This window comes from Streptomyces sp. NPDC031365 (assembly GCF_055569765.1).
The window spans coordinates 341,791-452,849 of sequence record NZ_JBVIIM010000001.1 but is presented as its reverse complement, the minus strand read 5'-3'; the positions used below and the strand labels follow the sequence as shown (position 1 = coordinate 452,849).

General features: G+C 70.3%; 106 protein-coding genes, 3 tRNA genes and 3 pseudogenes (1 of these 112 running past the window's edge). 44 read left to right on the top strand and 68 right to left on the bottom strand.

Annotated elements, in window-relative coordinates:
• The 3 genes in view from galK to galT are tightly spaced (at most 28 nt apart) and all read right to left on the bottom strand, a layout consistent with a single transcriptional unit that may run on beyond the window.
• Positions 1-1,016: the 5' portion of a galactokinase gene (galK, locus tag ACZ5C2_RS02160; RefSeq protein WP_468785541.1), read on the bottom strand. Its footprint begins 157 nt before the window's first position; only the first 1,016 of its 1,173 coding nucleotides appear in the window; it begins with the start codon at positions 1,014-1,016; its stop codon lies beyond the left edge, outside the window.
• Positions 1,017-1,044: 28 nt separating this feature from the next.
• The gene (galE, locus tag ACZ5C2_RS02155) at positions 1,045-2,007 is read right to left on the bottom strand and encodes a UDP-glucose 4-epimerase GalE (RefSeq protein WP_468785539.1); all 963 of its coding nucleotides are present in this window, start codon (positions 2,005-2,007) and stop codon (positions 1,045-1,047) included.
• A complete protein-coding gene (gene galT / locus ACZ5C2_RS02150) occupies positions 2,004-3,065 on the bottom strand; it encodes a galactose-1-phosphate uridylyltransferase (RefSeq protein ID WP_468785537.1) in 1,062 nt (353 codons plus the stop codon). The genes galE and galT overlap by 4 nt, the downstream gene beginning before the upstream one ends.
• Positions 3,066-3,241: 176 nt before the next feature.
• Here galT and ACZ5C2_RS02145 point away from each other — a divergent pair, with 176 nt between their 5' ends.
• Both ACZ5C2_RS02145 and ACZ5C2_RS02140 read left to right on the top strand, forming a co-directional pair.
• A complete protein-coding gene (locus ACZ5C2_RS02145; RefSeq protein ID WP_468785535.1) occupies positions 3,242-4,921 on the top strand; it encodes a sodium:solute symporter family protein in 1,680 nt (559 codons plus the stop codon).
• Positions 4,922-4,942: 21 nt separating this feature from the next.
• Positions 4,943-5,266, top strand: a complete 324-nt coding sequence (locus ACZ5C2_RS02140; RefSeq protein WP_468785533.1) for a hypothetical protein — start codon at positions 4,943-4,945, stop codon at positions 5,264-5,266.
• A 66-nt stretch (positions 5,267-5,332) separates the two neighbouring features.
• Here the strand turns inward: ACZ5C2_RS02140 and ACZ5C2_RS02135 are convergent, their stop codons facing one another.
• From ACZ5C2_RS02135 to rsmI, 8 genes are all read right to left on the bottom strand, one after another.
• Positions 5,333-6,004 (bottom strand): helix-turn-helix transcriptional regulator, encoded by a 672-nt coding sequence (locus ACZ5C2_RS02135; protein ID WP_468785531.1) that lies wholly within the window; start codon positions 6,002-6,004, stop codon positions 5,333-5,335.
• Positions 6,005-6,227: 223 nt separating this feature from the next.
• A complete protein-coding gene (locus ACZ5C2_RS02130) occupies positions 6,228-8,144 on the bottom strand; it encodes an outer membrane protein assembly factor BamB family protein (protein ID WP_468785529.1) in 1,917 nt (638 codons plus the stop codon).
• Positions 8,145-8,211: 67 nt separating this feature from the next.
• On the bottom strand, positions 8,212-9,978 hold the full coding sequence (locus tag ACZ5C2_RS02125; RefSeq protein WP_468785527.1) for an outer membrane protein assembly factor BamB family protein: 1,767 nt from the start codon (positions 9,976-9,978) through the stop codon (positions 8,212-8,214).
• A gap of 232 nt (positions 9,979-10,210) precedes the next feature.
• A complete protein-coding gene (locus ACZ5C2_RS02120) occupies positions 10,211-12,019 on the bottom strand; it encodes an ABC-F family ATP-binding cassette domain-containing protein (RefSeq protein ID WP_468785525.1) in 1,809 nt (602 codons plus the stop codon).
• A 154-nt stretch (positions 12,020-12,173) separates the two neighbouring features.
• On the bottom strand, positions 12,174-13,070 hold the full coding sequence (locus ACZ5C2_RS02115; protein ID WP_468785523.1) for a 4-(cytidine 5'-diphospho)-2-C-methyl-D-erythritol kinase: 897 nt from the start codon (positions 13,068-13,070) through the stop codon (positions 12,174-12,176).
• Positions 13,067-13,948, bottom strand: coding sequence for a 16S rRNA (adenine(1518)-N(6)/adenine(1519)-N(6))-dimethyltransferase RsmA (rsmA, locus tag ACZ5C2_RS02110; protein ID WP_468785521.1), 882 nt, complete (start codon positions 13,946-13,948; stop codon positions 13,067-13,069). The genes ACZ5C2_RS02115 and rsmA overlap by 4 nt, the downstream gene beginning before the upstream one ends.
• A gap of 296 nt (positions 13,949-14,244) precedes the next feature.
• Positions 14,245-15,126 carry a TatD family hydrolase gene (locus tag ACZ5C2_RS02105; protein ID WP_468785519.1) on the bottom strand — a complete coding sequence of 294 codons (882 nt, stop codon included), beginning with the start codon at positions 15,124-15,126 and terminating at the stop codon, positions 14,245-14,247.
• Between the two features lie 278 nt (positions 15,127-15,404).
• Positions 15,405-16,277 (bottom strand): 16S rRNA (cytidine(1402)-2'-O)-methyltransferase, encoded by an 873-nt coding sequence (gene rsmI, locus ACZ5C2_RS02100; RefSeq protein WP_468785517.1) that lies wholly within the window; start codon positions 16,275-16,277, stop codon positions 15,405-15,407.
• 85 nt (positions 16,278-16,362) lie between these two features.
• Here rsmI and ACZ5C2_RS02095 point away from each other — a divergent pair, with 85 nt between their 5' ends.
• The 3 genes from ACZ5C2_RS02095 (at position 16,363) to ACZ5C2_RS02085 (ending at position 21,703) form a co-directional block, all read left to right on the top strand.
• Positions 16,363-18,108: a dolichyl-phosphate-mannose--protein mannosyltransferase gene (locus tag ACZ5C2_RS02095; RefSeq protein WP_468785515.1), complete on the top strand. Its 1,746-nt coding sequence runs from the start codon at positions 16,363-16,365 to the stop codon at positions 18,106-18,108.
• A 163-nt stretch (positions 18,109-18,271) separates the two neighbouring features.
• A complete protein-coding gene (locus ACZ5C2_RS02090) occupies positions 18,272-19,912 on the top strand; it encodes a penicillin-binding transpeptidase domain-containing protein (RefSeq protein WP_468785513.1) in 1,641 nt (546 codons plus the stop codon).
• Between the two features lie 126 nt (positions 19,913-20,038).
• The gene (locus ACZ5C2_RS02085; RefSeq protein WP_468785511.1) at positions 20,039-21,703 is read left to right on the top strand and encodes a penicillin-binding transpeptidase domain-containing protein; all 1,665 of its coding nucleotides are present in this window, start codon (positions 20,039-20,041) and stop codon (positions 21,701-21,703) included.
• Between the two features lie 84 nt (positions 21,704-21,787).
• On the opposite strand, the gene ACZ5C2_RS02080 is transcribed toward ACZ5C2_RS02085, so the two are convergent.
• A complete protein-coding gene (locus ACZ5C2_RS02080; protein WP_468785509.1) occupies positions 21,788-22,150 on the bottom strand; it encodes an SsgA family sporulation/cell division regulator in 363 nt (120 codons plus the stop codon).
• Between the two features lie 211 nt (positions 22,151-22,361).
• Here ACZ5C2_RS02080 and ACZ5C2_RS02075 point away from each other — a divergent pair, with 211 nt between their 5' ends.
• The 4 genes from ACZ5C2_RS02075 (at position 22,362) to ACZ5C2_RS02060 (ending at position 26,429) form a co-directional block, all read left to right on the top strand.
• Positions 22,362-23,432, top strand: a complete 1,071-nt coding sequence (locus tag ACZ5C2_RS02075; protein WP_468785507.1) for an energy-coupling factor ABC transporter permease — start codon at positions 22,362-22,364, stop codon at positions 23,430-23,432.
• Between the two features lies 1 nt (position 23,433).
• Positions 23,434-24,195 (top strand): cobalt ECF transporter T component CbiQ, encoded by a 762-nt coding sequence (gene cbiQ / locus ACZ5C2_RS02070; protein WP_468785505.1) that lies wholly within the window; start codon positions 23,434-23,436, stop codon positions 24,193-24,195.
• Between the two features lie 205 nt (positions 24,196-24,400).
• Positions 24,401-25,159, top strand: a complete 759-nt coding sequence (locus ACZ5C2_RS02065) for an energy-coupling factor ABC transporter ATP-binding protein (RefSeq protein ID WP_468785503.1) — start codon at positions 24,401-24,403, stop codon at positions 25,157-25,159.
• A gap of 103 nt (positions 25,160-25,262) precedes the next feature.
• Positions 25,263-26,429, top strand: a complete 1,167-nt coding sequence (locus tag ACZ5C2_RS02060) for a serine hydrolase domain-containing protein (protein ID WP_468785501.1) — start codon at positions 25,263-25,265, stop codon at positions 26,427-26,429.
• Here the strand turns inward: ACZ5C2_RS02060 and ACZ5C2_RS02055 are convergent, their stop codons facing one another.
• Positions 26,430-26,705, bottom strand: a complete 276-nt coding sequence (locus tag ACZ5C2_RS02055) for a DUF1876 domain-containing protein (RefSeq protein ID WP_468785499.1) — start codon at positions 26,703-26,705, stop codon at positions 26,430-26,432. It lies immediately after the preceding gene.
• 82 nt (positions 26,706-26,787) lie between these two features.
• Positions 26,788-27,633 carry an EamA family transporter gene (locus ACZ5C2_RS02050; protein ID WP_468785776.1) on the bottom strand — a complete coding sequence of 282 codons (846 nt, stop codon included), beginning with the start codon at positions 27,631-27,633 and terminating at the stop codon, positions 26,788-26,790.
• Positions 27,634-27,726: 93 nt separating this feature from the next.
• Between ACZ5C2_RS02050 and ACZ5C2_RS02045 the strand changes: the two genes are divergently transcribed.
• A complete protein-coding gene (locus tag ACZ5C2_RS02045; RefSeq protein WP_468785497.1) occupies positions 27,727-27,993 on the top strand; it encodes a type II toxin-antitoxin system Phd/YefM family antitoxin in 267 nt (88 codons plus the stop codon).
• Entirely contained in the window at positions 27,986-28,252 is a 267-nt protein-coding gene (locus tag ACZ5C2_RS02040) for a type II toxin-antitoxin system RelE family toxin (RefSeq protein WP_468785495.1), read from the top strand. The genes ACZ5C2_RS02045 and ACZ5C2_RS02040 overlap by 8 nt, the downstream gene beginning before the upstream one ends.
• Positions 28,253-28,359: 107 nt before the next feature.
• Here the strand turns inward: ACZ5C2_RS02040 and ACZ5C2_RS02035 are convergent, their stop codons facing one another.
• Together ACZ5C2_RS02035 and ACZ5C2_RS02030 are read right to left on the bottom strand one after the other, a co-directional pair.
• The gene (locus tag ACZ5C2_RS02035) at positions 28,360-30,567 is read right to left on the bottom strand and encodes an MMPL family transporter (RefSeq protein WP_468785493.1); all 2,208 of its coding nucleotides are present in this window, start codon (positions 30,565-30,567) and stop codon (positions 28,360-28,362) included.
• Between the two features lie 140 nt (positions 30,568-30,707).
• Positions 30,708-31,307, bottom strand: a complete 600-nt coding sequence (locus tag ACZ5C2_RS02030) for a TetR/AcrR family transcriptional regulator (RefSeq protein ID WP_468785491.1) — start codon at positions 31,305-31,307, stop codon at positions 30,708-30,710.
• Positions 31,308-31,482: 175 nt separating this feature from the next.
• Between ACZ5C2_RS02030 and ACZ5C2_RS02025 the strand changes: the two genes are divergently transcribed.
• Positions 31,483-34,737 carry a S41 family peptidase gene (locus ACZ5C2_RS02025; RefSeq protein ID WP_468785489.1) on the top strand — a complete coding sequence of 1,085 codons (3,255 nt, stop codon included), beginning with the start codon at positions 31,483-31,485 and terminating at the stop codon, positions 34,735-34,737.
• A 149-nt stretch (positions 34,738-34,886) separates the two neighbouring features.
• Here the strand turns inward: ACZ5C2_RS02025 and ACZ5C2_RS02020 are convergent, their stop codons facing one another.
• The 4 genes from ACZ5C2_RS02020 to ACZ5C2_RS02005 form a co-directional block, all read right to left on the bottom strand.
• Positions 34,887-35,066 (bottom strand): hypothetical protein, encoded by a 180-nt coding sequence (locus tag ACZ5C2_RS02020; RefSeq protein WP_149548789.1) that lies wholly within the window; start codon positions 35,064-35,066, stop codon positions 34,887-34,889.
• Positions 35,067-35,142: 76 nt separating this feature from the next.
• Positions 35,143-36,027 carry an SDR family oxidoreductase gene (locus ACZ5C2_RS02015; RefSeq protein WP_468785486.1) on the bottom strand — a complete coding sequence of 295 codons (885 nt, stop codon included), beginning with the start codon at positions 36,025-36,027 and terminating at the stop codon, positions 35,143-35,145.
• Complete coding sequence (locus ACZ5C2_RS02010) at positions 36,024-36,962, bottom strand: alpha/beta fold hydrolase (RefSeq protein WP_468785485.1); 939 nt, start codon at positions 36,960-36,962, stop codon at positions 36,024-36,026. The genes ACZ5C2_RS02015 and ACZ5C2_RS02010 overlap by 4 nt, the downstream gene beginning before the upstream one ends.
• Complete coding sequence (locus tag ACZ5C2_RS02005; RefSeq protein WP_468785484.1) at positions 36,959-38,512, bottom strand: flavin-containing monooxygenase; 1,554 nt, start codon at positions 38,510-38,512, stop codon at positions 36,959-36,961. Before ACZ5C2_RS02005 ends, ACZ5C2_RS02010 begins: the two co-directional genes overlap by 4 nt.
• Before the next feature lie 177 nt (positions 38,513-38,689).
• Here ACZ5C2_RS02005 and ACZ5C2_RS02000 point away from each other — a divergent pair, with 177 nt between their 5' ends.
• Positions 38,690-39,310 (top strand): MerR family transcriptional regulator, encoded by a 621-nt coding sequence (locus ACZ5C2_RS02000; protein ID WP_468785774.1) that lies wholly within the window; start codon positions 38,690-38,692, stop codon positions 39,308-39,310.
• Between the two features lie 195 nt (positions 39,311-39,505).
• Here ACZ5C2_RS02000 and ACZ5C2_RS01995 read toward each other — a convergent pair whose 3' ends face one another.
• Positions 39,506-40,327 carry an exodeoxyribonuclease III gene (locus ACZ5C2_RS01995; protein WP_468785482.1) on the bottom strand — a complete coding sequence of 274 codons (822 nt, stop codon included), beginning with the start codon at positions 40,325-40,327 and terminating at the stop codon, positions 39,506-39,508.
• A 50-nt stretch (positions 40,328-40,377) separates the two neighbouring features.
• Here ACZ5C2_RS01995 and ACZ5C2_RS01990 point away from each other — a divergent pair, with 50 nt between their 5' ends.
• The 3 genes from ACZ5C2_RS01990 (at position 40,378) to ACZ5C2_RS01980 (ending at position 42,285) form a co-directional block, all read left to right on the top strand.
• A complete protein-coding gene (locus ACZ5C2_RS01990; RefSeq protein WP_468785480.1) occupies positions 40,378-40,854 on the top strand; it encodes a GNAT family N-acetyltransferase in 477 nt (158 codons plus the stop codon).
• A 595-nt stretch (positions 40,855-41,449) separates the two neighbouring features.
• Positions 41,450-41,929: a hypothetical protein gene (locus ACZ5C2_RS01985; protein WP_468785478.1), complete on the top strand. Its 480-nt coding sequence runs from the start codon at positions 41,450-41,452 to the stop codon at positions 41,927-41,929.
• Positions 41,926-42,285, top strand: coding sequence for a hypothetical protein (locus ACZ5C2_RS01980; RefSeq protein WP_468785476.1), 360 nt, complete (start codon positions 41,926-41,928; stop codon positions 42,283-42,285). The genes ACZ5C2_RS01985 and ACZ5C2_RS01980 overlap by 4 nt, the downstream gene beginning before the upstream one ends.
• A gap of 101 nt (positions 42,286-42,386) precedes the next feature.
• Here the strand turns inward: ACZ5C2_RS01980 and ACZ5C2_RS01975 are convergent.
• Positions 42,387-42,534, bottom strand: a pseudogene (locus ACZ5C2_RS01975) (bifunctional 5,10-methylene-tetrahydrofolate dehydrogenase/5,10-methylene-tetrahydrofolate cyclohydrolase); the annotation flags it as partial.
• A gap of 205 nt (positions 42,535-42,739) precedes the next feature.
• Here ACZ5C2_RS01975 and ACZ5C2_RS01970 point away from each other — a divergent pair.
• Positions 42,740-43,243 carry a hypothetical protein gene (locus tag ACZ5C2_RS01970; protein WP_468785474.1) on the top strand — a complete coding sequence of 168 codons (504 nt, stop codon included), beginning with the start codon at positions 42,740-42,742 and terminating at the stop codon, positions 43,241-43,243.
• A gap of 243 nt (positions 43,244-43,486) precedes the next feature.
• Here the strand turns inward: ACZ5C2_RS01970 and ACZ5C2_RS01965 are convergent.
• From ACZ5C2_RS01965 to galU, 7 genes are all read right to left on the bottom strand, one after another.
• A tRNA-Ala gene (locus tag ACZ5C2_RS01965) sits at positions 43,487-43,560 on the bottom strand.
• A gap of 61 nt (positions 43,561-43,621) precedes the next feature.
• A complete protein-coding gene (sepX, locus tag ACZ5C2_RS01960; protein WP_468785472.1) occupies positions 43,622-44,815 on the bottom strand; it encodes a divisome protein SepX/GlpR in 1,194 nt (397 codons plus the stop codon).
• Positions 44,816-44,987: 172 nt separating this feature from the next.
• Positions 44,988-45,608 (bottom strand): GNAT family N-acetyltransferase, encoded by a 621-nt coding sequence (locus ACZ5C2_RS01955; RefSeq protein ID WP_468785470.1) that lies wholly within the window; start codon positions 45,606-45,608, stop codon positions 44,988-44,990.
• 59 nt (positions 45,609-45,667) lie between these two features.
• Complete coding sequence (locus ACZ5C2_RS01950; RefSeq protein ID WP_468785468.1) at positions 45,668-46,210, bottom strand: MogA/MoaB family molybdenum cofactor biosynthesis protein; 543 nt, start codon at positions 46,208-46,210, stop codon at positions 45,668-45,670.
• Positions 46,207-46,737, bottom strand: coding sequence for a cyclic pyranopterin monophosphate synthase MoaC (gene moaC / locus ACZ5C2_RS01945; RefSeq protein WP_468785772.1), 531 nt, complete (start codon positions 46,735-46,737; stop codon positions 46,207-46,209). Before moaC ends, ACZ5C2_RS01950 begins: the two co-directional genes overlap by 4 nt.
• Positions 46,738-46,823: 86 nt before the next feature.
• Positions 46,824-48,146, bottom strand: a complete 1,323-nt coding sequence (gene glp, locus ACZ5C2_RS01940) for a molybdotransferase-like divisome protein Glp (RefSeq protein WP_468785466.1) — start codon at positions 48,144-48,146, stop codon at positions 46,824-46,826.
• A complete protein-coding gene (gene galU, locus ACZ5C2_RS01935; RefSeq protein WP_468785464.1) occupies positions 48,143-49,078 on the bottom strand; it encodes a UTP--glucose-1-phosphate uridylyltransferase GalU in 936 nt (311 codons plus the stop codon). Before galU ends, glp begins: the two co-directional genes overlap by 4 nt.
• Positions 49,079-49,170: 92 nt before the next feature.
• Between galU and ACZ5C2_RS01930 the strand changes: the two genes are divergently transcribed.
• Complete coding sequence (locus tag ACZ5C2_RS01930) at positions 49,171-49,806, top strand: 5-formyltetrahydrofolate cyclo-ligase (RefSeq protein WP_468785462.1); 636 nt, start codon at positions 49,171-49,173, stop codon at positions 49,804-49,806.
• Between the two features lie 132 nt (positions 49,807-49,938).
• On the opposite strand, the gene ACZ5C2_RS01925 is transcribed toward ACZ5C2_RS01930, so the two are convergent.
• Entirely contained in the window at positions 49,939-52,770 is a 2,832-nt protein-coding gene (locus ACZ5C2_RS01925) for a penicillin acylase family protein (RefSeq protein ID WP_468785460.1), read from the bottom strand.
• A gap of 205 nt (positions 52,771-52,975) precedes the next feature.
• On the opposite strand from ACZ5C2_RS01925, the gene ACZ5C2_RS01920 reads away from it, so the two are divergent.
• The 6 genes from ACZ5C2_RS01920 (at position 52,976) to ACZ5C2_RS01895 (ending at position 58,895) form a co-directional block, all read left to right on the top strand.
• On the top strand, positions 52,976-54,550 hold the full coding sequence (locus tag ACZ5C2_RS01920) for a potassium/proton antiporter (RefSeq protein WP_468785770.1): 1,575 nt from the start codon (positions 52,976-52,978) through the stop codon (positions 54,548-54,550).
• Positions 54,551-54,779: 229 nt separating this feature from the next.
• Positions 54,780-56,066, top strand: a complete 1,287-nt coding sequence (locus ACZ5C2_RS01915) for an MFS transporter (protein ID WP_468785458.1) — start codon at positions 54,780-54,782, stop codon at positions 56,064-56,066.
• Positions 56,067-56,133: 67 nt separating this feature from the next.
• Positions 56,134-56,478 (top strand): FmdB family zinc ribbon protein, encoded by a 345-nt coding sequence (locus ACZ5C2_RS01910; protein WP_468785456.1) that lies wholly within the window; start codon positions 56,134-56,136, stop codon positions 56,476-56,478.
• 76 nt (positions 56,479-56,554) lie between these two features.
• Positions 56,555-57,397: an S-methyl-5'-thioadenosine phosphorylase gene (locus ACZ5C2_RS01905; RefSeq protein WP_468785454.1), complete on the top strand. Its 843-nt coding sequence runs from the start codon at positions 56,555-56,557 to the stop codon at positions 57,395-57,397.
• Between the two features lie 403 nt (positions 57,398-57,800).
• Entirely contained in the window at positions 57,801-58,289 is a 489-nt protein-coding gene (locus tag ACZ5C2_RS01900; protein ID WP_468785768.1) for a hypothetical protein, read from the top strand.
• Positions 58,290-58,475: 186 nt separating this feature from the next.
• Positions 58,476-58,895, top strand: a complete 420-nt coding sequence (locus ACZ5C2_RS01895) for a large conductance mechanosensitive channel protein MscL (protein WP_468785766.1) — start codon at positions 58,476-58,478, stop codon at positions 58,893-58,895.
• Positions 58,896-58,952: 57 nt separating this feature from the next.
• Here ACZ5C2_RS01895 and ACZ5C2_RS01890 read toward each other — a convergent pair whose 3' ends face one another.
• Positions 58,953-59,129 (bottom strand): hypothetical protein, encoded by a 177-nt coding sequence (locus ACZ5C2_RS01890; protein ID WP_468785452.1) that lies wholly within the window; start codon positions 59,127-59,129, stop codon positions 58,953-58,955.
• 47 nt (positions 59,130-59,176) lie between these two features.
• On the opposite strand from ACZ5C2_RS01890, the gene ACZ5C2_RS01885 reads away from it, so the two are divergent.
• The gene (locus ACZ5C2_RS01885; protein WP_468785450.1) at positions 59,177-60,205 is read left to right on the top strand and encodes a P1 family peptidase; all 1,029 of its coding nucleotides are present in this window, start codon (positions 59,177-59,179) and stop codon (positions 60,203-60,205) included.
• A gap of 271 nt (positions 60,206-60,476) precedes the next feature.
• A complete protein-coding gene (locus tag ACZ5C2_RS01880) occupies positions 60,477-61,223 on the top strand; it encodes a DUF6227 family protein (RefSeq protein WP_468785448.1) in 747 nt (248 codons plus the stop codon).
• A gap of 33 nt (positions 61,224-61,256) precedes the next feature.
• Here the strand turns inward: ACZ5C2_RS01880 and ACZ5C2_RS01875 are convergent, their stop codons facing one another.
• Together ACZ5C2_RS01875 and ACZ5C2_RS01870 are read right to left on the bottom strand one after the other, a co-directional pair.
• Positions 61,257-61,541, bottom strand: coding sequence for a hypothetical protein (locus ACZ5C2_RS01875; protein ID WP_468785446.1), 285 nt, complete (start codon positions 61,539-61,541; stop codon positions 61,257-61,259).
• A gap of 404 nt (positions 61,542-61,945) precedes the next feature.
• On the bottom strand, positions 61,946-63,460 hold the full coding sequence (locus tag ACZ5C2_RS01870) for an MFS transporter (protein WP_468785444.1): 1,515 nt from the start codon (positions 63,458-63,460) through the stop codon (positions 61,946-61,948).
• A gap of 62 nt (positions 63,461-63,522) precedes the next feature.
• Between ACZ5C2_RS01870 and ACZ5C2_RS01865 the strand changes: the two genes are divergently transcribed.
• Entirely contained in the window at positions 63,523-64,500 is a 978-nt protein-coding gene (locus ACZ5C2_RS01865) for a helix-turn-helix transcriptional regulator (RefSeq protein ID WP_468785442.1), read from the top strand.
• 160 nt (positions 64,501-64,660) lie between these two features.
• On the opposite strand, the gene ACZ5C2_RS01860 is transcribed toward ACZ5C2_RS01865, so the two are convergent.
• Positions 64,661-65,338 (bottom strand): TetR/AcrR family transcriptional regulator, encoded by a 678-nt coding sequence (locus ACZ5C2_RS01860; protein WP_468785439.1) that lies wholly within the window; start codon positions 65,336-65,338, stop codon positions 64,661-64,663.
• A gap of 377 nt (positions 65,339-65,715) precedes the next feature.
• Positions 65,716-66,714, bottom strand: a complete 999-nt coding sequence (locus tag ACZ5C2_RS01855) for a sigma-70 family RNA polymerase sigma factor (RefSeq protein WP_468785437.1) — start codon at positions 66,712-66,714, stop codon at positions 65,716-65,718.
• Positions 66,715-66,908: 194 nt separating this feature from the next.
• Between ACZ5C2_RS01855 and ACZ5C2_RS01850 the strand changes: the two genes are divergently transcribed.
• Positions 66,909-67,439, top strand: coding sequence for a GNAT family N-acetyltransferase (locus ACZ5C2_RS01850; RefSeq protein WP_468785435.1), 531 nt, complete (start codon positions 66,909-66,911; stop codon positions 67,437-67,439).
• A 17-nt stretch (positions 67,440-67,456) separates the two neighbouring features.
• On the opposite strand, the gene ACZ5C2_RS01845 is transcribed toward ACZ5C2_RS01850, so the two are convergent.
• Positions 67,457-68,218, bottom strand: a complete 762-nt coding sequence (locus ACZ5C2_RS01845; RefSeq protein WP_468785764.1) for a dioxygenase family protein — start codon at positions 68,216-68,218, stop codon at positions 67,457-67,459.
• Positions 68,219-68,376: 158 nt separating this feature from the next.
• On the opposite strand from ACZ5C2_RS01845, the gene ACZ5C2_RS01840 reads away from it, so the two are divergent.
• Positions 68,377-68,892: a MarR family winged helix-turn-helix transcriptional regulator gene (locus tag ACZ5C2_RS01840; RefSeq protein WP_468785433.1), complete on the top strand. Its 516-nt coding sequence runs from the start codon at positions 68,377-68,379 to the stop codon at positions 68,890-68,892.
• An 87-nt stretch (positions 68,893-68,979) separates the two neighbouring features.
• On the opposite strand, the gene ACZ5C2_RS01835 is transcribed toward ACZ5C2_RS01840, so the two are convergent.
• Both ACZ5C2_RS01835 and ACZ5C2_RS01830 read right to left on the bottom strand, forming a co-directional pair.
• A complete protein-coding gene (locus ACZ5C2_RS01835) occupies positions 68,980-70,524 on the bottom strand; it encodes an MFS transporter (protein ID WP_468785431.1) in 1,545 nt (514 codons plus the stop codon).
• Positions 70,525-70,673: 149 nt separating this feature from the next.
• Positions 70,674-71,315, bottom strand: coding sequence for a TetR/AcrR family transcriptional regulator (locus ACZ5C2_RS01830; protein ID WP_468785429.1), 642 nt, complete (start codon positions 71,313-71,315; stop codon positions 70,674-70,676).
• A gap of 338 nt (positions 71,316-71,653) precedes the next feature.
• Here ACZ5C2_RS01830 and ACZ5C2_RS01825 point away from each other — a divergent pair, with 338 nt between their 5' ends.
• From ACZ5C2_RS01825 to ACZ5C2_RS01815, 3 genes are all read left to right on the top strand, one after another.
• Entirely contained in the window at positions 71,654-72,946 is a 1,293-nt protein-coding gene (locus ACZ5C2_RS01825; RefSeq protein ID WP_468785427.1) for a M6 family metalloprotease domain-containing protein, read from the top strand.
• A gap of 304 nt (positions 72,947-73,250) precedes the next feature.
• Complete coding sequence (locus ACZ5C2_RS01820) at positions 73,251-74,663, top strand: MFS transporter (RefSeq protein ID WP_468785425.1); 1,413 nt, start codon at positions 73,251-73,253, stop codon at positions 74,661-74,663.
• An 11-nt stretch (positions 74,664-74,674) separates the two neighbouring features.
• Entirely contained in the window at positions 74,675-75,898 is a 1,224-nt protein-coding gene (locus ACZ5C2_RS01815) for an FAD-dependent monooxygenase (RefSeq protein ID WP_468785423.1), read from the top strand.
• A gap of 265 nt (positions 75,899-76,163) precedes the next feature.
• Here the strand turns inward: ACZ5C2_RS01815 and ACZ5C2_RS01810 are convergent, their stop codons facing one another.
• From ACZ5C2_RS01810 to ACZ5C2_RS01800, 3 genes are read right to left on the bottom strand one after another with little or no spacing between them, the layout of a single operon-like run.
• The gene (locus tag ACZ5C2_RS01810) at positions 76,164-76,856 is read right to left on the bottom strand and encodes a response regulator transcription factor (RefSeq protein ID WP_468785421.1); all 693 of its coding nucleotides are present in this window, start codon (positions 76,854-76,856) and stop codon (positions 76,164-76,166) included.
• On the bottom strand, positions 76,853-78,184 hold the full coding sequence (locus tag ACZ5C2_RS01805; protein ID WP_468785419.1) for a sensor histidine kinase: 1,332 nt from the start codon (positions 78,182-78,184) through the stop codon (positions 76,853-76,855). Before ACZ5C2_RS01805 ends, ACZ5C2_RS01810 begins: the two co-directional genes overlap by 4 nt.
• Before the next feature lie 12 nt (positions 78,185-78,196).
• The gene (locus ACZ5C2_RS01800; protein WP_468785417.1) at positions 78,197-80,449 is read right to left on the bottom strand and encodes an MMPL family transporter; all 2,253 of its coding nucleotides are present in this window, start codon (positions 80,447-80,449) and stop codon (positions 78,197-78,199) included.
• Positions 80,450-81,172: 723 nt separating this feature from the next.
• Between ACZ5C2_RS01800 and ACZ5C2_RS01795 the strand changes: the two genes are divergently transcribed.
• Positions 81,173-81,245: transfer RNA gene (locus ACZ5C2_RS01795), tRNA-Arg, on the top strand.
• A 108-nt stretch (positions 81,246-81,353) separates the two neighbouring features.
• Here the strand turns inward: ACZ5C2_RS01795 and ACZ5C2_RS01790 are convergent.
• The 10 genes from ACZ5C2_RS01790 to ACZ5C2_RS01745 all read right to left on the bottom strand — a co-directional run bounded on the left by ACZ5C2_RS01790 (position 81,354) and on the right by ACZ5C2_RS01745 (position 88,236).
• Complete coding sequence (locus tag ACZ5C2_RS01790; RefSeq protein ID WP_365896674.1) at positions 81,354-82,484, bottom strand: tyrosine-type recombinase/integrase; 1,131 nt, start codon at positions 82,482-82,484, stop codon at positions 81,354-81,356.
• On the bottom strand, positions 82,484-82,696 hold the full coding sequence (locus tag ACZ5C2_RS01785; protein ID WP_365896675.1) for a helix-turn-helix domain-containing protein: 213 nt from the start codon (positions 82,694-82,696) through the stop codon (positions 82,484-82,486). Before ACZ5C2_RS01785 ends, ACZ5C2_RS01790 begins: the two co-directional genes overlap by 1 nt.
• Positions 82,689-83,984, bottom strand: a complete 1,296-nt coding sequence (locus tag ACZ5C2_RS01780) for a replication initiator (protein WP_365896676.1) — start codon at positions 83,982-83,984, stop codon at positions 82,689-82,691. The genes ACZ5C2_RS01785 and ACZ5C2_RS01780 overlap by 8 nt, the downstream gene beginning before the upstream one ends.
• 153 nt (positions 83,985-84,137) lie before the next feature.
• Positions 84,138-84,383, bottom strand: a complete 246-nt coding sequence (locus ACZ5C2_RS01775) for a SpdD protein (RefSeq protein ID WP_219180689.1) — start codon at positions 84,381-84,383, stop codon at positions 84,138-84,140.
• 25 nt (positions 84,384-84,408) lie between these two features.
• Positions 84,409-84,603, bottom strand: a complete 195-nt coding sequence (locus ACZ5C2_RS01770) for a hypothetical protein (RefSeq protein ID WP_365896677.1) — start codon at positions 84,601-84,603, stop codon at positions 84,409-84,411.
• Positions 84,604-84,618: 15 nt separating this feature from the next.
• Positions 84,619-84,810 (bottom strand): mobile element transfer protein, encoded by a 192-nt coding sequence (locus tag ACZ5C2_RS01765; RefSeq protein WP_004986816.1) that lies wholly within the window; start codon positions 84,808-84,810, stop codon positions 84,619-84,621.
• 12 nt (positions 84,811-84,822) lie between these two features.
• Entirely contained in the window at positions 84,823-85,470 is a 648-nt protein-coding gene (locus ACZ5C2_RS01760) for a DUF2637 domain-containing protein (RefSeq protein ID WP_365896678.1), read from the bottom strand.
• Between the two features lie 87 nt (positions 85,471-85,557).
• A complete protein-coding gene (locus ACZ5C2_RS01755) occupies positions 85,558-86,937 on the bottom strand; it encodes an FtsK/SpoIIIE domain-containing protein (RefSeq protein ID WP_365896679.1) in 1,380 nt (459 codons plus the stop codon).
• Positions 86,937-87,293, bottom strand: coding sequence for an SCO3933 family regulatory protein (locus ACZ5C2_RS01750; protein ID WP_365896680.1), 357 nt, complete (start codon positions 87,291-87,293; stop codon positions 86,937-86,939). Before ACZ5C2_RS01750 ends, ACZ5C2_RS01755 begins: the two co-directional genes overlap by 1 nt.
• A gap of 157 nt (positions 87,294-87,450) precedes the next feature.
• Positions 87,451-88,236 carry a GntR family transcriptional regulator gene (locus tag ACZ5C2_RS01745; protein WP_365896681.1) on the bottom strand — a complete coding sequence of 262 codons (786 nt, stop codon included), beginning with the start codon at positions 88,234-88,236 and terminating at the stop codon, positions 87,451-87,453.
• Between the two features lie 107 nt (positions 88,237-88,343).
• Between ACZ5C2_RS01745 and ACZ5C2_RS01740 the strand changes: the two genes are divergently transcribed.
• From ACZ5C2_RS01740 to ACZ5C2_RS01720, 5 genes are all read left to right on the top strand, one after another.
• A complete protein-coding gene (locus ACZ5C2_RS01740) occupies positions 88,344-88,751 on the top strand; it encodes an NUDIX hydrolase (protein WP_081236042.1) in 408 nt (135 codons plus the stop codon).
• 46 nt (positions 88,752-88,797) lie between these two features.
• Positions 88,798-89,226: an ATP-binding protein gene (locus ACZ5C2_RS01735; RefSeq protein WP_365896682.1), complete on the top strand. Its 429-nt coding sequence runs from the start codon at positions 88,798-88,800 to the stop codon at positions 89,224-89,226.
• Between the two features lie 74 nt (positions 89,227-89,300).
• Positions 89,301-89,567: a hypothetical protein gene (locus ACZ5C2_RS01730; protein WP_468785411.1), complete on the top strand. Its 267-nt coding sequence runs from the start codon at positions 89,301-89,303 to the stop codon at positions 89,565-89,567.
• Positions 89,564-89,941, top strand: a complete 378-nt coding sequence (locus ACZ5C2_RS01725) for a hypothetical protein (protein ID WP_365896683.1) — start codon at positions 89,564-89,566, stop codon at positions 89,939-89,941. Before ACZ5C2_RS01730 ends, ACZ5C2_RS01725 begins: the two co-directional genes overlap by 4 nt.
• Before the next feature lie 515 nt (positions 89,942-90,456).
• Positions 90,457-92,811, top strand: coding sequence for an N-6 DNA methylase (locus ACZ5C2_RS01720; protein ID WP_365896684.1), 2,355 nt, complete (start codon positions 90,457-90,459; stop codon positions 92,809-92,811).
• 426 nt (positions 92,812-93,237) lie between these two features.
• Here ACZ5C2_RS01720 and ACZ5C2_RS01715 read toward each other — a convergent pair whose 3' ends face one another.
• Positions 93,238-93,912 carry a hypothetical protein gene (locus tag ACZ5C2_RS01715; RefSeq protein WP_365896685.1) on the bottom strand — a complete coding sequence of 225 codons (675 nt, stop codon included), beginning with the start codon at positions 93,910-93,912 and terminating at the stop codon, positions 93,238-93,240.
• A 188-nt stretch (positions 93,913-94,100) separates the two neighbouring features.
• Here ACZ5C2_RS01715 and ACZ5C2_RS01710 point away from each other — a divergent pair.
• Positions 94,101-94,175 (top strand) — tRNA-Arg (locus ACZ5C2_RS01710).
• Between the two features lie 173 nt (positions 94,176-94,348).
• On the opposite strand, the gene ACZ5C2_RS01705 is transcribed toward ACZ5C2_RS01710, so the two are convergent.
• The 5 genes and pseudogenes from ACZ5C2_RS01705 to ACZ5C2_RS01685 all read right to left on the bottom strand — a co-directional run bounded on the left by ACZ5C2_RS01705 (position 94,349) and on the right by ACZ5C2_RS01685 (position 98,243).
• Entirely contained in the window at positions 94,349-94,699 is a 351-nt protein-coding gene (locus tag ACZ5C2_RS01705; RefSeq protein ID WP_468785408.1) for a helix-turn-helix domain-containing protein, read from the bottom strand.
• A 10-nt stretch (positions 94,700-94,709) separates the two neighbouring features.
• Positions 94,710-95,072: pseudogene (locus tag ACZ5C2_RS01700) on the bottom strand (type II toxin-antitoxin system RelE/ParE family toxin); the annotation flags it as partial.
• Positions 95,073-95,265: 193 nt separating this feature from the next.
• The gene (locus ACZ5C2_RS01695; RefSeq protein ID WP_468785406.1) at positions 95,266-96,213 is read right to left on the bottom strand and encodes a CU044_5270 family protein; all 948 of its coding nucleotides are present in this window, start codon (positions 96,211-96,213) and stop codon (positions 95,266-95,268) included.
• A gap of 1 nt (position 96,214) precedes the next feature.
• On the bottom strand, positions 96,215-96,808 hold the full coding sequence (locus ACZ5C2_RS01690; protein WP_468785404.1) for an RNA polymerase sigma factor: 594 nt from the start codon (positions 96,806-96,808) through the stop codon (positions 96,215-96,217).
• A 328-nt stretch (positions 96,809-97,136) separates the two neighbouring features.
• Positions 97,137-98,243 (bottom strand): hypothetical protein, encoded by a 1,107-nt coding sequence (locus ACZ5C2_RS01685; protein ID WP_468785402.1) that lies wholly within the window; start codon positions 98,241-98,243, stop codon positions 97,137-97,139.
• 530 nt (positions 98,244-98,773) lie between these two features.
• Between ACZ5C2_RS01685 and ACZ5C2_RS01680 the strand changes: the two genes are divergently transcribed.
• From ACZ5C2_RS01680 to ACZ5C2_RS01670, 3 genes are all read left to right on the top strand, one after another.
• Positions 98,774-99,040: a hypothetical protein gene (locus tag ACZ5C2_RS01680; RefSeq protein ID WP_468785400.1), complete on the top strand. Its 267-nt coding sequence runs from the start codon at positions 98,774-98,776 to the stop codon at positions 99,038-99,040.
• Positions 99,041-99,087: 47 nt separating this feature from the next.
• On the top strand, positions 99,088-99,483 hold the full coding sequence (locus ACZ5C2_RS01675; RefSeq protein WP_468785398.1) for a hypothetical protein: 396 nt from the start codon (positions 99,088-99,090) through the stop codon (positions 99,481-99,483).
• Positions 99,484-100,062: 579 nt separating this feature from the next.
• Positions 100,063-101,280 (top strand): IS256 family transposase, encoded by a 1,218-nt coding sequence (locus tag ACZ5C2_RS01670; protein WP_468785396.1) that lies wholly within the window; start codon positions 100,063-100,065, stop codon positions 101,278-101,280.
• Between the two features lie 828 nt (positions 101,281-102,108).
• Here the strand turns inward: ACZ5C2_RS01670 and ACZ5C2_RS01665 are convergent.
• The 6 genes and pseudogenes from ACZ5C2_RS01665 to ACZ5C2_RS01640 form a co-directional block, all read right to left on the bottom strand.
• Positions 102,109-102,840 carry a ferritin-like domain-containing protein gene (locus tag ACZ5C2_RS01665; RefSeq protein ID WP_468785394.1) on the bottom strand — a complete coding sequence of 244 codons (732 nt, stop codon included), beginning with the start codon at positions 102,838-102,840 and terminating at the stop codon, positions 102,109-102,111.
• A 438-nt stretch (positions 102,841-103,278) separates the two neighbouring features.
• On the bottom strand, positions 103,279-103,746 hold the full coding sequence (locus ACZ5C2_RS01660) for a PIN domain-containing protein (RefSeq protein ID WP_468785392.1): 468 nt from the start codon (positions 103,744-103,746) through the stop codon (positions 103,279-103,281).
• Positions 103,736-104,005 carry a type II toxin-antitoxin system Phd/YefM family antitoxin gene (locus ACZ5C2_RS01655; protein WP_468785390.1) on the bottom strand — a complete coding sequence of 90 codons (270 nt, stop codon included), beginning with the start codon at positions 104,003-104,005 and terminating at the stop codon, positions 103,736-103,738. Before ACZ5C2_RS01655 ends, ACZ5C2_RS01660 begins: the two co-directional genes overlap by 11 nt.
• Before the next feature lie 454 nt (positions 104,006-104,459).
• Positions 104,460-104,663: a hypothetical protein gene (locus ACZ5C2_RS01650; RefSeq protein WP_468785388.1), complete on the bottom strand. Its 204-nt coding sequence runs from the start codon at positions 104,661-104,663 to the stop codon at positions 104,460-104,462.
• Between the two features lie 71 nt (positions 104,664-104,734).
• Positions 104,735-105,094 (bottom strand): annotated as a pseudogene (locus ACZ5C2_RS01645) (transposase family protein); the annotation flags it as partial.
• A 271-nt stretch (positions 105,095-105,365) separates the two neighbouring features.
• Complete coding sequence (locus ACZ5C2_RS01640; protein ID WP_468785386.1) at positions 105,366-106,025, bottom strand: hypothetical protein; 660 nt, start codon at positions 106,023-106,025, stop codon at positions 105,366-105,368.
• A gap of 236 nt (positions 106,026-106,261) precedes the next feature.
• Between ACZ5C2_RS01640 and ACZ5C2_RS01635 the strand changes: the two genes are divergently transcribed.
• Positions 106,262-106,588 (top strand): GYD domain-containing protein, encoded by a 327-nt coding sequence (locus ACZ5C2_RS01635; protein WP_468785384.1) that lies wholly within the window; start codon positions 106,262-106,264, stop codon positions 106,586-106,588.
• Between the two features lie 328 nt (positions 106,589-106,916).
• Here ACZ5C2_RS01635 and ACZ5C2_RS01630 read toward each other — a convergent pair whose 3' ends face one another.
• The 3 genes from ACZ5C2_RS01630 to ACZ5C2_RS01620 form a co-directional block, all read right to left on the bottom strand.
• The gene (locus ACZ5C2_RS01630; protein ID WP_468785382.1) at positions 106,917-107,144 is read right to left on the bottom strand and encodes a hypothetical protein; all 228 of its coding nucleotides are present in this window, start codon (positions 107,142-107,144) and stop codon (positions 106,917-106,919) included.
• Positions 107,145-107,182: 38 nt separating this feature from the next.
• Positions 107,183-107,614 carry an Asp23/Gls24 family envelope stress response protein gene (locus tag ACZ5C2_RS01625; protein WP_468785380.1) on the bottom strand — a complete coding sequence of 144 codons (432 nt, stop codon included), beginning with the start codon at positions 107,612-107,614 and terminating at the stop codon, positions 107,183-107,185.
• Between the two features lie 314 nt (positions 107,615-107,928).
• Positions 107,929-108,984 carry a Clp protease N-terminal domain-containing protein gene (locus tag ACZ5C2_RS01620; RefSeq protein ID WP_468785378.1) on the bottom strand — a complete coding sequence of 352 codons (1,056 nt, stop codon included), beginning with the start codon at positions 108,982-108,984 and terminating at the stop codon, positions 107,929-107,931.
• A gap of 524 nt (positions 108,985-109,508) precedes the next feature.
• Between ACZ5C2_RS01620 and ACZ5C2_RS01615 the strand changes: the two genes are divergently transcribed.
• On the top strand, positions 109,509-109,712 hold the full coding sequence (locus ACZ5C2_RS01615) for a cold-shock protein (RefSeq protein ID WP_004986771.1): 204 nt from the start codon (positions 109,509-109,511) through the stop codon (positions 109,710-109,712).
• A 423-nt stretch (positions 109,713-110,135) separates the two neighbouring features.
• Here ACZ5C2_RS01615 and ACZ5C2_RS01610 read toward each other — a convergent pair whose 3' ends face one another.
• On the bottom strand, positions 110,136-110,495 hold the full coding sequence (locus ACZ5C2_RS01610) for a hypothetical protein (protein ID WP_468785376.1): 360 nt from the start codon (positions 110,493-110,495) through the stop codon (positions 110,136-110,138).
• A gap of 88 nt (positions 110,496-110,583) precedes the next feature.
• On the bottom strand, positions 110,584-110,922 hold the full coding sequence (locus ACZ5C2_RS01605) for a MerR family transcriptional regulator (protein ID WP_468785374.1): 339 nt from the start codon (positions 110,920-110,922) through the stop codon (positions 110,584-110,586).
• Positions 110,923-111,059: the final 137 nt, after the last annotated feature.

Sequence of the window (111,059 nt, the reverse complement as noted above, 5' to 3'; positions counted from 1 at the left end):
GTCATCCGGGCGCCGAGGGCGCCCGCGCCCACCGCCGTGTCCACCACCAGGTCCAGCTCCGGGCAGGAGACCCGGAAGTCGTCGCGCAGGGAGGCATGGCCCTCGACCAGGACCGGACCGATCGCGCGGGTGTCGCCGGACTCCAGGAGAGCGACCACCCGTTCGACCCTGGCGTCCTCCGTCACCACGTGGCGGACCAGCCGGCGGACCTCGTCCTCGTCGCCCAGGCGGGCCAGCGCCGCGTCCAGTTCCTCGTGGCGCACGTCCCTGAGCGCGTCGACGCCCAGCAGGGCCGCTCCCTTCTCGCAGCCCTCGCGGCGCCTGCCGTACTCACCCCCGCTGTGGCTGTGCTTGACCCGGGTGTCGACGACGAGCAGGCGCATGCCCTCGGCGGCCAGGTCGAAGGGGATCTGGCGCTGGGAGAGGTCGCGGGTGTCGAGGAACAGGGCGTGGCCGCTCTCGCAGCAGGCCGAGGCCGTCTGGTCCATGATGCCGACCGGGGCGCCCACGTAGACGTTCTCCGCGCGCTGGCACAGGCGTGCCAACTGCCGTCCCGTCAGGCCCAGTTCGTACAGGTCGTCGAGGGCCAGCGCGACCACGACCTCCAGGGCGGCCGAGGACGACAGACCCGCGCCCGCCGGCACCGAGGAGGAGAGGTGGATGTCCGCGCCGGTCACGGTGTGCCCGGCCTCGCGCAGTGCCCACACCACGCCCGCCGGGTAGGCGGTCCACCGCTTGTCGGACGCCGGGGCGAGGGCGTCCACCGTAAGTTCCACGACCGGCCCGTCCACGTCGGCGGAGTGCAGGCGCAGTACGCCGTCCTCCCGCCGGGACACCGCCGCGACGGCGGTGTGCGGCAGGGCGAACGGCATGACGAAGCCGTCGTTGTAGTCGGTGTGCTCGCCGATGAGGTTGACCCGGCCCGGCGCCGCCCACACCCCCTCGGGCGCGGCCCCGTACAGCTGCTCGAACCGCTCGGCGACGGACCCCGCGACGGCCGCGCTGGACTCGCTCATGCCCTGACCCCTGACCCTTCGTTGCCTTCTAGTTGGCGCGCTGCTGCGCGAACTGCCATGCGTCCGCGACGATCCCGGCGAGGTCCGCGCGCGACGGGGTCCAGCCGAGCTTCTCGCGGGCCACCGCGGCGGACGCCACCAGGACCGCCGGGTCGCCGCCCCGGCGCGGGGCCACGACCTCGGGCACCGGGTGCCCGGTGACCCGGCGCACGGTCTCGACGACCTCGCGGACGGAGAAGCCGTTGCCGTTCCCGAGGTTGCAGATCAGGTGCTCGCCGGGCGCGGCGGCCTTCAGCGCGAGCAGGTGGGCCTCGGCCAGGTCGGCGACGTGGATGTAGTCGCGCACGCAGGTGCCGTCGGGCGTCGGATAGTCGTCTCCGTAGACGGAGATGTCCTCGCGCCGGCCCTGGGCCACCTGCAGGACGAGCGGAATGAGGTGCGACTCGGGGTCGTGGCGCTCGCCGTACTGCCCGTACGCACCGGCCACGTTGAAGTAGCGCAGGGAGACCGCGCCCAGTCCGTGGGCCGCCGCCTCGCCGGTGATCATGTGGTCGACGGCAAGCTTGGAGGCGCCGTACGGGCTGGTGGGACGGGTCGGGGCGGACTCGGGGATCGGCATCCGCTCGGGTTCGCCGTACGTCGCCGCCGTGGAGGAGAACACCAGCCGGCGCACCCCCGCCTCGCGCATCGCACCGAGCAGCGCCATGGTGCCGCCGACGTTGTTGTCCCAGTACTTCTCCGGCTTCAGCACCGACTCGCCGACCTGCGAGAAGGCGGCGAAGTGCAGCACGCCGTCGAACGAGGAATCCAGCCATGTGGCGGCATCGCGGATGTCGCCCTCGATGAACGACGCACCCGCGGGGACGCCTTCGCGGAAGCCGGTGGAGAGGTTGTCGAGCACGACGACCTCGTGACCGGCCTCGATCAGATGCTGGGCGACGACACTGCCGACATATCCCGCGCCCCCGGTGACCAGGTACTTCCCGCTCATGGACGTGCTACCTCCCGCAGTCGCTCGGCCGCGCGCTCCGGCGGCACGTCGTTGATGAACACGTTCATGCCGGACTCGGAGCCCGCGAGGAACTTCAGCTTGCCGGATGTGCGGCGGATGGTGAAAAGCTCCAGATGGAGCGCGAAGTCGTCGCGCGTCACGCCGTCGAACTCCTCCAGCCGGCCGAACGGCGCCTGGTGCCAGGCCGCGATGTACGGCGTCGGAGACTCGCTCTCCCCGAAGATTCGGTCGAAGCGGTTCAAGAGTTCCAGGTACATCTGGGGGAACTCCGTGCGCGCCGCCTCCTCGAGTCCGAGCAGGTCGGGCACCCGGCGCCGGGGATACAGGTGAACCTCGTAGGGCCAGTGCGCCGCGTACGGCACGAAGGCCACCCAGTGTTCACTCTGGAGGACGATCCGCTCGTCCGCCAGTTCCCGCTCCAGTACGGCGTCGAACAGGTTCTCCCCGCCCGTCACCTCCTTGTGTGCGGCCACTTGGCGCAGCATCAGGGCGGTGCGGGGGGTGGTGAAGGGGTAGGCGTAGATCTGTCCGTGCGGGTGCTGGAGGGTGACGCCGATCTCCGCCCCCCGGTTCTCGAAGCAGAACACCTGTTCAACGAAGGGCAGATGCGACAGCTCGGACGTCCGGTCGGTCCAGGCGTCCAGTACCAGCCGCGCCTGCCGCTCGCTCAGATCCGCGAAGGAGGCGTGGTGGTCGGAGGTGAAGCAGACGACCTCGCACCTGCCCGACTCCCCCGCCAGCGAGGGGAAGCGGTTCTCGAAGACGACGACGTCGTACGAGGAGTCGGGGACCTCGCTCAGCCGCTCCCCCTCCGAGGGACAGAGGGGACACTCGTCGGCCGGCGGATGGTACGTACGCCCCTGGCGGTGGGAGGCGACGGCGACGGAGTCGCCCAGCAGGGGGTCACGGCGGATCTCGGACGTGGTGACGGTGGCGTCCAGCGGACGGCGGTCCACGGCGCCCCGCACGGCGTCATCCGCGAGGTCGTAGTAGATGAGCTCGCGACCGTCGGCCAGCCGGGTCGAGGTCTTCTTCACTGCCGCACTCCTCTGCACCCACCCATCACTCAACACAATCAAACATAACACATCACAACTCCCCAGCATGGTGATCCGGTCACGATCAAACAAAGAACATCGTCGAAAGTGTTCAATTACTGAACACGGAGGCGTAGGTTCCGCACCGGATCAGTTCGCGAACGAAGCGAGTGTGTATGCAAACCCCCACATACCTAGCTGCAGAGCTTCGACTCCCCACCAACTGGCTGGACTACACGATCCTCGGGATCTACTTCGCCGTCGTGCTGGGCATCGGCCTCGCCGCCCGCCGGTCGGTCAGGACGAGCCTCGACTTCTTCCTGTCCGGCCGCTCCCTGCCCGCCTGGGTCACCGGCCTGGCCTTCATCGCGGCCAACCTCGGCGCCACCGAGATCCTCGGCATGGCGGCAAACAGCGCCCAGTACGGTGTGTACACGACCCACTGGTACTGGATCGGCGCCATCCCCGCGATGGTCTTCCTGGGCCTGGTGATGATGCCGTTCTACTACGGCAGCAAGGTCCGCTCGGTCCCCGAGTTCCTGCTGCTGCGCTTCGACAGGGCGGCCCACCTGCTCAGCTCGATCCTCTTCGCGGCCGCCGCCATCCTCATCGCGGGCGTCAACCTGTACGCCCTCGCGATCGTCGTCGAGGCCCTTCTCGGCTGGCCGCAGTGGGTCGCGATCGTCGTCGCCGGCTTCTTCGTCCTGGCCTACATCACCCTGGGCGGTCTGTCCTCGGCGATCTACAACGAGGTGCTGCAGTTCTTCGTCATCCTGGCCGCGCTCATCCCCATCACCGTGCTCGGCCTGAAGAGCGTCGGCGGCTGGGACGGCCTGTCCGACTCCCTGACCGAGTCGCGCGGCGGCGACTTCGTGACCGCCTGGGGCGGCACCGGCATCGGCAGCGACAACCCGCTCGGCGCCAACTGGCTGACCATCGTCCTCGGCCTGGGCTTCGTGCTGTCCTTCGGCTACTGGACGACCAACTTCGCCGAGGTACAGCGCGCCCTGTCCGCGAAGAATCTCTCGGCGGCCCAGCGCACCCCGCTCATCGCGGCGTTCCCGAAGATCTTCATCGTCTTCCTGGTGATGATCCCCGGCCTGGTCGCCGCCGTGATGGTGCCCAGGATCGGCACCGGCGGCTCGGACCTCCAGTACAACGACGCGATCCCCTACCTGATGCAGCAACTCCTGCCCAACGGCGTCCTGGGCATCGCGGTGACCGGCCTGCTGGCCGCGTTCATGGCCGGCATGGCGGCGAACATCTCCTCCTTCAACACGGTCTTCACCGCCGACATCTGGGCGAAGTACGTGGTGAAGCACCGCGAGGACGCGTACTACGTCCGCTTCGGCCGCCTGATCACCGCGATCGGCGTGCTCGCCTCCATCGGTACGGCGTTCCTGGCCTCGTCGTTCTCGAACATCATGGCCTACCTGCAGACCCTGTTCTCCTTCTTCAACGTGCCGATGTTCGTCGTCTTCATCATCGGCATGTTCTGGAAGCGCGCGTCGATGAAGTCGGGCTTCTGGGGTTTGATCGCCGGCACCACCGCCGCGATGATCAACTACTTCGTCATCTACAAGCAGGGCATCATCGACATCCCCACCGACCAGGGAGCCAACTTCGTCTCCGCGATCGCGGGCTTCGTCGCCGGCGCGGTGGTCATGGTGGCCGTGTCCCTGTTCACCGCGCCCAAGCCGGCCGACGAACTCGAGGGTCTGGTCTACGGCACGCGCTCACCCGGCATGGCGGAGCCGCCCGCCGAGGGCGACGACGCGTGGTACCGCAAGCCGGCGCTGCTCGGCTGGGGTGCCGTGATTCTGGCTGCCGCCTGCTACATCCCGTTCTCGTTCTGACCGCGGGAGGATTGAGGGACCATGTCCGAGCACTACTCCGAGCGTGATCTGCAGCGGGAGATCACCGAGCTGGAGACCAAGTCCGCCACGGCTGCCCGGTTGTTCGACATCCGCCGGATCATCGGGGGGCTGTTCGTGGTGTACGGGGTGATCGTGACGATCGCCGGGTTCACCGCGTCCGATGCGGATATCGACAAGGCGGAGGGGGTCAACATCAACCTCTGGACGGGGCTGGGGATGCTGATTCTCGGGCTGCTGTTCCTGCTGTGGCTGTGGCTTCGGCCGACGGCTCCGCCGCCACCGGATGTCCTGCCGGACGAGCGGGAGGAATCCGGCGCGGGGTGACTGGCGGGCCGGGGCGGGGCGGGGCAACCCGGCACCCGTCCCGGCACCCGCGTCCCCATGCTTCCGTCAGCCGGCCCGGCCCGCCCGGTCCAGGAGGCCCGTTCGCGCGGCCAGGGCCGCTGCCTCCAGGCGGGAGCCCACGCCCAGTTTCATCAGCACCCGCTGGACATGTGTACGCGCCGTGGACGGCGCGATGCCCATCCCCGCCGCGATCAGCCGGGTGTCCTCCCCGTCCGCCACCCGCACCAGCACCTCCACCTCCCGGGGCGTCAGCATCTGCAACAACCGCTGCGCCTCGTCGTCGGGTTGCGCCGCAGGATTCAGCAGCTCCCCGAACGCTCCCTGCAACAGCTGCGGCGCCACCGCCGCCTCCCCCGCCCGCGCCTTCATGATCGCGCGCTCGACACCCTCGATCCGCTCGTCGTGGCGCACATATCCCGACGCCCCCGCCGCGAACGCCGCCGCGATCCCCCGAGGCGACGGCACCGGCCCCAGCACGACCACCGCCACCGCCGGCCGCTCCCGCTTGATCTTCACCACCGGGTCGAACGTCCCCGGCTCCGCCGGCGCCGCCGTGCCCAGCAGACACACCTCCGGCGCCCGGCTGATCACCAGATCCGCCGCCCCCGCCGCCGGCGCCGCCGCGGCCAGCACCCGGTGCCCCCGCAGCTTCAACGCCGAGGCCAGCGCCTCGGCGAGCAGTCGGTGGTCGTCGACCACCATCAACCGCACACCCATCGAACAACCAACCCCCCACGAGAACGCGCCCCCGGACCCCCGGATGCCCCCGGAAGCTACACGCTTGTTCGACGTCGCGCTCCCCCTACCGGCGAGAATGGCCCCGGATCACCGAAATTCTCGTATTCGGTGGCGATGGGCCCCTGATGAGCGGTACGCGCGCGGCCCCGTCCCTGAGCAGGGACGGGGCCGCAGAGGCGATCAGAATCAATCAGGCGGACGATCAGCCCGTACCGAACGCGACCGCCAGGTACTCCTTGTCCTGCGTAGTGAAGTCACTGGCGTACACCTTCGACATGTACAGACCCCCCTGCCCGTACAGGATCTCCGCGGACGTCGGCAGCATCCGCGTCTCGACGTTGCGCACGGCCCCCGTCGCCGGGTTCTCCATCAGCGTCGTCTGCTTGAAGGTCCCGCCGTCGATGCTCACGACCTGCCCGCCCTTGTCGTAGGGCGGACGCTTGTACGCGATCACGTTGGCGCCGTCCATCCGCAGCGGAACGATGTCGTACCCGTCACCCGCGTCGGCCCGCTGACCGGTCTGCTTGCCGGTCGACAGGTCGAAGGCCACGATCTCGTTGGTCTGGACGTACGACTCGCCGCTGCCCTCGTGCTCCTCGGTCGAGATGTACAGCCTGTCCTTGCCGACCGCCAGTCCGCTGCAGTCCTCCAGCTTGTAGATGGCGTCGCAGCGGGCCGCGAAGTCCTCGCCGGGCGCGGAGATACGCGTACGGAGCTTGCCGGTCTTGTTGTCGATGGAGAAGAAGTCCGAGATGCCGCTGCCGTCACCGGCGGAGTCACCGACGTCGGCGGCCACGACCAGCGGGTCGGTGGAGACGACGGCGGCGTACTCGATGCCCTCGTCCATCTTGTACTCGGTGACGACGTTGCCGGTCTTCGGGTCGATGGTCTGGATGTGCAGCTGACGCTGGTCGTACGAACCGCACTTGCGGACCGCGACCAGCTTCTCGCCGCCGCCGTACCCGGAGTCGTAGCAGGATTCCGACGTCTTGGGTGCCCACAGCTGCTTGCCGGAGGCGACCTCCCAGGCGGCGCCGCCGCTGGTGCTGCCGGCGGCGACGGTGCCTCCGCCGAGGGTGACGTTGTTGAAGTTGATCGGCACGGTGCCGGACTTGGCGGTCTTGGACCAGACTTCCTTGCCCGCCTCCAGGTCGATCAGCGCGACCTGGGTGCAGGCCCCCGGGTTCGCCTTGGTCGGCATCTCCGCCTTGTAGACGATCGCCGTCTTGTTGTCCTCGGTGACGTGGTCGGTCGCGCTGCACACCGGGCCGGGCAGGTCGATCGTCCACTTCTCGGTGCCCTTGACGCGGTCGTAACCGACGATCTCGGCGATGCCGCTCTTGGCGTACACCGTGTCGGTCAGCCAGGAACCGGACGTCGTGACGGTCGAGACGCCCTTGGGCACCTTGGGCGCGGGCACCTGGAACAGCACCTTCGAGCCGGTGTCGGCCGGGGCCTTCTCCTTGGCCCCGCCGCCGGAGGAGCCCCCGGTTCCGCCCTCGCCGTTCTTGTCCTCCTTGCCCCCGCCGCCCTTCGCGGTCGTCTTCTTGCCGTCGTCGTCCTTGCCGGAGGAGGCGTACCAGATCCCGCCGCCGACGATCAGCGCGATGGCCGTGACCGCGGAGACGATGATGGCCATCTGCGCGTTGAACTTCCGCCCGCCACCCGGCTGCGGCTGCATGGGCATGGTCGGCGGCTGCGGATACCCGTACCCCGGCTGCCCGTACCCGGGCTGGCCGTACCCCGGCTGCCCGTACCCCGGCTGGCCGTACCCCGGCTGCCCGTACCCCGGCTGCTGCGGCTGCCCCGGGTACGCGTACCCGGGGGCGGTCGGCTGCTGCGGGTAGCCGTACCCGGGCCCCTGCGGGGCGGCCGGAGGCGCGGACGGCGGAGGAGTCCCCGGGGCCTGCGGATAGCCGTACCCGGGCTCGGGAGCCTTGTTCAGATCAGGCCCGCCCGGAGCCGCGGGCGGCTGCTGCGGAGACTGAGCGGGCTGCTGCGCGGGCTGATCCGGCTGCTGCGCGGGCTGAGCGGGCTGCTGGGAGGAAGGGTCCTGCGGCGGCCCGAACCCGGGCTGCTGCGGGGGCTCGTTGGGCGGCGGAGGCGGCGGCTGAGTCATGACGTGAGTACCTCGGGGAAGGGGACGGCGGGCGGCGGGAAGGGGGCGGGAGCGGTACTCACGTGCCTCACTTGCCGTAGGCGAGCATCAACTTCTCCTTCGATTCGTCATTCCCGGTCAGCCGGGTGGTCGAGAGGTAGAAGCGTCCATCGACCCAGTCGATGTCCTTGCTGAAGAAGCTGTTCTCGATGTCCGCGACGCCCTGCGGGTTCTGCATCAGCTCGGCCGGCTTGTGGCCGCTGCCCGTGACGGGCAGGGCGACGATCTGCCCGCCCGCGTTGTACGACGGCTGGACATAGGCGATGAGCCTGCCGTCCTCCACCTTCATCGGCACCATCGACTCCTCCGCCGGGGAGGACTGCCGCCACCGCTCCTTGCCGGTGGCCAGGCTGATCGCGACGATCTCGTTGGCGCCGGTGGTGGCCTTGGTCGGCAGGTAGAGGGTGTCACCGTCGACGACGACGCCCTGGCAGCCCTGGAGGTCACGCGCGAGGATGGCCCAGCCGCAGCCGGGGTCGAAGTCCTCGTCGACCGAGACCTGCGAGCGCAGCTTGCCGCCGGCGGTGAAGGCCGCGATGTTCCAGGCCTTCTTGTCGCCGTCCTCCGCCTTGGTGGCGTAGATGACGACCGGGTCGACGGAGAAGGCCCGCTCGACCCTCCAGCCCTTCTCGTACTTGTAGGTCCACTTGACCTTGCCGGTCCTGGCGTCGAGCTCCCGGACCTCGTCGTGCGCGTTGTTGCCGCCGGCGCCGCAGGAGGCGACCTGGATCAGCCGCTCACCGCCCGCGAAGGCGGCGGGGAAGCAGGGGGCGTCGCCGTACTTCTTGGCGTCGAACAGCTTCTTGCCGTTGCGCACGTCGTACGCCGTGCCGGACTGCGAGCGGCCCACCATCAGCGTGTCGCCGGTGAGGGACATCTCGATGGAGAGGGCGGAGTCGAACAGATCGCCGTCGGCGACCTCCTGCTGCCAGCCCTTCTCGCCGGTGCCGAGGTCGACGAGCTGGAGCTGGTTGCACTTGGCGCGGTCGCTCTTGCCGCTCTTGTAGGCGACGACGACCTTGTCGTCGGCCGTCTTCTCGGAGGTGACCGAGCAGATCTCCTGCGGGAAGGCGATGGTCTCCCAGGCGGGCTTGCCGTCGCCGACGTTGTAGGCGGAGAGCTCCTTGTAGGCGGCCTTCACCGCGGTCTTGTCGGTGATCCACATGCCGGGGGCGTCGGCGCCGGAACCGGGGGCGTCGGGCGCCTCCTTGTACCAGAGCACCTTGGACTCGCCGTCCTGGCGGCCCTCGTTGAGGTTCTCCGGGTCCTCGCCACCGTCGCCGCTGCCGTCGCCCGGGTTGACCGGGGCACCGCCGGAGGTGCTCGGCTTGGGGTCGTCGGTCTGCTTGGAGACGGGCTTCTTGTTCTTCTCGCCGTCGTCACCGGAGACGGCGTACACGGTGCCGCCGATCACGAGCAGCGCGGCCACCGCGGCACCGACGACGAGGGCGGGCTTGCCCTTGAAGGGGTTGCGGGAGCCGGGACCGCCGGGCGGGGTGCCGGGCGCCCCGGGGAACTGCGGCTGCGGGTACCCGTAGCCGGGCTGGCCGTACGGCCCCGGCTGCTGCGGCTGCCCGTAGGGGCCGGAGGCGTACGGACCGGGGGCGTAGGGGCCCGGCTGCGTCGGAGGCTGCTGCGGATAGCCGTACCCGGGCCCCGGCGCACCGGCAGGCGGCCCCTGCGGAGGCGTCTGCGGCGGCGGAGGCGTCTGCGGCGCCCCGAAACCACCACCCGGCGGCGGATCCTGCGGCGCTCCGAAGCCACCCTGCGGCGGCTGGTTGGGCGGCTGAGACATCAGCGTTCCCCCCTTACTCACTGATTTTTAGCCACGCCCTGAGGTACGTGATGGACCCAGAGTCGACCTGAGACAGTTCTCAGACGGCTCTTTCTATCACCCGGCACCGACAGACCACCGGGCCGAGTCCACCCCTGTTCCCAAGGGAGGACCGGCCCGTGATGCCCCCGTTACGCGCCTCCACGCCCTCTTCACGCCACCCGCGCCCCCTGCACGCCCCCGGACGGACGGCTCAGGCGTCCTCCGCCAGTTCCAGCCAGCGCAGCTCCAGTGCCTCCCGCTGCCCGGACAGCTCCCGCAGTTCGGCGTCCAGTTCGGCCACCTTCGCGAAGTCGGTGGCGTTCTCGGCGATGGCCGTGTGGAGCTTGGCCTCCCTCTCGGAGACCTTGTCCAACTGGCGCTCGACCTTCTGCAGTTCCTTCTTGGCGGCGCGCTGGTCGGCGGCGCTCCTCTCCGGTGCGCAACCCTGTGTCACCGCGGCCGGCACGGAGGCGGCGGCGGCCTCCTCCATCCGCCGGCGGCGCTCCAGGTACTCGTCGATGCCGCGCGGGAGCATCCGCAGGGTGCCGTCGCCGAGGAGGGCGAACACGCGGTCGGTGGTGCGCTCGAGGAAGAACCGGTCGTGGGAGATGACGATCATGGAGCCTGGCCAGCCGTCGAGGACGTCCTCGAGCTGGGTGAGGGTCTCGATGTCGAGGTCGTTGGTGGGCTCGTCGAGGAAGAGCACGTTGGGCTCGTCCATGAGGAGGCGAAGGAGCTGGAGCCTGCGCCGCTCACCACCCGACAGGTCCCCCACCGGCGTCCACTGCTTCTCCTTGCCGAACCCGAAGGTCTCGCACAGCTGGCCGGCGGTCATCTCGCGGCCCTTGCCGAGGTCGACGCGCTCCCGCACGGCCTGAACGGCCTGGAGCACCCGCCAGGCGGGGTCGAGTTCGGCGACCTCCTGGGACAGGTAGGCGAGCTTGACGGTCTTGCCGACACGGATGCCACCGCCCGCGGGCTGCACCTCGCCCTCGCTCCGGGCGGCCTCCGCCATGGCCCGCAGCAGGGACGTCTTCCCGGCCCCGTTGACCCCGACCAGACCGATGCGGTCGCCCGGCCCGAGCTGCCAGGTGACGTGCTTGAGCAGCACCTTGGGGCCGGCCTGAACGGTGACGTCCTCGAGATCGAACACCGTCTTGCCCAGCCGCGAGGAGGCGAACTTCATCAGTTCGCTGCTGTCGCGCGGCGGCGGAACGTCCTTGATGAGCTCGTTGGCGGCCTCCACGCGGAACCGCGGCTTGGACGTCCGCGCGGGAGCACCGCGCCGCAGCCAGGCCAGTTCCTTGCGGACCAGGTTCTGCCGCTTGACCTCCTCGGTGGCGGCGATGCGTTCCCGCTCCGCGCGGGCGAAGACGTAATCGGAGTAGCCGCCCTCGTACTCGTACACGTCACCGCGCTGCACGTCCCACATGCGGGTGCAGACCTGGTCGAGGAACCACCGGTCGTGGGTGACGCAGACGAGCGCGGACCGGCGGGCCGGCAGATGCCGGGCGAGCCAGGCGATGCCCTCGACGTCGAGGTGGTTGGTGGGCTCGTCGAGGACGATCAGGTCCTGCTCCTCGATGAGCAGCTTGGCGAGCGCGATCCGCCGCCGCTCCCCACCGGACAGCGGCCCGATGACCGTGTCGAGGCCCTTGGGGAACCCGGGCAGGTCCAGCCCGCCGAACAGCCCGGTCAGTACGTCCCTGACCTTGGCGTTCCCGGCCCACTCGTGGTCGGCCATGTCGCCGATGACCTCATGCCGGACGGTCGCCCCGGGATCGAGGGAGTCGTGCTGGGTGAGCACCCCGGTCCGCAGCCCACCGGAGTGCGTCACCCGCCCGGTGTCGGCCTCCTCCAGCCGGGCCAGCATCCGGATGAGCGTCGTCTTGCCGTCCCCGTTCCGCCCCACCACCCCGATCCGGTCCCCCTCGGAGACGCCGAGGGAAATCCCGTCGAGCAGCGCACGCGTGCCGTACACCTTGCTGACGTTCTCGACATTGACCAGATTGACGGCCATTTTTCTCCTGCCCGGTGGATCGATCAGTTTTCCAGCGTAGGCCCTGGCGGAACGCGCCCGGGACGCGAGGAGACGTCACTCTTCGTCATGACGTGATCGGCAACGGGCGGCTCCCTTGGGGGGCAGGCAGCCGGATCCCGTCCACCTGAGCGCTTCAGACGACCGTCGCACCCGGCACGGGGCCTGCCGCCGTGCGCACCGTGCGGCAGGTGCCCGACGTCCTCAGGGCATGGGCGATCGCCCCCGCCGATTCCGCGTCCCGCGCCAGGAACGCCGTGGTCGGCCCCGACCCCGACACCAGCGAGGCGAGTGCCCCCGCCGCACGCCCCGCCGCCAGCGTGTCCGCCAGCTCGGGGAACAGTGACAGCGCCGCCGGCTGAAGGTCGTTGGAGACGGTGGCGGCGAGCGCGTCGACGTCGCCCTTGGTCAGGGCGTCGAGCAGTTCCCGCGAGGCCACGGGTCCGGGAATCTCCCGCTCCTCCCCCAGCCGGTCGAACTCCCGGAACACCGATGGCGTCGACAGCCCTCCCGCGGCCATCGCGAACACCCAGTGGAAGGTGCCCCCCACCTCCAGCTCCGAAAGCTTCTCGCCCCGCCCCGTGCCCAGCGCCGCCCCTCCCACCAGGCTGAACGGCACATCACTGCCCAGCTCGGCGCAGATGTCGAGGAGCTCCGCGCGTGAGGCACCCGTCCCCCACAGCGCGTCGCACGCGAGCAGTGCGCCCGCTCCGTCCGCGCTGCCGCCCGCCATGCCGCCGGCGACGGGGATGTCCTTGGCGATGTGGATGTGAACGTCCGCGTCACGGCCGTACCGCTCGGCGAGCACCAGGGCGGCGCGGGCGGCGAGGTTCGTACGGTCCAGGGGGACCTGACCGGCGTCCGGGCCCTCGCAGGTGATCCGGAGCCCGTCCGGCGAAGGGATGACGGTGACCTCGTCGTACAGGCCGACCGCGAGGAAGACGTTGGCCAGGTCGTGGTAGCCGTCGGGGCGGGCCGCGCCGACGGCGAGCTGCACGTTGACCTTGGCGGGGACGCGGACGGTGACGCTCACTGCTGGACCGGCTCCTTGTGCTCGGCGTGCTCGGCGATGCGCGCGAACTCCTCGACGGTCAGGGACTCGCCGCGGGCCTGCGGCGAGACACCCGCCGCGACCAGCGCCGCCTCCGCCGCGGCGGCCGAGCCCGCCCACCCGGCGAGCGCGGCGCGCAGGGTCTTGCGGCGCTGGGCGAAGGCCGCGTCGACGACGGCGAAGACCTCGCGCCGTGAGGCACTGGTCTTCAGCGGCTCCGTGCGGCGCACCAGCGAGACCAGACCGCTGTCGACGTTCGGCGCGGGCCAGAAGACGTTCCGTCCGATGGCGCCGGCGCGCTTGACCGACGCGTACCAGTTGGCCTTGACCGAGGGCACTCCGTACACCTTCGAACCGGGCGGTGCGGCGAGCCGGTCGGCGACCTCCGACTGGACCATGACGAGGGTGCGTTCGATGCTCGGGAAGGTCTCGAGCATGTGCAGCAGCACCGGGACGGCCACGTTGTAGGGGAGGTTGGCGACCAGCGCGGTCGGGGCGGGGCCGGGCAGCTCGCCGATGTGCATCGCGTCGGAGTGGACCAGCGTGAACCGGTCGGCGCGCCCGGGCATGCGGGCCTCGACGGTCGCGGGCAGCGCGGCGGCCAGGGCGTCGTCGATCTCGACGGCGACGACCCGGTCGGCGGCCTCCAGCAGCCCCAGGGTGAGCGAGCCGAGCCCCGGTCCGACCTCGACGACCACGTCGTCGGGGCGGACCTCGGCGGTACGGACGATGCGGCGCACCGTGTTGGCGTCGATGACGAAGTTCTGGCCGCGCTGCTTGGTGGGCCGCACGCCGAGGGCGGCCGCCAGTTCACGGATGTCGGCGGGGCCCAGGAGGGCGTCGGGGGTGGGGCTGGTCACGGGACAAGGGTACGGGGCGGCCGGGGCGGCCCAGGTCACCCGACCCCTCGCGGAGTCGAACGCGCGCTCCCCCTGCACCGGTCGGGTGATCACGGCGGAAGGCCGTTCGGGTGTGCGGGGATCGCACGTACGGTCAGAACCCCGTCGGAGGCGGCTGGCCGGAACAGGGGCGAGGGGGTGCGCGGCGGTGGCACGGGAGTCCGGTGCCGGTGGCTCTGGAACGAGTGTGTGGCCCGTGCGAGGAAGGCTTGTGCGGTGGGGGAGGCGTGGTCCGGCCCGGCCGGGTCGCGCGCTTCTCAGTAGCCGAAGGCGCGGGCCGTGTTCGCCCCGAGGGCCGTGGCCAGGGTGTCCTCGTCGATGCCCCGGACGGCCGCCATGGCACGCACCGTGACCGGCACGAGGTAGGGGGCGTTGGGGCGTCCGCGGTAGGGCGCCGGGGTGAGGAACGGCGCGTCGGTCTCCACCAGGACCAGCTCCAGCGGGGCCACGGCGAGCGCGTCCCGCAGGTTCCGCGCGTTTTTGAAGGTGACGTTGCCGGCGAACGACATGTAGTAGCCGGCGCCCGCGCAGATCTCCGCCATCCCGGCGTCCCCGGAGTAGCAGTGGAAGACGGTGCGCTCGGGAGCGCCTTCCTCCTTCAGCACGCGCAGGACGTCGGTGTGGGCGTCACGGTCGTGGATCACCAGGGTCTTGCCGTGCCGTTTGGCGATCTCGATGTGGGCGCGGAAGGACCGCTCCTGCGCCTCCTTGCCCTCCGGTCCGGTGCGGAAGTAGTCCAGTCCCGTCTCGCCGACGCCCTTGACCTGGGGCAGCGCGGCCAGCCGGTCGATCTCGGCGAGCGCGTCGTCGAGTCCCGCGTCCCCGCCCGGCTCGCGGGCACCCTGCCGGGACCAGCCGTCGGGGTCCCCGTGGACGATCCGCGGGGCCTCGTTGGGGTGCAGCGCGACCGTCGCGTGAACGGCGTCGTGCACCGCCGCCGTCCGCGCCGCCCACCGGGACCCCTCGAGGTCGCAGCCGACCTGCACCACCGTCGTGACGCCCACCGACGCCGCCTTGGCGAGGGCCTCCTCGACCGTGCCGGACTGCATGTCGAGGTGGGTGTGCGAGTCCGCGACCGGTACCCGCAAGGGCTCCGGGAGCGGTGGGGCGGCGTTCTTGCCGGAGGTGTTCGCAGGCATGCCCCCGATCCTACGGAAGCGGTGCCGGCGCCCCGGACTCCACGGTGCCCCGACGGGCCCGGCGGCCGGCACCGCCGCTCGCGGTGGGCGGCGCCCCGGCGGAGGCGACTCCTCACCGGATACGAGCGCGGGAGGGGAAACCGAGTACGGGCAGCGATCCGTCCGTGGTCTGCCACAGGTCCCCGAACCCTTCACCGACGTCCGGCTTCACGCCCCCTGGGGCGCGGGGAACCGCACGAGAAGCCCCCACAAAAGTCAGCCCGCCCGGCACCGCATCCCTAACGGCGTTCCCCGGAACCGGAATCCTCCCCGGCGTTCTTGGACGCCACCACCGCGTCGAACACCTGCCGCTTCGGCACCCCCGCCGCCACCGCCACCGCCGCGATCGCCTCCTTGCGCCGCTCCCCCGCCTCCTCCCGCACCCGCACCCTGCGCACCAGCTCGGCGGCGTCGACCTCCTCGGTCCCCTTCTCCGGCGCGCCCTCGACCACGACCGTGATCTCCCCGCGCACGCCCTCGGCCGCCCATGCGGCCAGCTCGGCCAGCGGGCCGCGCCGGACCTCCTCGTACGTCTTGGTCAGCTCCCGGCAGACGGCGGCCCGGCGCCCGGCCCCGAAGACCTCGGCCATCGCGGCGAGGGTGTCGTCGAGACGGTGCGGGGCCTCGAAGTAGACGAGGGTGCGCCGCTCGTCCGCGACGTCCCGCAGCCGCCCCAGCCGCTCCCCTGCCTTGCGGGGCAGGAACCCCTCGAAGCAGAACCGGTCGACGGGCAGCCCGGACAGCGCGAGAGCGGTGAGCACGGCGGACGGTCCGGGCACGGCGGTGACCTTGACGTCCCGCTCGACGGCAGCGGCGACCAGCCGGTATCCGGGGTCGGACACGGACGGCATCCCGGCGTCCGTCACCAGCAGGACACGCGCGCCGCCCACCAGTTCCTCGGCCAGTTCGGGCGTACGAGCGGACTCGTTGCCCTCGAAGTACGACACGACCCGGCCTTTGGGTGTGACGCCGAGGGCCTGGGTCAGCCGCCGCAGCCGCCGCGTGTCCTCGGCGGCGATCACGTCGGCGCCGGCCAGCTCCTCGGCGAGCCGGGGCGGCGCGTCGGAGATGTCGCCGATGGGGGTGCCTGCGAGTACGAGGGTTCCGGTCACGGCCCCATCCTCCCAGTTGTGGACAGAGGCGGGGCATACCGCCCATGCGCGGGACTCACACAGCGCCGTTCCCTACGATGGCGCGGTGACCAGTACCGCGTCCTCCATGGACACCCGGCAGGAGCAGTCGCCGCTCGACCAGCGGCAGACGTGGCAGCAGCGGCTGCGCCGTTTCGGCTACCGGGCATCGGGCCCCGGAGGCGATGTCCGGGACCGGCTGGTCCCGCCGTACACCGAGCCGTCGGGTCGGCTGTGGGAGACGCTCGGGGTGTCACCGCCGCTCGCGCGGCGGATCACGCGCTGGTCGGCGTGGGGCGGCCCACTGCTGGTCACGCTGCTGGCGGGGGTCCTGCGGTTCTGGAACCTGGGCAGCCCGAAGGCGGTGATATTCGACGAGACGTATTACGCCAAGGACGCGTGGGCGCTGATCCACCGCGGGTTCGAGGTCAACTGGGAGAAGAACGCCAACCGTCTGATCCTGAACTCGGGCGGGGACGTCCCCATTCCCACCGACCCGGCGTACGTGGTGCATCCGCCGGTCGGCAAGTACGTCATCGGGCTGGGCGAGCTGATGTTCGGCTTCGACCCGTTCGGCTGGCGGTTCATGACCGCGCTGCTGGGCACGCTCTCCGTGCTGCTGCTGTGCCGGATCGGCCGGCGGCTGTTCCGCTCCACGTTCCTCGGCTGTCTCGCGGGCGCGCTGATGGCGGTGGACGGACTGCACTTCGTGATGAGCCGGACCGCGTTGCTGGACGGCGTGCTGATGTTCTTCGTGCTCGCGGCGTTCGGCTGCCTGGTGGTCGACCGGGACCGGGCCCGGGAGAAGCTGGCCGCCGCACTGCCGGTGGACGCCGACGGACGGGCCCGGCCCGACGCCGGGGCCGCCGAGAACACCCGGATCGGGTTCCGGCCCTGGCGGCTGACGGCCGGCCTGATGCTGGGGCTGGCGATCGGCACCAAGTGGAACGCGCTGTACATCATGGCGGCGTTCTGTGTGCTGGCGGTGCTCTGGGACGTCGGCGCGCGCAGGGTCGCCGGCGCCCGCCGCCCCAGGGTGGCGGTGCTGAAGCGGGATCTGGGCTGGGCGTTCCTGTCCACGGTGCCGGTGGCGCTGGTCACCTACTTCGCGTCCTGGACCGGCTGGATCCTCTCCCCGGCGGACGGCACGGGCGGCTATTACCGCGACTGGGCGGTCAAGGACGGCAGGAACAGCGACTGGTCCTGGCTGTTCCCCGACTGGTGGCGCAGCCTGTGGCACTACGAGAACCAGGTCTACGAGTTCCATGTCGGCCTGTCCTCGCCCCACACCTACGAGTCCAACCCGTGGAGCTGGATCGTCGCCGGCCGCCCGGTGTCGTACTTCTACGAGTCCCCCGCCCCCGGCACGGACGGCTGCCCCGCCGACGCGGGCGAGAAGTGCGCCCAGGAGGTCCTGGCCCTCGGCACGCCCCTGCTGTGGTGGGTGGGCTGTTTCGCCCTGCTGTACGTCCTGTGGCGCTGGTTCTTCCGCCGTGACTGGCGGGCGGGCGCCATCGCCTGCGGCATCGCGGCGGGCTACGCCCCGTGGTTCCTCTACCAGGAACGCACGATCTTCTTCTTCTACGCCATCGTCTTCCTGCCCTTCCTGTGCCTGGCCGTGGCGATGCTCCTGGGCGCCCTCGTCGGCCCACCCCGCTCCGGCGACACCCGCCGCGTGGCGGGCGCGACGGCGGCGGGCGTACTGACACTGCTGATCGCCTGGAACTTCATCTACTTCTGGCCCATCCACACCGGCATCCCCATCCCGATCGACGACTGGCGGGCGCGGATGTGGCTGGATACCTGGGTCTAGCCAGGGGGTGCCGTCCGGATCCTGACGGTCGCGGTCTCCGTTCGGACAACAAACGGAAACTGACGTCCCGGCCGGCACTGCCACCGCATAGAGTGCTCACGCGTCGGGCTTTCTGAACACGTTCAGAAGACGTGGGGGTTCGGCGGGGGGAGGGGATCGCCCGATGGGCAAGGGGGTCAGGACCGCCGTCATAGGCGGTGTGTTCGCTCTGATGGTGGGAGGCGCCGGGTACGGGGCCTACAACGTCGTGTCGGCCGTGAGCGGTGACGGGGGCAGCGGGGCGTCGGGGACGAAGCAGTCCGGGCCGCCGGACGAGGACGAGGTCAGGGAGACGACCGAGGCGTTCTTCGGGGCCTGGGAGCAGGGGCAGGCGGAGCGGGCGGCGTCGCACACCAACAACGCGCAGGAGGCCGGAGAGCTGCTGACGGGGTACGGCGAGGAGGCGCACATCGGCGACGTCGAGATCACGCCCGGCACGGCCGCCGGCACCACCGTCCCGTTCACCGTCAAGGCGACCGTCAGCTTCGACGGGAAGTCGGAGCCGCTGAGCTACGCGAGCGAGCTGACCGTGGTCCGCGGAAAGACCACCGGGCGGGCGCTGGTCGACTGGAAGCCGTCCGTCGTGCACCCGGACATGAAGGACGGCGACACCCTCGTCACCGAGGAGTCCGCGCAGCCGCCCATCGAGGCCGTGGACCGTGACGGCACGGTGCTGACCAAGGAGAAGTACCCCTCTCTCGGCCCGATCCTGGACACCCTGCGCCAGAAGTACGGCGCGAAGGCCGGCGGCACGCCGGGTGTCGAGCTGGTGGTCCGGCACGCCGAAGGGGCCGCGGGCGAGGCCGCCGCGGACAGCTCGCTGCTGACCCTGGCCGAGGGCAGGCCGGGCAAGCTGCGCACCACCCTCAGCGCCGGGGCGCAGGCGGCGGCCGAGAAGGCGGTGAAGGGGTTCGCCGAGTCGTCGGTGGTGGCTGTGAAGCCGAGTACCGGCGAGGTGCTGGCGGTGGCCAACCACCGTGAGGACGGGTTCAACGCGGCCTTCCAGGGCCAGGCCGCCCCCGGCTCCACGATGAAGATCGTCACCGCCGCGATGCTCATCGACAACGGCGTGACCTCGATGAACGGCCCGGCGCCCTGTCCGCCCAGCGCCGTGTGGCAGAGCCAGACCTTCAAGAACCTCACCGGCATGGAGCCGAACGAGGGCGCCACCCTCGCCAACAGCTTCCTGCGCTCCTGCAACACGGCCTTCGTCAAGCTCGTCGACGAGCAGCCACTCACCACGGAGTCCCTCACCCGCGAGGCGCAGGAGCGGTTCGGGCTGGGCCGGGACGACTGGAAGACGGGCATCGCCTCCTTCGACGGCAGCGTGCCCGCGGTCGGCGGCCCGGACCAGGCGGCGAACGCCATCGGCCAGGGCCAGGTGCAGATGAACCCGCTGAACATGGCGTCGGTGACGGCCACCGCCATCACCGGCAGCTTCCGCCAGCCGTATCTCGTCTCCCCGGACCTCGACGGCCGGCAGCTGGCGCGGGCCAAGGGCCTGCCGGCGGGCACCGCCGCCCAGGTGAAGCAGATGATGCGGCTGACCGCCACCCAGGGCACCGCCCAGAAGGCCATGTCCGGCCTCGGCGGCGACATCGGCGCGAAGACCGGGTCGGCCGAGGTCGACGGCAACGCCACGGCGGACAGTTGGTTCACCGGCTTCCGGAACGACGTCGCGGCGGCGGCCATGGCCCAGCAGGGCGGCCACGGCGGCGACGCGGCCGGCCCGATTGTCGCAGCCGTGCTACGAGCAGCCGGCTGATCGCGTCACGGGGTTGACGGGACTTTAGGGTGGTGCCGTCGTCGGCGCGCGGGGAAGCGCCATGAGGGGCCATGAGCGCCACGCGGGTCACGGGGAGCCCGGCGGGCAGCGGAGGAACGGGAACCAGTGGGGAACAGAGTGCGCGCCGGTGAGCGGCGGAAGACGCGGCCCGCCGTGGTCGGCGGAGTGATCGCCGTGGTCGTCGCCGGTGGCGGTTTCGGCGCCTACGCGCTGCTCGGGGGCGGTGCCGCCGCCGATGACGGCCCCCGCACGACCGCCGCGCGGGACGTCAGGACCGGGCCGCTGTCCGCCACCGAGGTCACCGCCGCGGCCGAACGCTTCCTCACCGCCTGGGGGGCGGGCAAGGTGTCCGAGGCGGCCGCCGCCACGGACGACCCGGAGGCCGCCACCGCCCTGCTCACCGCCCACGCCAAGGACGCCCGGATCAAGAACGTCACCCTCACCCCGGGCACCGCCACCGGCGGACAGGTCCCCTTCTCCCTGAAGGGCACGGTGTCGTACAAGAACACCGTCGAGCCGCTGACCTACGACAGCGCGCTGACCGTCGTACGCCGGTCAGGGGACGGTGAGCCGCTGGTCGACTGGCGGCCCGAGGTCGTGCATCCCGACCTCAGGGACGGCGACCGGCTCGTCACCGGCGAGGCGGGCACCCCGCCGGTCAAGGCGCTGGACCGGGACGGCGGTGAGCTGACCGCCGAGAAGTACCCGTCCCTCGGGTCGGTGCTGGACGGGCTGCGGGAGAAGTACGGCGAGAAGGCGGGCGGCGAGGCCGGTGTCGAGCTGCGGATCGTGCGCGGCAAGGCCTCGGAGAAGGCGAAGCTGTCCGACAGGACGCTGCTGGAGCTGAGCGAGGGCACGCCGGGCACGGTGCCGACAACCCTGGACCCGTCCCTGCAGGCCGCCGCCGAGGCGCAGGTGGCGCAGAAGAAGCGGGCGTCGGTGGTGGTGCTGCGTCCGTCGACCGGCGAGATACTCGCGGTGGCCAACTCCTCGCGCGGCTTCAACACCGCGTTCCAGGGTTCGCTGGCCCCGGGCTCCACGATGAAGGTGATCACCGCCTCGATGCTGATCGAGAAGGGCCTCGCCTCGATGGACGACAAGCATCCGTGCCCGAAGTACTTCAGCTACGGCGGCTGGAAGTTCCAGAACCTGGACAAGTTCGAGATCAAGGGCGGCACGTTCCGGGCGAGCTTCGCCCGCTCCTGCAACACGGCCTTCATCAGTCAGGCACCCGAGCTGAAGGACGCCGACCTGACCCGGCACGCCCAGCAGGTGTTCGGGCTGGGGATGAACGACTGGCAGGTGGGTGTGCCGACCTTCGACGGCTCGGTGCCGGTGCAGTCGGACGCCCCGATGGGCGCCTCCCTGATAGGCCAGGGCGGGGTGCGGATGAACCCGCTGAACATGGCGTCGGTGTCGGCGACGGTCAAGGCGGGCGTGTTCCACCAGCCCTACCTGGTCTCGCCGGAGGTCGACGGGCGCGAGCTGGCGACGGCCTCGCGGACCCTGTCGCCCGGCACGCTGGCGCAGCTGCGGGAGCTGATGTCGTACACGGCCACGTCCGGCACGGCGGCGGAGGCGATGGCCTCGGTGAGCGGTGACCGGGGCGCGAAGACCGGGTCGGCCGAGGTCGACGGCCAGAAGAAGCCCAACGGCTGGTTCACGGCGTACCGCGGGGACCTGGCGGCCGCCGGTGTGGTGCAGCAGGGCGGCCACGGCGGTTCGACGGCCGGTCCGATGGTGGCGGCGCTGCTGCGGCACGGCGGCTGAGCGGCGGCCTGGCGGCGGCTGAGCGGCGGCCTGGCGGCGGCTGAGCGACAGGCGAAGAAGGGGCCGGTGCGGAACCGGTTGCGGTCAGTGCGGAACCGGTTGCGCGGCGGCGACGTACGTACGACGCAGGAACCGGGTCAGGGTCTTGGTCTCGAACTCCACCACCGAGACACCCTGGCGGGTGTGGAACTCCACCACGGCCTGTACCCGGCCGCACGGCCACACCCGTATCCCGCCGTCGGCCACGGGGGCGCGCAGGCCCCGCTCCAGCAGTTCCCGCTCCACGGCCCACTCGCGGGGCACGGCGCCGGGCAGCGCGAGCCGTACGCACCGGGGATCGTTCTCGGGGTCGTACCGCAGCACCACGGTGACGGCCCCGCTGTTCTCCGGCTGGGGGTCCGCATCCGTGACGATGTGGACTCGCGCGTACTGCTCGACTACGGACATCGGTGGGCCCCTTACGCTGCGTGATCCGGCAGAAAGGCGTGTACCTCGTATACCCACCCCCCGTCCCATCGTGCACCCCTTCCGGAATCCGCGCTTCCGAGTGGCGAACGTCACAGATGAGTCGCGCGAGCGGCACGGGCGAGCGGTGCGGGAAGTAATACAAGTCACTCGCTCTTGCGAACCATTTGCAACTGGCCCCATCATCGAGTCCGTGCACGCACCTGACGGATTCATCAACGCCCCCGTGTCCGCCGCGGCCGGAGCAGTCGCCGCCGGCGCGATCGCCGTGAGCCTGCGCGGCGCGCGCCGGGAACTCGACGAGCGCACCGCGCCGCTGGCCGGGCTGGTGGCGGCGTTCATCTTCGCCGTACAGATGCTGAACTTCCCCGTCGGGGCGGGCACCAGCGGCCATCTGCTCGGCGGCGCCCTCGCCGCGATACTCGTCGGCCCCTGCACCGGGGTCCTGTGTGTCTCCGTCGTCCTGCTGATGCAGGCCGTCCTCTTCGCCGACGGAGGACTGACCGCACTCGGCGTGAACATCACCACCATGGCGATCACCACGGCGATCGTCGCCTACCCGCTCTTCCGCGGGCTGGTGAAGGTACTTCCGCGCACCCGCCGCTCGGTGACCGCCGCGTCCTTCGTCGCCGCCCTGGTCTCCGTCCCCGCCTCCGCGGTCGTCTTCACGCTGCTGTACGCGGTCGGCGGCACCACCGACGTCTCGATCGGCAAGGTCGCCACCGCCATGGTGGGCGTGCACCTCGTCATCGGCCTGGGCGAGGCCGTGATCACCGCCCTGACCGTCGGAGCGGTCGTCGCGGTGCGCCCGGACCTGGTGCACGGGGCGCGCGGGCTGCGGCAGAGGCTCAGGCTGCGGGTGAACGGCGAACTGGTCGACGCCCCCGACACCACCCAGCCGGTACCGGTCGCCGCTCGCTCCCGGAAGAGGGTCTGGATCACCGGACTGGTCACCTCGCTGGTCCTCGCCGGTTTCGTCAGCTTCTACGCCTCCGCGAGCCCCGACGGCCTGGAGAAGGTCGCCGGGGACCACGGCATCGACGAGAAGGCCCGGGAACACGCGAACGCCGACTCCCCGCTGGCCGACTACGGCGTCCAGGACGTCGACGACGCACGACTGTCCGGTGGCCTGGCGGGCGTGATCGGCGTCGGCGTGACGGTCGTCGCGGGCACCGGCGTGTTCTGGGCGGTCCGCAGACGGCGTACGGGCGAGGAGGCCGACGCCACATCGCCCAGCGGCACGAGCACGGGCACGAGCGTCTGACGTGGGAGCGGGTCACGCACACAAGCTCTACCGGCACGGGCACTCCCCCGTGCACGCCCTGCCGCCGCACACCAAGCTCGCCGCGGTCTTCGCCTTCGTGGTCGTGGTCGTGTCGACCCCGCGCGAGGCGATATGGGCGTTCGCGGTGTACGCGGGTCTGCTCGCCCTCGTCGCGTACGCCGCCCGCGTCCCGGCCGCCTTCCTCCTCAAGCGGCTGCTGATCGAGGTCCCGTTCGTCGCCTTCGCCGTCCTCCTGCCGTTCGTGGCGGAGGGCGGGCGGACCGACGTCCTCGGGCTGTCACTGAGCGTGAACGGTCTGTGGGGCGCCTGGAACGTGCTGGCCAAGGGCACCCTGGGCGTCGCCGCCTCGGTCCTGCTCGCCTCCACCACCGAGCTGCGCGAGCTGCTCCTCGGCCTCCAGCGGCTGAGACTGCCTCCGCTGCTGGTGCAGATCGCCTCCTTCATGATCCGCTACGGCGATGTCATCACCGACGAGATGCGGCGCATGCGGATCGCCCGCGAGTCCCGCGGCTTCGAGGCGCGCGGGGTGAGGCAGTGGGGCGTCCTCGCCAAGTCGGCGGGCGCGCTGTTCATCCGCTCCTACGAACGTGGCGAGCGGGTGCACCTGGCCATGGTGAGCCGCGGCTACGCCGGTTCGATGCCGGTGATCGACGAGGTGACCGCGTCCCGGGCGCAGTGGTCGTACGCTTCACTGCTCCCGGGTACGGCTCTCGTCGTGTGCTTGCTGGGATGGACCCTTTGAATCCTCCCCCTCCGGCCGCCGTGGGAATTCCCGGCTCACGCCGCTCGACCGCCCAGCGGGCGGCCGAGACCGACACGACCGACGCCGGCCGGGTGGAAGCAGGCCCGTTGACAGCAGTGACACCGGGATGGTGCACGCTTGGCTCTCGCACGCACCCGCCGTTGATGACGATGCCCGTCCGCAAGCTGGGAAGCAGGCGTTTTCGATGACACCGTCCCTGGAGGTCTCCGGCCTCGCGTTCGCCTACCCCGACGGCCACCAGGCCCTGTTCGGCGTGGACCTCTCGATCGCGCGCGGCGAGCGGGTCGCGTTGCTCGGCCCGAACGGCGCCGGCAAGACCACCCTCGTCCTCCACCTCAACGGCATCCTGACCGGCGGCGCCGGCACGGTGACGGTGGCCGGGCTCGAGGTCGGCAAGCGGCACATGGCGGAGATCCGGCACCGGGTCGGCATCGTCTTCCAGGACCCCGACGACCAGTTGTTCATGCCGACGGTGCGCGAGGACGTCGCGTTCGGTCCGGCGGCGGCCGGGCTCAAGGGGCCCGAGCTGGAGGAGCGGGTGGAGCGGGCGCTGGGTCTGGTCGGTATGGCGGAGTTCAAGGACCGCCCGCCGCACCACCTCTCCTTCGGCCAGCGGCGCCGGGTGGCCGTGGCGACCGTACTGGCGATGGAGCCGGAGATCCTGGTCCTGGACGAGCCGTCCTCCAACCTCGACCCCGCCTCCCGCCGCGAACTCGCCGACATCCTCCGCTCGTTGGACGTCACCGTCCTGATGGTCACGCACGATCTGCCGTACGCGCTCGAACTGTGCCCGCGTTCGCTGATCCTCAGCGACGGGGTGATCGCGGCGGACGGCACCACGGCGGACCTGCTCTCCGACGACGCGCTGATGCGCGCCCACCGTCTGGAGCTGCCGTACGGCTTCGATCCGCGCACGGTACCGGCCGCGCCCGGCCGTTCATAACGATCGTGCCCGTCCCTCCACCCAGGAATCGCAGGCGGGCAGGCACTGTTGGACCCGGTGCCGAAGGTGAGCGGCGCAGGCGAGCGGAAGGACCGACAGGAACGTGGACGTCGACGTGCACGGCACGGTGGCCGAGGGCTTCGAGCCGGTCCGGGAGGCGTTCGCGCGGAACTTCGACCGGCTCGGGGACCGGGGCGCGGCCGTCGCCGTGTACCGGGACGGGCGCAGGGTCGTCGACCTGTGGGCCGGGGTGAAGGACGTCGACGGCACCGAGCCGTGGCGGCGGGACACCGCCCAGGTTGTGCGCTCGGCGACCAAAGGGGTCGCCGCCGCCGTACTCCTGCTGCTGCACCAGCGCGGCGAGCTGGACCTGGACGCACCGGTCGGCACCTACTGGCCGGAGTTCAAGGCGCGCGGCAGGCAACGGCTGCTGGTCCGTCACCTACTGAACCACCGCGCCGGGCTGCCGGTCCTCGACCACCCGCTCACCTTCGGCGAGGCGGCCGACCCGTGGCGGGCCGCCGAGGCGGTCGCCGCCCAGCCCCCCGTGTGGGAGCCGGGCACGGACCACGGCTACCACGCGCTGACCTACGGCTGGCTGCTCGACGGACTGGTGCGCCGCCTCACCGGGCGGGGTTCGGGCGAGTGGATCGCGTCGGAGATCGCCGGCCCGCTGGGCCTGGACCTCTGGGTCGGACTGCCGGACGCCGAGGCCCACCGCGTCGGTACGGTCGGCCGGATCGAGGGGCCCGAGCCGTCCGGCGCGCTCCGCGCCCGCCCCAAGCGCTCGGTCAGCGACGCCTACGCCGACCGGTCCTCCCTCACCCGCCGCGCCTTCGCGGCGATCACTCCCTTCCCGGACCAGAACGACCCGGCGTTCCACGCGGCGGCCCTGCCGGCCGCGAACGGAGTCGCGACGGCGGACGGCCTGGCCCGCTTCTACGCCTCACTCATCGGCCCGGTCGACGGCATCCGCCTCCTCGCCCCGGCCACCGTCGAGCACGCCCGCGCCGAGGAGTCGGCGGGCCCCGACCGTGTCCTGGTCGTCGGCACCCGCTTCGGCCTCGGCTACATGCTGCACGGCAGTGCCTCCCCCTTCCTGGCCCCGGGGTCCTTCGGCCATCCCGGCCGCGGCGGCTCCCTCGGCTTCGCCGACCCGGAGTCGGGCATCGCCTTCGGCTATGTCACCAACGGCTTCCGCAGGACGGTGACGGCGGACCCCAGGGCCCAGGCCCTGATACGGGCGGTACGGCGGTCGCTGACCGCCTGATCAGACGTGGATCGGGTGAGACGTCCGCCCCGACGCGTCGTCGATCTCGCCGTGCGCCTTGGTCAGCATCTGCATGGCGAGTTCGTTCAGTGCCCGTGCGCCGGCGATCTCCTCCCCGACCCTGGGCTGATGGGAGTCGGTGTGGTGCCGGCTCGCGTGCCCGTTGGCCCGTACCTCGGTCCCGTCGGGCAGCCGCACCAGCGCGACCGCGCGCGTGTGCCGGTCGTCCTCCGCGAACTCCAGCTCCACATGCCATCCCACTGCGGTGTGCATCATGACGATCACCTCCGGATTACCTGATTCCAGGGTGCTCCTCGTGCCGCTCCCGTGCACCCGCCCACGCCCCGGAAAGGGGCACCTACCCCGCGCGCAGCACCAGCCCGATCCCGACGACCAGCAGCCCGGCCGCGGCGATGCGCGGCGCACCGAACCGCTCCTTGAAGAACAGGGCCCCGATCGCGGCGCCCACGATGATCGACGACTCCCGCAGGGCCGCTACGGGTGCGAGTGCCGCGCGGGTCTGGGCCCACAGGACGAGGGCGTAGGCGGAGACGGACAGTGCGGCGCCGAGGAGTCCGAGTCCGGCGTGCGGCCGCAGCCGGGCGGCCGTCTCCCGTCGCCAGCGCCAGAGGGCGTACGCCGGGATCACCGTGCCCTGCACCGCCATCAGCCAGGCGATGTAGCCGAACGACGATCCGGAGGCGCGTACGCCGAGCCCGTCGACGACCGTGTACACGGCGATGGTCAGCCCGGTCGCGAGGGCCGCTCCGATGGCCGCCCAGTCGGGCCGGTGCCCTCGCAGCCCCCACAGGGCCACCCCGGTCAGTCCCGCGCAGGACAGGGCGATTCCTGCGCTGGCCCAGCCGTCCGGCACCTCGTGCGCGAACACGGCGGCCAGCACCGTGACGACCAGGGGCGCGGTACCCCTGGCGAGGGGATACGCCTGGCCGAAGTCGCCGAGCCGGAAGGACTTCATCAGCAGCGCGTAGTACGCGATGTGGATCGCGGCCGAGCAGAGAAGGTACGCCCATGCCCCGGCCGCCGGGAACGGCACGAAGGGTACCGTCGCCAGCCCGATCAGCAGCCCGCCGCCGGAGATCAGCGTGAACCCGACGAGCTTGTCGGTGATCCTGTGCGCGATGGCGTTCCAGCTCGCATGGGTGACCGCGGCGAGCAGGACGGCCACGGCCACCAGCGGGGTCACGGAGTGCGCCCGCGCCAGCCACCCAGGGGTGACCGTGGACACCACTGACAGCGAGCCTTTGTGTACACTTGCGACACCGCGTACTGTTGGTGCATGACGCAGATGCCCATAGAGTCCATCCGTGACGTGCGCGCCCACCTGGCCGAGGTGGTCGAGCGAGCCGATCGCGAGGGCACGCCCACGGTCATTACCCGACGTGGCAAGCAGGTGGCCGCGATCGTGTCGATCGAGGTCCTTCGCAAGTACCAGGACTGGGAAGAGCGCGAGATCAACCGGATCATCGACGAGCGCATGGCGAACCGGGTGGCAGGCATCCCGATCGAGGACGTCATGAGGGAAACGCTGGAGCGCGGTGAGTAACGCATACCGCGCTGTCTTCCGGCCGGAGGCTCAGGCGGAGCTTCGCAAGATACCCCGGGACTTGGCACTCCGGATTCTGGTCAAGCTGACGGAACTGGAAACCGACCCCCTCGGCTTCCACACCACAGCACTCGTCTCCCAGCCCGACCGGCGCCGACTCCGTGTGGGCGATTACCCCGTCATCTACACGATCGACAACGGGGAGTTGACGGTCTGGGTCGTTCACGTCGGTCACCGCTCCACGGTATACGGCACCTGACGCCGGGTCCCGGGACTCCCCGCAGCTCCGGCCGTACGAGGGAAGCCGGTGAGGGCGCCCCGTCCCCACGGAGCCCTCACCGGCCGGTTCTGTGATCGTCCGGGGTGTCAGGCCCGTACGAGTTCCTTGTCCTCGTCCTTCGCGGCGTCCCTGGCGCTCAGGGCCTCGCCCTCGACGTCCACGTTGGGCAGGGCGCGGTCCAGCCACTTCGGCAGCCACCAGGCCTTGTCGCCGAGCAGGGCCAGGACGGCCGGGACGATCGTCATGCGGACCACGAACGCGTCGAAGAGGACGGCGACCGCGAGTCCGAAGCCGATCATCTTGACCATCGCGTCGCTGGAGCCGATGAAGCCGGCGAAGACCGCCATCATGATCACCGCGGCGGCGGTCACCACCCGGGCGCTGTACTTGAAGCCGGTCACCACGGCCTGGCGCGGCTTCTCGCCGTGGACGTAGGCCTCCCGGATCCGGGTCACGAGGAACACCTCGTAGTCCATGGCGAGTCCGAAGACCACGCCGACCATGAAGATCGGCATCATCGACATGATCGGGCCGGTCTCCTCGACGCCCATCAGGCCGGCCAGCCAGCCCCACTGGTACACCGCGACGACCGCGCCGAGGGCCGCCAGCACGGAGAGCAGGAAGCCGAGGGCCGCCTTCAGCGGGACCAGGATCGAGCGGAACACCACGATCAGCAGCAGGAACGCCAGGCCGACCACCAGGACCAGATACGGCACCAGCGCGTCGTTGAGCTTCTGCGAGACGTCGATGTTCATGGCCGTGGCGCCGGTGACCAGGACGTCGGCCTCGGTGTCCGCCTTGATGCCGGAGCCGGTGTCACGGATGTCGTGCACCAGGTCCTCGGTGGTCACCGAGGAGGGCTTGGAGTCGGGGATCACGGTGATCGTCGCCGTGTCGCCGGCCTTGTTGGGCTGCGCGGGGGCGACGTTCACGACGTTGTCGAGGACCTTGATGTCCTCGCTGGTCCGCTTGAACACGGCCCCCGGGTCGTCGCTGCTCCTGGCGTCGACGACGACCACCAGCGGGCCGTTGAAGCCGGGGCCGAAGCCCTCGGAGAGCAGGTCGTAGGCCTTGCGCTGGGTGGTGGACGTCGGCTGCGTGCCGTCGTCGGGCAGACCGAGTTCGAGGGAGGCCGCCGGGACGGCCGCGGCGCCCAGGCCGACCACGCCGAGCAGGAGCACGGCCAGGGGGCGGCGTACGACGAAGCTCGCCCAGCGGGTGCCCATGTTGGGGCGGTCCGCCTTCTTGGCGGCGCGGCCGCCGCCGAGCAGCTTGCTCTTCTCACCGGCGGGGCGGACCCGGCGGCCCGCGTAGCCGAGCAGGGCGGGGATCAGGGTGAGGGCGATCAGAACGGCGACGGCGACGGTGCCGGCGGCGGCGATGCCCATTTTCGTCAGCATCGGGATGTTGACGACGGACAGTCCGACCAGGGCGATCACGACGGTCAGACCGGCGAAGACCACCGCGGAGCCTGCGGTGCCGACGGCCCGGCCGACCGCCTCCTCGCGTTCGCGGCCCCCGGCCAGTTCGGCCCGGTAGCGGGAGACGACGAAGAGCGCGTAGTCGATGCCGACCGCGAGGCCGATCATCGAGGCCAGAACGGAGGTGGTGGAGCCGAGGTCGAGGGTGCTGGCCAGCGCGGTGATGCTCGCGACGCCGATGCCGACCCCGATGATCGCGGTGAGCAGCGGCAGCCCGGCGGCGAGCAGTGAGCCGAGGGTGACGACCAGGACGATCGCGGCGATGCCGATGCCGATGATCTCGGCGGTGCCGGTTTCCGGGACGGCCTGCAGCGCGTCACCGCCGATCTCGACGGTCAGCCCGGCGTCGCGGGCGTCCTCGGCGGCGGCCTCCAGTGCCTCGCGGGAGGTCTCCTCGAGCTCCATGCCGGAGACCTCGTAGCTCACCGAGGCGTAGGCGACCCTGCCGTTCTCGCTGACGCCGCCGCCCTCATAGGGGTCGCTGACGCCGGCGACCTCGGAGCCGCCGCCGAGTGCGTCGACGGTGTCCTGGACGGTCGCCTTGTGGCCGGCGTCGGTCATCTTCTCGCCGTCCGGTGCCTTGAAGACGACGCGGGCGGTCGCTCCGTCGGCGCTGGAGCCGGGGAAGCGTTCCTCCAGCAGGTCGAAGGCCTTCTGGGCCTCGGTGCCGGGGATGGAGAAGGAGGAGTTGCCGGCCGCGGGGGCGCCGGCCGCGCCGACTCCCGCGAGCGCCAGCAGCGCCACCCAGAACAGGGCTACGAAGTGCCGGCGCCGGAAGGCGAACCGGCCGAGTCGATAGAGGAAAGTGGCCACGGGGGCGTACTCCCGGTCAGGTCGTGGTTGCTTCGGGGCAGGGATGATCAGCCCGACGACGTGAGCGGAGACGTCAGGTGGTGGCTGACTCTGGTGCCGGCCGGTGGTGGCCGACTTGTGGTGGCTGACCTCGGGGACGGTCAGTGAGTGGTCACGCCGAGGGCGGGGAGCACCACGGCGTCGATGTACGAGGCGAGGAATCTCTGTGTGGGCGGCAGGTCGTCGATCAGTGTCCGCGTGGCGAACGCGCCGACGAGCATGTGCACGATGTACTCCAGCGCCGGGTTGCCGGGACTGACCTCGCCCCGGTCGACCGCGCGCTGGACCATCCTCCGGAACTCCTCGATCTCCGGTTCGACCAGGAGTTCCTTGAACGCCTGGAGGAGGTCGTCGTTCTGGTGCACCGCCATGGCCAGGGCCCGCATCAGGGCGACGTTCTGCGCCATGGCGCAGTCGTCCTCGCGGCCGACGACGGCGTGCAGGTCGCCCCGCAGGGTTCCGGTGTCGATGTCGGCGATGCTGCCGGGTTTCTGGCTGCGCATCGCTCTCACCACCAGTTCGGCCTTGCCGCCCCACTGGCGGTAGAGGGTGGCCTTGCTGGACCGGGTGCGGGTGGCCACGGCGTCCATGGTGAGGGCGTCGTAGCCGACCTCACGGAGCAGGTCGAGCACGGCCCGGTACAGCTCGGCCTCGCGCTCGGGGGTCATCCGGCTGCGACGTGCCGTCGCGACTTCGCTCATGCCGCTCACCCTTCCGCTCCGACTCCTGCCGTGTCAAAGAAACGACACCGTTTCGTACAGAACGAAGGTACCCCAGCCACCTATCGAAACGAAACGGTTTCGTTCGTGTTCTGCGTCACGGTTGTCGGCTCGGCATAAGTTGCTGCGGTCGGTCCCCCGGAAAAGCATGGGGAGAGTGACCTATCTGCGTCTGCCGCACCTCAAGGACGACCTGCTGTGCTTCGTGGCCGAGGACGACCTCTGGCTCGCCCCGCTCGACGCACCCGGCCGCGCCTGGCGGCTCACCGTCGACCGCACCAAACTCGGCCACCCCCGCTTCTCCCCCGACGGCCGGCACATCGCGTACACGAGCTGGCGCAGCCTCGACCCGGAGGTGCACCTCGTCCCGGTGGACGGCGGACCGGGCCGGCGCCTCACCTACTGGGGCAGCTCCGACACCCGGGTCTGCGGCTGGGCGCCCCCCGACGACGGCGGCCAGGCCGAGATCCTCGCCGTCGCCTCGCACGGCGAGCCCTTCTCGTACTTCACCTGGGCCTACAAACTCGCCCGCGACGGCAGCCCCGGCCGCAAACTGCCCTGGGGCCCGGTCTCCGACATCCAGGTCGCCGACACCGCCGGGGAGCGCAGGTCCCTGCTGCTCACCGGCACCCCGCCGCACGAACCGGCCTCCTGGAAGCGCTACCGCGGCGGCGCCACGGGCAGGCTCTGGCTGCACGGGCACCGGCTGCTCGACGGGCTCGACGGCCATCTGCACTCCCCCATGTTCACCGACGGCCGGATCGCCTTCCTCTCCGACCACGAGGGCATCGGCAACCTCTACTCGTGCGCGTACGACGGCTCCGATCTGCGCCGGCACACCGACCACGACGCCTTCTACGCCCGGCACGCCTCCAGCGACGGCACCCGGGTCGTCTACCAGTGCGCCGGCGACCTGTGGATCGTGGACGACCTCTCCCCCGGCTCCGTCCCCCGCCGGCTCGACGTGACCCTGCACAGCCCGCGGGCCGGGCGCCGCCCCTACCAGGTACCGGCCGCCCAGCACCTCGACGGCATCTCGGTCGACGAGACCGGCCGGGCCAGCGCCGTCGTCGTACGCGGCAGTCTGTACTGGCTCACCCACCGCGACGGCCCCGCCCGCACCCTCACCGACACCCCGGGCGTACGGGTCCGGCTGCCGGAGATGCTCGGCGCCGGCGACCAGGTGGCGTATGTGACGGACGCCGAGGGCGACGACGCCGTCGAGATCGCCTCCCTGCCCCGGGCGACCGGTCAGCGCGCGCCACGGCGGCTGGCCGCGGGGAAGCTGGGCCGGGTCCTGGAGATGGTGGCCGACCCGAAGGGCCAACGGCTGGCCGTCGCCGCGCACGACGGACGACTGCTGCTGGTCGACACCGGTGAGGAGAGCCGGGGCGAGGCCACCGAGCTGATCCACTCCGGCAACGGGCCGGTGCGCGACCTCGCCTTCTCCCCCGACGGGGCCTGGCTGGCCTGGTCCCATCCCGTGATCGGACGGTCCCTGCGGCAGATCAAACTCGCCCGGATCAAGGACGTTCTCGTCCTCGACGTCACCAACGGCCGCTTCGAGGACGAGAACCCGGTCTTCACACGGGACGGCCGCTATCTCGCCTTCCTCTCCTGGCGCGGCTTCGACCCGGTGTACGACGTGCACACCGGTGATCTGTCCTTCCCCCTGGGCTGCCGCCCCTACCTGGTGCCGCTGTCGTCGGCGACCCCCTCCCCGTTCGCCCTGAACCCCGAGGGCCGCCCGGCCGCCGGGGGCCTGGACCCGGTCGAGCGCGAGGACGCCGAGGAGAGCGGTGACGGCGGCACGGTGACCGTGGAGGCGGAGGGCCTGGAGAGCAGGGTCACGCCCTTCCCGGTGGCCGCCTCCAAGTACTCGGGGCTGTACCCGGTCACGGGCTGCGGCCTGGTGTGGCTGCGCTGGCCGATCTCCGGCGCGCTCGGCGAGACCTTCGTCAACCCCAATGACACCAGCGGCCGGCCCGCGCTGGAACACTTCGACATCGGCAAGGCGAAGAGGTACGAACTCGTCGCGGACCTGGACTTCTTCGCCGTCAGCGGCGACGGCAGCCGGCTGGTCGTGGTCGACGAGGGCGAACTGCGCGCGGTGCCCGCCACCGAGCCCGGCGACAGCGACTCCACGGTGTGGATCGATGCCCGCCGCATCCTGCACGAGGCCGACCCCGCGGCCGAGTGGCGCCAGGCGTACGCGGAGGCCGGGCGGCTGATCCGCGCCTACTTCTGGGAACCGGGCATGTGCGGCATCGACTGGGACGCGATCCTGGAGCAGTACCGCCCGCTGGTCGAACGGGTCGCCTCCCCCGACGAGTTCGCGGACCTGCTGCGCGAGGTCCTCGGCGAACTCGGCACCTCCCACGCCTATGTCACCGCTGCCCGCCGCAACGAGGGCCCCCCGCACTACCAGCGCCGGCAGGGCCTGCTCGGCGCCAACCTCGTCCCGCGTGAGAAGGGCTGGACGGTCGGACGGATCCTGCCCGGCGACTCCTCCGACTCCCGGGCCCGCTCCCCGCTGGCCGGCACCGGCATCCGCGAGGGCGCGGTCCTCACCCACGTCGACGGCCGCCCGGTGGACCCCGTCACGGGCCCTTACCCACTGCTCGCCGGCGCGGGCGGTACGACGGTCGAGCTGACGTTCGTCCCCGCCGAGGGCGAGGGACCGCCCCGGCGGGTCGCCGTGGTCCCGCTGATCGACGAGACGCCGCTGCGCTACCAGGACTGGGTGGCCAAACGCCGGGCGGTCGTGCGCGAGTTGAGCGCCGGACGCTGCGGCTACCTGCACATCCCCGACATGGGCGGTTCCGGCTGGGCACAGTTCAACCGCGACGTGCGCATGGAGATGTCCCGGCCCGCACTGATCGTGGACGTACGCGGCAACGCCGGCGGGCACATCAGCGAGCTCGTCGTGGAGAAGCTGACCCGCACCATCATCGGCTGGGACCTCACCCGCAACGCCCAGCCCGTCTCGTACGCGTCCAACGCCCCCCGCGGGCCGGTCGTGGCACTGGCGGACGAAGCGACCAGCTCCGACGGCGACATGATCACCGCCGCCTTCAAACTGCTCGATCTGGGCCCGGTGGTGGGCCAGCGCACCTGGGGCGGCGTGGTCGGCATGACCGGCCGGCACCGGCTGGGCGACGGCACGGTGATCACGGTGCCGATGAACGCGGCCTGGTTCGACGCGTACGGCTGGTCCGTGGAGAACAAGGGCGTCGAACCCGACCTGGAGGCGCTGCGCACCCCGCTGGACTGGGCCGAGGGCAGGTACGCGGTGCTGGACGACGCGGTGCGTCTCGCCCTGGAGCTGCTGGAGGCCCGTCCCCCGGCGACTCCCCCCGGCTACAAAGACGTTCCCGACCGCTCCCGGCCGGAGCTGCCGCCGAGGGCGTGAGCACCGGGCCAACGAGAAGGGGTGCCCCCTTCGCCAGGGGCACCCCTCCTGCCTGCGCTTCGGTGCTTCGGCTCAATACCTCGGCGCTTCACTGCCTCACTGCCTCAGTGCTTCAGTGCTTCAGTGCTTCAGTGCCTCAGCGCGCGACGTCAGACCTCGTAGTCCTGGTCGAAGCGCTCCTCGGACTCGCGCTGACGGCGCTGCTCGTCCATGTCCTCGTCGCGCCGGCGACCGCGGTTCTGCAGCTGCTCCTTGCCCTGCTGGGCACGCTGCTTGGCCTGCTGCTGGAACTGCTCGGACTTCTCCTGGAACTGGTCCTTCATACCCATGTGGGTTCACTCCCGTTGTGGGGTGGGGGAACTTGCCCGACCAGATTCACACGGGCCGTCACCCTGCGCATGTCGATCACTTACGGACCGTAGCGCGATGCTGCTCATCGGCGTTCCCACCGGCTCCGACCAGCCCTGTACGGACGGTGTCGAGCCGCTCCCCGAACCGCCGCATCTCCCGCTGCCCCACGGTCCCGATGACCGCGGGAAGGTAGCCGCGCACGCCCTGCATCCCGCGCAGCCACCACTGCCCGTACACATGCGCCGACCGCCGCTCGATCCCGGCCACCATCCGGTCCACCGCGGGGCCCAGCGGATAGGTCTTGTTGGACGGCCACGGCAGCCGCTGCCGCAACTCCCGCATCACGTCGTCCTGGTCGGCGCCGCGCACCATGTCGGTGTCGGTCCACGACAGATACCCGATGCCCACCTTCACGCCCCGGTGCCCGACTTCGCCGCGCAGGCAGTGCGCGTACGCCTCCACACCGGACTTGGAGGCGCAGTACGCCGACATCATCGGCGCGGGTGTGATCGCGGCGAGGGAGGCTATCTGGAGCAGGTACCCGCGGCTCTCGGTGAGCAGCGGCAGGAACGCCCGCGCGGTGACCGCCGATCCGATCAGGTTCACCTCGATCACCCGCCGCCAGGACTCCGGGTCGGAGTCGGCGAACGGACCGCCCGTCGCCACACCGGCGTTGGCGACCACGATGTCGACCCGGCCGAACCGCTCCCGGACCTCCTCGGCGACCCGGGCCATCGCCTCGTGGTCGGTGACGTCCGCGTACCAGTGGTCGCTGTCGCTGTGCAGCCGCGCGGAGACGTCCTTGAGCGCGTCCGGCTCCAGTCCGACCAGCGCCACCTTCACCCCACGCGCGGACAGCTTGCGGGCCAGCAACTCCCCGACGCCGCGCGCCGCTCCGGTGACGACGGCGACCTTGCCTTCGAGACTGACCCTGCTCATGCGCTCTCCTCGGCGGGTTGGACGGGCTGGTGGGCGGTCACATGGGCGGCGACGAGGTTCCGGATCTTCCCGGTGACCAGGCCGGGCGCCTCGACGGGCGTCATGTGGCCGACGCCGGGCAGTTCGGTGACACCGAGGCAGTCCGGCAGAGCGGCGGCGAGCGTCCGGGTGTGCACCGGCGGGGTGAGCCGGTCCGCGGTCCCGACGACGATCTCCGTGGGTACGCGCAACTGCCCCACCCCGTGGTCGAGATCGAGCTCGGCGAGCACCTGCGACCAGGCGTGGCGCACCGCGCGCGGGCAGGCGTGGACGATGCGGGCGCACGCCTCGACCATGTCCGGGGCCGACGCCGGTCCCATCGTGGCGTACCTGAGGATCCGGCGGGCGAGGGGCGTGACCGGCCCGAGCGGAGCGCGGGAGCCGAGGATCCGCCGGGTCAGCCGGGTCCGCGTCCGGCCCGCCCGGAAGGGGAGCACCGTCGACTCGTCGACCAGCCGCGAACTCCCCGTGCTGCACAGCAGTACGGCGGCGGCGTGCGCGGTGAAGGCAGGCCGGCCGCAGGCGGCCATGACGGTCATCCCGCCCATGGAGTGCCCGGCGATCACGGCCCGTTCGCCCGGTGCGAGGGTGGCGGCGAGGACGGCCTCGAGGTCGTCGGCGAGCGTGTCGGTGGTGCACGCCGGGCTCGCAGGCGTCCGTCCGTGGCCGCGCTGGTCGTAGGCGATGACCCGGTGATCGGCCGCCAGTTCACGGATCTGCGCGGCCCAGAAGGCGGTCGAGCAGGTCCAGCCGTGGGCGAGCACGACCGCGGGCGCCCGCTCGGGACCGTGCACCTCGACGTGCAGGCGGGTGCCGTCGGCGGAGACGGCGGTCAGCTCACGGGCGGCGACGGGCGGGGCGTACGGCCCGGAGGTGACATGGGTGAGGCGGCTCATGCGGTCACCTCGGTGTTCTTCTCGGTGTTCTTCTGGGTGTTCTTCTCGGTGTTCTCCCGGTTGTTCTCCCCCGAGGCCGGGACGTTGCGCAGAACGGCGTACTCGGCGAGATCCACGCTCCGGGTCTCCCGCCGGAACTCACCCGTCGTCCCCGGCCAGATGGTGGTGTTGCGCCCGCTCTCGTCGAGGTACCAGCTGGTGCAGCCACCGGTGTTCCACACCGTGCGCTTCATCCGCTCCTGCACCCGGTGGTTCCAGGCCCGTACGGCGCTGGGGCGGGCGTCGAGGGCGACCCTGCCGCCGAGGACGTCCAACTGGCGCATGTAGTCGGCCAGGTAGTTCAGCTGCGACTCGATCATCAGGATCATGGAGGAGTTCCCGAGGCCGGTGTTGGGCCCGATGATCGTCATCCAGTTGGGGAACCCGGCGGCGGCCGCACCGCGCAGGGCCTGCATCCCGCCCGACCAGGACTCGGCGAGGGTCTTCCCCTCGGCGCCGACGACCCGCTCGGCGATGGGCATGTCGGTGACGTGGAACCCGGTGCCGAACACGATCGCGTCGACCTCGGCCTCGGTCCCGTCGGCGCCGACCACGGTCGACCCGCGCACCTCGCTCAGTCCGCCGGCGACGACATCCACGTTCGGCTGCGCCAGCGCCGGATAGTAGGTGCTCGACAGCAGGATCCGCTTGCACCCGATGCGGTAGTCCGGGGTGAGCTTGGCGCGCAGGGCCGGGTCCTTGACGGCGCGGCCCATGTTCCGCTTGGCCAGCTGCTCGACGAAGCCGAGCTCCCCCGGATGCTTGGTGAACGCCTGGACCTGCAGCTCCCGCACGCCCCAGAGCAGTCCGCGGCGCAGTTTGGTGGTGAAGGGCAGCGTGCGGTGCAGTGCGCGCTCGGCACCACTGATGGGCCGGTCCATGCGGGGCAGGACCCAGGCCGGCGTGCGCTGGAAGAGGGTCAGCCGCGACACGAGCGGCTGGACGGCCGGCACGATCTGGATCGCGGACGCCCCGGTACCGACCATGGCGACCCGCTTGCCGCGCAGGTCGTAGTCGTGGTCCCACTGGGCGGAGTGGAACACCTTGCCGGGGAAGGTGTCGAGCCCCGGGATGTCCGGCAGCTTGGGCTCGGACAACGGCCCGGTGGCGGACACCACGACATCCGCGCTGAGGTTCCCGCTGCTCGTCTCGATCTCCCACCGCAGCCGCTCGCCGTCCCATGCCATCCGCTTCACCTCCGAGTCGAAGCGGATGTGCGGACGCAGCCCGAAGACGTCGGTGACGTGCTCCAGGTAGGCGCGGATGTGCTCCTGGCCGGAGAAGGAGCGGGGCCAGTCGGGATTGGGCGCGAAGGAGAACGAGTACAGGTGCGACGGCACGTCGCACGCGCAGCCGGGGTAGCTGTTGTCGCGCCAGGTGCCACCGACACTGCCCGCCCGCTCCAGGACGACGAAGTCGGTGATCCCCTCGCGCCGCAGCCGCACGGCGGCTCCGAGTCCGCCGAACCCCGACCCGACCACCGCCACCCGTACATGCTCGTGCTCGGCCATCCTCAAGCCTCCACGCATCACTCAGAACCCTGCCAGTGAACACTGGCGCAATGGGGAGCGTAGAGCAGCACCGTACTGATGGGTAGGGGGCATGCGAGGAAACTTACCGCCGGTACGCCCTAGGCTTCAGACGTGGCAGAAGACAGCGAAGGACCCGGTGACCGGCGCGAGTACCGCATGGAGGAGCTGGCCAGGCTGGCGGGCATCACGGTGCGCACGCTGCGCTTCTACCGCGAACGCAAGCTGATCCCGCCACCCCGCCGCGAGGGCCGTATCGCCTGGTACGACGACCACCACCTGGCCCGCCTGCGCACGATCACGGCGCTGCTGGAACGCGGCCACACCCTGAACGGCATAGCGGAGCTGGCCGAGGCCTTCGACCACGGCCGTGACGTCGGGGAACTCCTCGGCATGGACGCCCCCACCGAGGAGACCCCGGTCCGCCTCACCCCCGAGGAACTCGCCGACCACTTCTCCGGGCAGGTCACCCCGGAGAACCTGGCCGCCGCGCTCGACCTCGGCTACCTCGGCGTCGACGGCGAGGAGATCATCCACATCAGCCACCGCCTGCTGGACGTCTCGTCGGCGCTGGTCCGCGAGGGCATCCCGCTCGCGGAGGTGCTCCGCACCGGGGCGGAGGTCCGCACCCACGCCGACGCCCTGGCGGACCTCTTCGCCACCCTGATCCTCCGCCACGCCCCGGAGGAGACCCTCCACCGCCTGCGCCCGCTGGCCCGCAGCGTGGTGGACGCGGAACTCTCCCTGGCCATGGACCGGCGGCTGAGCAAGCGGGACTGACCGCCGTCGGCGGCCGGGGAGCCGTGCCCGCACCGCTCGGCGGCGCGTCCCGTCGGCGGCGCGTCCCGTCGGCGGCGCGTCCCGTCGGCGGCGCGGACGGGATCGGCTCGCGGACGGTCGGTCGCCGGCGAGCTCCGCCTGCGGGAGCGGGCCGGCGCAGCAGTGGTTGTCCTACCGCTCGGAACGGATCACGGGTCAGTCCCGCCCGGCGGGACCGCCCTCGAAGACCACCGTCACCGGCGCGTGGTCCGACCACCGCTCGGCGTGTGTGGCCGCCCGCTCGACGTAGGCCTTGACCGCGCGGGCCGCGAGCCCCGGGGTCGCCACGGCGAGGTCGATCCTCCACCCGGTGTCGTTGTCGAAGGCCCGCCCGCGGTACGACCACCACGAGTACGGCCCCTCCACGTCCGGATGCAGCGCCCGCACGACATCGACGTACCCACCGTCGCTCAGGTCGAGCACCCGGGACAGCCACTCCCGCTCCTCCGGCAGGAACCCGGAGCTCTTGGTGTTCCCGCGCCAGTTCTTCAGGTCGGCCTTCTCATGGGCGATGTTCCAGTCCCCGCAGACGACGACCTCCCGCCCGTCGGCGGCGGCCCGCTCCCGCAGCCCCTTGAGGTAGGCGAGGAACTCGCCCATGAACCGCGCCTTCTCGTCCTGCCGCTCGGTCCCGACCTCCCCCGAGGGCAGATACAGCGAGGCGACGGTCACCCCGGGCAGATCCACCTCCACATACCGCCCACTGCCGTCGAACTCCGCCGACCCGAACCCGATCCGCACCCGGTCCGGCTCACGCCTGCTGTACAGCGAGACTCCGGCCCGCCCCTTCGCGGCGGCGGGCGCGTGCACGACATGCCATCCCGCGGGCTCGCGCACCTGCTCCGGCAGCTGCTTCGCCTCCGCCCGCACCTCCTGAAGGCACACCACATCGGCGGAGGTCCCGGCCAGCCACTCCACGAAGCCCTTCTTGGCGGCGGCCCGCAGTCCGTTGACGTTGACGGAGGTCACAGTAAGCATCAGGGCACGATACGACACTCCAGGTCCGGGCGTGTTTTACGGTATTCGGCATGGATATCCGCCGGGTCCCCTACGACCACCCCGACGCCGTGAAGCTGGACGCCGAAGTCCAGGCCGAGTACCACGTCCGCTACGGTGACGGCGGCGACTCCACCCCGATGCACCCGGCGGACTTCGCACCCCCGAACGGCGTCTACCTGATCGCGTACGACGAGGCCGGTGTCCCCGTGGCCTCCGGCGGCTGGCGCGCCCAGGACGCCAACGGCGAGGGCAACCGCGACGGCGACGCCGAGCTGAAGCGCATGTACGTGATCGAGCAGATGCGCGGCCGGGGCCTCGCCCGCCGCATCCTGGCCGCCCTGGAGGACGACGCCCGCGCGGCCGGCCGCGTCCGCATGGTCCTGGAAACCGGCACCAAGCAGCCGGAGGCCATCGCCCTGTACGCCTCCAGCGGCTACGAGCCCTGCGAGAAGTTCGGCTACTACCGCTGCTACGAGGACAGCCGCTGCTACGCCAAGCAACTCTAGGTACCGCTCGGAACGAACAGCCGAGCAGTCCCCAAGGCCACTGAACGTGCGTCACGCCTCGCTATTCGAGCTTTCGGAGCTCCCTCACCGCGACGACACCGCCCGGGCAGGCAGAACACGCCTGCCGTTCTGTCTGCCTCCCACCCGGCGACGTCGAGAAGGACGAACTCGTCGCACCGCGTGAGAGGTGGACCAGAACCCACACCGACACCGGTACCGGCGTACCCGAGAACAATCGGCCCGGCGACGCGATCCCCCGTCGGCGCCCCCACACCGTGGACCGGCGCCGAGCCGGGCGCCGGTCCGCCGCACCGGCCGGTGACCCGGGACCGAACGATCCATGCAGGTAGGCGGCGTACATTCCGGCTCCCCCAGACCGCGACCGGCCGTACGTCTCCGCACCACTCGGCATGGGGCGGCATCCGCCGGCCAACTGCTGATCGGGCCGCGTCGCGGCCGATCGTTCCCCAGCAGTGGGGACACGACGGGTTGTCGGCGGCCGTGCACTCGCGAGGTACCCAAGGCCGCTCGCGCTGCGCTGCGCCCCTCTTTTGGGTGATGGCGCCGGAGACAGTTTCGAAGTAATTTCAAAGTCATGGCTACCGAGAGCGCCGCCGTGAACTTCTCCGAGCTGGTGAACAAGAACAAGCAGACGCTTGCCCGGCTCCAGGAGTCGCCGAGACTCCTCCTGCACCGCAGAGACGGCGAGGATCTAGTCCTCACCACCGCAGCGCGGGCAGAGCAGGACCAGACCGTGGTATCAGCCGCCACCCGGATGCTGGCCGCGATGGCCCGCCGGGAGCCCGGCAGCATGGAACTACTCCTCGACATACTGCCGGACGCCTTCCCCTGGGTTCGTTTCCTGCCCGAGCCCGACCTCCACGCCTTCGCCCTCGAACTGGTCGACACCATGCGTGCCGCCGACTCGCTCGGCAACAGCGCGTCCGTCGCCCAATTGCTCATCGCCTGGCAGCACACCGCCGAGGTCTACTCCGACCCCGAACTGCTGGCGGCGCTGACCAGGGACCACGGCGAGGACTACGGCCCGGTACCGGACCCGCGGGATGCCGCATGACCGCGGGTCGCGGCGACCGCGCCGCACCGCCGGCGCCAGACGGCCACTGGGAGGTCCGCTTCGCGGACGCCGCCTCGGCCAAAGGGTGGGAGAGCCTCGCCCAGCAGGCCCGGGAGAACACCTACCGCGCCTGGATCACCATGCGCACGAACCCCGGGCCGGCCACCGAGACGCCCCGGCACCACCGGCTCAAGGGCAGTCTGGCGCATGGCACCCACCGCGGACAGACCTGCGAGCAGTGGCAGATCGAGGTGACCGGCGGCGGCCGCATCTGGTACCTCCTGGACACCGCCCGCGACACCTGCTGGATCACCTTCGCGGGGACCGGGCACCCGCGAGCAACAGACCGACGCTGAGCCAACGCGGCTCGATGGGCGGCGGAACGGGACGGGGCGGCGAGAATCGACCGCCCTGTCCCCATCCACCGCCCCCAGGCCCGAACTGGTTGAGGATGGTGTCAGCGTCCAGGGACTCCGAGTTGCCTCGCGGCAGCGTCGACGGTCTGTGCCAGCAGGACGGCGATGGTCATCGGTCCCGACCCCGCCGGGAACAGGGGTGATCAAGCGGGCGCGGGTGTGGGCGGTGCCGAAGTCCACGTCGCCGAATGCATCGCGTCCAGCCGGCGCCTCTACCGAGGTTTCGACCGCATCACCAGCGTCCTCGACCCGGCCCGCTGCGACCGCCGCTCCCGCCTGCCCCAGAACATCGCCGACACCCACGCAGACGCCTGGAACGTCCCCTCCGGCCGACAGGCCGCCGAGCGACCCCAGTTGCTCGCGCACGCCCCGTACCCCGGGCCCGCCTCCCGCGGTGATCGATTTCAGCGACCGCCGCCAACGCGCCGCACACCCTGCCGCCCGGCCCACCGTCCAGCTCCCCCAGAACGAATGGCTCAACCCGCCGTCGGCGGACGAACTCCCCGCTGTCTGCGGCAAGTCCGACATCACCGTCCCCGCAGACGCCTCCGGCGACCTCAAGACCGCCGAGTTCCGGCAGGGCAGCCACTACCTGTCCGACGACTGGATCGCCGCCTACAAGCCCATCCGGTCCCACAACGAGGGAATCCACGGGCGCCTCAAGAGCAGCGAACTCGACATCGGCAACCCGAAACACCGACCAGCACGAGGCCAGGTCGCCCAAACTCTCCTGGTCGCTCTCATGGTCACCGCCGGCAACCTCGACACCTGGCTCTACCAGCGCACCGGCACCCAACTCACCGACACCGACTACGCCAACGCCGTCCCACAGCCCTCAGCACAACCGCAGAAAGCCCCGCCCGCACAGACCGGTCGACCGCCTCCGCCCACCCGGTGAAACCCCACGGGATGAACAATCGCGACAACTGATGGCGGCCGGCCCCGGACTCCCGGGGCCGGCCGCCATGCCTTCAGCAGCCTGCGGCAGCACACCAACCCGGCCCCCGCCGAGGACCGCTGCCATCCATCACCCCGAAACAGGCTCGAACAAGCCCCTGAAACGACAAAGATCCCGACCGATCAAGAAGATCAGCGGGATCTCGTCAACTGCTCCTGAGCGAACCCAAGAACAGTCGTGCGGTGGACCTGTGGGGATTTGAACCCCAGACCCCCTCGATGCGAACGAGGTGCGCTACCAGACTGCGCCACAGGCCCCTGCAACGAGTGAAACTTTAGCACCCCGATCGGGGTGCTCGGAAATCCATTGGCCGGGGCGTTACTCGTTGGCGGCCTTGGGGCGGTCGCCGTCCTCGTACTGGTCGAAGAGCGGAGTGCGGCCGCGTTCGCGGGAGCGGCGGGCGGAGGCCGCGCGGCGGGCGTCGGTGCGCTCGTCGGACGGGGCGGGGTCCGGGTCCGCTTCCTCGGCCGGGACGGCGTCCGCCTCGTCGGCCGGTACGGCGCTCGAGCGGGCCGAGCTCCAGGTGTCCGGGGCACCGAGGTCCACGTCACTGGTGGCGCGCGGGGCGACCGGGGCCGTCACGTACGTCGGGAGCGGTACCGGGACCGGGTCCCAGCTGTCGCCGCCCTGGCCGGGGCGGCGCTGCCGCTCGCGCTGCTGGTCGACCCACTCGGCGTGGTCGGTCTGCTCGACGAGCGCGCGCCGGTCCGCGGCGAGCGCGGTGAGACCCGGGTCGACGAGGGCACCGGCTTCCGGCCCCTCCGGTTCGTCGGGGTCGGCGTGGTCGACGGACGGGCGGCGGCGCGGCTGGCGCTCTCGCTCGCGCAGCCGCTGCGCGGCGACCTCCGCCTGCCGGCGGTCCATCTGGTACGCGAACCTGCGGTGCTCCTGGGAGCGGAGGTACACGATGTACGCGCTCAGCAGCACGGCCGGTACGCCGGGCGCCCAGAGGAAGGCCAGTCCGCCGACCGCCGCGACGACCGCGCCGAGCGTGAAGGCGACGAACAGCATCGTGGTGGTGCGCCGACGGCGGGCGAGCGCCTTGGTACGCCGGGCGCGCGCGGCGGCCTGTGCCGCCCGCGCCTCGGAGGCGCGGCGGGCGGCCGGGACGCGTCCCCGCGCGGCGGCCGGTTCGGGCTCCGCCCGCCGTCCCTCGCGTTGACGTGGCGGCCGGCCCGGTGCCGGCTCCGGCCGCTCCTCGGGGAGGGACGGCACGGGCGCCTGGGTCTGCGGACGGGTCTGGGACACGGCGAAGGCCCGGACGTCCACCACATCGGTGGTCGCATCCGGGTCGTGGACGTCCTGCTCCCCCTCCTCGGTGGAGCGCGCCCGCAGGTCCTTGGCGTACCGGCGCTCCATGCCCGCCCGTCCGGACAGCAATCGGATGGCGGTGCTGAAGCGTTCCGTTGGACGGGCCTCGTTCAGCTCGTCCTGCCTACGGAGCCACATCGGCACCAAGTAGGCGGCCCAGGCCCCGACAATGACTGCGTAGATGAGGCCGCTGCTGCTCACGCCTCACACGGTAGAGGGGTTTGGACGGGGCCATCCGCCAATTGGGCCGGTGTGTCGCACGATCTGGCTGATATTTCGAACTTTTCTTGTGACCGGCTCGATCAGCGGGTCACTCGAACCGGGAATTCCGCACCCCAAGACGGTCATCTCGCGTGCAAATTCGAACGTTTATTCAATTTCCCGGTCCGTGCGGGATTCCCCGGTTACGCCGATCGTGTCCGGGCAGCTCGCGGCCGGACCGCTCCTGGGAGCGTGCCCGGCGCCACCGGGCGAGCAAACCGTCGGGCACTTCTTCCGCCGTGAGCGCGAAGACGAGATGGTCCCGCCAGGCCCCGTCGATGTGGAGATAGCGGGGGCGCAGCCCTTCCTCGCGGAAACCGAGTTTCTCCACGACCCTGCGGCTCGGCCCGTTCTCGGGGCGAATACAGACCTCGATGCGGTGCAGTCCCACGGTGCGGAAACAGTGGTCCACGGCCATCGCCACGGCTGTCGGCACCACTCCGCGCCCGGCCACCGACTCGTCCACCCAGTAGCCGACATGGCCCGAGCACATCGAACCCCAGGTGATCCCGGCGACCGTCAACTGGCCGACGAGACGCCCCTGGTACTCGATGACGAAGGGCAGCATCCGCCCTGCGTTCGCCTCGGAGCGGAGGTGGCGGACCATCTGACGGTAGGTCGGACGGTGAGTGATCGGGCCGCTGGGGGTGGGGGGCGGGATGGTCGCCTCCCAGGGCCGCAGCCAGTCGCGGTTGCGCCGGTTGACCTCGCGCCAGGCCTTCTGGTCGCGCATCTTGATCGGCCGGAGGACGATGTCGCCGTCGACCAGCTCGACCGGCCAGTGTGGGCTGTTCAGCTCGCACCCCCGTCACTGGCGTCCGCCCGGGGGTGGTCCCCGCCGCGCAACTGGTCCACGGCGTGCTTCAGCAGCGGCTCCAGGACGGCGAGTCCGTCCTTCACCCCGCCGCTGGAACCGGGCAGGTTGACGATCAGGGTTCCGCCCGCGACCCCTGCCAGGCCCCGCGAGAGGGCGGCGGTGGGCACCTTGTCCCGGCCGTATGCCCGGACGGCCTCCGCGATGCCGGGGACCTCGTGGTCGATGACCCGGCGGGTCGCCTCGGGGGTGCGGTCGGTGGGCGAGATGCCGGTGCCACCGGTGGTGACGATGACGTCGTACCCGGCGTCGGCGCCCGCGCGGAGAGCCGCCTCCACGGGGTCGCCGTCGGGGACGACCTGGGGGCCGTCGACCGCGAACCCGAAGCGCCGCAGACCCTCCGCGATCAGCGGGCCGCCCTTGTCCTCGTAGACGCCGGCGGCGGCCCGGTTGGAGGCCGTGACCACGAGCGCGGCATACGGCGCGAGCAGCGCGCCGCCGGCGGTCGCGTCGCGTGTCATGCCCGGCTCCAGTCGCCCGACTTGCCGCCCGTCTTCTCCTCGACCCGTACGTCCGTGATGACCGCCTCCTTGTCGACCGCCTTGACCATGTCGATCACGGTGAGCGCGGCGACGGACACCGCGGTGAGCGCCTCCATCTCCACGCCCGTACGGTCCGTCGTCCTCACGGTCGCCGTGATCTCCACGGCGTCGTCCGCCACCGACAGATCCAGTTTCACACCGGACACCGACAGCGGGTGGCACAGCGGGATCAGGTCGGGGGTGCGTTTGGCGCCCATGATGCCGGCGATGCGCGCGGTGGCCAGGGCGTCACCCTTGGGGACGCCCTCTCCGCGCAGCAGCTCGATCACGCGCGGTGCGACGAGAACGCGGCCGGTGGCCCGCGCGGTGCGCGCGGTGACGTCCTTGGCGGACACGTCGACCATTCGGGCGGCGCCCGCCGCGTCGATGTGGGTCAGACGGGACTGCCCGGAAGGTCCGGCGGGTTCGGAGGGTCCGGGGGCGGCCCCCCGGGGTGGCACGGTCATGATCGTGTGGCGCTCCCGGTCCTGGCCCGCCGCGGTGCGGCGCACGGGCCTGCTGTGCGCGACACGCTACCGCCCACCGGCCGCGCTCAGCCGAGCAGGACCACCTCGACCTCGGTGCCGGGCGCCACGGACTCGGCGTCCTCGGGGACGACGATCAGTGCGTTCGCCTGCGCGAGGGCCGCGACGAGATGGGATCCGGCGCCGCCCACGGGCGTCACCGTGCCGTCGGTGTACCGGCCGCGCAGGAACTGACGGCGGCCCTTCGGCGAGGTCAGTGCCCGGCCCCCGGTGAGCTCCGCGCGGGCCCTTGGCCGGTGGACGTCGGTCAGGCCCATCAGGGTGCGGATGGCGGGGCGGACGAACAGCTCGAAGGAGACGTAGGAGGAGACCGGGTTGCCGGGCAGGGCCAGCAGCGGGGTGTGGTCGGGGCCGATGGAGCCGAAGCCCTGGGGCTTGCCCGGCTGCATGGCGAGCTTGCGGAAGTCGACCCCGCTGCCGGGCTCGTCCTCGTCCGCCGCGTACGACAGTGCCTCCTTCACGACGTCGTACGCCCCGACGCTCACACCGCCGGTGGTGACCATCAGATCGGCGCGCACCAACTGGTCCTCGATGGTGTCCCGCAGGACCGAGGCGTCGTCGGCGACGGCTCCCACGCGGTAGACGATCGCACCGGCGTCCCGCGCGGCGGCGGTGAGGGCGAAGCTGTTGGAGTCGTAGATCTGACCGGGACGCAGTTCCTCGTCGGGCTGGACGAGTTCGCTGCCGGTGGAGAGCACCACCACGCGCGGGCGCGGGTGCACCCGGACCGTGCCCCGGCCGATGGCGGCCAGCAGGGAGATCTGCGGCGGGCCGAGGACGGTGCCGGCCTCCAGGGCGCGGTCGCCGGCCCTGACGTCGCTGCCCTTGGCGCGCACATGGGCGCGTGCCCCGGCCGGGCGGTGCACGTTCACCTGCCCGGTGGCGCCCTCGGGGGACAGGCTGCGGGCGCGCATGCCGGTGGCCGGGCCCTCGCCGAGGCCGCCGTCGGTCCATTCGACGGGGACGACGGTCTCGGCACCGGGCGGGAGCGGGGCGCCGGTCATGATGCGGGCGGCCTGGCCGGGGCCGACGTGGAGGAGGTCGGCCTGGCCCGCGGCGACGTCCCCGACGACCTCGAGGGCCGCCGGGTACCGCTCGCTCGCGCCCGCGATGTCCGCGACCCGCACCGCATACCCGTCCATGGAGCTGTTGTCGAACGGGGGCAGGGACACCGGCACCGTGATGTCCTCGACCAGGACACAGCCCTGGGCGTCGAGGAGCTGCAACTCGATGGGCTCGAGGGGGCGGACGGTCGCGAGGATGTCGTCCAGGTGCTCGTCCACCGACCAGAGGTGGTCCGGGCCTGCGGTTCGGGGCGCGGCGGTGCTCAACGTTGCTGCATCTCCTCGGTGACATAGCGGTGGAGCCAGGTCCGGAAGTCCGGGCCCAGGTCATCACGTTCGCACGCGAGTCGGACAATGGCACGCAGGTAGTCGCCGCGGTCGCCGGTGTCATAGCGGCGGCCCTTGAAGACGACGCCGTGCACCGGGCCACCGGACTTCCCCGCGGCGGTGGTCGCTGATGTATGCGCGTCGACGAGCTGCTGGAGGGCGTCGGTGAGCTGGATCTCGCCGCCGCGGCCGGGCTCGGTCTTGCGCAGTATGTCGAAGACGGCCGGGTCGAGGACATAGCGTCCGATGATCGCGTAGTTGGACGGCGCGTCCTCGACGGCGGGCTTCTCGACCAGGCCGCTGATCCTGACGACGTCGGAGTCCATGGTGGCCTCGACGGCGGCGGAGCCGTAGAGGTGGATCTGCTCGGGGGCCACCTCCATGAGGGCGATGACGCTGCCGCCGTGCTGCCGCTGGACCTCGATCATGCGCTGGAGCAGGGGATCGCGCGGGTCGATCAGGTCGTCGCCGAGGAGGACGGCGAAGGGCTCGTCGCCGACGTGCGGGGCTGCGCACAGCACCGCGTGGCCGAGGCCCCTGGGGTCGCCCTGGCGGACGTAGTGCATGGTGGCCAGGTCACTGGACTCCTGGACCTTGGCGAGGCGGCTGGCGTCGCCCTTCTTCTGGAGGGCGGACTCCAGTTCGTAGTTGCGGTCGAAATGGTCCTCCAGGGGGCGCTTGTTGCGGCCCGTGACCATGAGGACGTCATCGAGGCCGGCGGAGACGGCCTCTTCGACCACGTACTGGATCGCCGGCTTGTCGACGACCGGCAGCATCTCCTTGGGAGTGGCCTTGGTGGCCGGCAGGAACCGGGTGCCGAGACCGGCTGCGGGGATGACAGCCTTGGTGATCCGAGGGTGTGACTGTGACATGCCGGACACCATATCCGGTGCCTTTGCAGGGAATCTGAGGGTCCGGTTAATAACCGCTCATATGAGCCTATTGGAACGGTTCGGGGACAGAGTTGAGACACAACGAGCGCGCGGACGAGTCTGACAAGCGCGTGCTGCGACGCGAAGTCCTCCGTGTGAGGAGCAGGTTGACGGCTGATGACGTGCGGGAATCCGCGGCCGCGCTGGCCCGGTGGGCGCTCGCACTGCCCGAACTGGCGCACGCGCGCACCGTGGCGGCGTACGTCTCCGTGGGGAGCGAGCCCGGCACGCTCGCGCTGCTCGACGCGCTGCGCGCGCGGGGCGTACGCGTACTGCTGCCCGCGCTGTTGCCGGACAACGACCTCGACTGGGGTGCGTACACGGGCGAGGGCTCCCTCGCGCGGGTGCGGCACGGTGGACGCATGACCCTGTTCGAGCCGGCGGGCGAACGCCTCGGCCCGGACGCCGTGACGGAGGCGGACGCCGTCCTGCTGCCCGGACTCGCCGTCGACGCGCGCGGGATGCGGCTGGGGCGCGGCGGAGGCTCCTACGACCGTGTCCTCGCCCGGCTGGACCGCGCGGGCGCGCATCCGGCACTCGTGGTGCTGCTGTACGGCTCCGAGGTCATCGGCCGCGTTCCCGAGGAGCCGCACGACCGGCCGGTGCACGCGGTGGTGACGCCGGCCGGGGTACGGCGGTTCGGCCGCGCCGGTGACGAGACCGCCTGACCAAAGCCCGACGCGCGGCGCCACGAGGCTCCCGGCTCGGCCCTGGGCGGCCCTCGGACACATGAACCCCCGGCACGCGAATCGGCCCCCACGCACGCGTGGAGGCCGATTCCGGCGGCCGACCGGCCGGGGTCAGGGCTTCAGCAACAGCGTGTCACTCGTGTTCTTCTCGACCGCCTTCTCCGAGAACGGCCACTCCAGCAGCTCGCCCTCTGCCCACTTGTCCGTCTGGTCGACGTAGTGCGAGCTGTAGGCGTGTCCGGAGGCGCCGGTGAGGTTGATCCACCGCGACTTGTCGAGGTCGCCGAGGTTGACCACCATGCGCATGGACGGCACCCACACGACCCCGTAGCCGCCGGCCGCGTTCCATCCGGTCGCGTTGACCGTGGCCTCGCCGCCGCCGAGCTTCCACGGGCCGCGGTTCAGGACGTACTGCAGGAAGCCGGGGCCCTCGGTGCCGAGCGTCTGGTTGTTCAGGAACAGGCGGTGCAGCCGGCCCCAGCTCCAGGTGTCGATGTCCTTGCCGAGCTTGGCGGTCAGCTCCCAGCGGGCGTCGATCATGGCCCGCTTGAACAGGTCGTCACGGTTGTCGGCGCCCGGGCGGGTGCCCCTCTTGGACGTCGTCCACCACTCGCTGTCCTCGTCGTCCTTCAGCTTGCGGACCACCTCGAACCAGCGGTCGCCACCGTCCGGCTGCGCCTGGTCGGCGGCGCGCCGACCGCACTCGCGGACCTTGTCCGTCTCGTCGGCGGGCCCGGTGGTGTTGACCGGGTCGACCCACAGGCACTGGCTCTTGACCCGCAGCTCCTTGGGGAGCTTGTGGCCGAAGGCGAGCTTGAGGATGTTGCGCCACACGGCGTTGAAATAGGCGGCGGCGGCCGAGTCGGCGTCCTGGGTGTAGTCCCAGCCCTCCAGCAGCTTCTGCGCGTCGCGCACGTCCTCGTCACCGGTGTCGATCTTCAGCAGGTCGGGCACCAGCAGCTTGGCGATGGAGCTGGAGTTGTCGAGCTGCATCTGCCGCATGTCGTCGGTGGAGACCTTGCCGCCGTCCTTGATCTTCGACTGGATCAGGTCGGTGATGCGCCGGCTGCGGGCGCCGTAACCCCAGTCCGTGGTCAGCGTGTAGGGGTAGTCCTTGCCGACGACTGCCTGGTTGGCGGTGACGATGTAGCCGCGGTCCGGGTCGAACTCGTAGGGCAGCGCGTCCTGGTCGATCCAGCCGGTCCACTCGTAATCGGCGTCCCAGCCGGGGGCGGGGATGGAACCGTCGTGGTTCTCCGCGCGGGTGGGGATCTTCCCGGGCAGCGTGTAGCCGATGTGGCCCGCGGTGTCCGCGTAGACGAGGTTCTGCGAGGGCACCTCGAACAGCGTGGCCGCCTCGCGGAAGTCGTCCCAGTCCTTCGCGCGGTTGATGGCGAAGACGGAGTCCATGGTGCGGCCCGGGTCCAGGGCGGTCCAGCGCAGCGCGACACCGTAGCCGTCGCCCCGGTCGGGGGCCGCGCTGTCGACGGTGGCCTTCTTGCCGGTCCTCACCAGTTCGTCGGAGCGGTCGGAGAGCAGCGGGCCGTTGTTGGTCTCGCGGACCACGATCTTGCGTGCCGAGCCGCCGGCGACCTCGATGGTCTCCTCGCGGGTCTCGAACGGCACCACCTTGCCGTCGTACTGGTAGCCGTCGCCGGTGATCTTCTCCAGGTAGAGGTCGGTGACGTCGACGCCGGAGTTGGTCAGGCCCCAGGCGATGTCCTGGTTGTGGCCGATTATCACGCCGGGCATGCCCGCGAAGGTGTAGCCGGCGACGTCGTACCGGCACTTCTCGGAGACGCCGCGGCAGTGCAGGCCCATCTGGTACCAGACGGACGGCAGTGAGGCCGACAGGTGCGGGTCGTTGGCGAGCAGCGGCCGGCCGGTGATGGTGTGCTCACCGGAGACGACCCAGGAGTTGGAGCCGATGCCGTCGCCGTTGACGCCGACGGCGGTGGGGAGGTCCTGCATGACCTCCTGAAGGCCCGTCAGCTGGCTCTCCAGGGAAGAGCCCGCGGTACCGGTGCCGGTCCCCGTACCGGCCTCTGTGCCGGTGCCGTCGCCGGTGCCGGTGCCGGTGCCGTCGCCGGTCCCGGTGCCGGTGCCGTCGCCGGTCCCGGTGCCGTCGCCGGTGCCCGTGCCGCCCGTGGTCCCGCCCGGCTCGTACGCCCCGGTGAGCTCGTTGTACTGCCCCTCCTGGATCACCGGCTTGTTCCGGCCGTACGGGTACGCCGGGTACAGGTCGGCGATCTGCTTCGGGCCGAGACGACTGGTCAGCAGCGCGCGGTCGATCTCGTCCTGCATGTTGCCGCGCAGGTCCCAGGCCATCGCCTTCAGCCAGGCCACGGAGTCGACCGGGGTCCACTCCCCCGGCTTGTAGTCGTTCTCGAAGCCCAGCGCCGCGTACTCCAGGGAGATCTCCTTGCCCTCCTTGCCCGCCAGATAGGCATTGACCCCCTTGGCGTACGCCTGGAGGTACTTCTTCGTGGCGGGGGAGAGCTTCTTGTCGTACTCCTCCTTGGCGACCCGCTCCCAGCCGAGGGTGCGCAGGAACTCGTCCTTGTCGATCTGGCTCTTGCCGAACATCTCCGACAGACGTCCGGCGGTCATGTGCCGGCGCACGTCCATCTCGTAGAACCGGTCCTGCGCCTGGACGTAGCCCTGCGCCATGAACAGGTCCTCGTCGGAGGAGGCGTAGATCTGCGGGATGCCGTGACCGTCACGTCTGACGTCGACGGTGCCCGACAGGCCCTGGAGCGTGATCGAGCCCTTGGTCTGCGGGAAGGAGGCACGCACGGTGCTGACCGACCAGTACCCCCCGTAGGCGACACCGCCGATCAGGGCCAGCACCAGGACGAGCACGATCAGACGGGCTCTGCGCCCTTTTTTCCTGCCGGACGTGCCGGGCTGCTGACCCGTGGCGGCGGTGGTGTCGGTGGGCATCGCTGTCCTTGCTGTCCTAACGCGAGCGGCAGGTCGGGCTGTGCTTTTAACTGAGCGCTGGAGCAACGATAGGCGCAGGGCCCCGCGCCCCTTGACGCGGAGTCGGGAACCAGCCCGGACGGACGTTCGATCCTGCCGTGATCAGCGTCAAGAAAGCGTCAAGAGTTAGGTAAGGTAACGAAGTAGTTTGCCGCGAAAGCGGTGGATCGCAAGCGATGTACGGGAGCTCACGCGCGGGTGCGCTGAGACGCTGAGACAGCGAAGGGAACGGCCGCTGACTGTCCACCACCTCAACCAGCTTCTGCTCGTCTGCTCGGTCGTGCTGCTCGTGGCCGTCGTCGCGGTCCGTATCTCCTCGCGCAGCGGGCTCCCCAGCCTGCTCATCTACATGGGCATAGGCATCGCCATCGGCCAGGACGGCATCGGCGACATCTCGTACGACAACGCCGCGCTGACGCAGGTCATCGGGTACGCGGCCCTGGTCGTGATCCTGGCCGAGGGTGGACTGGGCACCAAGTGGAGCGAGGCGAAACCGGCCCTGTCCGCCGCCACGACGCTCGCCCTGGCCGGCGTCGCGCTGAGCGTCGGGGTCACGGCGTCCGCGGCGCACTTCCTGGTCGGGCTGGAGTGGCGGCAGGCGCTCATCATCGGCGCGGTGGTCTCCTCGACCGACGCGGCGGCCGTCTTCTCGGTGCTGCGGAGAATCCCCCTGCCCTCGCGGGTGACGGGCACGCTGGAGGCGGAGTCCGGCTTCAACGACGCGCCCGTCGTCATCCTGGTCGTCGCCCTCTCCGCCGCCGGACCGGTCGAGCACTGGTACGTGCTGCTCGGCGAGATCCTCCTGGAACTGGCCATCGGCGCCGCCATCGGACTCGCGGTGGGCTGGCTGGGCGCCTGGGGACTGCGGCACGTGGCGCTGCCCGCCTCCGGCCTCTACCCGATCGCGGTCATGGCCATCGCCGTCGCGGCCTACGCGGTGGGCGCAACCGCCCACGGCAGTGGCTTCCTCGCCGTCTATCTCGCCTCGATGGTGCTGGGCAACGCCAAACTGCCGCACTGGCCCGCCACGCGCGGGTTCGCCGAAGGGCTCGGCTGGATCGCCCAGATCGGCATGTTCGTCCTGCTCGGTCTGCTGGTCACCCCGCACGAGCTCGGCGACGACATCGTGCCCGCGCTGCTCATCGGGCTGGCACTCACCCTGGTGGCCCGCCCGCTGAGCATCGTGGTGTGCCTGACGCCGTTCCGGGTGCCCTGGCAGGAGCAGGTGCTGATGTCCTGGGCGGGGCTGCGCGGCGCCGTGCCCATCATCCTGGCGACGATCCCGATGGTGCAGGGCATCCGGGGCAGCGAGCGGATCTTCAACATCGTCTTCGTCCTGGTCGTCGTCTACACCCTCGTCCAGGGCCCGACGCTGCCCTGGCTGGCCCGCACACTGCGGCTGGGCGAGGACTCCGGCGCCGCCGACCTCGGCATCGAGTCGGCACCCCTGGAGCGGCTGCGCGGGCACCTGCTGTCGGTCGCCATCCCCGACGGGTCGAGGATGCACGGCGTGGAGGTCGGCGAACTGCGGCTGCCGGCCGGGGCCGCCGTCACGCTCGTCGTGCGCGAGGGGACGTCCTTCGTCCCGCTGCCGTCGACGATGCTGCGGCACGGGGACGAACTGCTCGTCGTCGCCACGGACCCGGTACGGGACGCCGCCGAACGACGCCTGCGCGCGGTCGGCCGCGGCGGAAAGCTGGCCGGCTGGCTGGGCGCCGACGGACCGCGGGCGGAACACTGACGGGGTGCTCTTCTTCACAGGCTCACCAGCCCTTTGATCCCTGTACCATGCAAGCAGACCCCCAGATCGAACCAACTCTGCCTGACGCAGAGCTGGCGCGACCGTATGGCGGCCGGGTCGCCCTGAGCTGTGGCACCGGCATCTACCGCAGTCAGCGCAAGAGGACAGCTCTCGGCGCTCCCGCACGACTCCGCGCGGTGCGCTACCAGGTGGCAGAAAGGCACGGGCCGTGGCATCCACGGTCACCCCGCCGAAGGACTCGGCCACCTCCCGCCCGGGATACGGCCGGCTGCTGCGCACGCGCGGCGCGTGGACGTTCCTGCTCCCCGGCTTCGCGGCACGCCAGCCGTTCGCGATGCTCACCCTCTCCATCGTGCTGCTGGTGCAGCACACCACCGGCTCGTACGGGGCGGCCGGCGCCGTCGCCGCCGTCACCGGCGTCGCGATGGCCCTCTTCGCGCCCTACAGCGGCCGCCTCGCCGACCGCTACGGACAGCGTGCCGTCCTCGTGCCCGGTGTCCTGGTGCACACGGTGTCCGGCCTCGCCCTCACCACGCTGGCGCTGACCGACGCACCCCTGTGGGCGCTGTTCGCCGCCGCCGTGCCCACGGGCGCCTCGGTGCCGCAGATCGGGCCCATGGTGCGCGCCCGCTGGGGCGTCAGGCTCAAGGGCTCCCCGCTGATGACCACCGCGGCGGCGTTCGAGTCCGTCACCGACGAGTTCACCTTCGTCGTCGGACCGCTGCTGGCCACGGCCCTGTGCACGACCGTCGACCCGGCCGCCGGCCTGGTCACCGAGGCCGCGCTCACCCTGATCGGCGGTCTGCTGTTCGCCGCGCAGAAGGGCACACAGCCCGCGGTCGCCGCCGGCGGAGGGCACGCGCGCGTGGAGCACGGTTCCGCACTGCGCGTCCCGGGTGTGCGGGTGCTGATCGTGGCCTTCCTCGGCATCGGTTCCGTCTTCGGCGGCATGCAGGTGTCGCTGGCCGCGTTCAGCGAGTCGATCGGCAGCCCCGCGATGAACGGCGTCCTCTACGGCGTCTTCGCCGCGGGCAACATGCTGGCCGGCATCACCTGCGGCGCGATCGCCTGGAAGGCCGCCCCGCAGCGGCGCCTGGTCCTCGCCTACGCGGCGCTCGCGCTGACCGCGTCCGCCCTGTGGACCGCCCAGTCGACACTGGTGCTGGCCGGGCTCGGCCTCCTGGTCGGCATGTGCATCGCGCCCGCCCTGATCATCGGATACACACTGGTGGAGGACCTGGTCCCGGCCGGGGCGCGCACCGAGGCCTTCACCTGGCTGACCGGCGCCGTCGCGCTCGGTCAGGCCGCGGCGGTCACAGCCGCCGGGCAGCTCGAGGACCGTCTGTGGGACGGCGCCGGATTCCTGGTGCCGATGGCCGGTACGGTGCTCGCCCTGGCGACGCTGCTGGCACTGCGGTCGCGGCTGGTGACGCACTCGCGCGGACGCACCGTCGCACGTGGCGTCGGTCACCGCGAGCCCGTCGCAGTGGACTGAACCCGCGGAATGCGTCACTATTGACCGTCGTTAGCACTCATCGAGTGAGAGTGCCAGGAGGAAGACAGTGCCGACCTACCAGTACCAGTGCACCGAGTGCGGCGAGGGCCTCGAGGCGGTGCAGAAGTTCACCGACGACGCGCTGACCGAGTGCCCCAGCTGCCAGGGCCGCCTGAAGAAGGTGTTCTCCGCGGTCGGCATCGTCTTCAAGGGCTCCGGTTTCTACCGCAATGACAGCCGCGGCTCCTCGTCGAGCAGTTCCCCGGCGCCGGTGAAGTCCTCCGGCTCCTCCTCGACGGGCTCCTCGTCCTCGGAGTCGGGTTCGACCTCGACCACGACGTCGGGTTCGGGTTCGGGTTCGTCGTCCGGCTCGTCAGGTTCCGGCAGCTCCGCCAGCACCACCGCCGCATAGGGGATTCCTTACAGGACCCCGTCGTCGGCCGACGACGGGGTCTACGGCGTTTCCGGGCCCGGCTAGGGTGCGGGTCATGGCGAACATGGCGAAGGCCGACATCGGCGTGATCGGCGGCTCCGGCTTCTACTCCTTCCTCGACGACGTGACCGAGGTCCAGGTCGACACCCCGTACGGGGCGCCCAGTGACTCCCTGTTCCTCGGCGACGTGGCCGGCCGGCGGGTCGCCTTCCTGCCGCGGCACGGGCGCGGCCACCATCTGCCACCGCACCGCATCAACTACCGCGCCAACCTGTGGGCGCTGAGGTCGGTCGGCGCGCGCCAGGTCCTCGGGCCGTGCGCGGTGGGCGGTCTGCGGCCCGAGTACGGACCGGGCACGCTGCTGGTGCCGGACCAGCTCGTGGACCGTACGAAATCCCGGGCACACACCTACTTCGACGGCCTGCCCCTGCCCGACGGCACCGTGCCGAACGTGGTCCATGTGTCCCTGGCCGACCCCTACTGCCCCACCGGGCGGGCGGCCGCGCTGAAGGCGGCGCGGGGCCGGGACTGGGAGCCGGTGGACGGCGGCACGCTGGTCGTGGTGGAGGGGCCGCGTTTCTCCACCCGCGCCGAGTCGCTGTGGCACCAGGCGCAGGGCTGGTCGGTGGTGGGCATGACCGGCCACCCCGAGGCGGTGCTCGCCCGTGAGCTGGAGCTCTGCTACTCGTCCCTCACCCTGGTCACCGACCTGGACGCCGGTGCCGAAACCGGTGAGGGCGTCTCCCACGACGAGGTGCTGCGGGTGTTCGCCGCCAACGTGGACCGGCTGCGAGGGGTGCTCTTCGACGCGGTGGCCGCACTGCCGGCGACGGAGGAGCGGGACTGCCTGTGCACGTCGGCGCTGGGCGGGATGGACCCGGGGGTCGCGCTGCCGTAGCGGGCGCGCTGCCGTAGCGGGCGCGCTGCCGTAGCGGGCGCGCTGCCGTAGCGGGGCGGCGAGGCGGCGGACGGGGTGTTCCGTTCGGGGCGGGCCACCCCCTTCGCGTGGCAGCGGTCCCTCGGGCCCGGCGGAGCCTCACGTTCTGGAGGCGACCTCCTGTCAGGGTGGCGGAGCGTCCCGTTCGGGTGGCGGAGTTGTCCACAGGGCCATGGGGCGTCCACAGGGTCCGGCGGGGTACGGCCGGAGGCCTCATCGTGGGAGCCGCAAGCCGGTCCCTCGTCGCAGGTGGTGGTTACCCGTGTCCCGTCTTCCGTCCTCGCTCCGCCCTCCCTCCCCCGATGTTCCTCGCCCGCCCGGAGCCGAGGTCCCTCCCCCGTGCGAGGTACCGCACTTCGCCCCGGTGCGGGTGCGCGGCGGCCTGCCGCTCCCGGGCCGGCTCGTACGGCACCGGAGGCGCGCCGTGGCCGCCGGTCTCGCGGTGACGGCGGCGGCGCTCGTCGCGGCGGTCCCGCGGGACGCGGACCGCTCGCGCGGGCACCCCGAGGGCACTCCGGCCGCCCGGACCGCGTCGGCGTCCCCCGGAAACCGTCCCGTACCGCTGCGGCACGGGGGTACGACGACGGTGACGGCGCCGGTGCGGATCGCCGACGCGGCCACGGTACGGCTGCTGCGGCCGGGCGACCGGGTGGACGTGATCGCCGCCGCGGAGACGGTGTCCGGCGGCGAGGCCCGCGTGGTGGCGCGCGGGGCTCGCGTGGCCCAGGTGCCGGAACCGGCGGACGGAGCGGGCGACGGCGGGGCGCTGGTCGTTCTGTCGGTGCCGCGTTCCACGGCGGCCGGGCTGGCCGGCGCGAGCGCCACGGCACGGCTGGCGGTGACAGTGTGGTGAACCATGCCGTGTCGAGCCTGGCGCCCCCGCCGGCCATGTTCTTCGAACGCCCCGATTGGACAGCCCGGCACGGGCGTGACGTAGGTTGCGGAGCGCTTTCCTCCGCACGTTACGCACGAGAAATGGGGCCCCGAAGTGAGCGACCGGGAGAAGACGAGCGTCCTGCAGGGCTTCAAGGCCTTCCTCATGCGGGGCAATGTCGTCGATCTGGCCGTGGCCGTGGTCATTGGTGCCGCCTTCACCAACGTCGTCAACTCGGTCGTGAAGGGCATCATCAACCCGCTGGTGGGCGCGTTCGGCACCAAGAACCTGGACAGCTACAGCTCGTGTCTGAAGGGCCCTTGCGACGGCACCGGGGACGCCGCGACCGGCGTCAGGATCCTGTGGGGCTCGGTCCTCGGCTCGACGCTGCAGTTCGTGATCACCGCCGCGGTCGTCTACTTCCTGATGGTGCTGCCCATGGCGAAGTACCTGGCCCGGATGGAGGCGCGCAGGAAGGCCAAGGAGGGGGCCCACGAGGTCATCGAGATCACCGAGCTGGAAGTGCTCAAGGAGATCCGCGACACCCTCGTCGCACAGCGCGGCTCGGGGCAGAGCGAGCGGTAGGGCGCTCCGGCGGACGGGCCGGGCCTGGCGAGCGAGGGCGCTCCGCCGGCCGGCGGGTCAGATGTGGTGGGGCGGCTTCTCGTCGAGGAAGCGTTTCAGGTCGGCGGCGCTGTCGCCGGACGGGCGCTCGCCCCACCCTCGGTCCGTGTCGTCCGAGGACTGCTGGTCCATCGGGTCGTCGAAGACCAGCGCGGGCTTCGGCTCACGCGGCCGGGGGTCGGGGGCGGTAGTCATGTCTCCAGAGTACGGTCACGCCCGACCGACCAGATAAGACTGAGCCCATGACAGCTGACGCTCTGACGGATGTGGCCGGCGTACGTGTGGGGCATGCCACACGCACCGGCGGCGGTTGGCTCACCGGCACCACGGTCGTCCTCGCGCCCGAGGGCGGGGCCGTGACCGGAGTGGACGTGCGCGGCGGCGGCCCCGGCACGAAGGAGACCGACGCGCTCGACCCCCGCAACCTGGTACAGAAGGCCGAGGCGATCGTGCTGACCGGGGGCAGCGCGTACGGGCTCGACGCGGCGTCCGGGGTGATGGCCTGGCTGGAGGAGCGGGGGCGCGGGGTACGCGTCGGGCCGGATCCCCTGCATGTGGTGCCGGTGGTGCCGGCCGCCTGCGTCTTCGACCTGGGCCGGGGCGGCGACTTCACGGCCCGCCCGGACGCGGCCACCGGACGGGCCGCGGTCGAGGTCGCGGCGGCGAGCCCGCAGGGCGCGCCGGTGCCGCAGGGCTGTGTGGGCGCCGGTACGGGCGCCGTGGCCGGACAGCTGAAGGGCGGGGTCGGCACGGCGAGCACGGTGCTGGACTCGGGGATCACGGTGGCCGCTCTGGTGGTGGCCAACGCGGCGGGATCGGCAGTGGATCCGGAAACGGGTGTGCTGTACGGGGAGTTGTTCCAGGGCCGGGTGCGTTACCCGGAGGCGGAGGTGCACGAGGCCGCGCTGCGGCGGCTCGCGGAGGCGGCCGAGCGCAACGCCCCTCCCCCGCTGAACACCACGCTGGCCGTGGTCGCCACGGACGCCGGCCTGTCCAAGGCACAGGCACAGAAACTGGCCGGCACCGCGCACGACGGCATCGCGCGAGCCGTACGGCCGGTGCATCTGCTCAGCGACGGGGACACGGTCTTCGCCCTGGCCACGGGCACGCGCCCGCTCGACGCGGCGGACCCCCTCGCTCTGAACGAAGTCCTGGCGGCGGGCGCGGACATGGTGACCCGGGCGATCGTCCGGGCGGTGCGTGCCGCCGAGCCGGTGCACGGCCCGGGCGGGGCGTGGTCGTCGTACGGGGAGTTGTACGGGCCGCGTTGAGCGGAGTCGAGCCGGTGGGCGGCTGTGAGCGAGGGGCAGCCGGTGAGCGGGGTGGGGCAGCGGGCCATGTGCGGTGGCGGCGAGGTGAGCCGAGGTCGCCGAAGAACCGTTGGTTCAGGAGAAGTTGCCGTTCTCCGGGACAGCGTGGGAATTCCTCGCGCGGCCCGGTCGTTTTCCCGTCAGACGTTTTCTCGGTTCCTGGACATGATGTCCGGCCGAGGGGCTACGGTATGCACCCACAAGGTGACATGCAGCAACGCCGGGAGAAACCTTGAGCGTTCCGTACGAGACGGCAGCGTACGAACCACCCGACTCGCCCGAGTCTCCGGAGGAGCACCTCGCGCGGCTCCTCGGCCGTGCCCTGAACTCCTTCGAGTTGCCGGACGAGACGGTCGGGCGGCTGGAGTGTGCGCTGGCGCACGACGGTTCGCTGCACTCCGCGCACCACAGCGCGGGTCTGCACCGGGAGACGTACCGGCACACCTGGCTGCTCGCCGACGGTTCGGCGGTCACGCTCTGGGAGCTGGTCCACAACCCCACGCCGGGCAGCGAACCGCAGCACGAGATATACGTGGACGAGGAGGAACTGCGTACGGCCACGGCCCGGCTGCCGCTGCCGCCGGACGCACCGGACTTCGAACTGCCGGTGACGGTACTGCTGTCGCCGGCTCCGGCACAGCGGCAGCTGTACGTTTCGGACGAGTCCGCGGACCACGCCCGCCGATTACTGCGCCGGGCGGAGAACACGGACCGGCCGGGCACGGAGACGGCCGCACTGCTGACCACGGCCTGTGCGCACCGGATCACCCAGGCCTTCGGCCGTCCGTCCCGCGCGGGGCGGCCGGCACTGTGCTTCTCGCTCTACGAGCACGCGTTCCTGCTGGGGGACGGCGCTGAGCTGTCCCTGTGGGAGGTCGAACACACTCTCACGCCGGACGGCCGGCACATGTGCGAGGTGTACACCAGCGAGGACGCGGCGCGGGACGCGATGGAGCGCCGGGCCGCACAGGTCCTCTGACGGGCTGACGGGCTCCGGAGGACGGTGTGCGGCTCAGCCGTTCTCGCCGAAGCGCCGTACCAGCCCGACGAAGGCGTCGCGTTCCGCGTCGGTGAGCCGTACCGCTTCCGCCCGCGGTCCGGTCCGCCGCTGTCGGGGGATCGTCGGGATGCCGTGGGGCACATGCGCCCGGGTGGACTCCGCGTGCCCTCGCGCGCGCTCGCGTGCCCGCTCCCGTCGTCGCCGCAGGACGTCGGCCAGACCCGCCGCGCAGGCCACGGCCACCAGGGTGAGGACGGTGGCGCCCGTCGTCCGCGGACTCGTCTCATGCTCAGACATGCGGCCCAGTACACACCACGGTCCGGGACTTTGAGCCCCGGACCGTGAGGATCGTGATCTATATCGCACTAGGCATGAACCGCCCACACCTACCCAAATGGACGCATCGCCGTGGATCTACGCGACCACGGGCTCCCTGCTCTCCGACGGCCGCACCGACGCGCCCCCGGAGTGAGCGGAGTCGGCTTGCGCAGCCCCTTGAGGACGATCACCAGGGCCGCGTTGACGCAGACACCCGCGGCGATGGCGACCAGGAGGCACCCAGGACCCAGGCGGCCTTGCCGTTCTCCCGTTCCGTCCGGTTGTCCGTTCTTTTCCCGCACGAGACACGGGCGGGGCCCGGACCGGCGCCCAGTGGATCCACTGGATGCCGGTCCGGGCCCCGCCCGTCGCCCTCCGTCGGTTCAGGACACGGGCACCGGCTCCTTCTCCACCGCCACCGGTGCCTCCTGCGCCCCCTCCACGTGCTGGGCCGGGCGCTTCGGCAGCGCGAACATCAGCAGGAAGATCAGGCCCATCACCCCGGCCACCCAGCCCAGCGCGTGCTGGAACCCGTCCACGAAGGCCGGGCCCACCTCGGCCGGGGCGAGCCGCTCGTCGATCACACCGAAGAACACCACCGACACCAGGCCGAGACCCAGCGCATTGCCCATCTGCTGCACGGTGTTGATCAGCCCCGAGGCCGACCCGGCGTGCTCACGCGGCACCTCGGACAGCACCGCGTCGGTCAGCGGAGCCACGATCAGCCCCATGCCGGCGCCCATGACCACCAGTGGGAGTGCCATCTGCCAGGAGGCGATGGACTGGCCGTACCGCTCCGCTTCCCACAGGTAGATCAGCACACCGGCCGCCATCACCAGTGCGCCCGCCTGGAGCACCTTGCGCCCGTAACGCGGGACCAGCAGCTGCACCGACATCCCGGCCGCCACGGACACCGCCACGGAGAACGGCACCCCGGTCAGCCCGGCCCGCAGCACGCTCCAGCCCAGGCCGATCTGCATGTACAGCGTCCACACCAGGAAGAAGATGCCGAGGCCGATGCCGAACACCGTCTGCACCGCGATGCCCGCCGCGAAGCTCTTCACCCGGAACAGCGACAGCTCGATCAGCGGTGAGCCGTCCCGCGCGCCCTTGGCCCGCTCGTACGCCACCAGCGCTCCGAACACCACCAGCGCGCCCGCCATCGACACGTACCCCCACAGCGGCCAGCCCAGCTCACGGCCGCGGGTGAGCGGGTAGAGCAGCATCAGCAGACCCAGCGTCACCAGCGCGACCCCCACCAGGTCCAGCCTCAGGGCGCGCGGCGCCTTCGACTCGGTGATGAAGCGGCTGCCGAGGACCAGGCCCGCGACGCCGACCGGCAGGTTGATCAGGAAGATCGGCCGCCATCCGAGACCGAACAGGTCCCACTCCGTCAGCAGCGCGCCGAGCAGCGGTCCGGACACCGCTCCCAGGCCGACGATCGCGCCGAACAGCCCGAACACCTTGCCGCGTTCGTGGGCCGGGAAGGTCGCGTGCACGATCGACAGCACCTGCGGCACCATCAGCGCCGCCATGGCGCCCTGCAGGATGCGGGAGGCGACCAGCATCTCCGGGTTCACCGCGAACCCGCACAGCGCGGAGGCGAGGGTGAAGCCGCCGATCCCGATGAGGAAGATCCGCTTGCGACCGTGGATGTCGCCGAGCCGGCCGCCGGTGACGAGCCCGGCGGCGAAGGCCAGCGCGTAACCGGCGGTGATCCACTGGATCTGGCTGAAGGTGGCGCCCTCGTCGCGCTGGATGGACGGGATCGCGATGTTGACGATCGTGACGTCGACGAGGTCCATGAACGCCGCGGTCATCACGATCGCCAGCGCGAACCAGCGGCGGCGGTCGCCCGCCGCGGGCTGTGGGGCGTGCGGGGTGTCGGTGAAGGTCATGTCCCGCAAGCTATGACCCATCTAGGTCAGTTCAGGTCCTACTTCTGCGGCATCCTCAAAGCATGACGACGGACACTCCGGCACGGCTCCTGGCCCTTCTCTCCCTCCTCCAGACACCCCGCGAGTGGCCCGGTGGCGAGCTGGCCGACCGGCTCGGGGTCTCCCGCCGCACCATCCGGCGGGACATCGACCGGCTGCGCGAGATCGGCTATCCCGTGCAGGCGACCCTCGGCGCGGACGGCGGCTACCGGCTCGTCGCCGGCAAGGCGATGCCTCCCCTGGTGCTCGACGACGAGGAGGCGGTGGCCATCGCGGTCGGGCTGCGGGCCGGGGCCGGGCACGCGCTGGAGGGCGTGGACGAGGCGTCCGTGCGTGCGCTGGCGAAACTGGAGCAGGTGCTGCCCGGCAGGCTGCGCCACCGGGTCAGCACGCTGCAGGCCGCGACCACCCCGCTGACCAGCGGCGACGGTGCGACGATCGCACCGGAGACGCTGACCGTGATGGCCTCCACGGTGGCCGGGCACGAGCGGCTCCGGTTCGCCTACCGGGCGGCCGACGGCACGGAGTCCCGGCGGGTGACGGAGCCGTACCGGCTGGTGTCGACCGGGCGGCGCTGGTACCTCGTGGCGTACGACCTCGACCGCGCGGACTGGCGGACGTTCCGCGTCGACCGGGTGAGCGACCCCTTCGCGACCGGAGCACGGTTCACGCCGAGGGAGCTGCCGACGGGGAGCGCCGCGGAGTACCTGCGCCGGTCCATGTACCGGGCGCAGGAGTCGTACGACATGGTCGTCACCTTCGCCGCGCCGGCGGCGACGGTCGCCGCCCGCCTCCCGGGCTGGCTGGGTACGCCCGAGCCGCTGGACGAGGACAGCTGCCGGCTGCGGGCGACGGTGAGCGACGCCAAGAACTGGATGGCGGTACGCCTGGCGATGCTGGGTCACGACTTCACCGTGCACGAGCCTGCCGAACTCGTCGCTGCCGTAAGGGAACTGGGCGCACGGATGAGCCGTGCGGCGCCGGGCGCCGACGGACCGTGACCAACGACGGCCGACGCCACCGGCAGCGCGGTGCACTACACCGCGCCCAGGCGACGGGAGCAGGCCGGACGCAGGCCCATCGAGGCCGCCGAGCCACGACAGACAACGGCAACCGGCGACACGGCGGCGGGCCGCCCGTGCACCCGCGTCCCGGCGGGTGTCAGGTCCGCCACGGGAAGTCCCGTAGCGCCGCCAGGTTGGCCACGGCCAGTTCGGCCGGCCCCTGGGGCCCCTCCGCGAGCCCGTCGCCCGCCGCCCAGCTCTCCATGGCCGTGCGCACGGCCGCACTCGCGACAGCCGCGGCGAAGCCCAGCCGGCTGCGGTCGGCAACGTTGTCGCCGTCGTAGGGGACGTGAGCGGCCGTCAGCCGCTCCGCCAGCACCTGCGTCAGGCTCCGCTCCGACGTCTGGCACGCCTCCGCCCACACCCTGCCCAGGGGCGGGTTCGCCTGCGCCAGCCGGATCAGGGCGCGGACCCGGTTCCAGGAGGCCACCGACACTCCGAGGCCGGGCGTCAGCGTATGGCGCACGGCGTCCTCAAGGACCTGCGGCAGCGGCACCTCGGCGGGGGCGATGCGCACCGCCTCGACCCAGCGCTGCGCACCGGTCGCGTAGAGCGGGCCGATGGCCTCTTCCTTGCTGGCGAAGTACCGGTAGAAGGTGCGCGGGGCGACACCGGCCGCCTGGGCGATGTCCTCGGCACGGGTGGCCCTCAGCCCCTGCCGGACGAAAAGGCCGGCCGCCGCGCGGGCGATCTCCATACGGGTCTCGGCCTTGCGCCGCTCGGTCAGCGACAGCGCGCGGGGCGGAAGGGGCGGGGTCGGGGTGGTGCTGCTCACGCCCGGCAGGCTATGCCCATGTGGCACAATCTGCCATCTGGCGGGCCACCCCGGGGTTCAGGTTCGGGGTGACCCGCTGTCAGCCGCGGGACGCGGAAAGCCGGGTCCGGCGCCCGGGGGGAGGGACGCCGAACCCGGCCTTGGGAAGTCCCGGCGCCGGGGGGGTTGTGCGTCGGGACGTGGCTCATGGGGATCCGGGGGCCGTCCCCGAGGTCCGCATTCCTGGGCTCTGGATTCTTGTTCCCTCGGCCCAGCGGGTTGAAGCGGCGGGGAACAGCCATGTTTTGCGCGCTCTTTCGCCACCCGGCGTACGCGGCCGGGGTGTTCACGCTACCGCGACGGACGCGGCCGCCACCCCGGCGCGGCGAAGCCGGTGCTCACGCGGCCGATTCGAAGCCGGTGTCGCGGGCCAGCTTCTTCAGCTCCAGCAGCGCGTGCTTCTCGATCTGGCGGATGCGCTCGCGGGTCAGGCCGTGCTCCTTGCCGACCTCGGTCAGTGTGCGCTCGCGGCCGTCCTCTATGCCGTAACGCATCTTGATGATGGAGGCCGTGCGCTGGTCGAGGCGGCCGATCAGGTCGTCGAGCTCCTCGCTGCGCAGCAGCGTCAGCACCGACTGCTCCGGCGACACCGCCGAGGTGTCCTCCAGGAGGTCACCGAACTGGGTCTCGCCCTGGTCGTCCACCGACATGTTCAGCGAGACCGGGTCACGGGCCCAGTCGAGCACGTCGGTGACACGCTCCGGTGTGGAGCCGAGCTCGGCGGCGATCTCCGTGGGCTCCGGGTCCCGGCCGTGCTCACGGTTGAACTCGCGCTGCACGCGCCGTATCCGGCCCAGCTCCTCCACCAGGTGGACGGGCAGACGGATGGTGCGCGACTGGTCGGCTATCGACCGCGTGATGGCCTGACGGATCCACCAGGTGGCGTACGTCGAGAACTTGAAGCCCTTGCGGTAGTCGAACTTCTCGACCGCGCGCACCAGCCCGGCGTTGCCCTCCTGGATCAGGTCGAGGAGCGGCAGGCCGCTGCGGGGATACCGGCGGGCCACGGCGACGACCAGGCGGAGGTTGGAGCGGATGAAGATGTCCTTCGCCCGCTCGCTCGCGTCGAACAGGGCGTGGAGCTCCTCCGGGGTGGCCCCGGCCTTGTTCTTCTCGACGCCGTCGAGGATCTGCTTCGCGAACACACCCGCTTCGATGATCTGGGACAGCTCGACTTCCTTGGCGGCGTCGAGCAGCGGCGTGCGCGCGATCTCGTCGAGGTACATGCCGACCAGGTCGCGATCGGCGATCTCGCCGCCATGGGCGCGAACACTGCTTGCCGCGTCGGCCGTCTCGCCGGAGGCGGACTTACTACGGGCGACGGCACGGGTTGCCATGCGAGCTCCCTTGCGATGGTGAGGTCAGCGGGTGGTCCTGCGGACGCCCGGCACGTTCTTCAGGTCTCTTCCGGACTCTGCTTCGGGTGCCCGCATCCGTAGGAAACAACGACTGGAATCCGGACAGAATTCCCCTCCCGACCCCCGAATTTTCTGATCATGCAGTACCCTGTCGGGCCACGCGGGGAGGTGCGATGCCGTCGGAGCACGCGGAGGTCCAGGTCAGACCGGGCGCGGAGGCCGACCTGCCGGCCCTCACCGACCTGTACAACCACTACGTACGTGAGACGGCGATCACATTCGACACCTCGCCGTTCACCCCGAAGGAGCGCCGCCCTTGGCTGCTCTCCCACCCTGTAGACGGCCCGTACCGCCTGATGGTTGCCACGGGCGCGGGTCCGAGGCGGATTCTGGGGTACGCCACATCCAGCCCTTTCCGCCCCAAGCCCGCCTACGCGACCTCCGTGGAGACGACGGTTTACGTCGCCCCGGATGCCGGCGGGCGCGGCATCGGCACCCTGCTCTACCACGCTCTCTTCGAGGCCCTGGAGAGCGAGGGCCTGCACCGCGCCTACGCCGGCATCGCCCAGCCGAACGACGCCTCGGCACGTCTGCACGAGCGCTTCGGTTTCCGGCACGTCGGCACCTACCGCGAGGTGGGGCGCAAGTTCGGCCGCTGGTGGGACGTGGCCTGGTACGAGAAGGAGCTCCGGGCCTCGCCGTGACCACGCCTCCCCGCGGCTCAGCCGAACTGCACCGACCGCTTCGCCAGCCCCATCCAGAACCCGTCGATCACGGACTTCTGTTCCCCGAGCTCGCCGGCGGCGTCCGCGGCGCCCATGGTCACGAAGAGGGGGGCGAAGTGCTCGGTGCGCGGGTGGGCGAGCAGGCCCGCCGGGGACTTGTGGGTGAAGTCCAGCAGCGCGTCCACGTCCCGCGCCCGGAGGGCCTCCCTGCCCCAGGCGTCGAACTCGGCCGACCAGGCGGGGACGCCGCCCTGGCGCAGGGCGGCCAGGTTGTGGGTGAAGAACCCGGAGCCGATGATCAGCACGCCCTCGTCCCGCAGCGGTGCGAGCCTGCGTCCGATCTCCATCAGCTTCACCGGGTCCAGCGTCGGCATGGACACCTGGAGCACCGGGATGTCGGCCCCGGGATACATCTCGACCAGCGGCACGTACGCGCCGTGGTCCAGGCCCCGGTCGGGGACGTCCTGCACGGGCGTGCCCGGGGCGCGCAGCAGCTTGCGCACGGAGTCGGCGAGGGCCGGGGCTCCGGGGGCTCCGTAGGTCACCTGGTAGTAGTGCTCGGGGAAGCCCCAGAAGTCGTAGACGAGGGGGACCGTCCCGGTGGCGCCGAGGGCGAGCGGGGCCTCCTCCCAGTGGGCGGAGACGACGAGGATCGCCGTCGGGCGGGGCAGGTTCGCCGACCAGGCGGCCAGCTCACCGGGCCAGACGGGATCGTCGGCCAGGGGCGGGGCGCCGTGGCTGAGGTAGAGCGCGGGCATGCGTTCCTGAGTGGCGGCGGTCATGACGGCGACTCCCTTCGGCAGGCTCCCCCCGGATCACCGGAGGTTACTGGCGTTATTTGAACTCTCAACTTCCACCACCGACCGTACGCCAGTTTTGTTTAACATTCAAGGAGGTTCGCCGTACAGTGGAGTACATGAAGACGGCACCCACATCGGCGGACGCCGAGGAACCACGCTGGCTCACCGACGAGGAACAGCGCGTCTGGCGCGCGTACATCGACGCCAGCACACTCCTGGAAGACCACCTCGACCGTCAGCTCCAGCGTGACGCGGGAATGCCGCACGTGTACTACGGGCTACTGGTCAAGCTCGCCGAGGCCCCGCACCGGCGCCTGCGGATGACGGAGCTGGCGATGTCCGCGAAGATCACCCGCTCCCGCCTCTCGCACGCCGTCGCCCGGCTGGAGAAGAGCGGCTGGGTACGCCGCGAGGACTGCCCCTCCGACAAGCGGGGCCAGTTCGCCGTACTGACGGACGAGGGCCAGGAGGTGCTGCGCCGGCACGCCCCCGGCCATGTGGACGCCGTACGCCAGGCCGTGTTCGACCGGCTCACCCCGGAACAGCAGAAGTCCCTCGGCGAGATCATGCGGATCGTCGCCGAGGGACTTCAGCCGAGCGAAGCGGGTGCGGACCTGCCCTGGCTCCGCTGACGAGGCGGGAGCCGGGGCAGGTCCGGGGAGCCGTACGGAGGAGGCGTCCCCTCCTCCTCCGTACGGTGGTGAAGGGTGGACGGACCGTCAGTGCACGGCCACCGGCACCGCCATCTCGTGGTCGGCGGACTCGTCGGCGGACCCGGCGACCGCGGTGCCGCCCGGCCGGCCCGCGTTGATCAGGACCACGGCGATGGCCGCGGCCGCCACCAGGATCCCGACCGCGAACCAGATCGCGCTGGTGTAGCCCTGCACCTGCCCCTGGAGCTGGACCAGCTGCTGCTGGGACCGGCTCGTGGCGCCGCCGATGTGGTCGGCGACGTAGGACGTGGTGGCCGAGGCGGCGATCGTGTTCAGCAGGGCCGTACCGATCGCGCCGCCCACCTGCTGCGAGGTGTTGACCATCGCGGAGGCGACACCGGAGTCACGCGGCTCCACACCCAGGGTGGCCAGCGACATGGCCGGCATGAACGCCGTACCCATGCCCAGACCGAGCAGCAGCATGCCGGGCAGCAGCACGGCCGTGTAGGAGGTGTCGATCTCCAGCTGGGTCAGCAACAGCATGCCGAGCGCCGCGACCAGGAAACCGGGGCCCATCAGCAGCCGGGGCGCGACCCGGGTCATCAGCCGGGCGCCGATCTGCGTCGAACCCACGATCATGCCCGCGATCATCGGCAGGAAGGCGAATCCGGTCCTGACGGGCGAGTACCCCTTCACGACCTGCAGGTAGTAGGTGAGGAAGAGGAACAGGCCGAACATCGCGATGATCGCCAGGCCCAGCGAGAGGTAGACCCCGCCGCGGTTGCGTTCGGTGATCACGCGCAGGGGCAGCAGCGGCGCCTTGACCCTGGACTCCACGACCACGAAGGCGGCCAGCAGCACGGCGGACGCGACGAACATACCGACCGTGACGGAGTCGCTCCAGCCCTCGGACTCCGCGCGGGTGAAGCCGTAGACGAGCGCCACCAGGCCCACGGTGGACAGCACCACGCCGGGGATGTCCAGCGGCGAGCGGTTGCGGCCGCCCGCGGGCTCACGGATGACGAAGTACGCGCCGGCCGCGGCCACGACGGCGAACGGGATGTTCACGAAGAACGTCCAGCGCCAGTCCAGGTACTCGGTGAGGAAACCGCCGAGGATCAGGCCCACGGCACCACCGCCACCGGCGATCGCGCCGTAGATGCCGAACGCCTTGGCACGCTCCTTGCCGTCGGTGAACATCACCGCGAGCAGGGACAGCGCGGCGGGCGCGAGCAGCGCGCCGAACGCGCCCTGCAGCGCACGGGCGCCGAACATCATGGCCTCGTTGGTGGCCGCGCCACCGAGCGCGGAGGCCAGCGCGAATCCGCCCAGACCCAGCACGAAGGCCCGCTTGCGCCCCCACAGGTCGGCTATCCGGCCGCCGAACAGCAGCAGACCACCGAAGGCGAGGGCATAGGCGGTGACCACCCACTGGCGGTTGCCGTCCGAGATGCCCAGGTCCTGCTGGGCGGAGGGCAGGGCGATGTTCACGATGGTGGCGTCGAGGACGACCATCAGCTGGGCGAGCGCGATGAAGACGAGCGCTTTCCAGCGGTTGGCGTCCGGGCCGCTGCTCAGGGCCTTTCCGGCCGTTGGGACTGTTTCAGACATGGGGGTACCCATTTCGGTACGTGTGACGGAAATCGAGACTGTGTAAGGAAAAATCAGGTGTCTTCAACGAACGGCCCGTCCCCGGGACGGCCGTTCGAGGCGAAGCCCGCGATCAGGACGGGCGGCGCGGAGGTGGCGTCAGGGCTCGCTCAGCAGCGCAGATCCTCCACGGTCACGGCCGAACCCGGCAGGACGCCCGGGGCAGGTGCCCGCATCCCGTCCAGGAACAACTGCAGATGGCGGTGGACGAAGCGGTCGGCGCTCATGCAGCCGGTACCGGCCGGGGGCCGGCTCAGCTGGGCGACGCCCACCATCAGATCGCCGTACTCCACGTCGGCACGGAGCTGACCGGCCGCCTTGGCGCGGTCCATCAGCTGTGCGACGAGGCTCTCGGCTCGCCGGCGTGCGTCCTCCAGGTCGGGGTGGTGCTGGTCGAAGGTGCTGGAGATCATCGGGCACAGCGCGCCGATCCGCTCGTCGGCGGCCGTGTGCGCGAAGTGCCCGAGCGCCTCGAAGGCGTCCCCGGTCTCGCCCAGCGCCCGCTCGGCCGCCCGCACCGTACGGTCCATCACGGAACAGACGACCTCGCGCACCAGCGCGTCGCGGTCGGGGAAGTTGCGGTACACCGTGGCATTGCCGACGCCTGCCCGGCGGGCGACCTCGTCGAGCGGCACGTCCGGCCCGAACTCGACGAACATCTCCCGGGCGGCGGTGACGATCCGCTCCCGGTTGCGCAGGGCGTCGGCGCGGGGCCGGGGCGCCTTGCGCGTGACAGGGGTCGCGGTCTGCACGGTGCACTCCTCGGATGTGTGGCCTGCCGGTTGTCCTGCTGTTGTGCGGCCGGTCGGCCGTCCCGCCACTGTCTGGCCGGCCGCCCCACCGCTGTGCCTGCGCCCTGACGAATCCGGGGAGTGATTCCCCGCTTCGCGCGGACACAGATTCAAACGGGGAAAGGGTCCCCGCTTATTTCCCCGCCCGAGAACTTCCCCTGTGATCCACGCCACATCTTCCAGTGGCAGGTGCCGCACGATCGGCCCTCCCGGCGAGCGCTCCCCCACCCGGCGACGCAGGGTGATCGAGAGGGTGCAGTCGGAGACCGGCGGCTGCCGTGTGGAGCGGAGGTCCCCGCATGCAGCCGCAGCCGAGCCGACGCCGGATATCCCCGCGCCGCCTGGCCGCCCTGGCATCCGTGTCCGCCCTGACCCTCGCCCTGTGCACCTCGGCCGGCAACGGCCACCTCTCCCCCGGCACCTCCGCCTCCGGCGCCGGACCGAGCACCCTCTCCCGCACCTCCGCCCACGGTCCCTGCATGATCAGCAGCGAGCGGGAGGTCCAGATGTCCGAGGGCATCCCCACGGCCCCCGGCTACACCCGCTCCACCGGCACGGTCCGCGCCCTCACGCTGATGATCGACTTCTCCGACGCGCCGGGGGAGGGCGACGCCCTCGACCGGTACCGGGAGTTCTTCCCCCAGACCCGGGAATGGTTCGCCACCAGCTCCTACGGCCGCCTCGACTACCGCCCCGAGATCCCCGTCCCCGACTGGCTGCGCATGCCCAAGTCCTTCCGCGCGTACGGCATAGAGCGCGGCGCCCCCTTCGACCCCGGCTACCGCGAACTGGTCCACGACATCGTGGCGGAGGCCGATCCCGAGGTGGACTTCCAGGCGTACGACCTGCTGAACGTGCTGGTGACCCCCAACGCCGGCCCGGCAGCCCTCGACACCGTCCTGTCCGTCACCTTCGCCGGCAACCGGCAGGCGCCGAGCGCGGACGGCGTCGCCGTCTCCAACGCGTCCTTCGTCTACTCCCGCCAGGACGACGGCTCCGGCTCCTACGACCGCACCGGCTACCGCGTCCTGCCGCACGAGAACGGCCACGTCTTCGGCCTGCCCGACCTGTACACCGCCGAGGGCGGCGGCGCGGTGGGCCACTGGGACATCATGAGCGAGGACTGGGGCGCCAACAACGACTTCCTCGCCTGGCACAAGTGGAAGCTGGGCTGGCTGGACGCGTCCCAGGTCGGCTGCGCGGCGAGCCGGGGCACGCGGGAGTACGTGCTCACTCCGCTGGCCCGGTCGGGCGGCCCGAAGCTCGTCTTCATCCCCGTGGACGCCCACTCCGGCTACGCCGTGGAGCTGCGCACCCGCGCCGGCAACGACGAGGCGGTCTGCCGCCCCGGCATCCTCGTCTACCGCGTCGACGCCGACGTGGACACGGGCATGGGCCCGATCACCGTCTACGACGCCACCCGGGACAGCGGCGGCTGTACCCGCTCCCCCAACGTGCACGCGGAGCTCTCGGACGCGACCTTCGCGCCGGGCGAGAGCTTCGTGGACCGCGGCGAGGGGATCCGCGTGGCGGTGGTGGCATCCGGGGAACAGCGGTACCGGGTCCGGGTGACACGGACCACCCCGAGCTGACACCGGCCCCGTCGTCCTCGTAGTGCGTAGGCACCAGGACCGGTGGGCCGCTGGTCCGGACGCACCAGGTCAGGACGGCTGCGGGGGACGATGCCCGCCAGGGCGCCGGAGGGAAGTGTGGAAGGCGCGCGGGATCCCGCGCATTCCTCATGTCCTGTGGTGTCTGGAGTGATCAGCAGGTGGCGACTCTTTCTTACCGGACCGGACGGTGGGCCCTCCGGTGGCGCCCGCCCGTGCGCGGTCCGTGGCTCCCCTTACCGGGTACCGCGTCGCGGAAGGCGTGCGAACCGCTGGGCGGGCGCCGGTGAAGACGACACCCGTCAACGAAGACGTGGTCTCCCCGGTCCGCATCGGGTGGCTGTCGATCGGTGCCCTCGGCATCCTGGCACTCGCCCTCGGCACCCTGCAGTCAGTGGTGGAGCCCGCGCTCCCACTCTTGCAACGTGAGCTGGGGGTCAGTCCCGCCGAAGGCGCTCTGATCGGCAACGCGCTACTCATCACCGGCGCGGTCATCACACCCGTCGCGGGCACACTCGGCGACCGCTACGGCGGAAAGCGGGTGCTGATCCGGCTGATGGCCGTGGTCTCGGTGGGTGGTCTGATGGCCGGCCTGGCGCCGAACCTGCCGGTGTTGTTGCTCGGTCAGGTGTTGCAGGGCGTCATGGTGGGTGCGCTGCCCCTCTCCTTCATCCTGGTGCGCAAACACCTCACGACAGGGGAGTCGCAGGTGGCGATCGGACTGGTCGTCGCGCTGTTCACGGGCGGCAGCATGGTGGGCATGCTGTTTGCCGGGCCGATCGCGGAAGGACTGTCCTGGCAGTGGATGTTCGCCCTGCCGACGATTGTGATCATCGTGACGACCTGGGTCGTGAGCCGGCTGATGCCGCACGATCCGCCGGTGTCATCGGACGGCGGGATCGACTGGCCCGGCACGGTTCTGCTCAGTGCCACGTTGCTCGCGTTCATGCTCGGGCTGGTGACGGTGACGAGGGACGGCGGCGTGCCGCCCCTCGTGACCGGTGCCATCGTGGTGGTCGTGGCCGCCCTCGCGACCGGGTGGGTCGTCGTCGAGCGCCGGGCAGCCTCGCCGATGGTCGATCTCCGCATGCTGGCACAGCCCGCGGTGTGGAACGCCTGTGTGCTCACCTTCGTCATCAGCGCCAGCTCCGGCATGGTGCTCTTCCTCCTCCCACAGCTGTTCGCGGCACCGGCCGACGGCTACGGCTTCGGAGCCGGCACCACGGACATCGGACTGTTCCTGCTGCCCGGCGCGATCGCCGGTGTGGTCAGCGATTCGGTCGGGGGGATCGCGGCACGGCGCTTCGGTTCACGTGCCGTGGTCGTCGTGGGCACCGTCGTCACGGCGGTCACGTTGATCACCCTGGCCTCGCTGCACAGCGCGGAATGGCAGCTCGTCCTCGCGAAAGTGCTGACCGCGTTCGCCGCGGGAGCCGGAACCACGGCGTTGCTCGCCGGCACCGCCACGGCCATCGACACCAAGGACATCGGCATCGCCACCAGCCTGCTCGTGGTCACCCGCGTGATCGGCGTCGCCCTGGGCGCCCAGGTCGCCGGCGCGATCCTCGACACCGGGGTCGGGACGATGACGGGTCAACCGGCCGAGTCGGCCTTCGCCACAGGCTTCGTCGTTGCCGGCCTCGTCGCCGCGCTGTCCCTGCTCGTCGTCCGTATCACGAGGAAAGAGGTCCAGGCATGACACCCACGGGCATGACACCCACGGGTCCGTCGACGGCCGTGAGCACCACCGCGAGGCGCAGGGTTCTGATCTCCGGGGCCAGTATCTCCGGACCCACGTTGGCGTACTGGCTGCACCGGTCCGGATGCGCGGTCACCGTGGTGGAGAAGGCAGGCGCACTGCGCGACGGTGGCTACCCGATCGACATCCGCGGTACCGCGACAGAGGTGGTCCGGCGGATGGGAATACTGCCGCGACTGCGGGACGCGCATATCGACTCGCGTCGCGCCACCTTCCTCAACGCCGATGGCAGTGAGGTGGTTTCACTCACCCCGCGTGCCGTCGCCGACGGTGTCGGGGGACAGGACCTCGAGGTGCGGCGCGGGGATCTGGCCGCGATCCTCTACGCCTCGGTCCGCGACGACGTGGAGTTCCTGTTCCACGACTCCATCGACACCCTCGACCAGTCCGCACACGGCGTCGACGTCACCTTCCGCAGTGGGCGGCGGCGCTCGTTCGACCTGGTGGTCGGCGCCGACGGCATGCACTCACACACTCGGGACTCCCTGTTCGGCCCCGAAGAACGGTTCCACCGCTACCTCGGGTACTGCTTCGCCATCTTCACCATGCCGAACACCTTCGGGCTCTCCCGCGAGGTCGTGGTGTGGAACACCCCGGGGAAAGCCGCTGCTCTCTACGCCGTCGGCGACAGCGACGAGCTGCACGCCTTCCTGAACTTCCACCAACCGGAGCCGCCGGCCGACGCCCTCCGCACCCCCGACGCCCAGCGGGACCTGGTCGCCACGACTTTCGCGGGCGCGGGATGGGAGGTTCCCGGCATGGTCACCGCCCTGCGCGACGCGGATGACCTGTTCTTCGACACGGCCGGTCAGATCCGCATGCCCCACTGGTCCAGCGGCCGTGTCGCGCTCGTCGGCGACGCCGCCTACGCACCCTCGTTCCTCACCGGGCAAGGCTCGAGCCTCGCCCTGGTCGGTGCCTACGTGCTTGCCCACTCCCTCGCCGGGGAACGGAACCACACCGCGGCCTTCGCCGCCTACGAACGCGGCCTTCGCGAGTTCGTGGCGATGAACCAGGCACTGGTCGACAACGGTGCGGCCACGCTCTTCCCCACCACAAGGCGGGCCCTGGAGCGACGCAACACCATGCTGCGTGGCCTCACCACCATGCCCTCCGCGACCGCCCGCCCGGCCCACTCGGCCCTCACGCTGCCCGAGTTCGCTCCGACACCGTGACCCGACACCGTGACCCGGCACCGTGACCCGGCACTCCAGCCGGACTCCCGCGTGACCGCCGGTCAACGGCGCTGCTTCCCGCGGGCCGGCGCCTGTGTCACCCGGGTCGGACCCCCACGCCGTACGCGCGACCACGTGCGTGGACGGCCCGGCCCGACGGGCCGCGGAAACGGCCGGCAACCCGCCCGACCCACAGGTCACCCCACCCATGAAGGGGCGTGCGCGACAAGCCGCGCACGCCCCCGGTGGCGCTCCTGGTCCCGGATTACGACAGGTGGTCCGTGCCGCCGTCGGGGGCGGCACGGGCCAGGCCCGTCCGGTAGGCGATGACGACCAGTTGCGCCCGGTCGCGGGCCTCCAGTTTCGTCATCGCCCGCTGTACGTGGGCGCGGACGGTGAAAGGGCTGAGGAACATCCGGTCGGCGATCTCCTGGTTGGACAGACCGGTCGCGACCGCGGCCACCATCTCCCGTTCCCGCGGGGTGAGCGCGGCGAGCTGTGCGGACCGGCCCGACGGAACCGGCTCCGGTGTGGCCAGGAAACGGGCCACCAAGGAGCGGGTGGCGGTGGGAGACAGAAGAGTGTCGCCATCGGCGATGGTGCGCACGGCGTCCAGCAGTTCCTCGGCCCCGATGCCCTTGCCGATGAAGCCGCCGGCCCCCGCGCGCAGCGCCTGAGCGACGTACTCGTCGGTCTCGTACGTGGTGAGGATCAGGATGCGGCTGGCCCGCAGTTCCGGGTCCGCGCAGATCTCCGCCGTGGCGGTGAGCCCGTCCACCCCGGGCATGCGGATGTCCATGACCACGACGTCCGGGCGCAACTCCCGGGTCAGTCTCACCGCCTCCCTGCCGTCGGCCGCCTCGCCGACCACGGCGATGTCGTCGGCGCTGTCGAGAAGTATCCGGAAGGCGCCACGCAGCAGGGCCTGATCGTCGGCGAGGAGCACCCGGTACGTCACGGCGTGCCCCCGGCCTCTCCGTCGCCCGTCCGGTCCCTGCCCGTCGCTCCGTCAGACGTCCGTCCCCCGACGACCGGCGTCGTGCCGTCAGTTCTGCGCGGAGTGTCGTCCTTGACGGGTGGCAGGGGCAGCCGGGCGGAGACGAGGAAGCCGCCCTCCGGGCGCCTGCCCGCGAAGAGGTGTCCCCCGACCGCGGTGGCGCGTTCACGCATACCGATCAGACCGTAACCGGGCGGCCGATGCGACGCCATGGACCCACCGGGCGGGGCGGACGCGGCCGACGCCGTACGGGAGCCCTTCCCGTCGTCGGCGACGCTGATGGTCAGTTGATCGAGGTTCCAGGCGAGGCGCACCTCGGCGTTCCCGGTGCCGGCGTGTTTGGTCACGTTGGTCAGTGCCTCCTGGACGATGCGGTAGGCGGTGAGATCCACTCCCGGCGCCAGTGGTCTGGCCGAGCCCTCCTGGTGTACCGACACCTCCAGACCCGCGCGGCGGAAGGACTCGAGGAGCGTGGGGAGCCCGGACAGCCCGGGTGCCGGTTCGGCGGGCGTGGCCGCGTCCCCGGACTGGCGCAGCAGACCGACCGTGGCCCGCAGGTCGTCGAGCGCGTCGGAGGTGGTCGCGACGAGCTCCGCCAGGCTCTTGCGGGTCTGCTCCGGGCGGGCGTCGAAGAGGTGGGCGGCGACCATGGCCTGCGCGTTGGCCAGGGTGATCTGATGGGCGACGAGATCGTGCAGCTCGCGGGCGATACGCACCCGCTCCTCGGCGACTCTCCGGCGCGCCTCACTGTCCCGGCTCTGCTCGGCCCGCCGGGCCCGCTCCTCCACGGCCGCCAGGTAGGCGCGCCGGTTCTGCACCGAGTATCCGAGCACGCCGGCCACCAGCGGGAACACCGCCATCACCCCCATCCTGCTCGCGTCCTTCCACGAGAAGTCCCCGCCCAGGGGGACGGAGGCGGCCAGTGCCGCGGACACGAACAACACCGCGCCCGCCGCGCGGCGTTCGGTGCGTACGGCGAGCGCGTAGGAATAGGCGGTGACCATGGCGGGGGCCACGATGAGCGGGGTGAGCAGGAGGCCCAGGAGCGGCACCAGCACGCCGAACGCGGTCGTGGCCGCCAGAGCGGCCAGGGGTGCCCGGTGCCGCACCGGCAGCACGGCACAGGACACCACGGCGACGACGTAGGCGGCGGCAGACGGCGCTGACAGGGTGTCATCGACCTGTATCACCCCGCCGAGCAGACAGAACGCGAACGCCGTCGCGGTGATCGCTCCCTCCCGCGCCCACGCGCCACGTGTTCGCCGGCCACCGCCACCCGGTTTCGTCATGGCCTGCTCGGCTCAGTCCCGGCCGACGGGGAGCCGCCGCACCGCCGCGTCCGGCACGGCCCCGTCCTGCACGGTCGCGGAGGCCGGGACGGCCTTGCTCAGTGCCTCACCCTCGACATCCACATTCGGCAGCACACGGTTCAGGATACGAGGCAGCCACCAGGCCCGGTGGCCGAGCAGCGCCAGGACCGCGGGCACGATCGCCATCCGGACCACGAAGGCGTCGAAGGCGACGGCGGCGGCCAGGCCGACGCCCATCGTCTGGATGGTCGGGCTGTTCATCCCGACGAATCCGGCGAACACACTGATCATGATGATCGCAGCCGCGGCCACCACACGTCCGCTGTGCCGGAACCCGCCGACGATCGCCTCACCGGGGGACGCGCCGTGGACGTAGGCCTCCCGCATCCGGGTCAGGAGGAAGACCTCGTAGTCCATGGCGAGGCCGAAGACGATGCCGATGATGAGAATCGGCATCAGCGACATGACCGGTCCGGTCTGCTCGATGCCGATCAGTTCCGCCGCCCAGCCCCACTGGAAGACGGCGACGAGGACGCCGAAGGCGGCACCCACCGACAGCAGGAAACCGAGCGCGGCTTTGACCGGGACCAGGACCGAGCGGAAGACCACCAGCAGCAGGAGCACGGCCAGTCCGATGACCACGGTCAGATAGGGGATGAGGGCGTCGGACATGGCTTCGGAGATGTCGATGTTCATCGCGGTGGTGCCGGTCACCAGAATGCCGGCCCCCGTGCCGGCCTCGACACCGGACACCGCACCCCGGATCGCGTGCACCAGGTCCTTGGTCTCGCCGCTGTTCGGCGCGGTCCGCGGGACGGCAGTGAGAACGGCCGTGTCCTCGGTCTCGTTGAGAACCGGATCGCCGACTGACGCCACCCCGTCCACGCCCTCCACGGTCTTGACGACCGCGTCCGTGGCGGCCCGGGTGTCCGCCGACTCCGACAGGTCCACCACCACGGTCAACGGGCCGTTGAAGCCAGGGCCGAAGCCTTCCGACAGCAGGTCGTAGGCACGGCGCTGGGTGGTCTCCACCGACTTGGACTCGTCGCCGGGCAGCCCGAGTTCGAGGCTCAGCGCCGGCACGGCCACCGCCCCGAGACCGAGTCCGGCGACGAGCAGCACGGCCACCGGCCGACGCAGCACGAACCGTGCCCAGCGGGTGCCGAGCCCGGGCCGGCCGGCCGTGGCGGACCCCCTGTGCGTGCTTCCCGGCCGGCCGGCCTTGCGGGCGGCGCGGGGAAGGACCCGCCGGCCGAAGAAGCCGAACAGCGCGGGAACCAGGGTCAGTGCGACGAGTACGGCAAGGGCCACGGCACCCGCGCCGCCCATGCCCATCTTGGTGAGTTCGGGGATTCCGACGACCCCCAGTCCGACCAGGGCGATGAAGACGGTCGCACCGGCGAAGACGACGGCGGACCCGGCGGTGCCCACCGCCCGGCCGGCCGCCTCCTCCGGCTCGCTGCCCTCGGCGCGCTCGTCGCGGAAGCGGGAGGTGATGAAGAGGGCGTAGTCGATGCCGACCGCCAGCCCCAGCATCAGCGCCAGGATGGCGACGGTGGAGGTCAGGCCCAGCGGAACGGCCAGGGCGGAGACCAGGCCGAAGGCGATGGCGACCCCCAGGAAGGCGGTCAGCAGCGACAACCCGGCCGCGACCAGCGACCCCAGGGCCAGGACCAGCACCACCGCGGCCACCGCCACGCCGATGATCTCCGTCGTACCGCCCGGTTCCTCGTCCGCGTCCAGGGCCGAGCCGCCGATCTCGACCGTCAGCCCCGCGTTCCGGGCCTGGCTCGCGGCATCCTCGAGGGCACTCTTCGCCGCGTCGGTCAGGTCGACGGCGTCCACGGTGTAGGTGACCGTGGAGTAGGCGATGGTGCCGTCCTCACTGACAGCGCCCGTCTCGTAGGGGTCCGTGGCCGACGCGACCTGATCACCCCCGTCCAGCGAGCCGAGCGTGTCCGCGACGGCCGCCTTGTTCTCCCCGGCCGTCACCCGCTGCCCGTCCGGGGCCTGGAACACCAGGCGGGCCTCGGCACCCTGCGAGTTGCTCTGGGGGAAGCGCTCGTCCAGCAGGTCGAACGCCTTCTGCGACTCGGTGCCGGGCATGGAGAGGCCCTCCTCCTCCCCGGCCGGCGCCAGGGCGGCGGCGGCGATGGCCAGCACCAGGGCACCCAGCCAGAGACCACCCACGAGCCGCCGCCGCCGGAAGGCCCACCGTCCGATCCGGTAAAGAAAAGTAGCCACCTGCTGATCACTCCAGACACCACGGGCAAGGGAAATGCGCGAGATCCCGCGCACCTCCCACACTCCCCTCCGGCGCCCTGGCGGGCATCGTCCCCCGAAGCCGTCCTGACCTGGTGCACCCGGACCAGCCGGCCACCGGCCCTGGTGCCTGCGCACTACACGCCGACCCGGGGCGGGGCGGGGCGGGGCGGGGTGGGCGCGACCACGAGACCGGTCACCTGAACCGCGGCAGGTTCCGCCCCCCGGCCGGCCGCCGGCACAAGGGCGACGACGAGGGCCACGGCATCGCCAGGTCCATGACCGTGGGGCGCGCCGACCGTGCCACACCGGCACTCGGCCCCCGCCCTCCCACCCCCACTCCGTCGCCCGCCCGAACGGAGCGCCGCCTCCCGGGACAAGGACAGCCGGGACCGCACCGCCACGGCCGGATCGGTCATCCCGCCAACACCACCCCCACCAGCACCGAGCCGTCCACGAAGCAGTCATCCCTCCGCCGATCCCACTGCCGATCCCACTGCCTGACCGTCCTACCACCCACCACACCAACGCCCGCCCGAGCCTCGATCCGGTACCCTGTGGATCGAGCGCCCCGGCGGGCGCTGCGGCATGTCACCAGGCCCAGCCTGTCCACGCCACAGCGGTCGCCCCAGGACGCCCAGGGCTTGCCAGAGACCTGACCACGGGCACTCCACCCAGTTCCGTGCAAGGTTTCGATCAAGCCCCGCCTTCGTAGCTCAGGGGATAGAGCACCGCTCTCCTAAAGCGGGTGTCGCAGGTTCGAATCCTGCCGGGGGCACAGAGAAAAGGGCCAGCTCAGGAGGGGTTTCCTCCCAGGCTGGCCCTTCGTCGTGTCCGGGGTCGTGCCACACGCGTGCCACTAGAGTCCACACGGAGTCCACATCCCCTAGCCGGAGGCCCCTCCCCCACCGTCGCGGATCATGGCCCCGAGTCGGTCGGCGATGGTCCGGTCACGGTCGCTGGTCATGTGCTGGTAGATCAGCGCGGCCCGGGAGCTGCTGTGCCCCATCCGCGTCATCAGCTCCCGTGTACTGGCCCCGGCCGTCGACGCAAGCGTGTTGCCCGTGTGCCGAAGATCGTGGAAGTGCAGCTCGGCCGTGACGCCCGCAGCCTTCCGGGCCTTGACCCAGTCGTCCCGGAAGTTGCTCCGCCGCAGTTGCCCGCCCTGCGGCCCGACGAAGACGTGCCCGTCGCGGCCGGGAGCGGCGAAGTGCTCCAGGTGGTGCGTGACCGCGTCGAGCAGCTCGGCGGGGAAGGAAACGGAGCGCACCCCGGCCGCGGATTTCGGCGCCTTGTCGAAGAGCCGGCCGTCCTGCAGCTCAGCCTGAGCGCGCCGCACGGTGACGGTCAGCCCCTCAAGGTCGACGTCCCGGCGCCGCAGGGCCGCCAGCTCCCCGAACCGCAGGGTGGTGAAGGCCGCCAGGAGCACGAGCAGCCGGTAGCGCGGCGTGATGGAGTCGGCGACGGCGAAGACCTCCGCCACCGTGAGGACCGGCCGCTCGGGCACGTCGTAGCGGTCCGCGCCCTTAATGCGGCACGGGTTGCGCCGGATCAGCTCGTCGTCCACGGCCGTGTTCATCAGGGCGCGCAGTAGTTGGTACGCCTTGACCACCGACGGCTCACCGACGCCGGCCGCGAGGAGCTTGCCGCGCCAACTTCGCACTCGGGCCGTCGTCACGTCGGCCACGCTCCCGGCACCGAAGGTGGGCAGGATGTGCAGCCGCATCACCGACTCGTTCCGCTCGCGGGTGCGGTCGGCGAGCTTACGGTCCCGCAGCCACGCGGCGGCGTACTCCTCGAGGTTCACCGCCCCGGCATCCGGATCCGACCACTGCCCGCGCGCGATGTCCGACTCGATGTGTGTCAGGGCGACTTGGGCATCGGTCTTGGTCGCGTACGTCTTCTCCGCCGGGCGCAGTTGCCCCGACTCCGGGTCCCGGTAGCGGACCTGCCAACGGCCGGACGGAAGCTGCCGGACCGAACCGAAGTCCCGGCGCCTCCCCTTCTTGTTCGCCATCAGGCAGCCCTCCGCAGGGAGCTGCGCCGGTCACCGATCGGCTGCACCGTGTTGGCGTCGATGAAGGCGTTCAACGCGCTCTCCGGGATGCGGACGTGCCGACCGACCTTGACGAACACAATGCGCCGCTCGGCGATCAGGCGGCGCGGGAAACGTTCCGTGGTGCCGAGGCGTTCGGCCACCTGCGCCACGGTCAGGTAGCGGTCAGCCATGGGTGGGTTCTCCTTCCGTACCGGGGGCGGGTTCGAGGGTTTCGGCGAGCCAGGCTTCGGCGTCGGTGAGGCCGGTCCCGGCATAGATCCAGTGCGCGAGGACGAGGGTCGTGTCCGGGTCGGTCCCGTCCGCTGCCAGGGCTTGTGCACGGCGCCAGTCGGCGCGGGCGTCGCGGAGGGCGCCGAGGGTGGTGGAGTAGCGGCGGGATTTGGTGGAGAAGTGGCCGCGGAAGCCAAGCATGTGGGCCCAGGCCCGTAGGCGAAGGTGTTCGAGGTCCTTACGGCCGCCGAGGTTCCAGGCGGTGCGGATGAGCCGACGGGTGTGGTCGCTGATGTCGAGCTGGGCGAGTTCGGCGAGGAACTTAAGCGGCCGGTCGAGGGCTCCCGTGGCGGTCTCGGCCCCTTTGGTGGCGTACTTGGCGATGTACGCGGCGACGGCCCGCTCGGTCAGTTCCTGGCCGCCGTCGAAGTCGGCCGAGCGGATGGTGCGGACGTCGAGCTGTCGGCCGAAGGCGAAGGTGTGGGCCCGGCCGTCGACGACCGGGCCGTCCACGTGGGCGGCGGTAGCAGCGGCCCGGATGGCGTCGGTCAGCAGTTCGGCGGTGGCCCAGGCGGGAGGCGGGGTGTCGCCGCCCTCGGGGCCGTCGATGCGGATGACGGCGTGGAAGTGGACGGCCCCGCGCTTCTGGTACTCGGCGACCTTGGCGAACGACAGCCGGGCGTGCTCGCGAAAGGCCCGCTGGGTGAGGCCGGCGCGCTTGGCGACCTCCCGGCGCAGGTAGATGGAGAAGCGCCGCCACAGTGGACCGGCGTGCGCGTTCCAGAGCACGGCCGCTTCGTAGTCGTAGGTGTCCGGGTCGAGCGGGGTGCCGAGGGCGGGGTCGTCCTGGTTGTGGAGCGTGCCGCAGCGGCAGCGGCGGACCGAGCCGGCCGGGCCGGTGGGGCGATTGTGGACCGGGCCGAAGCCCGGTGCGGTGAAGGTGGCGAAGACGCGCGGGTGGGTGGCGACGCGTTCGGGGACGCCCTTGCCGCCGCGCAGTCCGGAGGTGATCAGGTGGAAGGTGTCGCGGCGGTACACCTCGGCGCAGGCCGCGCACCGGGTGGTGCGGCGGTTGTTGCAGCGGACCAGGAGGTGACCGGCCGGGAGGCTGGAGGAGTCGAGGTGGTGGAGGACGTTGCCGATCTCGCCGGTACGGGTGTCGACGGCGTGCTCGGTGCGGTGGCCGTCGAGGCGGATCGGGTGCGTGCAGCCGCCGAGGCCAGCGAGTTGCCGCAGGAGGGCGGGCATGGTGCCGAGGGCGGCCAGCTCGCCGAGTTCGCGGAGCGGGGGCGGAGTGGCGCGGGTGATGATGGCTTTCTCCTTCTGGTTCGGCTGGAGGGAGACGGCCCCCGGAGCGGCGGATGCTTGGCGGTATCGAGGCCGCCCCGGGGGTCCGGTGCGTCAGCGGCGGTGCTGGTCGCGCAGCAGCGAGCGCAGGACCACGGCGGCGACGGCCACGGAGACGGCCGTGACGGCGACGGCGGCTAGGAGCGCGGTCAGTACGACGCCGCCGACGAGGACGGCCGCGACCGCCCCGGTGCTGACCGAGATCTGAGGGACCGGCCGCCGAGCGGGCGCCTGGTCGGCCACGGTGTGGGGGTGCGCGGGCGGCGGTGTCGGGCTGTCGGGGTACTTGGGCAGGAACACGGCGAATCTCTCGTTACCTACTCGTCTAGTCATGTGAGCCGTTGACGACGTCCACGCCGGAGCGCGTGCCGGACTCGATGGCGGGGGCCATGAAGGTGTCCGAGAGCCAGAAGCCGAAGAGCGCGATCAGGACGACGATCCACGTGCGGATGCCGAGGAACTTGACCGCTCCCCAGGCGAAGAAGCCGAGGAGGACGACGAGCGGCAGACTGACGGTCACGGTGTGCGGGTCCTTTCAGCGGACGGGGCAGCGGTGGGTACGGGCAGCCAGTTCGGCGGCGGCGCGACTGTCGTAGTCGGCGGAGAAGCCGCAGCGCGGGGCCGTGCAGGCGGCGGTGTGCTTCTCCCGGCCGCGGCCGTCGTAGGACGTGCCGACCTGAACGGGGCCGATGCGGGTGACGGAGCGGAAGCGGCGGTTGGCGCTCACGTGGGTCTCCTCTCAGAGCTGGACGGCGATGGCGTCGGCCATGGGCGGCGGGACGCCGAGGCGGGCGCGCAGGGTCGGGGTGTCGATGGCCGTTCCGGTGCGGGCGTGGTGCTCGGCGGCGACTTTGCGGGCGTGCTCGACCAGGGCGGCCGGGACGGCGACCGGGGGCGGAGCCTGTACCGGCTCGACTGCCGGAGGCACCGGGGGTTCCTGTGCGGGATCGGGCGCGTCCTCCTGGTCCTCGATGTCCTCGGGCACCTCCTGGCCCACGGCGTCACTGGTCTCGTCGTGCGTGGTCGGTGACGAGTGGACGAGGAGGGTTCCGCCGAGGAATGCGACCGCGGGCCAGCCCGCGACGAGGATGCGGAGCCAGGCCGGCACGTGGCCCATGTCGAGGAGTCCGGCGGTGGCGACGTTGGCGCCGAGGGACGCGGCGAGGGCAATCAGGAACCAGCACCACCCGGCCGCTTTCGCGTCGCCGGAGCGCAGTCGGCGCCAGGCGGCGACGAGCAGCAGGTCGACCGAGACGGGATAGGCCCACGCCTTCCACCCGTCCTGTCCGGCCGCCGAGGCGACATCGTGCAGGTGGGCGAAGGACAGCGCGGCCGCGATGACCGCTTGAACGAGCACCGCGTCGACACGAGCCAGATGGGCGCGCATGCTGCGACTCCTTCCGGATTCGGGCATGAGGGGGTAGGGACATGGCGTGAGGCGGTCACGCCGACCGGGGATGAGCGCGGACGCGGGTCAGTCGGTCACCGGACGGGGCCGCACGACCGGGCCCGGTGTCTCGACGTGTGGCCGTACGGGCACGTCGGGCCGGAAGGGCTGGAGCGCGGGCAGGTCGGGGACCAAGTGGGCCGACTCGCGGCAGGTCTCGGCGGCGTCGCCGAGGGAGAGGTACGGCGTACGGATGCGGGACCAGCCGCCGGAGGTGTCACCGGCCACGGCGAGGCCGGGCCGTTCGGGGGCGATGGCGCAGGCGGCGGAGACCGCCTCGGGGGCGATGTCGCCGAGTGCCATCTTGGCGGAGGCTTCGTCGTTGACGCGGTGACAGACGCGGCCGGTCAACTGGGCCCGCAGCATGGTCGCGCCCTTGCCCAGTTCGGCGCCGAAGCGCTGGCCGCAAACTTCCAGGTAGATGCCGGCGGCGCGGCCGAGCTGGGCGAGCCGGATGAGCTGGGTGACCATCTCGTCCCGGCGTTCCTCGTCCTTCTTCGTGGCGACGAGGAAGAGTTCCGCCACCTCGTCGACGAACAGCACGACGGGCACCGGGCGTTCGTGCTCGGGCAGGCCCCAGATATCGGAGGTGATCTCCTCGTCCGGCATGCTCGGCGCGATGCCCTGCCGGGCCTTGATCAGGTCGTACCGGTCCTCCATTTCCCTGATCAGTACGGGCAGCAGCTCGGCGGCCTGCTCCGGGTCAGTGGCAAGCGCCGACAGGCGTGAAGCGAAGGGCGCCAGTTCCACGCCCCGCTTGCAGTCGATGCCGACCAGGGCGACGGGTTGGCGGGCGAGGCCGGCGACGAGGTGACGCAGGTACATGGACTTGCCGGACAGCGTGGCGCCGAGGGTGAGTTGGTGCGGCACGGTGCGGTAGTCGCGTATGAACGGAGTGGCGTCCTCGCGCAGCGCGACCGGCACCCGAAGAAGGGCCGGGCGGAGCTTGCGCGGCATGCGCACGCGCCGCAGCACGTCGAAGCCGACAAGCCGCAGTTCGACCACGCCCGGCTTGAGCGTGGTCACGTAGACGGCGTGGACGCCCCAGGCGTGCCGCAGCCGTTCAGCGGAGGCGGCCACGTCGGCGGGTTCCTGCCCCGGGGCGAGCCGCAGGCGGACCCGCAGCCCCGTCGTGGTCGGCCGGATGATCCCCCGACGCGGTGGTACGGGCCGGACCTCACGGCGGGTGGTGGCCTTGACCGCCAGGACCCGCAGCCGGGAGGGAGCCACGGTCAGCCCGCACGCCTCCATCACGGAGCCGTAGGAGCTGAGCAGCCGGACCGTGGACACCGGTAAGCCGACCGTGGACCAGTAGACGCCGGGGTGTCGCGCCCGAGCGTAGGCGGCCCCACCGCCGAGCGCGGCGACGGGACCCCCCACCTCCAGAAGCGTTGCCAGGTCGGTCATCAGGCCGACGCCCCCACAGCGACCGGGAAGGCGGCCGGAGTAACGGCGGCCGCCCGGAAGGCGATGCCGTGCCGCTGCTGACCGTTGAACACGCTCTCCCACGGCCGCGCGACCAGTCCCGGCAGGGAGACCGGGGCACCGAGGGCGAGCCCTTCCGCCACCCCGCTCTCCGGAACGGTCACCTTGATCAGGGACGACTCCCCCTCCTCGATGTACACGACGCCGATGGTCATCAGCGCCTCACCACTGACGGCGTCCTTGGCGATCTCGCCCGACTGCCGGTCGCGGATCTTGGGCTCGGGCGCCTCGGTCAGCAGGATCGTCGCGGCCGAGGTCTCCACACGGATGGTGCGCAAGGCTCTTCTTCCTATCTACTCGTCTAGACAAGATGCATCCTTCGAACCCGACGACGCCAGGCACGGGATCACCTTGCCACACAACTTGCCCACTCGTCTATACGAGTATGCGTGTCGGTGTGTACGAGTCCGGGGAAGTGGTCTCGCGCACCGCCGATCAGGTCGCCGGAAGCTGGTAGGAGAGGACGTAAGCGTCGGCCGCCATCACCGTGTCGCAGACCTCCACGGCCCGCCCCGCAGTGTCGAAGGCGGTACGGATCAGGTGGATCACCGGCACGCCGGAGGCCAGTTGCAGCGTCTTCACCTCGGACGGCGAAGGCATCCGGGCCCGGATCTCCTCCTCGAAGTGGTCGAGCTGATGACCCAGTTCCTCGAGACGGGCGTAGATGCCACCAGGACCCGGGTTGGGTTCGGCGATCTGTGTACCGCGGGCGATGTCGAGCGGGAGGTACGACGTGGCGAACTCGACCGGCCGGCCGTCGAGCAGGTACCGGCGACGCCGGGCGAGCACGCGCCGCACGGAACCGAGCCGGGTGGAGATGTCCTGGCCGGCCTTCTCCTCCTTCACCTCCAGGCTGTCCACGGTGGGGTGACTGCCCGCGGCGTCGGCCTCCACGATGAACGCGGACTTGCCCTGCTCGCGGTGACGCCGGGCGAACCGGTCGGAGGCGAGGCGGCGAACCGGAGGCCGGGGCCGGACGAAGACGCCCCGGCCATGCTCGGCGTGCACCAGGCCCTCGCTCTGGAGGATCGAGAAGGAGTTCCGGACCGTCATCCGGGAAACCCCGTAGTGCTCAACCAATTCAGCCTCGGAGGGCAGCTTCTCCCCCTCCTTGAATCGCCCACGATCGATGGCTTCGCGCAGCTGGTCGGCGATCTGCCGGAAGACCGCACGATCACTGGTCGGGTCGAGGCCACCGAGAAGGCTCGGTAGAGACGCCATGCGTACTCCTTTAGGTATCTAGACGAGTGGGCAAGTCTTGTTGCTACGGTGGAGAGCCTAGTCAGCCGAGAGGGCCGAGGAACGTGAGCACAGAACGCCCGCACTCCGTGAGCGTCGCCGGGGTCATCGTCGATGACCAAGGCCGGGCCCTCCTGATCAAGCGCCGCGACAACGGCCACTGGGAACCCCCGGGCGGAGTCCTCGAACGCGAGGAGACCATCCCCGAAGCCCTCCAACGCGAAGTCCTCGAAGAGACCGGCATCAAGATCGAGCTTCCCGCGACCTTGACCGGCGTCTACAAGAACATGACGGGTCTGATCGTCTCCCTCGTCTTCCGCTGCCAGGCAGCCGACGGCACACCCACCACAGGGGACGAGACCCGCGCCCTGCACTGGGCCACCCGCGAAGAAGTCATCGAACTCACCGACGAGGCGTACGCGATCCGCGTGCTTGACGCACTCGACGCGGCGTCCCCGCCGGCCATCCGCGCCCACGACGGCGTGAAACTCGTCTAGCCCGAACCCGCTGCACATGGCGGCCTACCAGCATGAAGGAACTTGTATGCACGAGTATACGAGTAGCGCCCGGGTCTGGGGGCTCAGTTGCCCAGGATTCCCGGAAGAGGTCAGCAGGGCACGCCGCTGGACCCGCGACATCCTGCGGGGATCACCGTTAGCCGGGGACGCCGAGCTGATCGTCAGCGAGCTGAGCGCGAACGCGATCCTTCACACCGCGAGCGGTCTGGAGTCCGGCAGGTTCTACCTGACCCTTGCTGTCTCCTCGCAGGTGATCGCCCTGTCAGTCACGGACGACGGAGGCGCGCCTACAGGCCCGAAGATCGAGGACCAGACGGAAGAGGCGGAGCACGGCCGGGGCCTGAGCATGGTCGGCGCCATCGCTCACCGGGTCGTGGTCCACAACAGCGACGGCGGCCACACGGTCACCGCGGAACTCTTCGCACAGCCCGGCGCAGAGGGACAGTCATGTTGACGCCGGCCCTTGCTGAGGACCTCCATGTGGTCGGGCAGTACGGCTCATATCAGTGCCGGGCCGCCGCCTATCCCTTGCATGAGGTCCGTTCCATCACGCTGGGGTCGCATGACGCCACGAGTCCCCGCCTGGCGCTGCGCTGGCTTCGGAAGCGTACGAGACACATCGCGGACCAGCTCGACGCCGCACACGCACAACCAGGCCGCCACTGGCTCACCGACGAGCCCGAGCACGAACGAGCCCTCGCCTATCTGGCGACAGGAACGGCTTACCAACTGACCTTGTACGACGAGGACACGCGCTACGTGCTCGTGGCCTATCCCAGAGGAGCGGCATCGTGACGGAACTCGTACGCGGCCACTGGTGCGAGTGCTGGACCGAAGACCTCACCAGCGGCCAGCCGCCGACGCTCCGAGCAGCTTTCGACGCGTACTCGGCACCGCAGGCAGACAGGTGGGTCGCGGTCACACTCCGCACGATCTCACCGGCGCTGGACTCCGACGCTTCCGACGTTGCGTGGGCTTGGCTGTCCCAGGGCCGGATAGCAACCCGCCGAGCCCTCCTGCGCTTCGAGCCCTGCTCGGTCACGATCACCCAGGACCACACCCGCATCACGTGGACAACCCGGCCGGTGCTCTACCTGCCGCTCGCCAACCGCCAAGGGACCGAACTGCCCTCCTGCGCAGCCGACTTCAAACCCCACGCGGCCGACTGAGTTACAACTTTCTCTACTGGTTCAAGCCCGGCTCCGCTCCGCTCCGCCGGGCGCGCTCCCGGCTCCGCGTCGCGCTGCGCTCCTGCCTTCGGCCCGCTCCGCGCACACTCCGCCGACGCGCGCCCACGAGAAGGAGCAGCACCAGGCAGAAGGCGAGTACCGCACTACCGGGGCCGCGGTGAAGGACATGCCTGCGGCGGGGGCGCTCAGGCTCCGAGATGGCGGGGGCTCCGCGGGCGAGTGCCGGTCAAAGGTGGCTGGGGATGGGAGCTGGGGTGAGCGCTGGGCTCACCCCATACGTACCGGTCCATCACCGGGCATGCCCACGCACCTCGTCTACACGCAAGGCCCTTGGTGCCATGGCCACCTTCCGCAACCTCGCCATCGGTCTGCTCAAGAACCTCGATACTCTCGGAACTTGATCAAGTCCTGACCCTCATTACCGGTCTACGGCACGACATAGGATCGCCATGGACGTGACCGGGCAGCACGATCGATCAGGAGTAGCACGGCCGATGGCGAACGAGCGCATCACTGAGGACATGGTCGAAGCCAGGCTGCGAGCGCTGGGCTACTACCACGACGAGGACGCCGTCGTGATCGAGAAGCAACAATCAACTGTACACGCAATTCGAACCGCCTTGTCGAAAGCATCGAAGACCGGCAAGGGAGGCGCGGGCTACCCTGAGTTTATTATCACCGCACCGGCCACGCCCGACATGGTCGTGGTTGTCGAGTGCAAGGCAGATGTGAGAAACCATGAATCTGCAAGGCACGACCTTCCCGCCCAATACGCAGTAGACGGCGTTCTGCACTACGCGCGATACCTCTCCCCCAATTACACAGTCATCGCGGTAGCCGTCTCAGGTAATAGGCGCACCAACAAGCACTCGTTCTTTGTACTCCCGAAGGGAGTAACTTCCGCAAAGCCTCTAGTGTCACCTACGGGCGCTCCTGTTACCGAATGGGTCGGATTGGACGACCTGCTGGCCGCAGCATCCTTCGACCCAAACGTGCAGCAGCAACGCACGCACGACCTCATCGCGTTCTCGATGGAGATGCACGAATTCATGCGCGACGAGGCCGAGCTTGAAGAAAAAGAAAAACCCCTAGCCGTTGCAGGAACTCTAATTGCACTAAACGATCCTGTGTTCGCAAAGACCTACGCCGAGTATCCCGCCACAGATCTCCCCGAATTCTGGATGCAGTCCATCCAGAAGGTAGTGCGAGCAGCAAAGCTTCCGGTCCCAAAGATCGAGAACATGACGCAGCCGTTCACTAACATTCAAGTACACCCGGAGCTGCGCAAGCCGACCAAGGGGTACCCAAAGGGACTCCTCAGCGAGATCGTAACGCTGCTCGCCGATCGGGTAATGCCGTTTCTTAACGTTTATCACGACTTCGACGTGGTCGGAGCATTCTACGGCGAATTTCTGAAGTACACGGGAGGCGACGGTAAAGGACTGGGAATCGTCCTTACACCCCGACACGTCACCGAACTGTTCTCCTTGCTGGCAAACGTGACCAAGGATGACAAGGTCCTTGACATCTGCGCCGGCACGGGTGGGTTCCTCATCTCCGCAATGATGCAGATGATCCGCACAGCCACGACGGATGCAGAAGTGGAGTCGGTGAAGAAGGAGCGGCTGATCGGCATTGAGCAGCAGGCGACTATGTACGCACTGGCCACTTCAAATATGATTCTTCGTGGAGACGGAAAAGCGAACATATACCAAGGATCATGCTTCGATGTCGCCATCACGAAGGAGATTGAATCCCATCGCGCGAACATCGGGATGATCAATCCCCCCTACGCCAAGTCTAAAGAAGATCTCCACGAACTGCGATTTGTCGAGCACATGCTCGACAACTTGGAGAAGGGTGGGACCGGGATTGCAATTGTCCCGGTTTCGTGCGCGACCCTCAAGTCCGAGCACAAATCAAATCTATTGAAGAAGCACACGCTGGAGGCGGTGATGAGCATGCCGCCGGAGTTGTTCCACCCCGTAGGGGTAATCACGTGTATTCTCGTGTTCACCGCCGGCATTCCTCACGCCACCGCAAACAAGAAAACCTGGTTCGGATACTGGCGCGATGACCGATTTGTCAAGGTGAAGAATCTTGGACGCGTAGATAAACACCAGGCCTGGCCGAAACTGCGGGACCACTGGGTTGAGATGTTCAGGAACCGCGAAGTTCATGCTGGCGAGTCTGTTATGCAAAAGGTCGGCCCAGGCGATGAGTGGGTGGCCGAGGCGTACATGGAGACGGACTACTCAGGGCTAGATCCCCTCATCCTTGAGAAGGTTATCCTCGACGACGCGATGCTGACCTTGAAGAGTGCCCAGTCTGCCGCCGCGTCAGCGAGGCAATTCTCAGACACGGGAACTTGGGGTCAGTTTGAACTTGGAAGCCTCTTCGACATTAAGAAGGGCAAGCGTGTCACGGCGGCCGATCGGGGACCCGGGGCTACTCGCTTCATCGGAGCTTCCGAGTACAACAACGGGATCACCGACCTGTGTGATCTTGATCCTACTTTCCAGGAGCATTGCCTAACAGTTCCTTACAACGGCAACTCTGTCGGCGTGGCCTTCTACCAAGACCAGCCATTCTTTGCTTCCGATGACGTGCAGGTGCTGATTCCGAAGCAAGATGTATCCCGCTGGGCACTACTGTTCGTTGCGGCAGTGATCAGATATGAACGCTATCGATTCACCTACGGCTACAAGTGGAATCTCTCCCGCATGAAGAAGACCATCATTCGCCTGCCGATGACCGACGCTGGAACGCCCGATTGGAGTCACATGGAGAGAGTTATGCAAGGGCTCCCATTCAGCACCGCAGTGGCATCTGATAGCGGGCACAGCTGACGTCTGGGGGTTCCTATCGATCCGAAGCCTTTGCCACTGCAGCTCGCGAAGTGCACTGAGAACCTGCCCCATCACAAGCTAGAAGCCTTGCGTTTTGACGAGTTGCGTTGGCATGCCCGGTGATGGGCAGGAGCAGAAGCAAGCACGGGTTCCGTGATCATGTAGGTATGCGGGGATGGCGGCCGCGCACGGCAGCCAGTCGTGGCACCGGCGCACGGGGCATACCCCGGCCAGATGAGTACTGAGCTCCTTATGCGGCACTCCGCAGACGTGGACCATTCGCGGACCGGCACCACCGGATGTGCAACCGCCAGGCTCGTGACCTGCAGTCCTGCCCAAATGGCAACCGCCCTCCGGAGCCGCCTTCTGGTGCTCATCGGAGACGAGCGTGGTACTACTGCGCACCAATGGGCACTGTGCTCATGCTCAAAGGTTCCCAGGGGAGCGCTCGCCGAGTAGGTCGCGACCGTCCTCGAAGACGCCCTTCAAAGAGTTCTCCAAAATGCCAGCCATTATAGACAGCATGCCGCCGACTACGGCCGGCCGACTGCAAATCGGTGCGTCAAATGAGATCAGCTGGACGATCGCCCCGATGGCTGACTTCTTCTGATACAGCAAAACCTCAGCCGTCTCTAATGAGGGCAACGGGCAGACCCTTCGATCGTGACTTTCATGGACTCCGGGACACAGGTACCCAATGTCTTGCGACTGCAGCCACTCCAGCAACTCGCGGCACCGTGACTCGCTCAGGCGCTCCCAGGTTGAGTCAAATTCCTTCTTGATCCACTTCATCTTGAAATCAGAAATACCATTACTCGCAGTGAGTTTGTCGATGATGGCTTGGGAAGGCATGGCAGCTCCAGGTGGTTGGTAATGAAAAAGAACATGATGCCCGAAAGCGGCAGCACGCGGAGGGTGATTGACCATCCTGTGACGTCTGGACAACAAGCCCAAGGCAGCGCCGGTCGAAGGTCGGGGGTCCAGCGCGCACCAAGCGCGCCCGATCGGACGGGAGGCCGCAGGAGGATTACGGCCGAGCACCCCAGGACGACGATGTTCACGGCCCAGGTCATCACCCACGCTCGCTCTGGTCAGCAGCATGACAGCGTGGCTGAGGCTAGTTGGGGCGCATCGAGACACACGCGCGCCTGATCGGTCGGCGTGCCCGCCGTCGTGGCTGACTGTCGTCGGCTGAGGCTCGTGCCACAACCGTGCCAGAAGCAGGGGTCAGCCACGGTCAACGCCGGTGCCTCGCGGTCGAGTAGCCGCCCGCTGCCTCGGCCGGCGGAGCCGCAGGTCAGGCGTGAGATCTCCCAGCCGCTCTCCTAAAGCGGGTGTCGCAGGTTCGAATCCTGCCGGGGGCACAGAGCAAAGGGCCGGCTCAGGAGGGTTTCCTCCCGGGTCGGCCCTTCGTCGCGTCCAGGCACCGGACCTCTCACTCAGCCCGGTACAGGTCAGAGCGGGGCAGGCGGGGGAAACCCTGGCCTTCCCGACTCCGGGCGCTCACGGTCTCACCAGAGCCACCATCCGAGGACGACTACGCCGCGGCACTGCCCTGATTGCCACTGGCCGGCATCCGCAGGGTGTGGTCGCCGAAGTCCGCGACCAGATCCAGCCTCCCACCGAGCGCCTCCACGTAGCGGGCGATGACGTCCAGGGTGGCGCCCTCACCGTGTTCGATCTGGGAGATCCGGACGACGCTGACTCCCATCCGGGTCGCCACATCCCGCTGGGCCAACCCTGACTGCTTGCGCGCCTCGGCGAGCTGGTGGCCACGTGCCTCGGCGAGAAGCCGTCGAGATCCTGCCTCCACCTCGGCGGGCTCCGCACCAGCTGCGTACAGCTCCTGCTCCAGGACTTCCCAGTCCTGCGCAGCCTTCTTGGGCATGACTACTCCCTCAGTCCTCGTCGCCGACGTAATCGTGGTAGAGCTCCTCGGCCAGCGGAATGTTGTCGCGGTACCAACGATCCCAGTTCCCGGCCTTGTCACCGCCCAGGAGCAGCAGGGCCGAGCGAGTCGGATCAAAGGCGAAGACGATCCGGATCTCGGAGCGCCCGCCCGATCCCGGCCTCAGCTCTTTCAAATGGTGCAGCTCCGAGCCCTTCAACCGGTCCACAAGGATCTCCACCACGGCGCGGGGCGCAACTCCGGCAGCCGTGAGGAGGGTCGCCGTACCGTGCCGGGCGTCATGCAACCGGATCACGCGAAGGCCGGCGGACTCGGCGACGCGAGTGAAGGAACGGTAGACGTTCCGAGGCTCGCCCTAAAAGCATTTGTGGAGGCGTCCTCCTGCTGCGAGGAGCTGATTGTTTCAGCCCGGATCAGCGAGCTCGCCGTGGCGGAGCGGGCCGGACTTGGGGCCCCTCCGCCCCTGCGCAGGGCCGGCCGCTCAGCGCCGTCGGGTCGGCCCACCGAAAGGCTCACGAACACTGGGCCACTTCCACCCGGCCGGATCAGGGCTTCTCGCCGTCCCGATCGACGAGAGACTGCGTCATCTTCATCTCGCAGAATGTGACCTCGCCCTTCTTGTGCGAGCGCCCAGCCGACGAGCCGTTCGGGTACTTCTCCTCGTAGTCGCCCACCACGACCGACTGGTTCCCCCGGTACTGGAAGGTGTCGGGGTCGAGGAGGTACTCCCGGCGCTGAACGGCCTTGCTGCCCAGGTCCGGGTATATGGCGATGGCTTCATGCCCCAGGGGGTCCTTCACCAGGTGCGGGACCACCTCGATCCCGGGGTCCGCGGCCAGGGCCCGGTACAGCTTGGCCAGTCCCTGCGGATGCACGGGATAGGCCTCGTTGAGGGTCGCCAGGAGCGCGAAGGTCTCGATCTGCTCACCCGTCAAGCCGGAGTCCTTGCCCATGGGGAACATGTCCGTCGCCTGCTTCCGGATCTCGGCGGGGTCATCCGGCAGCGAGGCGAGCAGGCGATACAGCCGCCGCTGCGAGGGCTCGTTGTCGCCGTCCTTGTCGTTCTCCCTCGCGGGGCTGTCGTACTGGACCCACTCCTCGCTCACCTTGGGCTTGGCATCGGGCGCCGCGTCCGACGCTCCGTTCAGGCACTGCGCGGTCTTCAGGTAGACCCACTGGCCGTCACGCGGATGCAGATCCGGCTGCTCCGACACCACTTCCGCCGCCTGCTCCAGGAGTGCCGTCGCGGACGTCAGGTCCGGGCCGGCAGGCTGCACGCCGCGCTCGGGTCCATCGCCACCGACGAGCATGGTCACCAGCACCGCGATGGTGATCACCGTCGCGGCGCCCCCTGCAGCCGTCACGCGCCAGTCCAGCCGCATCCTGCGGGCAGAGCTCTGCTGCGCTGCTCCCAGCAGCTTCTGGCGGCCGGGAACCAGCCGCACCCGGTCCGGCGTCGGCGCATCGGCGCGCAACTCGCGCATCTTGGTCATGTCATCCATGAGTTACCGCCCCGTTGTGGTCGCTTACGAGGGTGGGGTCGGCGCCGAGCGCCGTACGCATCTTGCGCCGCGCCCGGTTGAGCCGGGAGCGGACCGTACCGACCGGCACCCCGAGGGCGTCGGCACACTCCTGGTAGGTGAAGTCCGCCCAGGCGACCAGCAGCAGCACATGCCGGTCCTTCCCGGGCAAGGCCGCGATCGCCCCGGCCAGCGCCTGCTGCGAGGCCTCGGCCGTCACCCGCTCGTCGGCCCGTTCCGACCAGGACTCGGCCACCGGGTCGACACCGGTGCGGGCCAGCGCCCGCAGTGCCCGCACTTCGGAGCGGCGGTGGCTGCCGATGAGGTTGCTGGCGATGCCGTAGAGCCACGGCCGGGCACTGGCGCGCGCGACGTCGTAACGGGCGCGGTTGCGGAAGGCGATGAGGAAGGTCTGCGCTGTGATGTCGTCGGCGTGACTGTCGCCCAGCCGGCGCATCACATACCGGTGGATCTCGGCGGCGTGTCTGTCGTAAAGCTTGGCGAATATCTCCGGCCGCTCCAGGGATTCCTGGATGACCAGCGCGTCGTCGGTGGGTGGATCCCCCACGAGGCCCTCACTTCTTCGTGCAGTTGGAGTGGAGTGCATTCCACCCTCTGTTGTCCGAAGCGGCCAGGAGGGTTCACACGTGCAGGAGTTGCGCCAGTTCGTGTGCCCGGACAGCCCGCGAGCTCTCGCCGCCAGAATCCGTGACAGCGGCGCTCCACTCTGGGGGCATGGGACATGGTCATGCTCAGAAGTACTCACCCGGCGCCAACACCAGGCCCTACCGAGAGAGGCGGGCACTCCGGATGGTGGCTTTGTTCACGAGATTGGACAGCAGATGTCGACCACTTTGGGAGGCACGAGAGTCTGGCGCTGTTCGATTGCCAGACGGCTAGAAGAGGTCGGCCGAGGTGCCCTGCGTGAGGTTCTTGAGGATTGTGCGCAGCCACGGGCTGCGCACGGCTGGTAACCGGACCAAGGTGTGCTGGAACGTTCCCCGGTCGGCCCGGAACAGGTAGTTGGGACGCGGCGGGAGCGGGTCGTCGCGGAGGACGTCTTGGGGTATGCGGCCTGACGCGGGAACCGGCAAGTACGGCTGGGGAGAGACCAGCCACAGCCACACCCCCAGCGGTAGGGGCACCAGGTGTGCCGACGCAGTCGGGCTGGCGGGAGTCCAGGTCTCACCTGTCTGGGGATGGACCGGTACGAGAAGGATGTCGACGTCCGCGTCCGGGGAGGGCTGTCCCGGTCCAGACAGGACGGCGCGCCGCTTCGGGGGGCCTGCCGGCAGCAGGGCGTCGAGCGCGCGTTGGAACACGTCCGCGGTCAGACCGCCCGGGACCTTCACCGTCTGCCCTTGGGAGGCAACCAACAGGTGGGCGAGCGCCTGGCCGGCTGCCGCCTCCCACTGAGGGCTCCACGACCAGTAGTGATTCGCCCCCAACCGTCCTCCCCACGTGGCAATCGGCTCGAACGGGGGCGTTTTCTCCCCCTCCTCTGCCAGCTCCGCCCAGGAGAGGAGCGCGACGTGGATACCGTCAACGGGGACGCGGTGGACGGCGTCCGAGCTGAGCCGCACCGCCTGCCAGAGCGAGCAGTCGTCGACCCTGGTCGCCACTGGCAGGTCGCATGCCTCGCAGGCCATGTTGGGTCCGTCGGCTCCGTCGAGGCCGCAGCAGGCACCGCCGCGCTTCTCGGGGATCAGCCGGGTTCCGCGGATATCGCCGGGCGCGATGACACTCGCCCCGGGCGTGCTGTCGGACAGGGCGTGGACCGGCGCGTAGATGCCGCGTGCCTCCGCCTCGCCCGGATCGATCTCGTCCCACATCCGCCACGGCCCTCCCCAGGGGTCTGGGTCCACGGCAAACGTCCCGGACTCCATGAGCACCGGAAGCTGGGCCCCGTTCCCGTACTTCTGACGGGCGTGGACTGGCAGGGAGACCTGGGACAGCGGGGTGGTCAACTCGGCGCCGCATCCCGCACACACGAAAACGAACAAATGTCCTCCACCTGGGAAACAGACGCATCGTCGCAGTTCGGCGGCAGCCAGCCAACGTGTTTTCTCGTCCGCCGTGGGAACGGCACCTGCCACCTCGTGGAGCATCAACGCAGCGCGGGCAAGTGCCAGCCGCCGTCTCTGACGGCGGCAAGCGACTCACTCAATGTTCGAATTCCCGGTGTGCTGTGGCGCCTCCCGAAGTGGTGAACATCTGCTGCCCATTCTCGTGAACGAAGCCAACGCTGACATCAACGAGTCCGGACAGCGGCATACAGCAGCGCCCCCGCGCGACCGTCCGACCAGCCGTCGACGAGCCCAGGGGCGGGCACAGATCAAACTCCTGAAGCGGGTGTCGCAGGTTCGAATCCTGCCGGGGCCACAGAGAAAAGGGCCAGCTCAGGAGGGGTTTTCTCCCGGGCTGGCCCTTCGTCGTGTCCGGGGTCGTGGGCATCTCGCACATTCCTGCACTTCGGAACCAGTTTCTCCGAGAAGAGCAGGCCGCGCCACCCGGAGCCTGGCATACTTGAAGTATGGCAACGCGGAAGATCACCATCACCGTGCCGGAAGAGCTGGTGGAATCGATCAAGGAGCGCGTCGACGCACGCGGAGTGTCCGGCTACATCGCGGCCGCCGCCGCTCATCAGGACGCGATGGACCGACTGCGCGAGTTGGCCGACCGTCTCGAGGAAGAGCACGGCGCCGTGACGGACGACGAGCAGCAGGCAGCACTGGATCGCATCGCCGCCATCGACGGCTGGCATGACGAACAGCGGTCGGCTTCGGGCGAGGCCGTGTGAGCCGCGCCGTCCGAGCGACGTTGTCCCGGCCACGGCAGCGCGTCTTCGTGTTCGACTCCGAAGCTCTCTCCAAGGCGGTCCAGGGCGATCGGGAGATGGCCGCGCTGATCAAGACGGCCCCTCGGTTCGACATCCCGATCGTCACCTCGGCCCTCACCACCCTGGAGGCATGGAACCCGCGCGAAGCATCGAGGCAGGTGCTGTGGAACTGGACGCTGTCCCGGATCCGCGTCGTGCACACGGACGACCAGGTGATCGCCATGGCGCGCGACATGCTGAAGGAAGCCGGCCTGCACGGGCACAAGTACGCCATCGACGCCATTCTGGCGGCTGTGGCCGGGCGGGAAGCCGCCCAGGGAGCTCAGACAACTGTCTTCTCCTCCGACACCGACGACATGGTTCAACTCCTCGCGGGCCACTCCGTGCGAGTCGAGAAGGTCTGACGGGACGCCCGCACCTCACTCCGGCCGCTCGCCGGGTCCTCAAGCAACCCATGGCCTTTGCCGGACAGCGTCCACCGGCACGTATGCAGCACACATGAGAGCGGGTTCCCTCCCAGGCTGGCCCTTCGCCGTGTCCGGGACGTGCGCCTCGGTCAGTCCCTCCACCCGCTGCGTTTTCACGGTGGGAAACCAGCTGTGAAGCGAGGGGAGTTCGGAAGAGGATGTCGGTATGCGGGTAGGAGTGGTTGGGCTCAGGATGGGGCTTCACCTGGCGGACTGGTGCCGCTACGTGGTCCATCCGCACGTCCGTCTCATCCGGCAGGCGATCGAGGCCGGGGAGCTGGGCCGGATCAGCCTGATCGAAGCGGACTACCTGCACGGCATGTCCCCAGCCGATGTCGCGGGCCTGATCGGTGATCGATGGCGTCCCGCGGAGTGGTGTAACGGATCTTGGCTGGGAAGTGCGCCGTTTCCGTGCCCTCGCGTGCATCGACTGCCGGTGAACGCTCCCTGAGAACGGGGCAGGCCACCGTGCAACTGTCCTTGGTGAACTGCCAGTTCGGTCCAAGGGGGTGCCCGGTGGCCTTGTCCCAGCATGACCTACTTCGCCTGCTTGAGTCACTACGTTCGGCAGACGGTCTTGAACTCGTCCGCGAGGTCTCCGAGCGGCTGCTGCAGGAACTGATCGAGGCCGAGGCCACTGCCCGGATCGGTGCGGAGTGGGGCGAGAGGACCGACACCCGCACGACCTGGCGCAACGGGCACCGGGAGAAGACCGTGACCACGCAGGCCGGCGACCTGGAGCTCGCGATCCCGAAACTGCGGGCCGGCAGTTTCTTCCCGAGCCTGCTCGAGCGTCGGCGCCGGATCGACCAGGCCCTCTACGCGGTGGTCATGGAGGCATACGTCCACGGCGTCTCCACCCGCTCGGTCGACGACCTGGTCAAAGCCCTCGGCTCGGACACCGGCATATCGAAGAGCGAGGTCTCCCGGATCTGCGCGGACCTCGACGAACAACTCGACGCGTTCCGCGCCCGGCCGCTGGATCACATCCGCTTCCCCTATGTCTATCTCGATGCCACCCACGTCAAGGCGCGCGTGAACCATCAGATCGTCTCCCAGGCCGTCGTCATCGCCACCGGCGTCACCGAGGACGGCGGCCGTGAGGTCCTGGGCGTCATGGTCGGCGACAGCGAAACCGAAGCGTTCTGGACCCAGTTCCTGCGCTCGTTACGGGAACGCGGCCTGACCGGTGTCCGTCTCGTCATCTCCGACAGCCACAGCGGTTTGGTCAAGGCCATCCGCAAGGTCATGCTCGGCGCCGCCTGGCAACGCTGTCGTGTCCACTTCGTCCGCAACGCCTTCTCGGTGATCCCGAAGGGAGCCGCGGAGATGGTCGCCGCGACGATCCGCACGCTCTTCGCCCAGCCCACCGCCGAAGCGGTCCGGGTCCACCTCGACACCGTCGCGGACATGCTCGGCGAGCAGTTCCCCAAGGTCAAAGAGATGCTTCTCGACGCGAAGGAGGACCTGACCGCGTTCGCGGACTTCCCCCACCAGCACTGGAAGAAGATCCAGTCGACCAACCCGCTCGAGCGACTGAACCGGGAGATCAAGCGCCGTTCCGACGTCGTCCAGGTCTTCCCGAACACCGGCGCCGTCGACCGGCTCGCCACCGCCGTCCTCGTCGAACTCCACGACGAGTGGATTGCATTCCCCCGCCGCTATCTCTCCATCGAGAGCATGGACAGCCTCTATCCGGACAGCACCACCTGCCTGCCCGGCACCGCCGAATGATCAGCTACACCACGCCAAGGGACACAACCCGGTGATCCGACGCACTGGCGCGGGCGCATCGCTCCCACGGCGTACTGCACGCACACCCTCTCACCGGTACTGGCCCTCACGAAGGCCTGGCCGGTGGAGGTATCGGCGTTCTCGGTGGACGAGGCGGACCCACGCGCCGCGGTCGTCATGGCGGTACGGTTGTCCACCGGTTGCACTGGCGCTCACTCGGCACGGGTTCCTTCAGGGCGAGGCCGACAGTCACTGGAGCTGGATCTCCGTACGCGGCACCAAGGCGCTGGCCGAGTCCGTCCGGGCCGCCGGCGAACGGTCCTGGTCCGTCCGTGTCAGAACGGAGGGCTGGGCGACCCCGGAGGGGCACTCACGCGAGGAAGAACGCACCCCTCCGCCCTTCACCCTCGCCGGGGACCCTGTGGCACGCGGGGCCGAGGGCACCGTACGAGTACTGCGCGCCTTCCGGGCCACGGTGGAGCGCGGAGAGCCGCCGCTGGTACCGGTACGGCCCGCCGTGGCCGCGTCACTGGTCGGTGTGGCCGGCGCGGAGTCACTGGCCAACGGTTCCCGCCCGGTCCCGGTACCCGTGATGACGACCGGCCCACAAAGAATCACGGGCCAGGCAGATCCTGACATCCATAGCTGACATCAACGCCACCGGACGGCAAGGTACGCCAGCGTCTCCGTCCGGCCGTCGCACCAGTCACCTACAACGGCTTCAGCGATCCCTGCCCGCTAGCTTGGCCGACGAAGCCGCAAGTCACCTGTCCTACGCCCCAGTCACTCTCGGAAAGAGGTTGTAGGAAGGGGTGGAGCTGTCTGTTGTCAGCCCGCGCTCGTCCATGAATCTGGGCGGGGCACCAGCACCGCGGAGACCACCGCCCGGGACGAGGTCATGACATCGACCACGAATCGCGGGCGCCCGATGTCGAGTTGGCGCAGTGCCGGACCGTGGTCGGCGGCGACGACGAGAGAGACCGCGAGCAGAAGAAGTCGCCACAGAGCCATCACGGGGCGGCGCATTGCGCGGGGCAGCTCCGCCAGGGAGGCGTGCAGTCGCTCGCAGTGGAACGGGACGTGGCGCTGCTCGTCGGACAGGATCCGCCCCGCCACATCCGCAGTGAGCGAGTCGTCGGTGCCATCGCGCAGCGCCCGGTAATAACGCAGCGCCACTACTTCCGCGATCATCAGCACCAGCAACTCCATGCGCAGGCCCATGAGACGCCGCAGCCGTACGAAGACGGCGTCGCTCCAATGGCCAGTCAACGTCTGCATGCCCCCCGCGGCCAGCAGCCGAGCAAGCAGACGGGCATGGTTCTGCTCCTCGGCGATGAAGAGCCGAACCGCCTGCCCGTAGTCGGCGTCATCGGCCTGGTCCGCCTTGCGGACGAGGTTGGCACCGTCACCGTCCTCGCCGACCTGGAAGCGCTGGATGCTGGCCCACACCGCCGGATGCAGCGTGGCGCTTCGCCCCCAGTCCGGATCACCCAGGGCACGCCTGCGCTCGCGCTCGTCCTCGAACCGCCTTATCCACTTGGCGAAGCCGCCCGTATGCACCCGGTCTCCCCTCTCCGGAACACAACCACCGTGCCCCGTAGAGGGACGACGCAGGCGGACACCGGACCGTTCCACGGCTGCCGGGCGACCACAGTTCACAGATGCACGCGCGCACGCCGACCGAGAGGCCTGCCGGTTCGTGAACGGCCACTTCCCCGTGCACGTTGACCTCAGCAACTGACATCACCGTCCTCGGACAACGATGAATCCGGGCGGTCATGAGGGGATCAGCAACCGCCCTGGAACACGACCCCGAGAAGCCCACCGCTCCGTTGATCGAACTCCTGAAGCGGGTGCCGCAGGTTCGAATCCAGCCGGGGCACACGACACGGGGCCGATTCGAAGGGCTTGATCCCTCGAACCGGCCCTGTTGCGTGATCGCATCCGTGCCACGCGCGGACCATGAAGTCCGGTGTGCTCCCACCCAGTGCCCTGCCGTCAGCCTTCGTGGGGCACCCTCGGGCGGGTGACGGGCACGACGGTGAGGAGGTCGTCCAGCCCTTTGAAGTCGTCGGGGTTGGTGGTGAAGAGGGGAAGGTTCTCAGCCACGGCGATGGCAGCGATCATCAGGTCGGCCACCCGGCGGCGTGGCTTGCGGCCGGCGCTGATCACTGCGGCACAGATACGGCCGTAGATCCGGGCCGCTTCGGCATCGAAGGGGATGGGGTCGAACTCGTTCTCGGCGCGTTGCAGGACGTCGAGCCTACGGGCGCGTTCGGCGTGTTCGTCGTAACTGCTCTGTTCGTCGTTGCGACGGACCTCGTGCGGACCGGCGGACAACTCGGCCAGGGTGATGGCGGTGATCGCCATTTCGTCCGGTAGCTCCTCAGGTGTCACCCAGCGGCGCAGAATCATGATGTTGGTGTCGAGGAGGCCCTGCTGATGCGTCGAGCGGTCAGCGGTCATAGGGATCGTCCGGGTAGGTGTCGGCCGTGGCGTCCTGATCGGCGCGGAACCGGTCGAGGTCCATGCCGGGGGCGGTCCTGGACATCGCGGCGAACTCCTGGCGGGAGACGAACCGACGGCGTCGACGCAGCGGAACGAGCTGGCCGATCGGATGTCCGTCGCGGGTGACGGTGAACGACTGACCGCCCTGTATGGCATCCATGATCTCTCGGGACCGGCTGCGTAGATCCCGTTGGGTGATTTCGGGCTGAGCGCTCATACCAACCAAGGTAGCACCCGGTGCTACAGGGTGCTACATCACGGCCGAAGGCTTGCGCCGACACACCTCGGCCGTAGCGGCCGGGTACGGCCTTCGCTGACCGAACCGGCTGGAGCACGGTTGAGAGGGCATCTGACGTCCACAGCTGACACAGCTGACATCAACGACATCGGACGGGGACACGCGCCAGCGACTCCCGCAGGCCGCCGCGCCAGCTGACGACAGCGGTCGGAGCGCGCTCGGATCGAACTCCTGAAGCGGGTGCCGCAGGTTCGACGAATCCTGCCGGGGGCAGAGAGAAAAGGGCCAGCTCAGGAGGGGTTCACTCCCAGGCTGACCCTTCCTCGTGTCCGGGGTCGGGCCAAAGTGGCTCCCGCTCGAAAAGCCGCTACGCCAACCTCACGTCGTCACCGGACTGTGCCGCTTCATTGCCTTGGCGGACGATGCGGTGGAGTCAGGAGGCGGTGAGGTACCACAGCTGTGAGCTGGTGACGTTTCCGCCGGGCAGCTCACGCAGCGGAGCCCAGTTGTCGTCGCCGTAGGTGGCGGTGACGGCGAGGTCTTCGTCGAGGTAGGGCACCAGGGCGTATGCGTCACGGTTGGTGGTGGGCCGTAGCAGCCACCACTGAGCAGTGTGCATCGTGAAGTTGCAGGTCACGGGTCTGGTGTGCGCGGGGTTCTCGATGCTTGGGCTGGTCGCGGGTGGATGACTTTGGTGAAGATCGTCGGTCATCGGGAGACTTCGCGGTTCGTCAGGACCAGCAGGGCCCTTACCAGGGTCGTCGCCCACTTCGGGTCGGTGCGGACCTTGCCGAGGACCCGCCAGTTCTTGAGATGGGCGAAGCCGTGCTCGACCGGTGCCCGGACGGCGGCCAGGGCCTTGTTGGACAGTTTCTGTCCTCGGGTCAGGGGCCGGTTGCGGGCGGCCTTGTAGCCGGTGATCACCGCCGGGTCGGCGTCCGGGCCGCTGTCGTCGAGGCCGACGAAGCCCAGGTCGGCGATGGCGCCGAGCCCGGCCGTCCGCAGTTTCGCGGTGAGCTGGTCGTGCCGACAGGCGGTGATCTCCGAGGACCGTCCAGAGCGGGCCGCCAACTGACAAAGCCTTACGTCCTACGCAGAAACGATGCCTCGGATCTGAAGGCTGTACTCAGAGGGAGGCCGGCTGCCCTCGCCGTCATGATCGCCCAGCTTTGGGGGCGGGCACGTGGTGCCTCGAGGGCCCCTGGTTCACCCCCTGCCTTGCCATGGTGCCTCCGCAGTATGGCGGAAGCCAGCCAGAGCCGAGACTCCGTTCATCGGCGCAGCTTTGATCCGGCCTCGGTGAGGGTGGTGATCACCGTGTCGGACAGGCGCGGCAAGGTCACTCCAACTCGTTACCAACAGCACGCCGCCTCGCTGGGACAGGTTGCCGCGTTCCCTGGCCGTGCCGCCGGCTCCACACTGCTTGGCCCACGAGGAGCACGACGGCCAAGGCCGAGAGCGCGCGAACCGAAACCCACACCATTTCGACGACCTGGCTTTGCGAGTCGTCCACCTTCACTGCCAGTCGCAGGGAGGCCTCGGCGAAGGCAATCACCGGCACAAGCAGGCGGAACCCGAGACCGCCGATGCCGGGCGTTCTTGCCATCCTTCCCAGGAACCCAATGGGCGCACCGACGGCGAAAGCCGCTACCCCCCAGAGCAGGGCCCTGGAGGCGAGACCGTCGCCCGCACCAGAGATGACATGCCCCCCAGCCGGAACGTTGGGGCTCAGAAACTTAAAGAGGTAATAGACGGCCACGCCCACGGCCAAGGCCGAAGATGCCAGCAGCGATGCCTCAATTCTTGACCGCCGGAAGTAGCCGACCAGGAAGGCGAAGCAGGCCCACGACCATCCCACGGAAAACACGACACCTACCGCCTGGAGGGTCGGATTGTCGAATCTGCTCGCGAATGGGCCGACTATGCCGAGCAGTGCGCCTGCCCCGAGAACGGTCGCTATAGGGACGATGCGTGAACGCGTGGGGAGTGTGGTTGTCATGACACTATTCTTTGGTCAGTTTCCCGGGGAGCGAATCCGCCCCCGGCGGTGGCCGCCGGGGGCGGAGGCGACTAGTACTTAGCGTAGTAGGTCTCGCACGTGTAGACCGCACCCGCGGTGCGGTTGGCGTAGGACCACTTACCCGCGTCCGCCACTTTGTTCGGGGGATACGCGCGCGGCCTCGGCGGCATGCCCCACCCTGCGGGGAATCCCTGCCGGGACGAAAGGGAGACGCGATGCCGCTCTATCTATCAAGATTCAGCTACACGCCGGAGACCTGGCAGAGACTCATCGGCCACCCCGAGGACCGCGCGAAGGCCGCTCAGACGTACATCGAGTCCGTCGGCGGCAAGCTCCACGGCTTCTGGTACGCGTTCGGCACACGCGACGGCTACAACCTGTGGGAGGCCCCCAGTAACGTCTCCATGGCTGCGGTCGCCCTGGCGATCAGCGGAGGCGGCGCACTCAGCTCGTTCGAGACGACCGTTCTCCTGACCATCGACGAAACCATGGATGCCCTGCACAAAGCCGGGCAGGTCCAGTACCGGGCTCCCGGTGCGTAGCGGTCCGGATGACGGGCAGTGACCTGGTTCAGGCACCAGGCACCGTTGCAGCAGCGAGGTACAGCAACCACAGCAAGCGTCCGCGTCCGGTAGTGGTCGTCGAAGGCCGCATAGCGTCTTGCATGACCGCCATTGACCGATCTCCGTAGAGCTACGGGTCAGAAGGCTCTGACATCCACGGCTGACATCAACGACGCCGGACGGGGACGTACACCAGCAACCCTGTCCGGCCGTCGTACCACTCGGGCGACCCGGTCCGTGCCCGCAGGCCACAGGCCACGGACACCTGGCACCCACACGCGTTCCGGACGCCGATCTGCCGCACCGGTCACTGCCGCCAGTCTCCCCGGACCCGTCGCCGGTCGTCGCGGATCCGTTCCCGTCGGTCCCGGCGGCGGACGAAGTCGCTCGGTTCGAGATCGCCTTCCGTGAACCGCCCGACCACGAGTCCGACTACGCCCAACCCCAGCACCAGCAGGAACGCCCAGAAGTCACCGAAATACGCGGCGAAACCGAGCGCCATTCCGGCCATCAGGCCCACCACGGCCCTGCTCATCACGCGCTCCTTCGCTCGCGCGGGCTGCGCCGCCCCGGCTACTGGAGCCGCTGCCGCCCTTCCTCTTCGTCGTCCTCGTCGGGCAGCTTCACGTCGCTGACCGTGATGTTGACCTCAACGACTTCCCGACCGGCCATGCGCTCCACCGCGGAGATCACGTTCTCCCGCACATCACCGGCCACGTCGGTGATCGAGACGCCGTAGTCGACGACGATCTCCAGGTCGATGGCCGCTTGCCGCTCCCCGACCTCGACACTGACCCCCCGCGTGACGGACTTGCCGCTGCCGGCGCCAGGCATCCGCTCCCGCATGGACCCCATCGAGCGCGCGAAGCCGCTGCCCAGTGCATGGACGCCGGGCACTTCCCGTGCCGCCATTCCGGCGATCTTCTCTACCACCACATCGGCGACGGTCGTCCGGCCGCGAGAAGCGGGAGCACCACCGTGCCGTGCGCCGGTGTTCTCAGTCATCGGGACGTTCCTCCCTCTAGAAGCCCAGCTGGCACTCGCCATTCTGATTGTAGTCTTTTAGTGCGGATTGCCCGACTTGAGCGATGCGCGGCGAGAGGGTCAGGTGGCCTGAGTACCGTGTCCCGGCATGATCGGCATGATCTTCGAAGGCCGCGGGGACACGGGAAGCTCCGTCGCGCTTCCGCGACGTGTCCGGCACCGACGTAACGGTCTTCGAGTTCCGCGACGGAGCGCGCGCCCCTCAGGATCCGGTGTATCGACCCGCTGTGACGGCGCGGCAGGGGGTTCGCCCCGGGGGCCGGTGAGGGGCTCTGTCAGTGATCCGGGGTCGCCGTCAGCGCGTCGACCAGTTGTCGGGCGCGCGTGTCCTCCTTGAGGAGGAGTTCGACCAGGGGGCCGGTGCCGGGGTCGGCCGCCGGTGTGGAGGTGGAGCCGGTCGAGGACCCGGGACCCGGCGAGGTGGTCTCGTCGAGATACTGCCCGGCGGGGCGGGCGTCAGGCGTCAGGGGAACGCGGGCACTGGTCAGTGCGCCGTGGACCGCCGCATAGTCGAGGCCCATGCCGGCCAGCCGTTCGCTGCCCGTGTACCGGGTGCCGGGAGTGGGGGCGCTCTGCTGTGCCATGTGCGGATACCGGAGCGCGACCTCGTGAGTGGCCAGGACCGCCAGCAGGACGTGCTCGGTGCCCACCGTGTCGTGGCCGAGGCGGCGTGCCTGCTCGTGGGTTTCCATGCCGACCCACCAGGCGGGCCGCGCCGCCCAGTTGATGCCGCCGTGCTTGAGCAGCCACCGTTTCCAGAGGGGCCTCGGCCGATAGTGACTGCGCCCGAGGAGGACATCGCGGGTGGGGTGCAGCAGGGGGTCGAGGCCGTCGTCCTCGTGGTCCCCGCCGCCGCCGTCGAGGCGGGCGAGTACGGCCTGCGGTGGGACACCACAGGCGGCCAGCAGGCCCACCGCGCGGTTGTCCTCCCCGAGCAACGCCCTCAGCAGGTGAACGGCGCTGAACTTCGCCGCGTCCTCCCGTCGCGCCTGCTCCATCGCCGCAGTCAGTGCCCTGGCCGCGGCGCCCGTGAACCGGATGTTCCGGTCTCCGTCCTCCCCCAGTACGTCCCGGGAGGCCACGCTTGCGTCGACATCGTCCTCACCGCCCCACGCCACGGCGCCCCGGTCCCTGCCGTCCCGCAGCAGCGCGACGACCGCGGTGCCGGTCGCCCCCGCGTCCGCGAGCGCTTCGCGCGCGGCGCCCTTGGCCGCGGTGATGCCGGCGAGCAGATGCTCCGTACCGATGGCTTCCCCGGCGGATGTCCGCGCCCCCCGGGCGGATCCGAGGATTCCCACGGTGTTCCAGTCGGGCCCCTTGATGGCTTCCATGCTGCCTTTCCTCACGCTTGCCGGTGCTGATGTGCAGACTTCCGGACCGGGCTGGGGGCCACATCGTCCGAGAGGCGTATCCCGTTCTCCCACTTTGGGGGTGCTCCACCCGTCCGGGGCCGTGCCGACGGGGCCGGCCCGGTGCGGGGAACGCCGGGCTGGGGAACGCCGGGCTGGGGAACCGGCGTTGATATTCGGGCGAGCTCCCCCCGCGGATCGGCGACATCACCGGCCTCGGCCCTGAATCTGCACCCGCGAGGTCAGAATTCTGCGCGATGTGTGCGCAGATTCATTACGGCGACGAACAGAGCAGAATTGCTCAGATACATAGAGCGCCCCCCAGCGTGCTACTGTCGATCACAGTTGCAGTTGTGGTTCCCGAAACTTCAAGCACTCCAAGTCGGCACCTGTGTCAACTGAAAGTGCTTGTGCATTTCCGGTATTTTCCGGGCGGGTTGATCATCGCGGCGACACGGTGTCCGCGCAGCGCGGACGTCGACGCACTGCCCCGAAGGAGATATGACATGGCTACTGGAACCGTGAAGTGGTTCAACGCGGAAAAGGGCTTCGGTTTCATCGAGCAGGACGGTGGCGGCGCTGACGTGTTCGCCCACTACTCGAACATCGCCGCCCAGGGTTTCCGCGAGCTGCTCGAAGGCCAGAAGGTTTCCTTCGACATCGCGCAGGGCCAGAAGGGCCCGACGGCTGAGAACATCGTTCCTGCCTGATCCCCACGCGCACCGCGTAGCCGGGGCCCGCATCCGTTGGGATGCGGGCCCCGGCTACGCGCATTTTTCGCACCCGTTCCCAAGGGCTCCACGGGCGGCCGGATATGCGCTCGCCTTTCATGCCGGCCGTCGCTTCCCTTTCCATTCCGCTCCCCGATGCGGGAATTACGCGACAGTCCGCGTCCCGCGCCCGGCAAACACCTCCGCCGGGCACAGGACGGTACGCAGTCGCCCCGACGCCGTGGACGCGGCCGGGGGGAGTGGACCCCGGGTCTGAGACGACATGACCGTCGAGGTGACGTTGTCCGGCATGACGGCTGCCCGCACGGGTCACCTGCCCGCCGGCTCGCCGGCGGGCCGGACGTGCGCCTGAGAGGGTGTCGCCTCACCAGCCGTCAGCGGCCTTCCGGCCTCCAGGAGCCCTCAGTGGTCGGAGTAGCTGAAATCGCCCACCGTCCAGGCACTGACGTCCTCGATCGCGACGCGGTACATCCCGCCCGTCTCCGGGATCCCCACCGCGCCCTGCAGGATCCGGGCCACATGGAAGTGCAGATGCGTGGGCGGCCCGTCGCTCCTCGCGGGGGCGTCGAAGACGGCGGAGAACCCGCTCAGCTGGGCCGAGCTCGTCAGTACCTCCGCCACCCGCCGCCGCCACACGGCTTCGGGGGCCAGGCGACCGGTGATGACAGCACCACCGGTGACCACGGTCAGGGACATCTGGCTGCTCTGCCCTGACTCGACGAGGGCAGCGATATCGATGATCAGCGCGTCGGGCTTCACCATGAGACCGGATTCTAGTGCGCCGGGCCGTCCGGGTGACGCGCGCGGTGGCACTACCGCTCAGGACAGTGCCCCGCCGTGAGGATTCGGTTCAGGCGTCCGCCTTGCGGCTGGACCCGAGATCATCGCGGCGCAGCGACTCGTTGATGCGCCGGGCTTCTTCCAGTTGGTCTTCCAGAATGATGATGCGGCAAGCCGCCTCGATGGCGGTTCCCTGGTCGACCATCTCGCGGGCGCGGGCAGCGATCCGCAGCTGGTAGCGGGAGTAGCGGCGGTGGCCGCCCTCGGAACGCAGCGGCGTGATCAGCCGGGCTTCGCCGAGAGCCCGCAGGAAGGCGGGCGTCGTACCGAGCATCTCCGCCGCGCGCCCCATGGTGTAGGCGGGGTAGTCGTCGTCGTCGATCCGGTCGAGCGGTGTGTCTGGGGTCATCTGCACCTCTGTTGGGTCATGCGTCGAGGGGGGCTGGGGGGGGGGGGGACCCAAAAGCAACAAAAAAGCCTCAAACCCCACCCCCCCCCCCCCCCCCCCCCCCCCCCCCCCTTCCCCCCCCCCCCCCCACCAAGGAA

Excerpts from the sequence above, each read along its gene's own strand:
- galE (WP_468785539.1), bottom strand. The coding sequence starts at position 2,007 with ATGAGCGGGAAGTACCTGGTCACCGGGGGCGCGGGATATGTCGGCAGT.
- ACZ5C2_RS02145 (WP_468785535.1), top strand. The coding sequence starts at position 3,242 with ATGCAAACCCCCACATACCTAGCTGCAGAGCTTCGACTCCCCACCAAC.
- ACZ5C2_RS02140 (WP_468785533.1), top strand. The coding sequence starts at position 4,943 with ATGTCCGAGCACTACTCCGAGCGTGATCTGCAGCGGGAGATCACCGAG.
- ACZ5C2_RS02135 (WP_468785531.1), bottom strand. The coding sequence starts at position 6,004 with ATGGGTGTGCGGTTGATGGTGGTCGACGACCACCGACTGCTCGCCGAG.
- ACZ5C2_RS02130 (WP_468785529.1), bottom strand. The coding sequence starts at position 8,144 with ATGACTCAGCCGCCGCCTCCGCCGCCCAACGAGCCCCCGCAGCAGCCC.
- ACZ5C2_RS02125 (WP_468785527.1), bottom strand. The coding sequence starts at position 9,978 with ATGTCTCAGCCGCCCAACCAGCCGCCGCAGGGTGGCTTCGGAGCGCCG.
- ACZ5C2_RS02120 (WP_468785525.1), bottom strand. The coding sequence starts at position 12,019 with ATGGCCGTCAATCTGGTCAATGTCGAGAACGTCAGCAAGGTGTACGGC.
- ACZ5C2_RS02105 (WP_468785519.1), bottom strand. The coding sequence starts at position 15,126 with ATGCCTGCGAACACCTCCGGCAAGAACGCCGCCCCACCGCTCCCGGAG.
- ACZ5C2_RS02090 (WP_468785513.1), top strand. The coding sequence starts at position 18,272 with ATGGGCAAGGGGGTCAGGACCGCCGTCATAGGCGGTGTGTTCGCTCTG.
- ACZ5C2_RS02080 (WP_468785509.1), bottom strand. The coding sequence starts at position 22,150 with ATGTCCGTAGTCGAGCAGTACGCGCGAGTCCACATCGTCACGGATGCG.
- ACZ5C2_RS02065 (WP_468785503.1), top strand. The coding sequence starts at position 24,401 with ATGACACCGTCCCTGGAGGTCTCCGGCCTCGCGTTCGCCTACCCCGAC.
- ACZ5C2_RS02055 (WP_468785499.1), bottom strand. The coding sequence starts at position 26,705 with ATGATGCACACCGCAGTGGGATGGCATGTGGAGCTGGAGTTCGCGGAG.
- ACZ5C2_RS02045 (WP_468785497.1), top strand. The coding sequence starts at position 27,727 with ATGACGCAGATGCCCATAGAGTCCATCCGTGACGTGCGCGCCCACCTG.
- ACZ5C2_RS02030 (WP_468785491.1), bottom strand. The coding sequence starts at position 31,307 with ATGAGCGAAGTCGCGACGGCACGTCGCAGCCGGATGACCCCCGAGCGC.
- ACZ5C2_RS02020 (WP_149548789.1), bottom strand. The coding sequence starts at position 35,066 with ATGGGTATGAAGGACCAGTTCCAGGAGAAGTCCGAGCAGTTCCAGCAG.
- ACZ5C2_RS02015 (WP_468785486.1), bottom strand. The coding sequence starts at position 36,027 with ATGAGCAGGGTCAGTCTCGAAGGCAAGGTCGCCGTCGTCACCGGAGCG.
- ACZ5C2_RS02010 (WP_468785485.1), bottom strand. The coding sequence starts at position 36,962 with ATGAGCCGCCTCACCCATGTCACCTCCGGGCCGTACGCCCCGCCCGTC.
- ACZ5C2_RS02005 (WP_468785484.1), bottom strand. The coding sequence starts at position 38,512 with ATGGCCGAGCACGAGCATGTACGGGTGGCGGTGGTCGGGTCGGGGTTC.
- ACZ5C2_RS02000 (WP_468785774.1), top strand. The coding sequence starts at position 38,690 with ATGGAGGAGCTGGCCAGGCTGGCGGGCATCACGGTGCGCACGCTGCGC.
- ACZ5C2_RS01995 (WP_468785482.1), bottom strand. The coding sequence starts at position 40,327 with ATGCTTACTGTGACCTCCGTCAACGTCAACGGACTGCGGGCCGCCGCC.
- ACZ5C2_RS01990 (WP_468785480.1), top strand. The coding sequence starts at position 40,378 with ATGGATATCCGCCGGGTCCCCTACGACCACCCCGACGCCGTGAAGCTG.
- ACZ5C2_RS01985 (WP_468785478.1), top strand. The coding sequence starts at position 41,450 with ATGGCTACCGAGAGCGCCGCCGTGAACTTCTCCGAGCTGGTGAACAAG.
- ACZ5C2_RS01980 (WP_468785476.1), top strand. The coding sequence starts at position 41,926 with ATGACCGCGGGTCGCGGCGACCGCGCCGCACCGCCGGCGCCAGACGGC.
- ACZ5C2_RS01955 (WP_468785470.1), bottom strand. The coding sequence starts at position 45,608 with ATGCGCGACCAGAAGGCCTGGCGCGAGGTCAACCGGCGCAACCGCGAC.
- ACZ5C2_RS01950 (WP_468785468.1), bottom strand. The coding sequence starts at position 46,210 with ATGACACGCGACGCGACCGCCGGCGGCGCGCTGCTCGCGCCGTATGCC.
- moaC (WP_468785772.1), bottom strand. The coding sequence starts at position 46,737 with ATGACCGTGCCACCCCGGGGGGCCGCCCCCGGACCCTCCGAACCCGCC.
- galU (WP_468785464.1), bottom strand. The coding sequence starts at position 49,078 with ATGTCACAGTCACACCCTCGGATCACCAAGGCTGTCATCCCCGCAGCC.
- ACZ5C2_RS01925 (WP_468785460.1), bottom strand. The coding sequence starts at position 52,770 with ATGCCCACCGACACCACCGCCGCCACGGGTCAGCAGCCCGGCACGTCC.
- ACZ5C2_RS01905 (WP_468785454.1), top strand. The coding sequence starts at position 56,555 with ATGGCGAACATGGCGAAGGCCGACATCGGCGTGATCGGCGGCTCCGGC.
- ACZ5C2_RS01895 (WP_468785766.1), top strand. The coding sequence starts at position 58,476 with ATGCGGGGCAATGTCGTCGATCTGGCCGTGGCCGTGGTCATTGGTGCC.
- ACZ5C2_RS01890 (WP_468785452.1), bottom strand. The coding sequence starts at position 59,129 with ATGACTACCGCCCCCGACCCCCGGCCGCGTGAGCCGAAGCCCGCGCTG.
- ACZ5C2_RS01885 (WP_468785450.1), top strand. The coding sequence starts at position 59,177 with ATGACAGCTGACGCTCTGACGGATGTGGCCGGCGTACGTGTGGGGCAT.
- ACZ5C2_RS01875 (WP_468785446.1), bottom strand. The coding sequence starts at position 61,541 with ATGTCTGAGCATGAGACGAGTCCGCGGACGACGGGCGCCACCGTCCTC.
- ACZ5C2_RS01870 (WP_468785444.1), bottom strand. The coding sequence starts at position 63,460 with ATGACCTTCACCGACACCCCGCACGCCCCACAGCCCGCGGCGGGCGAC.
- ACZ5C2_RS01865 (WP_468785442.1), top strand. The coding sequence starts at position 63,523 with ATGACGACGGACACTCCGGCACGGCTCCTGGCCCTTCTCTCCCTCCTC.
- ACZ5C2_RS01855 (WP_468785437.1), bottom strand. The coding sequence starts at position 66,714 with ATGGCAACCCGTGCCGTCGCCCGTAGTAAGTCCGCCTCCGGCGAGACG.
- ACZ5C2_RS01850 (WP_468785435.1), top strand. The coding sequence starts at position 66,909 with ATGCCGTCGGAGCACGCGGAGGTCCAGGTCAGACCGGGCGCGGAGGCC.
- ACZ5C2_RS01845 (WP_468785764.1), bottom strand. The coding sequence starts at position 68,218 with ATGCCCGCGCTCTACCTCAGCCACGGCGCCCCGCCCCTGGCCGACGAT.
- ACZ5C2_RS01840 (WP_468785433.1), top strand. The coding sequence starts at position 68,377 with ATGAAGACGGCACCCACATCGGCGGACGCCGAGGAACCACGCTGGCTC.
- ACZ5C2_RS01835 (WP_468785431.1), bottom strand. The coding sequence starts at position 70,524 with ATGTCTGAAACAGTCCCAACGGCCGGAAAGGCCCTGAGCAGCGGCCCG.
- ACZ5C2_RS01825 (WP_468785427.1), top strand. The coding sequence starts at position 71,654 with ATGCAGCCGCAGCCGAGCCGACGCCGGATATCCCCGCGCCGCCTGGCC.
- ACZ5C2_RS01815 (WP_468785423.1), top strand. The coding sequence starts at position 74,675 with ATGACACCCACGGGTCCGTCGACGGCCGTGAGCACCACCGCGAGGCGC.
- ACZ5C2_RS01805 (WP_468785419.1), bottom strand. The coding sequence starts at position 78,184 with ATGACGAAACCGGGTGGCGGTGGCCGGCGAACACGTGGCGCGTGGGCG.
- ACZ5C2_RS01790 (WP_365896674.1), bottom strand. The coding sequence starts at position 82,484 with ATGGCGAACAAGAAGGGGAGGCGCCGGGACTTCGGTTCGGTCCGGCAG.
- ACZ5C2_RS01785 (WP_365896675.1), bottom strand. The coding sequence starts at position 82,696 with ATGGCTGACCGCTACCTGACCGTGGCGCAGGTGGCCGAACGCCTCGGC.
- ACZ5C2_RS01780 (WP_365896676.1), bottom strand. The coding sequence starts at position 83,984 with ATGCCCGCCCTCCTGCGGCAACTCGCTGGCCTCGGCGGCTGCACGCAC.
- ACZ5C2_RS01760 (WP_365896678.1), bottom strand. The coding sequence starts at position 85,470 with ATGCGCGCCCATCTGGCTCGTGTCGACGCGGTGCTCGTTCAAGCGGTC.
- ACZ5C2_RS01755 (WP_365896679.1), bottom strand. The coding sequence starts at position 86,937 with ATGACCGACCTGGCAACGCTTCTGGAGGTGGGGGGTCCCGTCGCCGCG.
- ACZ5C2_RS01745 (WP_365896681.1), bottom strand. The coding sequence starts at position 88,236 with ATGGCGTCTCTACCGAGCCTTCTCGGTGGCCTCGACCCGACCAGTGAT.
- ACZ5C2_RS01735 (WP_365896682.1), top strand. The coding sequence starts at position 88,798 with ATGCACGAGTATACGAGTAGCGCCCGGGTCTGGGGGCTCAGTTGCCCA.
- ACZ5C2_RS01720 (WP_365896684.1), top strand. The coding sequence starts at position 90,457 with ATGGCGAACGAGCGCATCACTGAGGACATGGTCGAAGCCAGGCTGCGA.
- ACZ5C2_RS01715 (WP_365896685.1), bottom strand. The coding sequence starts at position 93,912 with ATGCTGCTGACCAGAGCGAGCGTGGGTGATGACCTGGGCCGTGAACAT.
- ACZ5C2_RS01705 (WP_468785408.1), bottom strand. The coding sequence starts at position 94,699 with ATGCCCAAGAAGGCTGCGCAGGACTGGGAAGTCCTGGAGCAGGAGCTG.
- ACZ5C2_RS01695 (WP_468785406.1), bottom strand. The coding sequence starts at position 96,213 with ATGACCAAGATGCGCGAGTTGCGCGCCGATGCGCCGACGCCGGACCGG.
- ACZ5C2_RS01680 (WP_468785400.1), top strand. The coding sequence starts at position 98,774 with ATGGCAACGCGGAAGATCACCATCACCGTGCCGGAAGAGCTGGTGGAA.
- ACZ5C2_RS01660 (WP_468785392.1), bottom strand. The coding sequence starts at position 103,746 with ATGACCGCTGACCGCTCGACGCATCAGCAGGGCCTCCTCGACACCAAC.
- ACZ5C2_RS01655 (WP_468785390.1), bottom strand. The coding sequence starts at position 104,005 with ATGAGCGCTCAGCCCGAAATCACCCAACGGGATCTACGCAGCCGGTCC.
- ACZ5C2_RS01640 (WP_468785386.1), bottom strand. The coding sequence starts at position 106,025 with ATGACAACCACACTCCCCACGCGTTCACGCATCGTCCCTATAGCGACC.
- ACZ5C2_RS01635 (WP_468785384.1), top strand. The coding sequence starts at position 106,262 with ATGCCGCTCTATCTATCAAGATTCAGCTACACGCCGGAGACCTGGCAG.
- ACZ5C2_RS01630 (WP_468785382.1), bottom strand. The coding sequence starts at position 107,144 with ATGAGCAGGGCCGTGGTGGGCCTGATGGCCGGAATGGCGCTCGGTTTC.
- ACZ5C2_RS01625 (WP_468785380.1), bottom strand. The coding sequence starts at position 107,614 with ATGACTGAGAACACCGGCGCACGGCACGGTGGTGCTCCCGCTTCTCGC.
- ACZ5C2_RS01620 (WP_468785378.1), bottom strand. The coding sequence starts at position 108,984 with ATGGAAGCCATCAAGGGGCCCGACTGGAACACCGTGGGAATCCTCGGA.
- ACZ5C2_RS01615 (WP_004986771.1), top strand. The coding sequence starts at position 109,509 with ATGGCTACTGGAACCGTGAAGTGGTTCAACGCGGAAAAGGGCTTCGGT.
- ACZ5C2_RS01610 (WP_468785376.1), bottom strand. The coding sequence starts at position 110,495 with ATGGTGAAGCCCGACGCGCTGATCATCGATATCGCTGCCCTCGTCGAG.
- ACZ5C2_RS01605 (WP_468785374.1), bottom strand. The coding sequence starts at position 110,922 with ATGACCCCAGACACACCGCTCGACCGGATCGACGACGACGACTACCCC.